Source organism: Paenibacillus mangrovi (genome assembly GCF_022898935.1).
GTDB classification, from domain to species: domain Bacteria; phylum Bacillota; class Bacilli; order Paenibacillales; family Paenibacillaceae; genus Paenibacillus_AQ; species Paenibacillus_AQ mangrovi.
In genome coordinates this window covers 230,686-325,473 of sequence record NZ_JALIRP010000008.1, presented here as the reverse complement: position 1 = coordinate 325,473, position 94,788 = coordinate 230,686, and the positions used below count along the sequence as shown (strand labels likewise).

General features: G+C 49.5%; 80 protein-coding genes, 14 tRNA genes, 2 rRNA genes, 1 pseudogene and 1 riboswitch (1 of these 98 only partly in view). Of the genes and pseudogenes, 66 read left to right on the top strand and 31 right to left on the bottom strand.

From position 1 onward, the window contains the following. From MUG84_RS20340 to MUG84_RS20260, 17 genes are all read left to right on the top strand, one after another. Nucleotides 1-225 (top strand): 23S ribosomal RNA (locus tag MUG84_RS20340); the annotation flags it as partial. 215 nt (nt 226-440) lie between these two features. After that, nucleotides 441-557, top strand: a 5S ribosomal RNA gene (rrf, locus tag MUG84_RS20335). Between the two features lie 59 nt (nt 558-616). Continuing rightward, nucleotides 617-692, top strand: a tRNA-Asn gene (locus MUG84_RS20330). A 5-nt stretch (nt 693-697) separates the two neighbouring features. Further along, nucleotides 698-789, top strand: a tRNA-Ser gene (locus MUG84_RS20325). 22 nt (nt 790-811) lie between these two features. Then, a tRNA-Glu gene (locus tag MUG84_RS20320) sits at nt 812-886 on the top strand. A gap of 136 nt (nt 887-1,022) precedes the next feature. Then, nucleotides 1,023-1,098: transfer RNA gene (locus MUG84_RS20315), tRNA-Val, on the top strand. Between the two features lie 20 nt (nt 1,099-1,118). Beyond that, nucleotides 1,119-1,192: transfer RNA gene (locus tag MUG84_RS20310), tRNA-Met, on the top strand. 29 nt (nt 1,193-1,221) lie between these two features. After that, nucleotides 1,222-1,298 (top strand) — tRNA-Asp (locus tag MUG84_RS20305). A gap of 50 nt (nt 1,299-1,348) precedes the next feature. After that, nucleotides 1,349-1,424 (top strand) — tRNA-Thr (locus MUG84_RS20300). A 12-nt stretch (nt 1,425-1,436) separates the two neighbouring features. Beyond that, a tRNA-His gene (locus tag MUG84_RS20295) sits at nt 1,437-1,512 on the top strand. A gap of 9 nt (nt 1,513-1,521) precedes the next feature. After that, nucleotides 1,522-1,596: transfer RNA gene (locus tag MUG84_RS20290), tRNA-Gln, on the top strand. Between the two features lie 17 nt (nt 1,597-1,613). Further along, nucleotides 1,614-1,689, top strand: a tRNA-Lys gene (locus MUG84_RS20285). A gap of 15 nt (nt 1,690-1,704) precedes the next feature. Beyond that, nucleotides 1,705-1,788 (top strand) — tRNA-Leu (locus MUG84_RS20280). A gap of 6 nt (nt 1,789-1,794) precedes the next feature. After that, nucleotides 1,795-1,869 (top strand) — tRNA-Gly (locus MUG84_RS20275). A gap of 21 nt (nt 1,870-1,890) precedes the next feature. Beyond that, nucleotides 1,891-1,964 (top strand) — tRNA-Pro (locus tag MUG84_RS20270). A gap of 23 nt (nt 1,965-1,987) precedes the next feature. Further along, nucleotides 1,988-2,058: transfer RNA gene (locus MUG84_RS20265), tRNA-Gly, on the top strand. A 538-nt stretch (nt 2,059-2,596) separates the two neighbouring features. Next, nucleotides 2,597-2,719, top strand: coding sequence for a YjcZ family sporulation protein (locus tag MUG84_RS20260; protein ID WP_244728224.1), 123 nt, complete (start codon nt 2,597-2,599; stop codon nt 2,717-2,719). Between the two features lie 316 nt (nt 2,720-3,035). Here MUG84_RS20260 and MUG84_RS27675 read toward each other — a convergent pair. Continuing rightward, a pseudogene (locus MUG84_RS27675) lies at nt 3,036-3,146 on the bottom strand (YmaF family protein); the annotation flags it as partial. 453 nt (nt 3,147-3,599) lie between these two features. Between MUG84_RS27675 and MUG84_RS20250 the strand changes: the two are divergent. Together MUG84_RS20250 and wrbA are read left to right on the top strand one after the other, a co-directional pair. Then, nucleotides 3,600-4,796, top strand: coding sequence for a Gfo/Idh/MocA family protein (locus MUG84_RS20250; RefSeq protein WP_244728222.1), 1,197 nt, complete (start codon nt 3,600-3,602; stop codon nt 4,794-4,796). Between the two features lie 185 nt (nt 4,797-4,981). Next, a complete protein-coding gene (gene wrbA / locus MUG84_RS20245) occupies nt 4,982-5,602 on the top strand; it encodes an NAD(P)H:quinone oxidoreductase (protein WP_244728220.1) in 621 nt (206 codons plus the stop codon). Between the two features lie 112 nt (nt 5,603-5,714). Here the strand turns inward: wrbA and MUG84_RS20240 are convergent, their stop codons facing one another. Next, entirely contained in the window at nt 5,715-6,851 is a 1,137-nt protein-coding gene (locus MUG84_RS20240) for a phosphodiester glycosidase family protein (RefSeq protein ID WP_244728272.1), read from the bottom strand. A 237-nt stretch (nt 6,852-7,088) separates the two neighbouring features. On the opposite strand from MUG84_RS20240, the gene MUG84_RS20235 reads away from it, so the two are divergent. Both MUG84_RS20235 and rnhA read left to right on the top strand, forming a co-directional pair. Beyond that, entirely contained in the window at nt 7,089-7,556 is a 468-nt protein-coding gene (locus MUG84_RS20235; RefSeq protein ID WP_244728218.1) for an acyl-CoA thioesterase, read from the top strand. A gap of 126 nt (nt 7,557-7,682) precedes the next feature. Continuing rightward, nucleotides 7,683-8,342, top strand: coding sequence for a ribonuclease H (gene rnhA, locus MUG84_RS20230; protein ID WP_244728216.1), 660 nt, complete (start codon nt 7,683-7,685; stop codon nt 8,340-8,342). 56 nt (nt 8,343-8,398) lie between these two features. On the opposite strand, the gene MUG84_RS20225 is transcribed toward rnhA, so the two are convergent. The 4 genes from MUG84_RS20225 to MUG84_RS20210 all read right to left on the bottom strand — a co-directional run bounded on the left by MUG84_RS20225 (nt 8,399) and on the right by MUG84_RS20210 (nt 11,965). Next, on the bottom strand, nt 8,399-9,268 hold the full coding sequence (locus tag MUG84_RS20225) for a formylglycine-generating enzyme family protein (protein ID WP_244728269.1): 870 nt from the start codon (nt 9,266-9,268) through the stop codon (nt 8,399-8,401). Between the two features lie 254 nt (nt 9,269-9,522). Further along, nucleotides 9,523-10,749 carry an ROK family protein gene (locus MUG84_RS20220; RefSeq protein ID WP_244728213.1) on the bottom strand — a complete coding sequence of 409 codons (1,227 nt, stop codon included), beginning with the start codon at nt 10,747-10,749 and terminating at the stop codon, nt 9,523-9,525. Continuing rightward, complete coding sequence (locus MUG84_RS20215) at nt 10,742-11,275, bottom strand: chromate transporter (protein WP_244728211.1); 534 nt, start codon at nt 11,273-11,275, stop codon at nt 10,742-10,744. Before MUG84_RS20215 ends, MUG84_RS20220 begins: the two co-directional genes overlap by 8 nt. Nucleotides 11,276-11,350: 75 nt before the next feature. Beyond that, complete coding sequence (locus tag MUG84_RS20210; RefSeq protein WP_244728209.1) at nt 11,351-11,965, bottom strand: chromate transporter; 615 nt, start codon at nt 11,963-11,965, stop codon at nt 11,351-11,353. 249 nt (nt 11,966-12,214) lie between these two features. Between MUG84_RS20210 and MUG84_RS20205 the strand changes: the two genes are divergently transcribed. Further along, entirely contained in the window at nt 12,215-15,235 is a 3,021-nt protein-coding gene (locus MUG84_RS20205) for a glycoside hydrolase family 2 TIM barrel-domain containing protein (protein WP_244728207.1), read from the top strand. A gap of 62 nt (nt 15,236-15,297) precedes the next feature. Here MUG84_RS20205 and greA read toward each other — a convergent pair whose 3' ends face one another. Then, on the bottom strand, nt 15,298-15,771 hold the full coding sequence (gene greA / locus MUG84_RS20200; RefSeq protein WP_244728205.1) for a transcription elongation factor GreA: 474 nt from the start codon (nt 15,769-15,771) through the stop codon (nt 15,298-15,300). Nucleotides 15,772-15,914: 143 nt separating this feature from the next. Between greA and MUG84_RS20195 the strand changes: the two genes are divergently transcribed. From MUG84_RS20195 to speD, 9 genes are all read left to right on the top strand, one after another. Then, the gene (locus MUG84_RS20195) at nt 15,915-16,397 is read left to right on the top strand and encodes a DinB family protein (RefSeq protein WP_244728203.1); all 483 of its coding nucleotides are present in this window, start codon (nt 15,915-15,917) and stop codon (nt 16,395-16,397) included. Between the two features lie 308 nt (nt 16,398-16,705). Next, on the top strand, nt 16,706-17,284 hold the full coding sequence (locus MUG84_RS20190; RefSeq protein WP_244728201.1) for an SLOG family protein: 579 nt from the start codon (nt 16,706-16,708) through the stop codon (nt 17,282-17,284). 32 nt (nt 17,285-17,316) lie between these two features. After that, entirely contained in the window at nt 17,317-18,303 is a 987-nt protein-coding gene (locus MUG84_RS20185; protein ID WP_244728198.1) for a Gfo/Idh/MocA family protein, read from the top strand. Beyond that, complete coding sequence (locus tag MUG84_RS20180; RefSeq protein ID WP_244728267.1) at nt 18,303-18,830, top strand: hypothetical protein; 528 nt, start codon at nt 18,303-18,305, stop codon at nt 18,828-18,830. The genes MUG84_RS20185 and MUG84_RS20180 overlap by 1 nt, the downstream gene beginning before the upstream one ends. 18 nt (nt 18,831-18,848) lie before the next feature. Then, the gene (locus MUG84_RS20175) at nt 18,849-19,307 is read left to right on the top strand and encodes a DinB family protein (protein WP_244728196.1); all 459 of its coding nucleotides are present in this window, start codon (nt 18,849-18,851) and stop codon (nt 19,305-19,307) included. Between the two features lie 137 nt (nt 19,308-19,444). Continuing rightward, a complete protein-coding gene (locus tag MUG84_RS20170) occupies nt 19,445-20,239 on the top strand; it encodes a TatD family hydrolase (protein ID WP_244728194.1) in 795 nt (264 codons plus the stop codon). Nucleotides 20,240-20,370: 131 nt separating this feature from the next. Continuing rightward, entirely contained in the window at nt 20,371-21,945 is a 1,575-nt protein-coding gene (locus tag MUG84_RS20165; protein ID WP_244728192.1) for a sensor domain-containing diguanylate cyclase, read from the top strand. 497 nt (nt 21,946-22,442) lie between these two features. Continuing rightward, a complete protein-coding gene (gene hflX / locus MUG84_RS20160) occupies nt 22,443-23,738 on the top strand; it encodes a GTPase HflX (RefSeq protein ID WP_244728190.1) in 1,296 nt (431 codons plus the stop codon). 145 nt (nt 23,739-23,883) lie between these two features. After that, nucleotides 23,884-24,690, top strand: a complete 807-nt coding sequence (gene speD, locus MUG84_RS20155) for an adenosylmethionine decarboxylase (RefSeq protein WP_244728265.1) — start codon at nt 23,884-23,886, stop codon at nt 24,688-24,690. A 44-nt stretch (nt 24,691-24,734) separates the two neighbouring features. Here speD and MUG84_RS20150 read toward each other — a convergent pair whose 3' ends face one another. The 5 genes from MUG84_RS20150 to MUG84_RS20130 form a co-directional block, all read right to left on the bottom strand. Next, nucleotides 24,735-26,861, bottom strand: coding sequence for a DUF4855 domain-containing protein (locus MUG84_RS20150; RefSeq protein WP_244728188.1), 2,127 nt, complete (start codon nt 26,859-26,861; stop codon nt 24,735-24,737). Between the two features lie 40 nt (nt 26,862-26,901). Next, nucleotides 26,902-28,464, bottom strand: coding sequence for an ABC transporter substrate-binding protein (locus MUG84_RS20145; protein ID WP_244728185.1), 1,563 nt, complete (start codon nt 28,462-28,464; stop codon nt 26,902-26,904). Between the two features lie 31 nt (nt 28,465-28,495). Further along, on the bottom strand, nt 28,496-29,362 hold the full coding sequence (locus MUG84_RS20140) for a carbohydrate ABC transporter permease (RefSeq protein WP_244728183.1): 867 nt from the start codon (nt 29,360-29,362) through the stop codon (nt 28,496-28,498). Nucleotides 29,363-29,374: 12 nt separating this feature from the next. Beyond that, entirely contained in the window at nt 29,375-30,310 is a 936-nt protein-coding gene (locus MUG84_RS20135) for an ABC transporter permease (protein ID WP_244728181.1), read from the bottom strand. A 161-nt stretch (nt 30,311-30,471) separates the two neighbouring features. Next, nucleotides 30,472-32,658, bottom strand: a complete 2,187-nt coding sequence (locus tag MUG84_RS20130; RefSeq protein ID WP_244728162.1) for an AraC family transcriptional regulator — start codon at nt 32,656-32,658, stop codon at nt 30,472-30,474. Between the two features lie 386 nt (nt 32,659-33,044). Here MUG84_RS20130 and MUG84_RS20125 point away from each other — a divergent pair, with 386 nt between their 5' ends. The 4 genes from MUG84_RS20125 (at nt 33,045) to MUG84_RS20110 (ending at nt 37,694) form a co-directional block, all read left to right on the top strand. Continuing rightward, nucleotides 33,045-35,414, top strand: a complete 2,370-nt coding sequence (locus tag MUG84_RS20125; RefSeq protein ID WP_244728160.1) for an NPCBM/NEW2 domain-containing protein — start codon at nt 33,045-33,047, stop codon at nt 35,412-35,414. 339 nt (nt 35,415-35,753) lie between these two features. Further along, nucleotides 35,754-36,035, top strand: coding sequence for a hypothetical protein (locus MUG84_RS20120; protein ID WP_244728157.1), 282 nt, complete (start codon nt 35,754-35,756; stop codon nt 36,033-36,035). 85 nt (nt 36,036-36,120) lie between these two features. Beyond that, entirely contained in the window at nt 36,121-37,404 is a 1,284-nt protein-coding gene (locus MUG84_RS20115) for a Tle-like phospholipase domain-containing protein (protein WP_425313248.1), read from the top strand. A 17-nt stretch (nt 37,405-37,421) separates the two neighbouring features. Continuing rightward, complete coding sequence (locus tag MUG84_RS20110) at nt 37,422-37,694, top strand: hypothetical protein (protein WP_244728153.1); 273 nt, start codon at nt 37,422-37,424, stop codon at nt 37,692-37,694. Between the two features lie 148 nt (nt 37,695-37,842). Here the strand turns inward: MUG84_RS20110 and phnE (MUG84_RS20105) are convergent, their stop codons facing one another. From phnE (MUG84_RS20105) to MUG84_RS20090, 4 genes are all read right to left on the bottom strand, one after another. Continuing rightward, a complete protein-coding gene (gene phnE / locus MUG84_RS20105) occupies nt 37,843-38,661 on the bottom strand; it encodes a phosphonate ABC transporter, permease protein PhnE (protein ID WP_244728151.1) in 819 nt (272 codons plus the stop codon). Then, nucleotides 38,658-39,470 carry a phosphonate ABC transporter, permease protein PhnE gene (phnE, locus tag MUG84_RS20100; RefSeq protein ID WP_425313247.1) on the bottom strand — a complete coding sequence of 271 codons (813 nt, stop codon included), beginning with the start codon at nt 39,468-39,470 and terminating at the stop codon, nt 38,658-38,660. The genes phnE (MUG84_RS20105) and phnE (MUG84_RS20100) overlap by 4 nt, the downstream gene beginning before the upstream one ends. Then, entirely contained in the window at nt 39,470-40,237 is a 768-nt protein-coding gene (phnC, locus tag MUG84_RS20095; RefSeq protein WP_244728146.1) for a phosphonate ABC transporter ATP-binding protein, read from the bottom strand. Before phnC ends, phnE (MUG84_RS20100) begins: the two co-directional genes overlap by 1 nt. A gap of 133 nt (nt 40,238-40,370) precedes the next feature. Next, nucleotides 40,371-41,330 carry a phosphate/phosphite/phosphonate ABC transporter substrate-binding protein gene (locus MUG84_RS20090; RefSeq protein ID WP_244728263.1) on the bottom strand — a complete coding sequence of 320 codons (960 nt, stop codon included), beginning with the start codon at nt 41,328-41,330 and terminating at the stop codon, nt 40,371-40,373. Between the two features lie 350 nt (nt 41,331-41,680). On the opposite strand from MUG84_RS20090, the gene MUG84_RS20085 reads away from it, so the two are divergent. The 9 genes from MUG84_RS20085 (at nt 41,681) to MUG84_RS20045 (ending at nt 55,811) form a co-directional block, all read left to right on the top strand. Further along, nucleotides 41,681-43,711 (top strand): bifunctional 2',3'-cyclic-nucleotide 2'-phosphodiesterase/3'-nucleotidase, encoded by a 2,031-nt coding sequence (locus tag MUG84_RS20085; RefSeq protein ID WP_244728144.1) that lies wholly within the window; start codon nt 41,681-41,683, stop codon nt 43,709-43,711. A 306-nt stretch (nt 43,712-44,017) separates the two neighbouring features. Beyond that, complete coding sequence (locus MUG84_RS20080; RefSeq protein WP_425313246.1) at nt 44,018-47,398, top strand: DUF6359 domain-containing protein; 3,381 nt, start codon at nt 44,018-44,020, stop codon at nt 47,396-47,398. An 86-nt stretch (nt 47,399-47,484) separates the two neighbouring features. After that, nucleotides 47,485-48,504, top strand: coding sequence for an S-layer homology domain-containing protein (locus tag MUG84_RS20075; protein WP_244728259.1), 1,020 nt, complete (start codon nt 47,485-47,487; stop codon nt 48,502-48,504). A gap of 165 nt (nt 48,505-48,669) precedes the next feature. Then, nucleotides 48,670-48,834: riboswitch (FMN riboswitch) on the top strand. 128 nt (nt 48,835-48,962) lie between these two features. Beyond that, on the top strand, nt 48,963-49,913 hold the full coding sequence (locus MUG84_RS20070) for a DMT family transporter (protein ID WP_244728142.1): 951 nt from the start codon (nt 48,963-48,965) through the stop codon (nt 49,911-49,913). Between the two features lie 288 nt (nt 49,914-50,201). Further along, nucleotides 50,202-52,043 carry an ABC transporter substrate-binding protein gene (locus MUG84_RS20065; protein ID WP_244728140.1) on the top strand — a complete coding sequence of 614 codons (1,842 nt, stop codon included), beginning with the start codon at nt 50,202-50,204 and terminating at the stop codon, nt 52,041-52,043. Between the two features lie 114 nt (nt 52,044-52,157). Beyond that, on the top strand, nt 52,158-53,168 hold the full coding sequence (locus MUG84_RS20060; RefSeq protein ID WP_244728138.1) for an ABC transporter permease: 1,011 nt from the start codon (nt 52,158-52,160) through the stop codon (nt 53,166-53,168). Between the two features lies 1 nt (nt 53,169). Continuing rightward, nucleotides 53,170-54,006, top strand: a complete 837-nt coding sequence (locus MUG84_RS20055; RefSeq protein WP_244728136.1) for an ABC transporter permease — start codon at nt 53,170-53,172, stop codon at nt 54,004-54,006. Nucleotides 54,007-54,010: 4 nt separating this feature from the next. After that, nucleotides 54,011-55,021 carry an ABC transporter ATP-binding protein gene (locus MUG84_RS20050; RefSeq protein ID WP_244728134.1) on the top strand — a complete coding sequence of 337 codons (1,011 nt, stop codon included), beginning with the start codon at nt 54,011-54,013 and terminating at the stop codon, nt 55,019-55,021. Next, nucleotides 55,008-55,811: an ABC transporter ATP-binding protein gene (locus MUG84_RS20045; protein ID WP_244728132.1), complete on the top strand. Its 804-nt coding sequence runs from the start codon at nt 55,008-55,010 to the stop codon at nt 55,809-55,811. Before MUG84_RS20050 ends, MUG84_RS20045 begins: the two co-directional genes overlap by 14 nt. 123 nt (nt 55,812-55,934) lie before the next feature. Here MUG84_RS20045 and MUG84_RS20040 read toward each other — a convergent pair whose 3' ends face one another. After that, the gene (locus MUG84_RS20040) at nt 55,935-56,636 is read right to left on the bottom strand and encodes a MerR family DNA-binding transcriptional regulator (RefSeq protein ID WP_244728129.1); all 702 of its coding nucleotides are present in this window, start codon (nt 56,634-56,636) and stop codon (nt 55,935-55,937) included. A gap of 155 nt (nt 56,637-56,791) precedes the next feature. On the opposite strand from MUG84_RS20040, the gene MUG84_RS20035 reads away from it, so the two are divergent. Together MUG84_RS20035 and MUG84_RS20030 are read left to right on the top strand one after the other, a co-directional pair. Then, nucleotides 56,792-57,472: a DUF6273 domain-containing protein gene (locus MUG84_RS20035; protein WP_244728127.1), complete on the top strand. Its 681-nt coding sequence runs from the start codon at nt 56,792-56,794 to the stop codon at nt 57,470-57,472. Between the two features lie 37 nt (nt 57,473-57,509). Beyond that, on the top strand, nt 57,510-58,406 hold the full coding sequence (locus tag MUG84_RS20030) for an RCC1 domain-containing protein (RefSeq protein ID WP_244728125.1): 897 nt from the start codon (nt 57,510-57,512) through the stop codon (nt 58,404-58,406). A gap of 268 nt (nt 58,407-58,674) precedes the next feature. Here MUG84_RS20030 and MUG84_RS20025 read toward each other — a convergent pair whose 3' ends face one another. After that, the gene (locus MUG84_RS20025; RefSeq protein ID WP_244728123.1) at nt 58,675-58,881 is read right to left on the bottom strand and encodes a hypothetical protein; all 207 of its coding nucleotides are present in this window, start codon (nt 58,879-58,881) and stop codon (nt 58,675-58,677) included. A gap of 392 nt (nt 58,882-59,273) precedes the next feature. Here MUG84_RS20025 and gnd point away from each other — a divergent pair, with 392 nt between their 5' ends. The 12 genes from gnd (at nt 59,274) to MUG84_RS19965 (ending at nt 69,818) form a co-directional block, all read left to right on the top strand. Further along, nucleotides 59,274-60,173 carry a phosphogluconate dehydrogenase (NAD(+)-dependent, decarboxylating) gene (gene gnd, locus MUG84_RS20020; RefSeq protein WP_244728121.1) on the top strand — a complete coding sequence of 300 codons (900 nt, stop codon included), beginning with the start codon at nt 59,274-59,276 and terminating at the stop codon, nt 60,171-60,173. Nucleotides 60,174-60,281: 108 nt separating this feature from the next. Beyond that, nucleotides 60,282-60,959: a GntR family transcriptional regulator gene (locus MUG84_RS20015; RefSeq protein WP_244728257.1), complete on the top strand. Its 678-nt coding sequence runs from the start codon at nt 60,282-60,284 to the stop codon at nt 60,957-60,959. Nucleotides 60,960-61,119: 160 nt separating this feature from the next. Further along, nucleotides 61,120-62,481: a GntP family permease gene (locus tag MUG84_RS20010; RefSeq protein ID WP_244728119.1), complete on the top strand. Its 1,362-nt coding sequence runs from the start codon at nt 61,120-61,122 to the stop codon at nt 62,479-62,481. A gap of 34 nt (nt 62,482-62,515) precedes the next feature. Further along, nucleotides 62,516-64,054: a gluconokinase gene (gene gntK, locus MUG84_RS20005; protein WP_244728116.1), complete on the top strand. Its 1,539-nt coding sequence runs from the start codon at nt 62,516-62,518 to the stop codon at nt 64,052-64,054. 44 nt (nt 64,055-64,098) lie between these two features. Further along, a complete protein-coding gene (locus MUG84_RS20000; RefSeq protein WP_244728114.1) occupies nt 64,099-64,329 on the top strand; it encodes a TcaA NTF2-like domain-containing protein in 231 nt (76 codons plus the stop codon). A gap of 146 nt (nt 64,330-64,475) precedes the next feature. Next, nucleotides 64,476-65,441: an ABC transporter ATP-binding protein gene (locus MUG84_RS19995; RefSeq protein ID WP_244728112.1), complete on the top strand. Its 966-nt coding sequence runs from the start codon at nt 64,476-64,478 to the stop codon at nt 65,439-65,441. Further along, nucleotides 65,434-66,183: an ABC transporter permease gene (locus MUG84_RS19990; protein WP_244728110.1), complete on the top strand. Its 750-nt coding sequence runs from the start codon at nt 65,434-65,436 to the stop codon at nt 66,181-66,183. The genes MUG84_RS19995 and MUG84_RS19990 overlap by 8 nt, the downstream gene beginning before the upstream one ends. Nucleotides 66,184-66,227: 44 nt before the next feature. Next, nucleotides 66,228-66,644: a GntR family transcriptional regulator gene (locus MUG84_RS19985; RefSeq protein ID WP_244728107.1), complete on the top strand. Its 417-nt coding sequence runs from the start codon at nt 66,228-66,230 to the stop codon at nt 66,642-66,644. After that, complete coding sequence (locus tag MUG84_RS19980) at nt 66,622-67,320, top strand: ABC transporter ATP-binding protein (RefSeq protein ID WP_244728105.1); 699 nt, start codon at nt 66,622-66,624, stop codon at nt 67,318-67,320. Before MUG84_RS19985 ends, MUG84_RS19980 begins: the two co-directional genes overlap by 23 nt. After that, nucleotides 67,317-68,060 carry a hypothetical protein gene (locus MUG84_RS19975; RefSeq protein WP_244728103.1) on the top strand — a complete coding sequence of 248 codons (744 nt, stop codon included), beginning with the start codon at nt 67,317-67,319 and terminating at the stop codon, nt 68,058-68,060. Before MUG84_RS19980 ends, MUG84_RS19975 begins: the two co-directional genes overlap by 4 nt. Before the next feature lie 211 nt (nt 68,061-68,271). Beyond that, the gene (locus MUG84_RS19970) at nt 68,272-69,132 is read left to right on the top strand and encodes a MurR/RpiR family transcriptional regulator (protein ID WP_244728101.1); all 861 of its coding nucleotides are present in this window, start codon (nt 68,272-68,274) and stop codon (nt 69,130-69,132) included. A 170-nt stretch (nt 69,133-69,302) separates the two neighbouring features. Further along, complete coding sequence (locus tag MUG84_RS19965; RefSeq protein WP_244728099.1) at nt 69,303-69,818, top strand: mismatch-specific DNA-glycosylase; 516 nt, start codon at nt 69,303-69,305, stop codon at nt 69,816-69,818. Between the two features lie 343 nt (nt 69,819-70,161). Here the strand turns inward: MUG84_RS19965 and qoxD are convergent, their stop codons facing one another. Genes qoxD through qoxA form a run of 4 tightly spaced genes read right to left on the bottom strand, consistent with a single transcriptional unit; the run spans nt 70,162 to nt 73,978 of the window. Next, entirely contained in the window at nt 70,162-70,446 is a 285-nt protein-coding gene (gene qoxD, locus MUG84_RS19960) for a cytochrome aa3 quinol oxidase subunit IV (protein ID WP_244728096.1), read from the bottom strand. A 1-nt stretch (nt 70,447) separates the two neighbouring features. Further along, nucleotides 70,448-71,044, bottom strand: a complete 597-nt coding sequence (qoxC, locus tag MUG84_RS19955; RefSeq protein WP_244728094.1) for a cytochrome aa3 quinol oxidase subunit III — start codon at nt 71,042-71,044, stop codon at nt 70,448-70,450. Next, nucleotides 71,041-72,987, bottom strand: a complete 1,947-nt coding sequence (gene qoxB / locus MUG84_RS19950) for a cytochrome aa3 quinol oxidase subunit I (protein ID WP_244728092.1) — start codon at nt 72,985-72,987, stop codon at nt 71,041-71,043. Before qoxB ends, qoxC begins: the two co-directional genes overlap by 4 nt. A gap of 28 nt (nt 72,988-73,015) precedes the next feature. Beyond that, the gene (gene qoxA, locus MUG84_RS19945) at nt 73,016-73,978 is read right to left on the bottom strand and encodes a cytochrome aa3 quinol oxidase subunit II (protein WP_342346135.1); all 963 of its coding nucleotides are present in this window, start codon (nt 73,976-73,978) and stop codon (nt 73,016-73,018) included. Between the two features lie 414 nt (nt 73,979-74,392). Here qoxA and MUG84_RS19940 point away from each other — a divergent pair, with 414 nt between their 5' ends. Beyond that, nucleotides 74,393-75,124, top strand: coding sequence for an HAD family hydrolase (locus MUG84_RS19940; protein ID WP_244728090.1), 732 nt, complete (start codon nt 74,393-74,395; stop codon nt 75,122-75,124). Between the two features lie 79 nt (nt 75,125-75,203). Here the strand turns inward: MUG84_RS19940 and MUG84_RS19935 are convergent, their stop codons facing one another. From MUG84_RS19935 to MUG84_RS19925, 3 genes are all read right to left on the bottom strand, one after another. Continuing rightward, nucleotides 75,204-77,177: a DUF2339 domain-containing protein gene (locus tag MUG84_RS19935; protein ID WP_244728088.1), complete on the bottom strand. Its 1,974-nt coding sequence runs from the start codon at nt 77,175-77,177 to the stop codon at nt 75,204-75,206. Between the two features lie 92 nt (nt 77,178-77,269). Next, a complete protein-coding gene (locus tag MUG84_RS19930) occupies nt 77,270-78,190 on the bottom strand; it encodes an AEC family transporter (RefSeq protein WP_244728086.1) in 921 nt (306 codons plus the stop codon). Between the two features lie 83 nt (nt 78,191-78,273). Then, complete coding sequence (locus MUG84_RS19925; protein ID WP_342346134.1) at nt 78,274-79,002, bottom strand: FadR/GntR family transcriptional regulator; 729 nt, start codon at nt 79,000-79,002, stop codon at nt 78,274-78,276. 193 nt (nt 79,003-79,195) lie between these two features. On the opposite strand from MUG84_RS19925, the gene MUG84_RS19920 reads away from it, so the two are divergent. Beyond that, nucleotides 79,196-80,611, top strand: coding sequence for an FAD-binding oxidoreductase (locus tag MUG84_RS19920; protein WP_244728083.1), 1,416 nt, complete (start codon nt 79,196-79,198; stop codon nt 80,609-80,611). A gap of 16 nt (nt 80,612-80,627) precedes the next feature. After that, complete coding sequence (locus MUG84_RS19915; protein WP_244728250.1) at nt 80,628-81,947, top strand: (Fe-S)-binding protein; 1,320 nt, start codon at nt 80,628-80,630, stop codon at nt 81,945-81,947. Nucleotides 81,948-82,057: 110 nt separating this feature from the next. On the opposite strand, the gene MUG84_RS19910 is transcribed toward MUG84_RS19915, so the two are convergent. Further along, complete coding sequence (locus tag MUG84_RS19910) at nt 82,058-84,061, bottom strand: methyl-accepting chemotaxis protein (RefSeq protein ID WP_244728081.1); 2,004 nt, start codon at nt 84,059-84,061, stop codon at nt 82,058-82,060. A 336-nt stretch (nt 84,062-84,397) separates the two neighbouring features. After that, nucleotides 84,398-85,588 (bottom strand): MalY/PatB family protein, encoded by a 1,191-nt coding sequence (locus tag MUG84_RS19905; RefSeq protein WP_244728079.1) that lies wholly within the window; start codon nt 85,586-85,588, stop codon nt 84,398-84,400. Nucleotides 85,589-85,726: 138 nt separating this feature from the next. Between MUG84_RS19905 and MUG84_RS19900 the strand changes: the two genes are divergently transcribed. Then, the gene (locus MUG84_RS19900; protein WP_244728077.1) at nt 85,727-86,359 is read left to right on the top strand and encodes a TraX family protein; all 633 of its coding nucleotides are present in this window, start codon (nt 85,727-85,729) and stop codon (nt 86,357-86,359) included. A gap of 6 nt (nt 86,360-86,365) precedes the next feature. On the opposite strand, the gene MUG84_RS19895 is transcribed toward MUG84_RS19900, so the two are convergent. Further along, nucleotides 86,366-86,746: a hypothetical protein gene (locus tag MUG84_RS19895; protein ID WP_244728075.1), complete on the bottom strand. Its 381-nt coding sequence runs from the start codon at nt 86,744-86,746 to the stop codon at nt 86,366-86,368. A gap of 195 nt (nt 86,747-86,941) precedes the next feature. On the opposite strand from MUG84_RS19895, the gene MUG84_RS19890 reads away from it, so the two are divergent. Further along, nucleotides 86,942-88,303: an N-acyl-D-glucosamine 2-epimerase gene (locus tag MUG84_RS19890; protein WP_244728073.1), complete on the top strand. Its 1,362-nt coding sequence runs from the start codon at nt 86,942-86,944 to the stop codon at nt 88,301-88,303. Between the two features lie 60 nt (nt 88,304-88,363). On the opposite strand, the gene MUG84_RS19885 is transcribed toward MUG84_RS19890, so the two are convergent. The 3 genes from MUG84_RS19885 to fdhF form a co-directional block, all read right to left on the bottom strand. After that, nucleotides 88,364-89,107 (bottom strand): SDR family NAD(P)-dependent oxidoreductase, encoded by a 744-nt coding sequence (locus MUG84_RS19885; protein ID WP_244728070.1) that lies wholly within the window; start codon nt 89,105-89,107, stop codon nt 88,364-88,366. Nucleotides 89,108-89,425: 318 nt separating this feature from the next. Further along, a complete protein-coding gene (locus MUG84_RS19880) occupies nt 89,426-89,899 on the bottom strand; it encodes a helical membrane plugin domain-containing protein (RefSeq protein WP_244728068.1) in 474 nt (157 codons plus the stop codon). Nucleotides 89,900-89,917: 18 nt separating this feature from the next. After that, nucleotides 89,918-92,854, bottom strand: coding sequence for a formate dehydrogenase subunit alpha (gene fdhF / locus MUG84_RS19875; protein WP_244728066.1), 2,937 nt, complete (start codon nt 92,852-92,854; stop codon nt 89,918-89,920). A gap of 350 nt (nt 92,855-93,204) precedes the next feature. Here fdhF and MUG84_RS19870 point away from each other — a divergent pair, with 350 nt between their 5' ends. The 3 genes in view from MUG84_RS19870 to moaA are tightly spaced (at most 36 nt apart) and all read left to right on the top strand, a layout consistent with a single transcriptional unit that may run on beyond the window. Next, nucleotides 93,205-93,552, top strand: a complete 348-nt coding sequence (locus MUG84_RS19870) for a Na-translocating system protein MpsC family protein (protein ID WP_244728064.1) — start codon at nt 93,205-93,207, stop codon at nt 93,550-93,552. A gap of 7 nt (nt 93,553-93,559) precedes the next feature. After that, nucleotides 93,560-94,393: a formate dehydrogenase accessory sulfurtransferase FdhD gene (gene fdhD, locus MUG84_RS19865; protein WP_244728062.1), complete on the top strand. Its 834-nt coding sequence runs from the start codon at nt 93,560-93,562 to the stop codon at nt 94,391-94,393. 36 nt (nt 94,394-94,429) lie between these two features. After that, nucleotides 94,430-94,788: the 5' end (the start) of a GTP 3',8-cyclase MoaA gene (moaA, locus tag MUG84_RS19860; protein ID WP_244728060.1), read on the top strand. The gene runs 655 nt beyond the window's last position; only the first 359 of its 1,014 coding nucleotides appear in the window; it begins with the start codon at nt 94,430-94,432; its stop codon lies off the right edge, out of view.

Here is a 94,788-nt window from a genome sequence, read left to right as displayed (position 1 = left end):
CGGGATGGACGTACCGCTGGTGCACCAGTTGTTCCGCCAGGAGCATGGCTGGGTAGCTACGTACGGAAGGGATAAGCGCTGAAAGCATCTAAGCGTGAAGCCCCCCTCAAGATGAGATTTCCCAATTAGTAAGACCCCTTGAAGACGACGAGGTAGATAGGTTGGAGGTGGAAGTGCAGCAATGCATGGAGCTGACCAATACTAATCGGTCGAGGGCTTATCCTAAAAGTTTTTCGAAGAAGAACTGGCTTCGGAAGCGTTACGCTTTGCATCGAAGCAGCTTCGAAAACAAATTCTAAAACAAGCAAATCGTTTCGTATCTAGTTTTCAGGGAGTCAATAAAGCTTTTCGAAGCTCTAGCAGCTTTGGAATGGAAAATTGGCTTTCAGCATTTGGCGATGCTGGATCCTGAATATAAGCATTTTGCAAAGAATGCTCCGTTTGGTGGCGATGGCGGAGGGGTTCCACACGTACCCATCCCGAACACGACCGTTAAGCCCTCCAGCGCCGATGGTACTTGGACCGAAGGGTCCTGGGAGAGTAGGACGCCGCCAAGCGGAAACCACTTTTGTGGTATTTTTTTTGCCCAATCCTTACATTTATTTATCGTTAATGTTCCCTGATAGCTCAGTTGGTAGAGCACTCGACTGTTAATCGAGTTGTCACAGGTTCGAGTCCTGTTCGGGGAGCCACATGTGGAGAGGTGTCCGAGCTGGCCGAAGGAGCACGATTGGAAATCGTGTAGGCGCCAAAAGCGTCTCGAGGGTTCGAATCCCTCTCTCTCCGCCAGCATTCATTTCCTACATATTGAGGCCCGTTGGTCAAGGGGTTAAGACACCTCCCTTTCACGGAGGTAACAGGGGTTCGAATCCCCTACGGGTCACCATATTACTTAGCTTCGATTGGGGATGAGAACCCAAAAGGGTTCGTCGGAGCATATACTTCGGTAGCACTGCTTCGCAGTCTCGAACGAAGTGAGAGTATCCCCTACGGGTCACAATTTCTTTAAAACCCATTTATATGGAGGCTTAGCTCAGCTGGGAGAGCATCTGCCTTACAAGCAGAGGGTCGGGGGTTCGATCCCCTCAGCCTCCACCATATATACTTTTTATTACTGACGCGGGGTGGAGCAGCCCGGTAGCTCGTCGGGCTCATAACCCGAAGGCCGCAGGTTCAAATCCTGCCCCCGCAATTACTTTCTATTTGAGAAAGTGCCTCTGTGGAACCGTGGTGTAGAGGCCTAACATGCCTGCCTGTCACGCAGGAGATCGCGGGTTCGAATCCCGTCGGTTCCGCCATTCATATTAGCTCCAGGGATGAGAATCCCATCTTATAAAAATTACACTTCGCCGGTGTAGCTCAATTGGTAGAGCAACTGACTTGTAATCAGTAGGTTGGGGGTTCAAGTCCTCTCGCCGGCACCAGATTTTCATATGGCGGTCGTGGCGAAGGGGTTAACGCACCGGATTGTGGCTCCGGCACTCGGGGGTTCAAGTCCCCTCGATCGCCCCATTTAACTGTTGGGGATTAGCCAAGCGGTAAGGCAACGGACTTTGACTCCGTCATGCATAGGTTCGAATCCTATATCCCCAGCCAGTTTACCTCAAAATTAAGAGCCATTAGCTCAGTTGGTAGAGCACCTGACTTTTAATCAGGGTGTCGAAGGTTCGAGTCCTTCATGGCTCACCAGTTCTTTAAAAGTGTGCGCGTGTGGCGGAATTGGCAGACGCACTAGACTTAGGATCTAGCGTCTTTGACGTGGGGGTTCAAGTCCCTCCACGCGCACCATGATATGCGGACGTGGCTCAGCGGTAGAGCATCGCCTTGCCAAGGCGAGGGTCGCGGGTTCGATTCCCGTCGTCCGCTCCATTTAACTGTATTACATTGCATCGGGATGTAGCTCAGCTTGGTAGAGCACCTGGTTTGGGACCAGGGGGTCGCATGTTCAAATCGTGTCATCCCGATATTTTAATTAAATTCTGCATATGCGGGTGTAGTTCAATGGTAGAACTCCAGCCTTCCAAGCTGGTAGCGTGGGTTCGATTCCCATCACCCGCTTAATAATATGAATCACCTGAAACCCTTGCTTTGCAAGGGTTTTTTCTTTGTTCCATTTTTACAAACGATTGAGGGACGGGCAAATCAATATCTTCCTTGGATCTGCCCTGATCCTGTTATCGGAGGTATTTCCGCCTGTTCCAGCTAGGGCGTATAAGAATCGCGAAATATAAAGGGAAATCCGAACAAACATCAGGCGAATAAGATGATCAGCCAATCCTATTCAGAAATGTTGCAGAGAATAATCAGACTGGTTTCGAGTTGCCAAACAAACAATTACGGCTTGTGAATCTGTGTGTTCCTTAATGGACCCGCAGTTCATAGGCCGTTATTTTTTGCGGTAAATATTTCTCAAAGGTTCTTTACGGACCGATTTACTGTAGCTGCTATGAGACGGCTTAGCCATTGTGATTAGCCGAAGCAAATAATCTAGCATAAGTAACTAAGTCCAAAAACATCCTATTTATACTATTGCCCTTACCAAATTCTGATTTTTTCATAAGATACAATGTATTTTAAATCAAGGGGGTGTTAAGGAATGAGTGAAGTTGTAGGAGTTGGCGTTGGCTATGGTTATGGATATGGATTAGGCAAAAGTACGGCATTTATCTTAGTTCTGTTCATCTTGCTGGTTATTATTACTAGATCCATTTTGTTTTAATTAATTAGCATTTTAGAGGCCCTGCCAGTATTGTGCTGGCAGGGTCTGTTTTGCCTGGGCTAATCTCATACACATTATTACTAAAAAGCCAGAAATACTGAAGACCCTGCTGGCAGAGTACTAGCAGGGTCTTTGCTATTTAAAATCCCTAGGTTTTGGGATAATCGCAAGTAAGATGAAGAGTACGAGAACTGTAAGATTAGTTTATATTATGAGCGTTCACTAAAATCGTATGGATAAATGAATTTGTTAAAATTCATATTTTTATAATCTTGGATTATAAGTCCGAAACTATGCTATAAGTTATTTAATTTATCTAAACACATTCCTCATTCCCAGTGTTTCCTCTATATCTATGTGAGTGTGGAATTCTTCCGTTTACTGTTGTGCAGCCTTCAAAGCAATGATAATGTCCTCCATTTGGCAAGAGGTAATAAAAAGGACGTGAGAATGCTCCAAACCAGGATCATTAGAATGAACGACAAAACCTGTTACTGGTATTTCCAATTAAAATCACCCTCCAATATCCAATTTTCATGTTATTAGCGAGCTGTAATAACCAATTCAACCCACATTGGTACCAACATATTGCATTTGCTTGATTCCAATATGCTTTAAAATTATTTCCTTCAAAAAGTAGGCTCAAGAACGTCGCTGACTAAGAGAAAATCTAAAGACCGCTTCACCACTCTTTATGCATGTATTAAGATTTGGCTAGAGTAGCGGATCAAATACGACAATAAAGAAGAATTTACTTCAATATTTGATGTATTTTCTATTAGATATCAATTTCTGAGCGCTCAGGTAAAAATATGAATATTGACATATTGCGGAAATCAGGCGAACATTAACTGAAAAGATATTTTCCCAGGAGGCTGCGATGAAAAACAAAATCAGAGTTGGTATGATTGGTTTGGGTGCCCGTGGTATGGGGCTGTTACAGGGTATTATCTTACATATGGATGATGTAGAGGTTGTGGCTGTATGTGATTTGTATCAGGATCGCTGCGATCAGGCGGCGCACAGAGTGGAGGAAACGGGCATTTCCCGTCCGCTGGCGACATGCGATTATCGCGAAGTGATGGCGATGGGCAATATCGATGCCGTGGTCATCGGTGCTTCCTGGGCTGATCATACGGAAATTGCCATCGCTGCAATGGAAGCAGGGATTTATGCGGCCTGTGAGGTAGGCGGAGCCTATTCGGTGCAGGAATGCTGGAAACTCGTAGAAGCTTATGAGCGTACCCGTGTACCGTGCATGATTATGGAGAATTGCTGTTACGGACGAGATGAAATGATGGTGCTGAATATGGTGAAGCAGGGAGTTCTCGGTGAGATTGTCCACTGCGCCGGCGGCTATCAACATGATTTGAGAGAAGAGATTGCTTTTGGCAAAGAAAACAGGCACTACCGCTTAAGCAACTACATTCATCGTAACTGTGAGAATTATCCGACGCATGAGATTGGCCCGATCGCACGTATTTTGAACATTAATCATGGCAACCGTATGGTGTCGCTGGTATCGATGGCTTCGAAGGCCAAGGGGATGCAGGCTTATCTCCGCAAGGCTAAAGGTGAGGATGCCGAACTCGCTCAAACCGATTTTATGCAGGGTGATATCGTTACTACCATCATCAAATGCGCGCATGGGGAAACGATCACCATCACACTGGATACTACGCTGCCGCGTTATTATTCCCGGGGATTCACCGTACGCGGAACAAATGGTATGTATACGGAGGACAACCAGTCGATCTATCTGGACGGCACGCACGTTGATTTTCATGCGGACTGGAAAGAGCAGTGGGGCAATGTAGAGCAGTTCAGAGAACAGTATGACCATCCGCTTTGGAAAAAATATATCGAGGAAGGTGTCAAAGGAGGTCATGGAGGCATGGATTGGCTTGTGTTCAAGGACTTTTTTGAAAGCGTGAAACATGGAACGCAAACACCGCTGGACGTGTATGACATGGCTTCGTGGATGTGTATTTCCACATTATCGGAGGAATCGATCGCCCTCGGAGGACATCCGGTGGCTATTCCAGACTTTACAAACGGCAAATGGATGACCCGTTAAATCAAATCCTATAACGCACTTATGAATAAAAGGCTGATAAGCGATTGCTTGTCAGCTTTTTTGCGTCCCCAATAAGTGAGAGATCGGTCTTTAGTGTTAACAAAGTATAATTCATGATCAAACATAGCAGAATAGGAAAAACTCATGTTAACCATAAAATGAATCATTATAGGGGGAAATTGAAGATGTCTAATGTGAAAACAGCCATTATTTACTACAGCTCCGGTGGTACAAACTACCAGCTCGCACAATGGGCTGCAGAAGGAGCCCAAGAGGCCGGATCCGAGGCTAAGGTTCTGAAAGTGGCAGAAACAGCACCTCAAGCAGCCATTAACTCTAATCCAGCTTGGAAAGCCAACTATGAAGCCACGAAGGATGTTCCCGAAGTGACACTGGCTGATCTGGAATGGGCAGACGCTATTATTTTCAGTGTTCCTACCCGCTTCGGCAACATGCCGGTTCAAATGAAACAGTTTCTCGATCTGACAGGCGGACTTTGGTTCCAAGGGAAGCTTGCAAACAAGGTCGTTAGCGCCATGTCTTCTGCACAAAACCCTCATGGAGGTCAGGAAGCAACTATTCTTTCCCTCTACACGACCATGTACCACTGGGGAGCAATTGTGGCTGCACCGGGCTTCACAGATCCTTCTATTTTCGGAGCAGGCGGCAACCCTTACGGTACTTCCGTGACGGTGGGTCAAGACGGCAAAATGGTTGAGGACGTGAAAGGTGCAGTCGTTCATCAGGCTAAGCGTACGGTAACCGTAGCAGACTGGGTCAAAAAAGGACTTAACGCAAACAACTAATTTTCGTGACAACGATAAAAGACTGGACTCGAAGCATCGATGATGTCTTCAGAGCCCAGTCTTTATGTTTGTCCGAGTATAAATGACGTCCTTTACTTCGGACGGTGTATACTTATTGCACCTTAATGACGATGGCATTGCTGATTTTGCGGCCAGGGGTTGTCAAGTATTTGCCGTTATAATACAGTCCGCTTGATGCGCCCCCGTCCAAATTCATTGCCTGGTAGGCACCTGCTTCCCGCATGATTTCTGCCAGCTGTGGAATGGTCGCTCCTCCGGTTGTCAGAAGAATGAGTTTATGGTCCTTGGTAATGCCAAGAGCGCTGCGTGCGCCCCCGCCTGTCAGAATCTTCGGATCCTTGAAGCCTTCCTGTTTCACGTTCAGCGATACTTTGCCGTCGACGATCAGGCGCGGTCCTGCCTGCAGCCCACCTTCAATAAGACCCTGATTATACTTGCCTTGGAAATCCGCGCCTGAGATCAGGCTTGCAAGCTGGTTTTCATCATAGGTGAAAATGACTCTCTGATCTCCGGAGCTTGCCATTTTGATAGCGCCTTTGCTCAGGATATAGCCATAAGGAGCCTTATAGCTGCCCGTCGTATAAGCGTCAAAGAAGGTCCCGTTAATAGCGACGGTTGCTCCGCTGCGTTTGGCGATGCTGCTGAGATCTTCGACCATCCCCGGGGTATTGCCGGCAAGCACCACGTCCATCTGAACCTGCGGATGCATAAGAGAAACGGTCACCATCTGTACGTTAAAGGACTTGCCGCCCACTTTAAAGGTTTTCTTTTCGCTGACAACTGGATTGGGGAGCGCTTGACCGGCAGTACGTGTGACCACAGGGAGAACGGAGGAAGCCTTCTCTGTGGAAATCTTCACCGCATTGCTCGTCTTCAGCCACTCCAGCTTGTATCCAAGCTCCTTGCTTAAGATTTGTAGCGGTACATAGATGGATCCGTTGTCCCTAAATGGCGCATCCTGCAGAGTAACAGCCTTATCGTTCACGAGTGCCGATTTTTGTCCTAGGGTCATTGCGATATGTACACTACCATGAGTAATTCCAATGCGTTTGGAGGCTTCATCCCACTCGATGCTGCTACCGTCGAACCCGTTCACGAAACGGACGGATACAAAGGAATGATTGCTCTTGGCATCCATGATGACCATGTTTTTGGGAGGTGCGGCCGCGAAGGCTGAAGGCATTAACAACATGAATACGAGAAATAGTAATGCGATTGATTTTTTCATCATTTTGGCGGATATTCCCCTTATTGTGTGATTTATTCCTGCTATTGTAATATCGGAAAAATCCTTCTTAAGTTGAAGGGGGGGGTGGGACTTTTATCTCTTGCCGGGGTACAAAGAACTAATAAAATGTAACATCAACAAGAGGGGGATGTCGTTGCGATAAGTGCTGGATTGCATGGGATTTTTTGCTATAATGTCATCAAGTAAGAGGAAAGATGGAAACGAGGAGACTAGATAATGAAAAAAGAAAGCTTCATTAAACCCGATCCTGCGAACTGGTTGAAAAAATTCCATTATTCCACCCCAATCAAAGTGCGTTACTGTGAGACAGATATGCTGGGACATGTGAATAACGTTAGTTATTTTATGTATTTTGAGCAGGGCCGCATTGAATATTTTGAGAATCTGGGCCTCTTTGGCTCAATGTTCGGCGGTGAAAAGGTGGCAGTTGTCGCGGATTTGGAATGCCAGTACCTGGCGCAAATGTACCGGAGCGACAAGGTGAATCTTCATGTGCGGGTGGCTTCGATAGGCAGATCCTCCCTGGACGTGGAATATGCCGTTGTGGTGGAAGAGCAGCTGAAGGCAGCCGGGCGCGGGGCAATCGTACTGATCGATACGGCAAGCGGGAAGAGCACGCCGATCACGGAAGAGGTCTGCGAGGTGATCGCCGCTTTTGAGAAGGAAGGATTAAACGGGCTCTAAGAAGTTCTCATGGGATTCAGGCGAAGGCACCTGTTTGCAGCAGGTGTTTTTTTGTGAGAAGATACTAAAGGCAAAATCTCAATCTTCTAAACATTGCAGTCTATTTTCACTTAAGGAGTTTTACATATGGCGAAATCCAAGTTCTACGTGGTATGGGAAGGGAAAAAACCGGGAGTCTACACCTCATGGCCTGAGTGCCAGGCGCAGGTGAACGGTTATACGGACGCAAAATATAAATCCTATGAATCCCGCACCGAAGCCGAGGCGGCTTTTAAAGGCGGATGGAAGGGAAACTGGGGGCAGGGCAAATCCTCATCCTCCAAAGGAACAGGAAGCAACAAATTTGCCGGCAAGAAATCTGAATCAGCGGATCAGGAAGAGATTATTTATGACAGCATCTCCGTTGACGTCGGCACTCGAGGCAATCCCGGACCGGTGGAGTACAAGGGGGTAGATACACAAACGGGAGAGATTCTGTTTTACGTCGGGCCGGTCGAGAACGGAACCAACAATCTGGGTGAATTCATTGCGATTGTGCACGGCTTGGCATATCTGAAGAAGCTGGGCAGCAGCAAAACGATCTATTCCGATTCGAGAACGGCTCTCGCCTGGGTTAGAAACAAAAAGCCGGCGACGACGCTTGTCCGAAACGAGTCCACACGCAAGATTTGGGAGCTGACCGACCGTGCGGTGGAGTGGCTGCAGAACAACAAGTATGAGAACAAGATCCTCAAGTGGAACACGGAGAAATGGGGAGAAATCAAAGCGGATTTTGGGCGGAAATAATAGGGGGATAGAGAGACAGAGAGCCGACGTACATGGTACGCCGGCTCATCCTATATCTAGATGTCAACAGCCATGCGAAAACCGATATTACCTGTGGAGCTGTCTGGCGTGTTACTGCTGCGGGCAGCGACGCGATAACGGTTGCAGTAAGATTGATGGCACAGATAGGAGCCGCCCTTCATGAGGCGAGAAACGCCTTCTGCAGGACCCTGCGGCTGCTCGGATGATCCGCGCTTGTCCGGATTCTGCGTAAACCAGTCGGCGCACCATTCCCACACGTTGCCGGAGACGTTGTAGAGCCCGTAGCCGTTTGGCTTGTAGGCATCCACCGGTGCGGTCCCAAGGTAGCCGTCACTCGCGTGATTTTTCGTCGGAAACACGCCCTGCCAAATGTTGCAGCGATGTTCGCCATCCGGGCGCAGAACGTCTCCCCAAGGATAACGTTTGCCTTCCAGACCGCCGCGGGAAGCCGCTTCCCATTCTATTTCGGTCGGTAGGCGTACACCCGCCCATTCGCAGTATGCCTGGGCATCATTCCAAGACACATGCACAACCGGATGATTCATGCGGTCATCCACGCTGCTGCCCGGGCCTTCCGGTACGCGCCAATAGGCGCCTTCAACACCATGCCACCACGGTGTCTGCTGCGGAGAACCGACAATGCTGACACGCTCTAGATCGGGGATCAGCAGATGAAAAACATAGGACCAGCCGAAGCGTTCCGCCTCGGTGACGTATCCTGTTGCGGCAACGAAAGCGGCATATTCAGCATTAGTTACGGTATAAGGCGAGATGCGGAACGATTTTACGTGAACCGGCCTTGCCGGTCCTTCAGCATCGGAGGGGAAGCCTTCGCCATCATTGGTACCGAGTATATAGATGCCTTCCGGAATGACTGGCCATGAGGATGTTTCGGGTCGCTTCATTGCATCTGCTGCTTCTATTTTTGCTTCCGGAACAGATGCAGTATCGATACGCTCAGGCAGCTTGTGTTCATGCTCCATGGATGGGGTTCCGCAACCGGATGAAGCTTGGGCGGCCATTCGCCTAGCTGCACAGCAGGAAGGTACTTTGTCCGGGGATGTATCATGCTCAGACCTGCTTGCCGGTATATCAAATTTGAATTCAGCTGGCACGGCGTTACACTCCTCTCTTGGTTAAAAAATGGCTGTATGAAAGATTAAACGGTAAGCTGACTCAGCATAAGCTGCGCGGCACCGATGGCTATAGCCTCTTCGCCGTAGGAGCCCTTGCTGAAAATAACCTGATATTTGGGATAATGATAGGTTTTGCGTATCGCGGTTTGGGTGGCGGTGTAAAAAAACAGGTTGGAGTCAGTCATCAGCGGGCCGCCCAAAATCACTTTCTCAGGATTCAGAATGTTCAGCAAATTGGCCAGACCGATGCCAAAATACGTCGCAGCCTGCGTCACGATTTCCGTGACCATCGAATCCATAGCCTTCAGCGCCTTCATGATATCCGGAAATTTGGCGGGTTCCCCGGGCCTCAGCATCTGGTGCAAAACGCTGCTTCGGCCGAGCCGCAGCCTGGAGTTTACCTCCCGCTCAATGGCATACACCGAAGCGTAGGTATCCAGCGCGCCATAGTTACCCTGCGCCGTACGGTAAGGGAGACCGTCCGCCTGGATGATCATCTGTCCGAAGGAGCCTTCCATATCGACGGCGCCGTGGATCAGCTTGTTATCCGTCATCATGCCAAGCCGTAGACCGGTACCTGCGTGAACATAAAGCATATGACGGAAATTCTTGGTCCGGTTCGCCCATGATTCGGCAATCAGCGCCGTGTTGGCCCCGTTATCCAGGATAACGGGGAAACCTAGACGATCCTCCAGCATCTGCACGGCCGGTACATGGTTCCAGCCTGGAGCGGCAAACCATTCGGGCTCCTCGATCACACCGGCTTCCCGGTTTAGCGGCCCGACCGCGCCAACACCCATGCCAATCACCTGTTCAAAAGAGATACGATGCTTATCCATCCATTCCTCTACCTGTACGGTGACCTGTTGCATAAAACATACGGGCGTGGTCTCTTCGGTCATGCGCCATTCTGTGGAATCAAGCTTGTTGCCTGCCAGATCCAGCAGCACCAACCGGGATATCACCCGTGAAATATCCAAGCCGAAAGCATAGCCGTAATCCGCCTTGACCTGATACAAGATGGGACGACGTCCTCCGGTAGAAGCTCCAAGTCCGCTTTCGGAGATGATCCCGATGCCGACAAGCTCTTCCAATACCCGGGTGAGCGTGCTTACGGTCAGGCCGCTTGAGACAAGCAAGTCGTTTTTGCCGATCTCCTGCTTGCGGCGGATGTCGTGGAACAGCTCCTTTGCTTTCGGCGAAGGAATGCGTTTTTCAGCGTCGATGCGCTGTTTTTTTTCGTTAAGCATATATAACAATCCCCACAATCCCTGATACCAAAATCATTGCCAGCGGATGCAAGCGAAAACGGATCATGGCGATCATTGCGGCCACAAAGATTGCGATGCTGGCAAAGGTGCTTATGGACAAACCTGTAATAAAGCCGGAATGTATGGTCATGGTATAAGCGGCGTAGGCAATCAAAGCGATGACGGCCGGCTTCATGCCGCTCAGCGCAGCCTGCACCCAATGATTATCATACACACGGTAAAAAATCGTAGCAACGAGAAACATAATAATCGCTGATGGCAAAACGATACCCAGCGAGGCAATCAGGCTGCCGATCCATCCGTCTGCGGTATACCCGACATATACGGCGATGTTCATCGCTACCGGTCCGGGAGCCATTCCCGCCACCGCGATAGCCTCTGTATACTGCTGCGCCGTCATCCAGCCTTCCTTCAGAGCCGCGTGCTCAATGACGGGAAGCATGGCATAGCCGCCTCCGAAAGACATAAATCCAATTTTAAAAAAAGTCCAAAACAGCTCAAGCATGACTTAACCTCTTTTCTGCGAATGAGGATTTGATATAAACCCTGAACGGTTGTGAGTGCATCTTATAGGTCGAGGCTACATTGAGTGGTACCGGCCCTGCTCCTTCTTTTTGCCGCTCGAACTTTTGGAGGTGTAGACGGCTTCGGCTACGAGGCCAATGACAATGCCGATGCCAAGAACAAACAAAGGCTGAACCGGAAAAAAGAGAAGTAAAATCAGGCAGGTAGCGGAAACGCCCCAGGTTACCGGATTGTGGAGTGCCTGCTTTCTCATTCTTATCGCTGCATATACGATGAGGGCAACGACCGTAGGTTTAATGCCATGAAGTGCGGCCTGTACATAGCGGTTGTCGCTGAAGCCTGAGGCTGCGGCGCACAGGATCAGCATGATGAGAATGGTTGGCATGGAAATGCCGATAACGGCGGAGAGCAGACCCGGAATGCCGGCAATGCGGTATCCTGCAAGCGCGGCCACGTTGACGCCGATTCCGCCGGGAGCCGCACCAGAAAGCGCGGTAATCTCACTCATTTCCTTGGGGGAGAGCCACTTGCGGTGTTCCGTTAATTCTTTATCAATCACCGGAAGGATGGCATAGCCACCTCCAAAGGTGGTTGGTCCTATTTTCAGAAAAGATACAAATAGCTTGGCGCTTAAGCTAAGCTTATTTTCATTATGAAGTTCCAGCATCATTTTTCCTTCTTTCGCTTCGTACTGTATGACTTCAAGAATCAGTATATCTCACTTAATTTCATTTTGGAATAAAGAAATAAAAAAATAGGTGAATTATTAAATATTCATACTTTTACAGGTGGAAAAATCCAATTATTCAATTCTCTTTTTATCAAATTGGGGGTTAGGAAATAGATGTAGAAGTTCTCAAAAATGGAGCTTCCCGGCTCCATTCCAATTTGCTAGGATAACATTAAAGGAGCTGATGACATGCTAAGTTTGGAGAAATATTGGGAAAATACGCAAACCCTTCAAGTAAACCGGCAACAACCGCGGGCTTATTACATTCCTTATGCGGACGCAGTATCGGCAAAAACAGGCAAAAGATCTAGATCTCCGTTTTATCGGACGCTGAATGGCGGCTGGAAGTTTAAATATTACAGCAATGTACATAACATCACGGAACCCTTTTACGAGTCTCATTTCGATGCTTCTGGCTGGGGCGATTTGTTAGTGCCTTCCTGCTGGCAGACCGAGGGCTATGACCAGCTTCATTATACCAACGTGAATTACCCGATCCCTTGCGATCCACCATATGTGCCAGATGAAAACCCGGCCGGATTGTACGTGCGCGATTTCCGGATTGCGGATTCGTGGAATGGCAAGCAGACCTATACGGTGTTTGAAGGGGTCAATTCCTGCTTTTATATATGGGTGAACGGCCGATTTGTCGGCTACAGCCAGGGAAGCCGGATTCCTGCCGAATTTGATATTACCCCGTTTGTGCAGCCGGGCGTGAACCGGATGGCGGTCATGGTGCTGAAATGGTGTGATGGAACCTATTTGGAGGATCAGGATTTATGGCGGTTCTCGGGGATTTTCCGGGACGTGTACTTACTCGGCAGGGATCCGTCGCATGTTCGCGATGTTTTTGTTAAACCGGAGCTTTCCGGTGATCATGCCGACGGCGTTCTCCGCTGTGAGCTGGACACAACCGGCCCGCTTACGATCAAAGCAGAGCTGCAAGATGCGAAGGGCAGCGTATGTGCGGTTGGACAAGTGCAAGCGCATGGACAGGCAGTGCTTACACTGAACCTGGCAAATCCGACTTTATGGAATGCGGAGAATCCTTATCTGTACGAGTTGTATTTGAGCGATGGGCAGGAGGTCATTCATTTTCCGGTCGGATTCCGGACGGTCTCCGTGGAGAAGGGCATATTTAAGATCAACGGGCAGGCGGTCAAGCTGAAAGGGGTCAACCGGCATGATTCCCATCCGGATCTTGGACAGACCGTGCCCCTGAATCATATGATTCAGGATCTCATGCTGATGAAGCGGCACAATATCAATACGGTGCGTACCTCCCACTACCCGAATGATCCGCGTTTCCTTGAGCTGTGCGACCGGTTCGGCTTTTATGTGGTGGATGAATCGGATCTGGAATGCCACGGATTGGCGGTATCTGGAGATTTCCATCAGCTGACACGGGATCCGGCCTGGGAGAAGGCTTTTGTGGACCGCGTGGAGCGGATGGTGGAGCGGGACAAGAACCATGCTTCTGTCATCATGTGGTCGCTCGGCAACGAATCGGGATATGGAGCCAACCATATCGCCATGGCCAAGTGGGCGCAAAAGCGCGATGATTCGCGTCTTGTGCATTACGAAGGAGCAGCGAAGAGATACGAAGGCGATGCGGATACGGAGGACCTGGATATCGAGAGCGAAATGTATCCTTCTCTGGCTTACGTGGAGGAATATGGTGCAGATGAGAGCCGCAGCAAGCCGCTATTTTTGTGCGAATATAGCCATGCTATGGGCAACGGCCCGGGAGATCTGAAGGAATACTGGGATTTGTTCTATCAATATCCGAACCTGATGGGCGGCTGCGTCTGGGAATGGAATGATCACGGGATCCGCGTTCAAACAAATGGGGGGACCGAGTATTTCGGATACGGGGGCGATTTCGGAGATCAGCCGAATGACAGCAATTTCTGCATCGACGGCCTGGTTTCACCAGACCGTGTTCCTCATACCGGACTGCTGGAGCTGAAACAGATTATTGCGCCGGTCCGCATTGAAGCAGAGGATCTGGAAGCCGGAAAATTCCGTGTGACGAACCTGTACGATTTCAGCACTTTAAGCCATCTTTCTTTCACCTGGAAGCTGGAAGCGGACGGGGAGCTTATCGAACAAGGCGTACTGGCTGTTGAAGCAGGACCGCATGAGTCGGCAGCAGTCATCGTGCCATTCAAGCAAAAAGTAGACGAAGGCCGGTATTTCCTGACGATAACGATTCACTTGAAAGAAGAAACACCGTGGGCGGAGGCAGGGTATGAGATTGCATTTGCCCAGTTTGAAATCGGCAAAAAAACGGCTGGATCGGATCAAGAGCAGGCTTGGCTGGATGAACTCAGACAGCGCCCGCTGGACATCCGGGAGGAAGGAAACCTCGTTACGGTGGAAGGGATGGACTTCTGCCATGTGTTTGATAAGGTAAAAGGTACCTTTGTCCGTCTATCGAAGCAGGGTGTGGAGATGATTCATTCGCCGCTTGGCTTCAGCATTTGGCGGGCTCCGACCGACAATGACCGCAACATCAAGCATCGATGGACGGAAGAGGGCTATCACCGTGCCGGAATGAAGGTGTATGCATGCTCGATCCGGAAGCAAACGGAGCACGACCTTGAAATCGCCGCCGAGTTCTCCATGGGTGGGTACATCAAGCATCCGGTGCTGAAAGGGCAGGCCATATGGCGGGTTGACGGTTCCGGTGAAGTTGAGGTCGCAGTTAAAATCAAGGTGAGAGAGGGATTGCCGTTCCTGCCTCGCTTTGGTCTTCAGGTGACCATGCCGCGAGGGAACGAGGAAGTGGAGTACTTCGGTTATGGTCCGCATGAAAACTATATCGACAAGCGTCATAGTACACGGATGGGTAAGTACCTGCTCCATGTAGACGATATGTTCGAGCCGTATGTAATGCCGCAGGAGAATGGTTCGCGATATGGGACGGAGTGGGCATCCGTCACGAATGAGCTGGGCATGGGACTGATGTTCACCGGCAGCGAGGCCTACTCATTCCATGCGTCTCACTATCTGCCTGAGGATCTTGATCAGGCGGGACATCAGCATGAGCTCGTGAAGCGGAAGGAGACGATCGTTCATCTGGATTATAAAATGAGCGGGGTCGGATCGAATTCCTGCGGTCCGGAACTGCTGGAGAAATACCGGCTAGATGAGAAGGAATTCGAATTCGCAATGCAGCTGCGTCCTGTGTATAAAGAAGACGAGTAGGATACTAATATATGAAAGAAAAAACGGTTCCTTTGCAGGAGCCGTTTTTTGCACATTCATCTTTAATTGGCGCGGATATCGAGCACTTCATACTTGAGTACACCCATGGGCGCGGATACGCTGACGATGTCACCGGCCACTTTGCCGATTAGTTCTTTGCCGAGCGGGCTTTCGTATGAAATCTTATTGTTATGCGCATCAGCTTCCGCCGGACTGACAATCCGGTATTCGACGATTTCTTTAAACTCGATATCATTAAGCTTAACGAAGGAACCGATGCTTACGGTGGAAGTATCGGTACTGTGAACGACCCGTGCTTTGTTCAGCGTTTTCTCCAGCTGCAGAATGCGCGTTTCCATAAACGCCTGGTCATCCTTAGCGGAATGGTATTCGCTGTTTTCCTTCAGATCGCCATAGCTGATCGCTACCTTTAGCCGTTCCGCAAGCTCTTTGCGTTTTACGGTTTTCAACTCTTCAAGCTCGGCCTTCAGCTCTTCCAGACCCTCGGGGGTCAAAATCAGTTCTTCATTGGACATATTCAACACCTCTTTCCTAAATTGTACACGAAATGGCGGCTGAAAGCGAAGAAATCAGAATAAACGGTTATAGCCAAACTTGCTCTGGAGGCAGGGTTCTTTTCTCGCGTATACTATTTTTAATATAAAAGGAGGTATGCCTGTTGCAAATGATGTTCGAATATAACTGGGACGTACGCGAGGACTGGTTCAAATGGTGCGGTGAAATCAGTGAAGCCGAGCTTCTTGAGAAGCGTACGGGCGGCGTCGGAGGGATCCTGCATACATTATTTCATATCATCGATGTGGAATGGAGCTGGATCCGGTCACTGCAGGGCAAAAGCGACTTCAACGAAAGTTTCGAGCAGTACCGGAGCATCAGGCAGGTCCGCGAGCTGGAAGCATCCTTCCGTCCCGAAGTGGAGGCTTTCGTCCTGAACTGGAATGACGGCTTGGAGAACCGGGAGTTCCGCGACGTCACACCTGACGGCAGGGAAGAACTGGATACCTGGGGAGAAGTCATGCGGCATATGATTGCCCATGAAATTCACCATATCGGCCAGCTGTCGGTATGGGCACGGGAGATCGACAGAAAACCTGTTTCGGCGAACTTGATCGGCCGGGGATTGGCATCCGGGATCCGCTAAATTCAGCGCTCTGCACCCTTCAATGCTTTGCTGCTACGGCTTACCATGGCTTATAGTCCAAAACCCGAAAGTATGACCACTTCGAATATCTTTTGCTGAGTGAGCTGGAAAAATACAGTCCCCCGGCAATCAATTCCCCTTGCGGACCATTTGCTGCTGAACCTGAACCCTGTGTTTCTATGAAGAATCACAGGGTTCTTTTTACATAAAGCTCTTATATATCAGTGGAAATCACCAAAAGAATCAGGGTATGATAGAAAGAAAGCGAACTTTTAGATTAGACAAACGAAAGAGCAAGGGGCTTACCTATGAAAAATGTGCTGGTGACAGGTTACCGCGCGCATGAGCTGAATATTTTCGGCCAGAAGCATCCAGGGATCGTATATATTCAAAAGGCCATCACTGCCAAGCTGATACAGCTGGCCGAGGAAGGGCTGGAATGGGTCATATCGCCGGGACAATACGGGGTGGATTTATGGGCTTGCGAAGCGGCGATTGCCCTGAAAGAACAATATCCCGATCTTAAAATCGCCATTATTACGGCTTTTGCGAACCCTGAAGAGAACTGGAAAGAGGACAAGAAGGACTATTATAACCGGATATTGCAGGGTATTGATTTTTACGAAACGGTAAGCCGTCAGCCGTATGATGGACCATGGCAGTTCAAGGCCCGCGACGATCTTCTGTTCCGCAAAACGGACGGCATCATTCTCGTTTATGACGAGGAAACAGGTGCAGGCAGCAGTGCCCGGTTTTACAAGGAAAGAGCCTTGAAAAAGCAGCAGGAGGAAGGATACTTCTTCCAGAGCATCAGCACCGAAGATATTCAAAGCCTGGCGGATGAGGATGCATCCAGCTGGAGAGACGAAGGCATAGATATCAGCTGACGATCAATACATATAAAGAAGGGATGAGTAGATTGATCCGATTCGGAACGATTGGCACCAACTGGATTACGGAACGTTTTCTTCACGCGGCGGAGGAGAATGATGAATTCTTACTAACGGCGGTATATTCCCGCACGGAGGAAAAGGGTCGGGAATTTGCGGCCCAGTTTGGCGGTCCTAAGGTGTATACAGATCTTACCGCCATGGCCTCAAGCGATGAGATTGACGCGGTTTACATTGCGAGTCCGAATTCTTTTCATGCGGAGCAGGCGATTCTGTTCATGAACCACGGCAAGCATGTCCTGTGTGAGAAGCCGCTTGCGTCGAGCAGCGACGAGGTGCGCAGAATGATTGCGGCGGCGGAGGCCAACAACGTGGTGCTGATGGAGGCGATGAAATCCACCCTGATGCCGAACTTCAGGGTCATGAAAGAGAATCTGTACAAAATTGGCCAGGTGCGGCGATATTTCGCTGGCTATTGCCAGTACTCCTCGCGTTATGACGCGTTTAAGCAGGGAACCGTGCTGAATGCGTTCAATCCGGAATTTTCGAACGGCGCTTTGATGGATCTGGGTATTTACTGCATTTATCCGATGGTGACCCTGTTCGGCAAGCCTGAAGCGGTGAAGGCCGTTGGTGTGATGCTGTCTTCGGGCGTAGATGGTGAAGGCAGTCTGGTGATGCGCTATCCGGACATGGATGCCGTTGTCATGTACTCGAAAATATCCGATTCCTTCCTGCCAGCCGAAATTCAGGGGGAAAACGGTACGATGGTGATCGACCGGATCAACCAGCCGTACGACGTGAAAATCCAGTACCGGGACGGCAGTATAGAAAATCTGACTCAGCAGCAGATTCATGAATCCATGTATTACGAGCTGGAGGAATTTATCCGCATGATCGGACGCGGTAGACTGAGCAGCAAAATCAATTCCCATGAAACCTCGCTGGCGGTTGCCGAAGTCATGGAGGATGCCAGAAGACAGATCGGCCTGAAATACGCGGCTGACACATGGTAATGTTCGACCCGACCATTTTCGATAATCTGAAGGTTGCCTTCGAAAATCAGCTGTATGACCTGGATAATCTCGATGGTGCCATCCGGATCACGGGCCGTACCGATCGCATGGAGATGTCCGTCATGGCCCGCGATTTTGCCATCCGGTTTGAATTGACGGGAGAACCGGATATTTCTGCCGAGATCCGTTTGGAGGCATCCCTGACTGACTTGGCCGCCGAGATTCTCGAGCTGAAGGGAGAGCAGCCTGGATGCTTTCTGACAATTGGATTCGGGATGAAGGTGAGCCGGGCGGAAGCGGAGCGGGAATGCGGGCAAATCGAGTCTATTTTGAAGGAGATCTGGCAGGAAATTCCGCTTGTGCAGACCCTCAGCCACGTCTATGGAGTGGATTCGGATATCTATCGTAACGAAGCGGAGCTGAGATTCCAGCGTAAAATCGATGAAGACCAGATGGAGGATATCCCAGAGCTGATTTTGCATGTGCTGCGTTCCATGGAAGTGCTTAAGAGTCATTTTTCGAGATGATATATTCAGGGAGGTACGATGATGAGTCATAATGAAGAATTGTGGGCGGGGCTGTCCCGGCATCGTGAAGTGCTGATTCAGCTTACGGAGCTGGTGGATGATGAGCATATTCATTTCAAACCGTGGGAAGGGGCGATGACTTTAGGCGAGCTTGTCGTTCATATAGCCACGTCCTTAGATATGTTCCTCAATCTGGTGATTACCGGAAATTTCGCGCCCCCGGCCAAACCGGAGTTTGCTGGAATAGACGATATCCGCCGCATTGTGGAGGAGTACACGGCTAAATCGAAGGCGGAGATTCTGTCTTTAACCCCAGAGCAGCTTAGCGGATTGGTCGATTTTAATCGCAAAAAATTGCCCGGCGAAAGTCTATTGCAGTTGTGCAAAGATCATGAGGTACACCATAAAGGCCAGCTATTTACTTACCTCCGAATAATTGGAATTGAGAAGCTGCCGTTTTTTATTCAGCCAGTTTGAAACATCCTTGTGGCCACTATGGTTTGTCGAGGCCTGCCCCTGTATGTTATCCTGAATCCCATGAGCCAAAGAGAACCGCATGCCGGAAGGCTGCGGTTTTTTCAGTTAAATACTATCTCTAGGAAAGGGGCAGTATAATGCTTTCTCAAATCATAGATATCGGAGTTAATTTGACCAACCGATCCTTTGACAAGGATCGCGAGGAGGTGCTGATTCGGGCCGAAGCCGCAGGAGTATCGCCACTTATCATTACCGGAACCAGTGTGGAGAGCAGCAGGAAGGCCGCGAAATATGCGGAACTGTACTCTGGTAAACTGTATGCTACAGCAGGCGTGCATCCGCATGATGTGAAGGAATGTGGTGGGGACACGCTGGACCGGCTGCGGGAGCTTGCTGCGCTTCCCCAAGTGGTGGCTATAGGAGAATGCGGTCTGGATTACAACCGGGACTTTTCCCCGCGGGATGTGCAGCGCCATTGGTTCCATGAGCAGATTAGGCTCGCGGAGGAGCTGGGGATGCCGCTGTTTTTGCATGAGCGGGAGGCTTTCGCCGACTTTGCGAGTATGATGCAAGATCATCCTGGGATGATCGCCAGGTCGGTTGTTCACTGCTTCACGGGAACGGGAGAAGAGCTTCATGCTTATCTGGATATGGGCTTCCATATTGGAATTACCGGTTGGATTTGCGATGAGCGGCGCGGGCAGCATCTGCGCGAGCTTGTGAAGGATATTCCGCTGAACCGTCTTATGATTGAGACCGATGCGCCCTACCTTACCCCGCGCGACCTTAGACCGAAGCCCCAAAACGGACGCAACGAGCCAGCCTTTTTAGCACATATCGTTAAGGTCATCGCCTCCTGTATGGGTCGTGATGTAGAGGAAGTTGCCAGCCAGACATCACGCACGACAAAGGCCTTTTTCAATATGGACTGAGTCCCTTTAATGCCGTTTGTCGGATTTTATCGCTTTATGATATATTCGTATCTTCAGCTCTAATGTATAATGGGTAATTGGATGCAGGTGACATCATCTTCCATACTTTTTTACTCAGGCGGGATGCGACTTTGAAATTTATCAAAAAGGGATTTACACTCCGGTTTACCATCAGTTTGCTCGTGATTACGGCGATTTTGCTGACTTTGCTGACGAGTATTATTTCTGCGGTGCAGGTCAACCGGTCATCCTTGATTAGCAATTATTTGAATAAAAATGAATCATATGCTAAGAAACTGGCTTCCAATACTAATGATCTTTTAATGACGATGCAAGGCAATATCTGGGCGGTAGCTCAAATTTTAGAACGCGAAGAAGCGACCGATGTTCAATTAATTGACGATCTGTTTCAGGAAAATACCCAGTACTTCAATTCCCTTGTGGTTGCCGATCATAACCGGGATATTCAGGCCATCAGTCCACACAACGTCGGTGTTTCCATCGGGGACAGGCTGACGTCTGAGCAAAGCAAGATGGCTGTAAATACGAAAAAAGCGTCTATCTCAGAGCCTTACCGAGCCACAACGGGGCGTTTAATCATACTCGTTTCCGCTCCGATTTTTGATAAAAATGGCATCTATAAAGGATTTGTGGGCGGCACCATTTATTTGGAAGAAAAAAACGTGTTGAGCGACATGTTAAAAGAGCATTTTTTCGGTGATGGCTCTTATGTGTACGTGGTGGATAAAAGCGGGAATTTGATTTTTCACCCAAATAATAAACGGGTTGGACAATCTGTTATCGAAAATGAGGTCGCCCAGAAAGTGATTTCGGGACAATGCGGGTCGCAAAGGGTGACCAATTTAGAAGGCAATGAGTTTCTCGCAGGATATGCCTACGAGCCAAACAGTTCATGGGGAATAATATCTCAGACGCCGGCACAGGTGGTAGACAAGCCTACGCATCATCTGGTTACAAGAATGCTTCTCTTCTCCTTGCCTTTCCTGCTTTTGATTTTGCTGCTAGGCTGGTGGATTGCAAGCCGGATAGCCAAGCCGCTCTACACGCTGGCACAATTCTCGGATGAAGCCACGCTGCGCCCTGTACCGGCAGAGAATATCCCGGAGATCCGTTCCTCTTATTATGAAGTCAGGCTGCTCTCACAAAGTGTGAAGATCGCGCTGCAAAATATGAACCAGGATTTGACGCATCTACGCCATGAGGTGAAGATTGACGAGCTGACCGGTCTTGCCAACCGCAGAGCCTTTGACGGCATGATGGCTGAATGGATAGCAAGCAACATGCCTTTTGCGCTGATCATGATGGATATTGATCATTTTAAGCTTGTGAACGATACTTACGGACATGTCATGGGCGATGAAGTGCTTCGTTATTTGGCCCGCATCATGCAGCTGATGTCGAACGAGGATGACCTCTGCTTCCGATACGGCGGAGAAGAATTTGGCATACTCGTCAAGCATTCCGGCCTTGGCAGAGCCAAGGAGATGGCGGATCGGCTGCGGGAACAGCTTGCGGTTACGAAAAGCCCGACAGATAGCTCCATTACGCTGTCAGCCGGCATCGCGGTCTTTCCAGTACATGGACGCTCCGCTCAGCAGCTGATCGAAAAAGCGGATGAAGCGCTGTACCAATCCAAGGAAAACGGCCGGAATCGGACCACGGTTAGTCAGCTGCCTGGCGCGTAAATGTTTTTCGATGGATCACTCATCATAAAAATTCGGAATTGTGAAATTGAAATATTTGTGCTACGATGGTAACAATTAGAATGATCGGAGGGTTTGTGAAGATGATTAATATTAATTCCGTTTCTTCACTTTGTGCCGCTAATTGAATAGTGCTCAAAGGCTCTGCATACTGTGCAGGGCGTACGGGATTGGTATGCATATCTTCGGATGAACCCAACTTATATGCATGCGTCTGCCAAGGCATCAGGCCTTAAGGCGCAGGGTTACAGCAGGAGAGGCTTCTTAGCCCCTCCTTTGCTGTCTTTGGATATCTTCGGCCGCTTTTTTTTACGGCTGTTTTTAGACACCATACCGGATAGGCGCGCGGGTCTCCCTTGCTTATTGTAGAGCAGGGCTTGATCCGCAGCAGCTTTCTATGTTCCGTTCGCTCAAACCACAGGCAGAGGCCTGCGGTTTTTTTGCATCTTAAGTAAACAATGATATTTGGAGGGATCAATATGAAACAACTTGAACAACTCGATATACTGGAACAACGCGCCGTACTCGTTGGCGTTAATCTGAATCAGCAGCAGGATTTTGATTATTCCATGGAGGAGCTTGGCAACCTAGCGGAAGCCTGCGGCGTGGAAGTGGTAGGGCAGCTCACGCAAAATATGGAGCGGGTCAACAAATCGCATTACATCGGAACAGGCAAGGTGGAAGAGCTCTCTGGCTTGTATAAAGGGCTCGAAGCGAATCTGGTTATTTTCAACGATGAACTGTCACCGTCGCAACTCCGCAACCTGGAATCGGACCTGGAATGCAAAGTTATCGACCGGACGATTCTCATTTTGGATATTTTCGAAAAGCGCGCTAAAACGCGCGAGGCTCAGCTGCAGGTTGAGGTGGCACAGCTGCAATACATGCTGCCCCGTCTGGTCGGGCTGCGTGAATCGCTCGGGCGCCAAGGCGGCGGTGTCGGCACGAAGAACAGAGGAGCCGGTGAAACCAGGCTGGAGCTGGACCGCCGCCGGATCGAGGAGAAGATTACAGCCCTGAATAAAGAGCTGGAATCTCTTGTATTTCAGCGTCAGACGCAGCGCAAGCAGCGGAAGAAAAACGCACTGCCTGTCGTCTCCCTGGTAGGTTACACCAATGCGGGTAAATCAACGATCATGAACGCCATGATTGAAAAGTTCGGAGCTGCGGGAGGCAGCGGAGAGAAAACTGTATTTGAAAAGGATATGCTGTTCGCCACGCTGGAAACCTCGGTGCGGAACATTCAGTTGGAGGACAACAAGAGTTTCTTGCTTACCGATACCGTAGGCTTTGTCAGCAAGCTCCCGCATCATCTGGTTAAGGCTTTCCGCTCCACATTGGAAGAAGTAGCAGAGGCGGATCTGCTGATTCATGTGGTCGATTACGCCAATGAGAAATACGGCCAGCTGATTCAAATTACCGAAAATACGCTGAAGGATATTGGCGTAACGGATATTCCTACGGTATTTGCATATAACAAATGCGATTTGGCGGGACATCCGATTCCCAAAGTTCAGGAGAACAGCATTTATCTGGCGGCCAAGCCGAGAATCGGAATCGATGAGCTGGTGAGTCTGATCCGGGGATCTATTTTTACGGATTATGTTCAGTGCGAGATGCTGATCCCTTATGACCGAGGGCAAGTGGTATCGTATCTGAATGAGCATGCCAATATTAAGAGTACCGAATATGAGAACGACGGAACCCGGCTTGCTCTCGAATGCCGGGAGATGGATTATGACAAATACCGTGAATATGTGATTGAATCGAAGTAAAAATGGCAGCGAAGCCTGGATGAACGCTATAGTTCATCTAGGCTTTTCTTTTTGGACACATAAGTTGTATCAGCTTCGTGGAATAGCCAGCATTGGAAAGGGAATATTAGGCAGTGAATATGATATACAACGAGGTGAAGAAGTGATGAAAATAACGCCTGAACAGCATGTGAAGCTGCATGGGTTCAATAACCTGACCAAATCCTTGTCCTTCAACATGTACGACATCTGCTTTACCAGAACCAAGCAAGAACGGGAAGCGTATCTGGAATACATTGATGAACAATATAATGCCGACCGACTCACCGACATTTTGAAGCATGTTGCGGACATCATAGGCGCGCATGTGCTGAACATCGCCAAGCAGGATTATGTACCTCAGGGAGCGAGCGTCACGATTCTCGTATCGGAAGGCCCCGTTGTGGAAGTTCCGAAGGAGTCTTATACGGAGTCGCCGGGGCCGCTCCCGGATTCGGTGGTTATAGCCCTGGACAAGAGCCATATCACGGTGCACACGTATCCCGAATTTCATCCGGATGAAGGCATCAGCACCTTCCGGGCGGATATCGACGTATCCACTTGCGGGGAAATCTCCCCGCTCAAGGCGCTCAACTATCTCATCCATTCTTTTGATACGGATATCATGACCATCGATTATCGGGTGCGCGGCTTCACACGGGATATTAACGGCCATAAGTTGTTTATCGACCACGACATCAACTCGATTCAGAACTATATTCCGGACAACATTAAGAATATGTACGACATGATCGACGTCAATGTGTATCAGGAGCATATTTTTCATACCAAATGTAAGCTCAGGGAATTCGATCTGGACAACTACCTTTTCGGATATACGAAGGACAAGCTGAACGCTGAGGAGCAGGAGGAGATCACTGAACGGATCACGCAGGAAATGGACGAAATCTATTATGGAAAAAATATGAGCTGAGGGATATCCCTCGGCTCATTTGAATGCGCTGCTGATTAGGGTGGCTAAGAAGGGAAAATAAGCTCCACACGATCGCCTATCTTAACCTGATTCTTAACCAAATCATAGTATGGACTATCCATATGGATCGAGATGACATAGCCGTTATCCGAAGGGATTTTTGAATCCCGGTCTGGATAATCGACTTTGTTCGTGACGACTCCATCGACCACCGTGAACTCGATTCCCCACTCATTCGAGCGGGTGGAATCACCGTATGCTTTGTCATAATACACGACTTTGGCCCCTTCACGGGGTTCATTGCATTGTTGGATCGGAATAGACAAGTCATTCACTTTGAGCTCTGTAGGGTAGTGATAAGGGACAAGCTCCTTTTTCGTATAAGTTCCCTTGATATATTGGTATAAATAGTCGTAATATTCACGCACTTGGGAGCTCTTATTGTTAGCCAGGTTCAATATGGTCTTGTTCCCTTGATACCAAGCTCTATAGGCATTCATGTAACCATGCTCTACTCCGCCGTTCAAATAATCCAGGAAGCGCTGAGCATAGTTATTGCTCGTGATCATGCGGTCATCGAACTCCATCTCAATCGCCGTATGGAACGTCTTGGCTAAGATCGCTGCATCGTCAACCCGGGATTTATCCGTGCCGTCGAAGAAATGATTCGGCTGGTACGCTGCATTGTCGAGCCCAAGCTCCTTCCAATCGTACGGCTGTCCGCCGTGGAAATAAGGAATCCAGAACAGCTTCTTGCCTGCACGATGAGATATTTCACTCGTCAGCTTCACGATTTCCTCGTTATTCGGCGTATCCACTTCTACGAACTCATCATTATAATACAGACCCGCCAGCTCAACATGGCTGAAATTAGCATTTTCCCATTTCTTCATAACCTCGTTAACGAACCACTCGATCGCCTTCTTCTTGTTCAGAAATGCAAGATCCGCACCCGCATTTTCAGAGCTGAAGTTCTCGGATACACCATCTCCGTCAACATCGCCAAAGTCGGTCTGCCATTCAGAAGCCGTTGGGATCGTCATTACGACCTTCACTTTATGATCTGGTTGACCCAGCTTCTGACCGATTTCCTTCACTGCTTCATTCAAGTGATCAACATCTCCGCCCTTGTCAAAGGTCTTATTCAAGAGCCATTCCCAATCACTCTTATCTGAAGGAGGAGCTATCGAGTTGAAGGCATGCCAGTTGGGTGAACGATAAGGCGCAATCAAATAACCATCAATCATCCAGTCGACCGGGTTTCCGTTCTTGTCGATATAGGCTACGTACGGAATGTAATCCTCCTTGCTCCAGTCTCCCAAATTCCCGGGATAATACCCATTTGGAATTAGTACAAGATCATGAATGCCTACTGTTGCATCTCCCGGCTGGAGGTAGGCCAATTTATCTGGTGGAAGATTCCGAGCATTCTTCTGTTTGCCGTCATAGCCCCAAATCTCAATCTCATCGATGAACTTGAACCAATCTGCCATGAACTGTACCTTCACATACCTGGCATAAGCCATCGTTCCGTTCCCGCCCGCATAACGGAAGCCATCCGTTTCTCCATTCCAGGCATACTGCTGTATGTTCGGCGGCGTATTTTTCCACAATTGCTTTTGGCTGCCGACGTGATTCAAGGTGGACCAGCGTTTCCCGTCATCCGACACGTAGAAGCTGACCGTTATGGGGAAAAATATAGACGCTGACGACTCTTGCAGGAACTGCGTATTGATCGACGCAATGGACTTGCGTGAGCCAAGATCGAACACCACTTCCTTTAGATGTCCTTTGAAGAACCCGACCCAATTCGGATCCTGGAAGGTTGCTTCCGCTTTTTTTCCGTCTGTCAGCTGGCCGCCGCGATCGGGATATTGCGAAGTTGGCTGCTCGGATAACTGATAAGGGAGACCGAGTGCCAAGTTTTTCAGCTGCCCCGGTTCCTCTTTAGATGCCAATCCTTTCATATCTACCGTATTTTCTATATCTTCGATTTCTTCCACTTCGTCAATACCTTTTGCTTCTTCAAGTTCTTCCATGCGGGTATTCTGTTCTATCGCTGTCAGTTTAACCTTTTCCTTGTCCGCCGCCATTTCTCCATGTACCGGTGTAACGGTCATTCCTATCAAAAAAATCACCAACAGAGTAGTCATCCACCGCTTTTTTAACATACGATGCCACCTTTCTTCATTTTTATAATCTTAACTACTGTTACTTTTTGGCCAAAAAAGCATCAATTTGCCGCTGCAATTCCTGCTGAATCCGCTTGAGTGAAGGTCCCGCTTCCGCTTCGAATTCCTTGAGTGTCTTATCTGGATCAAGAACCCCGTTGAACAATGCCGGATAATATTTGCCTTCGATCGTATTGTACTGGCTCAAATCATTTTGTACGGTGGAAGGATCGAATTCGAATCCCGTAAGAATATCCTTTGTAAAGAAGTCAGCATCGCGCATCTTGGCTTCAAGATCATCAAAGCGCTTATCCCGGTCGACATCCGTACGCTCATCGATCGGATTCCATACCCATACATAACCGAATCCCCAATAACCCTTCGTATCGAGCAGTTTTACCTCTTTGTCGCCGACAGGCTCCCAGTGCTTCCCTTGAATCCCGTACGAGAGCAAATCATAGTTTTCCTTCTCATTCGCCCAGTTCAGGAACATGATTGCACGTTCTTTATTCTTGCTTACTTTCGGAACCGCAAGGAAATTCCACTGCTTGTAGTTCGTCATATTGGCTCCCTGGCTACCATCGAAGAACGTAACCGTCTCTAGGTCACCGTTTGGAACATTATTTTTGAATTGCTGGTCAAAAGAAAGACCTGTACCGAACGATCCTTTCGTGACGATCGCCGCTTTGCCGCTCATGAATGGCTGCAAGAAGTCCTTGGCCGTCAAAATATCCTTATAAACGATTCCGTCTTTGTACAGCTGTCTGGCATCCTTCAGCCAAGTCATGATCGGCTCCCGATCCTCGAACAGGTTGTATACCTTGCCGTCATTGTTCTTATAGAAGAGCATCAGGCTGCTTCCGAGCGCGTGCGTGTAGCGTACATGCGTATCGTAGTCGTTCAGACTGCGGTGCGCCACGATGGATGCCTGCTGCAAGCCAGAAGTTCCGCCAGCTGTGAACGGCGCGATGCCGGGTACATTCTGCTTCACCTTATAGGCAAAATCGATTAAATCTTTATACGTTTTGATCGGAGGGACACCCAGCTTCTCACGGATATCTTTGCGCACGACATAGGCGTTGCCCGACATATACACGACCCCGAGCGGAACAGCCATAATCTTGTCGTCATACTTATTCGCCTCCCACATTTGATGAGGGCGCTTTTCCAGTACGGTATTGCCATATTTCGCCAGTAGATCATCCAGCGGCTCGTAGAATCCGTCCGCGATCATTTGATTGATGTGCAGCCAAGGCGCATCGAAGATGAGGTCAATATTTTCACCGGAAGCGAGCGTGACCTGCGTCTTCTGGCCTAAATCCGCCCATGGTACGAACGCAATGTCAAGCTTGACATTGATCGTATCCTTCATTCTTTTTTCCGCCTCGGCGATGACCTGATCCATATCCGGCGGACGATCTCCCGGAATCATGATTTTGAGTGTAATCGGTTCCAATTTAGTGCTTTTCTCTTCCGCCTGTTTTTCCTTGGGTGATTCTGCTGCCGGAGCCGGCTTATCATTCGATGCTTTCGAGCAGCCCACCGTTATAGATAGGATCAGCAGCAATACTAGCGAAAATGAAATCCAACGTTTCATTCGCATTTTTTCGTTCCTCCTCAAATTTGATCAGGCGTTATCCTTTGACTGAACCGAGCGTCATGCCCTTAATAAAATACTTCTGCACGAAAGGATACACGAATACAATCGGCCCAATCGTAATACACACAATGGCAAGCTGCATGCCAAAGGTCGGAATCATGATGTTGTAATCCGTTTGGCTACCGCCCACATAAGACATGGCATTCAAGTTGGATATCAGCTGGCGGATCATAATTTGCAGCGGATGCAGCCTGTAATTATCAATAAAGAGAAGCGACAGGTACCAGTCATTCCAATATTGAAGGGCATAGAACAGGGCAACCGTTGCGATAACAGGCAATGAGACCGGCCAGATGATCCGGAAAAAGATATACATGTCATTCGCTCCGTCCACGGTTGCTGCCTCATTCAATTCATAAGGCAATGAACGGAAATATGATACGAGAATGAACGCATAGAACGGGTTAAGCAGGTAGGGAAGAATAAGCGCCCATATGGAATCTTTAAGATGCAGCCAATTGGCAATCAGCATATAAAATCCGACGAGCCCCGCCCCGAACAGCATGGTGAAAAAGGTCAAAAATGAGAGCACATGACGATACTTTACCTTCGGATGGCTCAGGACATAAGCATAGGAGGCGGTAATGATGACTCCTAGAGTCGTTCCTACAATCGTGACGAACAACGTGACACCATAGCTCCTGAAAACTTGCTTACCAGATAACAGAAAAGAGTATGCATTCAAACTGAACGATGTGGGAAACAGCTGATACCCGGAGGTCTGAATATTCGCTTCGTCTGCAAAGGAGTTAATCAGCACAATCCAGAATGGGATGAAGCAGATAAGAGCAAACCCGATCAATAGTACGTAAACGAAATATAGGAACAATCGCTCCCGCATTTGAATCACACCTTAGAACAATCTAGAATCTGAATCGATCCTGCGCGCAAGCCAATTGAACAGAATGACCGTGATCAGCCCCATGCTTGACTGATACACGATGATCGCGGAGGACATACTGAAATTGCCCATTTGCCGCAAGGCGCGATACGCGAACGTATCAATAACGTCCGTCGTCGGGTACAATACGCCAACGTCCCCGACAAGGGCATAAATCATGCCGAAATCTCCGTAGAATATCCGTCCAATGCCAAGCAGCGTCATAATCATAATGACAGGGCGCAGCAGCGGCAGTGTTATGTAGATGATCTGCTGCATCCGGCTGGCTCCTTCAATCTTGGCGCATTCGTAATACTCTGATGAAATCCCTGTAATCGATGCGAGGAAGATAATTGAGTTATATCCTGCCATCTTCCAGACGTATACAAATGTCAAGATATACGGCCATACGCCAGGAGTTAAATACCAATCCACTCCTTGGAAACCAAGTGCAGTGAGCGCCTGATTCAGCATCCCTTCGGAAGAACTGAACACCGTTTGGACCATCATACTGACGACGAGCCAAGAGATGAAGTAAGGTAAAAAGACGAAGGACTGCACCGTTTTCTTAAACCACTTATTCGTTATTTCATTCAACAGCACGGCTAGCAGCACTGCGGTTCCTATGCCGAACACCAGAAACAGCCCGTTCAAGAACACCGTGTTCCAAGTCACACGCAGCCAATCTTTGTTCCCAAAAAAGAACTCGAAATTTTTAAATCCTACCCATTCGCTGCCAAACAGCCCGTCAGAGAGCCGATAGTTCTGAAATGCCAGCAGATGCCCAAGCATCGGCGTATATGCAAATATGAGCAGGAACAGCATGCCCGGCAGTGCCAGCAGATACAAGTACCGGTTCTTCACGATTTCATAGATAAATCCGCTTGCCCCGGCTTTATTGCTTCTCAATGTCTACCCTCCTTTATATCCGTGTGTTGATCGTTTGACGGAGTTATCGTAACAACCGCGAAGCAGTCATGGATAGTTCTCAATTTCCGAATAAGGTTCTCAAGCAGCACCTACATGGGTCATCATTAGGCCACTCGGGTTCTAAAACCGATCGTGAACTTTCACCCGCTCGCTCCTTCAAGATGCTGATATCGATACTGGGCTGGCGTCATGCCGGTTGCTTTTTTGAAAGCTGTGAAAAAATGGCTCTTTGTAAGGAATCCCGCTTGCTGCGAAATTTCAGCCACATTCATGTCCGTATGCTCAAGTAATTCCTTCACCTTTTCGATCCGCATATGCAGAATGTAATTGGATAATGACATGCCATACTGGTCGAGAAACAGCTGGCGCACATACTTAGCGGACAATGCGACGTGATCAGCAATGTCATCCACAGACAGCCTTGGATCGTGAAGATGACGTTGAATATATTCCATGACTTCCTCGACGTTTTTCCCTTTGCGATTCAAGCTTTTCTGGTCACCGAGCTGGGAAATGATCCGTGCAATCTCTTCTTTCATCCATCTATGTATGTCTTCGAGCTTCGTGAATTTTTTCAAAGTACTTTCAATCTCTTCGATACTGTGCAGGGTAGTCTGTTTGCTAAAAGCTTTGACGAAGGAGAAAAACAACAATCTCAGCTGGAATTGGCATTCGGAATATTTCATCGTCTGCAGCTGGGCAAACATTTGCGCAAGCAAGCTCAGGGACTGCTCCTCCTTGCCGATCCGTATCGATTGAATGAGGAGATCCAGTAAGGTATCATCCGGTTGAATCCGCAGCTCCGCATACCGATCATACTCTTGCTCCGTGTAAATTTTGTCGTCCCCGCTCACGAATTTGAACAGCGTCCATTCGCATAAGTCGTCGTAAACCGCACGCAAATCATCGCGGGCATATCTTGAAGTACTACATGCCACAGTGATGTTAAGATGAACATATTGCATAACACGGCGGCGCAGCTCTTGCAATTCTTCAATCACATCATCATCCTGCTCGGCAACACCGATCAGAATGAGCAAATGGTCGCCTCCGAAATCGACAACCTCGATGGAACGATTCTTACAGCTGAGCATCTCTTCCGCAATGTTCCCAATGGCATATTTTAGCAGTCTCCGGGAGGCGAAATCATATTGTTCGGAAATCTCATAGAACGCATCCATTTTGACAACTGACAGCCTTATCCATTCATAATCGAGAATCCTCGATTCACGGGAAAGAGCTTTTCTGGCTCTGTCACTCAGTCTTCCTTGCAATATCCATTGGCGCAAGTATTCTGTTTTAATGAGCGTATAGTGATCCCGCAATAGAATGACGCTCTGCTGAATTGCGTCATAGTCGTTTTTGGCGCGGACACGCAGCTTGCCATGGATTTGATTCGCTAGCATCCGCAGCGGCTTGAAGAAGATATGCGAATTCCAGAACGCGGCGAGCAGTAGAAGAAGCAGCAGCAGTATGGAATATAGCATGATCGTCTGGCGGAAGGACGTCGCCTGTTTACGGAACTGTTCCATTCCAGACAGCGAATAGATGGTCCAGTCCTGGGAATCCAAATCGGCATAATTCACGTATGCCGTCTTCCCGTCCGCCTGGAGCTCGAAGGAGCCTTGTCTGGCCTCTGTCCTCGAATGGATGACGTTCCCCATGACTTTTTCATCCATCTTCCCCAAAATCACCTGCCCGGAACGATCCAAGAGTGTTATTTGATTATCCGTTTTATTTCCACCTGAGATCAGGAACTGCTGCAGCGCACGTTTATTTAAGAGTACAACCAGATATCCATATTGCTCTTTCTTGACGTAAGAAGACGGAAGCAGCAAGGTAAGATACGATTTATTCCCTGCTTCATGGTCAGAATACCGCAATAAGGACGGAGCCTTCTGCTTAACCCGTTCCAACATGGCCGTATCAGAAAACTCTTCGAAGGGAAGAAGACCGACATTGAAATCGATCACTTTTTCCCTACGCATATTGAATAAGTAAGCGCCTTCAAAAAAGGATTCCTTCGATAAATATTTTGATAGCGTTTGAAGTGCTGCTGCATCCAGCAATGGGTCATCCTTTTGAGAATAAATCCAATTCTGAATCGTTTGATCCTCATACATATTCAAGCCGTACCATTTTAGCTTAGCTAATATGAATTCCGTTCGGTCTAATGTTTCTTCAATTTGGTCCCGGTTGATGAGTCCAATTTGAGAGGAGGCATAGCCTGCGAATCGCTGGATCAGAAATAATGAAAATGGAATGATGATCAGAATGATAAAGATACCGCTCCATACAAAAATGCGCAAATACGTTGATTTGAACATAAGCTGATCGCTCCCCCTTTACCTAACCTTGGATCATATGCTGAGCAGTATTATAGCCTAGCCCGATTGTCTTTGCCCAGTTCTCGTTCGCCTGTCAAGTTCTCAATTGCCCAATCAGAATGGAATATTGGTACCGGAAAAAAACGAAACGTTCGCTCCCGATCAAGATTGCTTCATGATCACGAATTTATCCTTTTTAAAGAGGATTTGCGGGTATGCGAAAATATACGATTGCATAATATGGTAAACGGTGGTAATTTCTAAATATGGAAATATATTACCAATCGATTGGAAGGAAGGTGATAGCTCAGAGAATCATTACATACGATGATTATTGCCTGATTAGCATGCATGAGACAGATTATAAATAATTTGGAGGTAATCTTATGCGCAGGTTCAGAGTGTTACTTTTGTCAATTTTACTTGTATTTGCCCAATTGATCCAAACAGGCGCAATGAGCAAACTGACTCCAACGGCCCATGCATTGAATGATGGACTGGCCCTTACTCCACCTATGGGATGGAACAGCTGGAACAAATTTGGCGGCAATATAGATCAGTGGAAGATTATGTCCATGGCCGACGCCATGGTAGAGAACGGCATGAAGGATGCAGGCTATGAATACATCAACATCGACGATAACTGGATGGCGGGAACCAGAGATGCGAACGGCGACCTCGTTCCTGATCCTATAAGGTTCCCTGACGGAATCAAGGGGGTTGCGGATTATGTTCACAGCAAAGGCTTAAAGCTTGGGATTTACTCCTCCAACGGAACGAAGACCTGTATGGGCCTTCCTGCGAGCCAGGGCAATGAGGAAAGGGATGCCGCAAAATTCGCGGAATGGGGAGTGGACTATTTAAAATATGACTTTTGCTATAATGAGAGACCCACTACCTATGCGCCGGATATAGATAAGATCGTTATATCAGATGGAAAGAACATCAAGACATATGAAGCGGAATCCCCTGACAATACACTTGTTGGAGACGCCAGAATAGCTGGATCGAAGGTTGGATATATCGGCAATAACTCAGGTGAATTAATTTTCAATAAAATCAATACACCTGCGGCAGGCAATTATACTTTAACCATTTACTATCATAATGGGGACGCCAGCAGAAATTTATATGTAAGCGTGAACGGCGGTACGGGAGAAGAATACACCCTACCTTCTTCAGGTAGCTGGAATACTGCGGCTACTTATCCTATTCAAGTTGCTTTAAAGCAAGGTGAAAATACGATCAAGTTCTACAACCCGGAAGATGGCTCCAAGATTTCGGCACAGCAGTACGGCGCCATGAGAGATGCGTTAGAGGCGACAGAGCGTCAAATCATGTTCAGTATTTGTGAATGGGGAGCAAATAAGCCATGGTTATGGGGTCCGTCGGTAGGACATCTCTGGCGCACGACCGGTGATATTTCCGACAACTGGGACAGCATGACAAGTATATTAGACCAAAATGCCGTACTTGCTCAGTATGCAGGCCCGGGACACTGGAATGATCCGGATATGCTTGAGGTTGGAAACGGCGGGATGACGGATACGGAGTATCGGGCGCATTTCAGCTTGTGGAGCATGATGGCAGCGCCTCTCATTGCAGGCAATGATATTACAGCCATGACGGATGCTACAAAGGAAATCCTTCTGAACAAGGAAGTCATTGCAATTGACCAGGACCCGGCAGGAATACAGGGAAGTAAAATAAGTGAAGATGGAGATCATGAAGTATGGGTGAAGCCGCTGGCTAACGGAGACAAGGCTGTATTGTTCTTTAACCGGAGCCAAGCATCGACAACGATGAGTTTAAACATTAGTGATCTCGGTTTAAAGAAAGCTCCTGTATACGTCGTGCGAGACCTGTGGGAGCATAGTGAAAGCGCAGCTACAAGCGTCATTAGTGCCGCAGTAGCGTCCCATGGGGCAGCGATGTTTAAAGTCCATCCGGGTACGCCGAATATGGCTCAGCCGGCAACGGATCTCACCATCACTTCAGATCCTTATGTTGAAGCAGGCCAAACAAGCAAAGTATCGATGACATTTACGAATAACGGTAGAATCGCTATAGAGAAGATCGCAATCCAATTACAGATTCCTGACGGATGGACAGCCGCTCCTGGAACACCAACTTCATTTCATAATCTTCCTCCAGAAAAGTCCATTACCATGACGTGGGATATGACAGTACCAGGTGATGCAAATCCTGCAGTTTACGACATCCATGCCAATGCAGACTTTCATTATGGAAATAACAAGGGACAAAAGCAGGCAGCAAACCAGATCAGAGTGTTTACAGCTCCGCCGTCAACCGACACCTATCTTAGCGATATTAGTTGGCTTGAATCAACGAACGGCTGGGGGCCTGTTGAGAAGGATATGAGTAATGGAGAATCCGGCTCAGGGGATGGAAAGGTCATCACCATTGATGGCACAACTTATGAAAAGGGACTCGGAGTTCATGCAGAGTCAGCAATATCCTATTACATCGGCGGAAAACTTTCCGAATTTAAAGCCGACGTAGGAATGGATGACGAAGCTGGAGACCATGGTTCTGTCGTATTTCAAGTTTGGGCGGATGGGAATAAGATCTATGACAGCGGCATATTGTATGGAAGTTCACCGTTACAGCATGTCGATGTCGATCTAACCGGGGCAAAAATGCTTAAGCTAGTTGTCACAAATAGTGGTGATGGTAACGCTTATGACCATGCAGACTGGGCCGGCGCCAAGATCATATATAACACCAATCCATAGAGTCATCCGAGCGGTATCACAAATGATGCGATATACCAAACCTCCGGGTGGCAGGCCAAGACCTGCCGCCCGGAGGTTTTCTCTATACGAAGGCGCAAACGTCATTCGGACTTTTAGACGACAAAAGGACTGCTCCATCAGGAGGTCAATGGTCTTATTTTTGAAGGCTAAAGTGGTTAAATACTCCTGATTTTTTTCCAGAGTCTGGATTATAAGGGGCCGATCATGTTTAATTTTAGAAAAAAGGGTAAGAGAGGACTGATGGTCATACCACGGTTATTCCGGTCTACCGTTCTTATGATGCTGATCATGATGATGCTGTTGGGAGGTTGCCAAAAAATGGATAAAACGGACAATGCCAGCCAGGTGCAGGAGGCCAAAACGATCGCCATCCAATATTTCAAGGATGAATACGGGCTGGATGTGGAGATCACGAAACAAGAAAAGCTGGCCCAATACATATCCCCGAAAATAATGATGAAAGGCCATGTGACCGGCCACCCGGACGAAACCTTTAACATATCGGTCGACTACGAGGATAAGAAAACGACCGATTTCGTGATGAGCCCGGAACTTGAGAAGGCCATCCGCGCCAAAGGAATCAATCCTTTCGCCAAGTAGGGTAAAACACTGTAGCAAAGCGGAAATCTGAAGTAGCAGCAAGGGAGGAGTACGTTTGAGCAAGGCGCCTGAAATTACGGATGAGATGTACCAAAAAATGTCGGACCTCGCTTACGCCGATCTTGAAAAGGGAAGCAAGCCGCAGGAGCTTCCGGGCTGGGAGGTGCTTGAAAATCCGGCCAATGACGACTCGTCGGGATTTGATGCCGTTACCTTCTACAATCCGGACACGAAGCAAGCGGTAATCGCATACCGGGGAACGGAGGGCGGGAAAGGCTTGAAGGACTCTCTTCCCGATTACCTCACCGACGGAGGCATAGGGGTTCGGGAGCTGGGACGCAAAATAGACCAAAGCCTTCATGTTAAATATCCTTGGGACGATACAGTGCAAACGATTGAGGATAAGACTGGCATTACTAAGGTAAAGGATTGGGCCGGTGAGGCGGACCGCTTTCTGGACAAAACCTTTAACGGGGACAAACAGCTATATCAGGCGGAAGATTATGCGAAGGAGATGCAAAAAAAGCATAAGGATCTGCATTTCTCCCTGACCGGGCACTCGCTTGGTGGTGCCAATGCGCAGTATGCTGCGGCCTATACCGGATTGTCCGCCGTTACCTTCAGCGCGCCTTCAGTTATGGGAAGCCTGTCACCGTGGGCTAAACGCCGGGCAGAGGCAGGAGAATACGACTCTCAGATTACTAATTACGCCCATCCGGGCGACATCATTGCGAGCGGCACGCTGGGCGGATTCGACCGTCACGTCGGTTCGACTTATTACATTGACTCGAATTACGAGGACGCGAACAAGGACGTCGGCATCATTGAGAAAGCCAAGAATACGCTGGGTGGCCCTTATTACCACGGGTTAAAGCAATATCAGTTTGATGCGAACGGCTATTTGTCCAATCCGCTTTATGATGGTGCGACGGGTGAGCTGGTGAACGGATCGCCGCGGCTGCCGGCATCGTTCCGGATTATGGAGAGCTGGAGAGGGGCTTTTGCCGATCAGGCGCGAATGCTGGGGTTGTTTGGCTTCTCTGCGGGCGGCAGGCTCGGAGGCGGGACGATCGGAGGCGGGACGATCCGCGTCACGCCTGAGGAGCTCAGAAGCGTCGCGGAAAAATGGAGCGTGAGTGCGCAGCAGGTTCACGCCGACTTGCAGACCATCAGAGCGAAGCTCATGAAGTATATGCATTCCAGCCATAGTCGCAGGCTGCAGCCGCTGGTCGCGCAGCTGGATGCCTCGATTAACGAGCTGACGCAGTGGCATGTCCAGCAAACGACGGAGTTTCTTGGCTTTATCCGGCTGAAGGCGGAGCAATTTATTCAGGCGGATGCGTCTAACAACGGAAAACTGCTGGGATAAGCAGGGGAGGGAATGTCTTGAACGGAGAAATCCTTGTCGAACTGGATGACCTGCTGCAGGCCGAGCGCGAGCTTAGCTGGCTGTTGGGCCGGATTCAAGCCGATGAGCAGGAGGCCAGAAGTCTTTATCAAAGGCTGGACGACTGGACTGGCTTGTCTGCAGGCGTCACGCGTGAGCTCGTGGAAGCTTTTTTTAGCGGCCTGGCCGGGAGGGTGCGATCGATTGAACAGCAAAAAGCGGAGCTCATAAGGTATGTGGAACTGATGAAGCAAGCGGATCAGATGCGGTAAACGTTCGAGATCTCGTTTTAAGAAATGCAAAAGGACTGTTCCGCCAGGGGGATACCCTTAGGAACAGTCCTCTTTGTATGTCTATGCGCACGGATTGTCGTGGCAGAGATGCTGTGCAGGCGCAGGAAATGACGCTTGGATTTGTTGATTAAATAATCCGTCTCCGCACCCAGCCTGAGACCAGATCGGTTAAGATGACCAGTACAATAATGCCCAGCAAAATAATACCGACTCGATTCCAGTTGCGGACTTGGAGTGCAAAGATCAGCGGTGTACCAATACCTCCGGCTCCGACCAGACCAAGTGTGGTCGCGGAGCGGATGTTAATCTCGAAGCGGTACAGAGAATAAGAGAGGAACTGCGGAATTACTTGAGGCAGCACCGCGTAGCGCAGCACTTGGAGCCGGTTTGCTCCACTGGCGATCAGCGCCTCCTGCGGTCCCCGGTCGATGCTCTCAATCGTCTCTGAATAGAGCTTGCCAAGCATGCCGACCGAATGGATGCCCAGCGCGAGCACCCCTGCAAAAGAGCCGGGACCTACCGCTTTGATAAACAGGATCGCAACGACAATCTCTGGAAATACGCGGATGACACTCAGTACGATTTTGCCGCTGCCGGATACGGCGAGATGGCGGCTCATATTCGTGGACGCCCAGAAAGCAAATGGAATACACACTACGGTGGCGACAACCGTACCGAGAATGGAGATGACCAGCGTATCCAGCAGCCCGCGCAGCAAATCTTCGCCTTCCGGAATGTAGACGAAGGACCAGTCCGGATGCAGGAACCCCTGCAATATGGATTTGGATACGGTTCCGGCCGTTCCTTGGATTCCCTCAAAATGTATCCCTTGGACGGACCAAAAGTAAACGGCGATGACAACCAGGGTGATGACCGCAAAACGAATCCGGGAGCCAAGCACGGAGCCGGATGTATTTCCGGATGCGGCAGACGTCGTATTTTTCATAGCAGTTTCCTCCGGATAATCGTGCTTCCATAATCGATGACCAGTACAATCACAAGTGTCAGCAAAACGATGATTGAGGCCCGGTCGTAGCGGAACAGCCCAAGCGCACGGTCCAGAAGCAGCCCGATGCCGCCTGCACCGACAAGTCCGAGGACAGAAGCGGCTCGCACGTTGACCTCGAAGGTATACAGCAGATAAGACATGAAGTAAGGCAAAGCCTGCGGAACAACGCCGAACATGATGATCTGCATCCGGTTTGCGCCAACGGCGCTCATCGCTTCAAGCGGACCTGGATCAATGGCTTCGATAGCCTCAAAGGTCAGCTTGGCGATCAGGCCAAACGAGAAGAATACCAGGGCCAGCATCCCCGCGAAAGGCCCGATGCCGAATACCGCCACGAAAATAGCCGCGAACAGCAGATCGGGAATGGTGCGGATCAGGTTCAGCATCATGCGTGCTGGCAGCGAGACAAAGCGGCTGATCCCCAAATTCGAAGCGCAGAGCAGTGCTACCGGAATGGCCAGCAGCCCGCCCAGCGTCGTGCCGAGAATGGCGATCTGGACGGTTTCCATCATCGGTCCCCAGATTGTAGGCAGGTAGCTCCAGTCCGGCGGAAACATTTCCTGCAGTAGGCTGCCCATCTGCGGAAGCCCGACGATAAGCTGGTAAGGGGTCACATCCGTCCGGATCGAACAAGCGATCAGCACGGCGAAGAGTACCAGCCAGCCGGCAAGCTGTTTGTATTTGTGCGGCGGACTAAGGTCAGGCGCTGCTGGATTGATCGGAGCTGTGGAAACAGGTGTCTTCATCATGCCCCTCCCAGTAGCTCATCCTGCATCACGGGACGGCCGTAGATTTCCGCGAAGGCTTCATCGGTTGCTTCCTCCGGCGTTCCGTCGAACACGACTTCTCCGGCGCGGAGGCCGACGATCCGCGTTGCGTATTCACGTGCCAAATCGATAAAATGCAGGTTGATAACCGTGGTTATATTCATATCCCGGTTGATCCGCTTCAAATCGTCCATCACCTGGCGGGTGGTCAGCGGGTCAAGGGAAGCGACAGGCTCATCAGCTAAAATGACCCGTGCCTCCTGCGCCAGCGCGCGAGCAATCGATACGCGCTGCTGTTGTCCGCCGGAGAGCTGATCGGCCCGGATGTATGCTTTTTCCCGGATATTCACACGCTGCAATGCATTCAGGGACAGATCAACGTCTTCCTTAGGGAACCAGCCGAGCATGGTCCGAAGCGTGGAGTGATAGCCGACGCGTCCAGAGAGGACATTACGGATCACAGTCGACCGTTTAATCAGATTGAAGCTTTGGAAGATCATGCCGATGTCACGCCGGATATGGCGAATCTGGCTGCCAGAGGCACGGGTCACCGATTTGCCGTTGACGCGGATTTCTCCCTCAGATATGTCTGTTAGGCGGTTGATGCTCCGCAAAAAGGTGGATTTGCCTGCACCGGAGAGACCCACGATGACGACAAGCTCCCCTTCTTGAATGGTGAGATTAATATTGCGCAGTCCGACCGTTCCATTCGGATAGACCTTGGATACTTTATCAAATTCAATCATGCCAAACCAACTTTCTGTTATGGTTTCTACAGGCTGAAGTGTCCTCATCACTTGTAATGGGAAACAACACCGCCATTAAACGTCATGGACGGTGCTGCCCTAGTTACTGCATGGATTTTAAAAAGTTACGACTTTACTTGATTTCCTGGCCTACAACTTCTGCGTATTCACGAACCGGATCGAAGTTTTTGTCATCGCCGGCAGTATAACCGACATGTGTATAAATGTCTTTAATGACTTTCGCGCCTTCCGCATCATTGGTGATATCGATGAAAGCCTGGCTGATCTTGTCTCTCCAGCTTTGATCCATATCATTGCGAACACTTACGGTATCATTCGGGATTTTGGCGGTGTAGTGGATGACACGAGTTTTTTCAAATACATCCGGAACGTCCTTTTTCACTGTATTACGGGCATCCTGGAACACGGCTACGGCGTCCACTTGATCGTTCAGCAGCGCCATAATTGCAGCGTCATGGCCTTTGATTGTTACGCCCTGCACATCCTTGTCCGGGTCGATTCCTTCCTTTTTAAGCTCGGCCGCTGGGAAGACATAGCCTGCGGAGGAAGTAACGTTTTGCCAGCCGATTTTTTTGCCTTTCAAGTCCTTCAGGCTTTGAATCGGAGAGTCTTTCTTTACCACGATCATGGATTTATAGAAGTCGACTTTATCTGTTGTGTCTTCACCGGTATCATCCTTCACGCCGTAACGCTGTGCTTGAAGCAGAAGATCAGCCGCTTTTTTCTTATCATGAGCCAGAACGTAAGCGTTCGGAGGCAGGAAGCCGACATCTACCTGTTTGGAGGCCATCGCTTCAACAATGGTGTTGTAGTCGGGAGATACGGTCACGTGAACCGGGATGCCGAGCTTATCGCCAAGGAGCTTCTCTAGAGGCTTTGTCTTGGCTTCAAGCGTATCCGCATTTTGAGATGGAACAAATTGTACATTAAGCTCTTTCGGCACATAAGCCGAAGACGCTGCTTCCGCAGTGCCTGATGCGGTGTCTCCGCTGCCGGCGCTTTTTGATCCGCATGCTGCAAGACTGGCTGCAAGAGCTAGCGTCATGCCGATGGTCAGTACTTTTTTAAACATCATGATCCCCTCCGTGTACTTTTCTTTTTTTGTTCAGGAGTGATACCGCCTGACAGGAACGAGCGTAACATAGGCTCATCGGACTAGGGTTAACGCAATGGGTTTCTTTTGTTGAATGTATGTTAATTTTTACGAGGTCTGGAAGTGATCTAGAGGCGTCTGGGATTTAATGATCACATACCTATATATGGAAGAAAAGCGATTTGAAGGATTTTACATCCGCTTAACGTTTGGGCGGTATAATGTGCGTAATCAATACAGATAGAGGAAAGAAAAACGTATATCAACGTACTTTTGCAGAAGCGAGGGCTGCGTTTAGTGAAAGTTTTTCTAAAAGGGAGTGGTGAACGGTGAACGGCATTCAAGATGAACGAGGGATGAACAAGCAAAATGACGCTGAGCCAACCATGAAGCTGCGGATCATGTCAACGACGGATGTGCATTCCTGCCTGATGGATTACGATTATTACCGGGATCAGCAGGATCCTTCGCTGGGACTTTGCCGTACAGCCACCTTGGTGAAGCAGGCAAGGGCGGAAGTGGAGAATACACTGCTTGTGGACAATGGGGATCTGATCCAAGGCACGCCGCTCGGGACGTTTGCCGCCCGGATCGACTCCTCCATCTTTTCGGAAACGGAGCCTTTCATCCATCCGGCTATTGAAGTAATGAATGCGATGGGTTATGATGCGGCGACATTCGGAAATCATGAATTTAATTACGGAATGGATTATCTGGATCAGGTGATTGCCTGCGCAGATTTTCCTTATGTAAACGCGAATATATATGTACATGAACAGGAATCTGGCAGTGAAAATGCTGTGAACCGCTACACACCGTATGCTATTTTGACGAAAAGCTGCATGGATAGCCGGGGAGAGTATCATGACGTTGGTGTCGGCTTCATTGGACTGATTCCTCCGCAAATTCTGGACTGGGACGCGGCTCATCTGGAAGGCAGGGTTCAAGTGAAGGATATGGTGCTGTCCGCACTGGAATGGATCCCGCGAATGAAGGAGGAGGGGGCGGATGTCATTATCGCGCTTGCCCATACGGGCTTTGATGCTGGCGTGTCCCTGAAGGACTGTAATGCCGAAAATGCAGTGCTGCCTCTCAGCCTGGTGCCGGGCATTGATGCCATCACGTTTTCACATACGCATCAAATATTCCCCGCCCCGGACTTCGCTTCGCTGAATCCATCTTTTAAAGATGAGAATGGGGCGCTGCTGCCTGCCGTTCATCTGGAAGAGGGCACCATCAACGGTCTGCCGGCCGTGCAGGCTGGTTATGGCGGTGCGCAGCTTGGTATCATTGATTTATCACTGCAGCAGGTGGACGGACAATGGCAGGTGGTACACGGAAAGTCCATGATCCGCGAAGTATATGACCGTCTTCGTGGCACCGAGCTTGCAGAGCCAGAACTGGAAATCACCAGAATGCTGCAGGAGGTGCACCAAAATACGGTCCTGTACGCGAACGCTCCCATTGGGCGGGTCGAAGCGCCGTTGCACAGCTATTTCTCCCTGGTGCATGAGGACGCCTCCGTCCAGCTTCTGAACCATGCGCAGTGCGCTTATGCCCGCCGATGGATCGCTTCCTATGCGCCGCATCTGCAGCATCTTCCTGTCCTGTCGGTGGGATCGCCGTTTAAGGCGGGACGGAACGGACCGAAAGAGTATGCGGATATTCCTGCAGGCCCGGTCGCTATCAAAAGCGCAACGGAGCTGTATTTGTTCGACAACACGATCAAGGGCGTTAAAATGAACGGGGCGGGTGTAAAGGAATGGCTTGAAATGGCTGCCGGCATGTATAACCGCATTGATCCGGAGGAAGCTGGAGAGCAGCCACTGCTGAATCCGCTGTTTGCGGTTTTTAATTTTGACGTTATCGGCGGCATCGCGTATCAGGTGGACGTTACCCAGCCAGCCAGATACAAGCCGGACGGGACGCTGCATAACGTTAACGCGGGTAGAATCGTAGATTTATGCTATCAAGGCAAGCCGGTTGATCCGGAGCAGCAATTTATTCTAGTGTCGAGCAATTACCGGGTATTTGGAGGCGGGAACTTTCCGGGTCTAAGGGAGGCGGAGCTGGTGCTGGATTCTGCGGATGAGAACCGCCAGGTGCTGATGGATTATATTGCCGAGCAGGGCTGCCTTGACGGGCGCACGGACCATAATTGGAGCTTCGTTCCTATTGCGCGTCCGGTGAATGTCACTTTTACCTCCTCGCCGGATGCGGTGAAATATATCAGCGATTTTCCGCAAATCGAGTATACGGGACGGGTTAATGAGCAGGGTTATGGCATTTACAGACTGGATTTGAGTGTTCAAAATACGGTGAACGCGGCTATTTCCCGGGAAAAAGTGTATCCATATTAATATACAAGATCTGACAGGGCGGACCTGATTTCATATTTACTATAGTTAACATATCCTATATTTTGTCAAAAAACAGAGGCTCAGGATGTCCTGAGACCTCTGTATTTTTTTACAAAAATAAGGAGTAAGGCGCTTATGAGATCCCTATTTTCTATTATAAAATCCTACTACCATAGTGCTGGAGGCGGTCTTATGAACATGTGTTAAGATTTTACAGATTCAGCAAATTGTAATAATAAATGGGTGCTACTTTTAAGGGGATCGTGAAATTTCAATAGAAATTGAGGAGGAACGAAAGGAATGAATATGGCCAATTCTTTGAAGATCCGTAACAGGAAGCTAGCGGGCTCTTTATTCGCAATGTTTTTGATTTTTTCCAGCGTGCTGGGCTACATACCGGCACAGGCGGCTTCTTCTGTACTTACTGTGGCACAGGCTCTTGCCAAGAACAACAGCGGAGAATCGGCAACGGTCGAAGGCTATATTGTCGGCGAGGTATACAATTCCAAGCTTATCTTCTCAGGATTTCAGGATGACCTGAATGTGCTGATCGCAGACTCCCCAAGTGAAACCAATAAAGACAAGCTTATCGATGTTCAAGTGTCCAACAACTACCGTTCCCAAGTTGGGCTGAAAGCGAATCCGGCTAATCTGGGCAAAAAGCTTCAGGTTACAGGAACATTGACCGCATACAGCGGCATGCCCGGTATTAAGAGTCCAACGGGAATGACCGTGGCCGGTGAATCCGGCGGCGGAGATCCGGGCAATGGCGGCGGAGGTAATCCTGCCGATCCAGGCAGCGAAAATATCGGCGTTCCGACCACGCTTCCGGACGGTACCGGCAAAAAGGTGCTTTTTGACGAGACTCATGGTCAAACCGCTGGTGCCGCTGACTGGGTCATTGATGGGGCCTTCTCCGATTTTGCCGACGGTCTGAGAAAAGCAAATTTCCAGGTCGATGCGCTTCAAAGAACTCTTCCGATGAATGCCCAGTCCTACGATAATCCAGCCATTACGCTCAGCAAACTGAAGCAGTACGACGTGTTTATCATTGGCGAAGCCAACATTCCTTTCAAAGCTTCCGAACAGGATGCGATGCTGCAATACGTGAAGGAAGGCGGCAGTATCTTCTTCATCTCTGACCATTACAACTCCGACCGGAACCTGAACCGCTGGGATTCCTCGGAGGTCATGAATGGCTACCGCCGCGGTGCTTTCGGTGATTCAACCAAAGGCATGCCGACGGCAGAGGCCGCTTCCAGCGCTATGAAGGACGTAACAAGCACAGATTGGCTCGGACAGAACTTTGGCGTCCGTTTCCGCTATAACTCCGTTGGAGACGTGACGAAGACAGATACCGTGAAATACGATCAAACTTTCGGCATTACGGCAGGTGTCAATGACGTTGAGATGCACAGCGGTTCGACACTCGTCGTTTTGGATCCGAAACGGGTCAAGGGCGTCGTATATCTACCGAAAAATGTTCCCGGATGGAACAACGCTGTCGAAAACAGTGACAAGAAAAATTTCCCTACCGGCGGTGTATACAAAAACGGTGGCGTAGATGAGGGCCCGTATGCAGCCATTTCCAAACTGGAAAAAGGCAAGGCGGCATTCATTGGCGACTCTTCCCCTGTAGAGGACTCCAGTCCTGCTTATGTCCGTGAGGATAACGGAGGCAAGAAAACGACCTTTGACGGATTTAAGAACGAAGGGCAAGATGCCGTATTCCTCGTTCAAACCGTTGAATGGCTAGCTATGCATGAAGATTACACAACTTTTGAAAATCAAGGCATCACGCTTGATTCAACAACCCCGCTGCTTGGAACGCTCGAGGACCCAGCCACTTCGGCTGAAATTCCGGGTACCGAGCCATGGACAACACCGGCAGCAGGTTATAAATGGTACGACCCATCCACATATAAAGCCGGAGCCTATGGATCCGGTGAATCCGGTCCGATCATAACCATTCCGGATTTGACCACGATTGCCAGTGCTAGAACGGCTGCAGATAACACCTATGTGACGGTTCAAGGCGTTATTACATCCGAGCCGGGCGTATTTGGTGGGAATGGATTTTATCTGCAGGACGGAACGGCCGGCATCTATGTATATCCGGGCAAGCCTACGGGATACCATGTCGGTGACAAGATTAAAATCACAGCCCAGAAGACCATCTACAACTCTGAGGTGGAGCTGACGAATGATGTTCAGGTCGCCAAGCTGGATGATCAGGCCAATATTCCGGCTCCTGTCGCTATCGTTCAAGATTCAGTTAACGACAGCAACCAAGGGCAATTGATTTCGCTAAAAAATGTTACCGTTCGCAATTATGCGACCGTAACCGGCTCGCTCGAATTTGATCTGGTTAACGGCAGCACAACCAATCATGTGCGCGTAGACAGCCGTACGGGTGTCAATGCAGACATATTGAAGCAATCATTCCCTGAAGGAACAGCGGTCGACATTACCGGTATTTCTTCAATATTTAAAAATGCATATCAGCTCAAACTGCTGAATCCGGGCGATATCCGTCCAGCAGGATCGTCACCAGGCAGCGAGGCCGATAATACGGCTACGTTGACAGGCCCGGCATCCGCTGTTGCAGGATCATCTATTGACCTGTCTGTTGGTGTCAGTAAACTGACATACACATTCACAGCGATGGACGTGACCATTCAATATGACCCATCCAAAATGACGTTCGACACACAAACGGATCAGGATGGGAATCTGATTCTCGCTGAGAATGCAATTACTTCCTCCAGGGAGGGTCTCAGCCTGCTCGCAACGGGCATCAAGCCGAATGATGGCCAAATTCGCCTTCTGATGGCGAGCACTGGGGAAGCACATGTGGTAAAAGACAGCGGTGAGCTGTTCAAACTGCATGGCAAGCTGAAGGCGGATGCTTCCGGTACAGCCGACTTGTCCGTGACTTCGTTTACAGCATCTTCAGACGGATCCTCGCAGGAAATCGGAACAGGAGCTGCTAGTGCTCATATTCAGGTCACAGCAGTTGATCGAAGCGCACTGCTGGCAGCCATTCAGAATGCACAAAAACTGGCTGATCAAGCGGTGATCGGAACGGATCCGGGACAATATCCAGCTGCTGCGAAGTCCGACCTGCTGGCTGCCATTCAAGCGGCGAATGCTGTATATAACAATGCATCGGCAACGCAAGAGCAGCTGGGTACGGCTCTGGCTGCTTTGACAAGCGCGGTGAACACCTTTAAAAATGCGGTGATTCCGTATCCATCCGAGCCGGCGGATAAAACGGTGCTGACATCCGTAATCGCTTCTGCACAAAGCATCTATGACCGCGCTGCTGCGGGTGACAAAGTCGGACAATATCCAGCTGCTGCCAAAACAGCGCTGCAGTCTGCGATCCAGTCGGCCGTAACCGTGAAAAACAATGCTTCCGCTACCCAGTCGCAGGTGGATACTGCGGTTTCCGCGCTGAATAGTGCGGTGGCAGTCTTCCAGACCAAGCTGATTACGCTTGTGCCAGGTGCAGGCAAAGTGTCCGTTCAGGACCTGTCCATTATGGCCAAATACTTCGGCATTAAATCGACTGACAGCAACTGGAGTCGTGTGGCACAGGCTGACATCTTCAACGAAGGGGAAATTTCGATCCGTGCTCTGGCGGCTGTAGCCCAAATGATTATCGGTGACTGGTATACGAAGTAATAACGATATTATTGAAAAAACGAATCGCAGGAAGCAGCCTTAGGCTGTTTCCTGCGATTTGCAGTCTGAAAGGATGAAACCCATTGGTGAAAAAAATAGCCACTATACTCGTATTTGTGATCATGCTAGGATGGATTGCTTCAGGAACGCAGGCATGGGCTGCGGATGCGGGTCCTTCCATATCTATGAAATCAACGGTCAGTGGAAACGAAATTACGGTCGTCGTGACCGGAGAACAGCTTAAAGATTTGTACGCTTACGACTTCATGCTGAAATACGATGTGCAAAAACTTGCCTATCAAAGCGCTTCTTCAGGCACCAGCGGCTTTTCCATCGATCCGATCGTCAAGAACGGGGAGATCCGGATCGCTCATACCAAGGTAGGGAAAATCGCAGGAGATAACGGTACGCTTCAACTGGCTGTCATTAAGTTTAAGAGACTGCAGACCGGAGCAGCACAGCTCTCGCTCCATGACGTCAAGCTGGTAGATTCCAAGCTGAACACAGGGGGAACGGCTATCAAACCCGTAATTACAGTAGAGGAAGGCTCAACATCTACCGATGTCGCTTTGAAAGATATCACAGGTCATTGGGCGAATACGGCTATTCTTCAAGCGGTACAGCAGGGCTGGATTACCGGATACGCCAATGGTACATTCCTGCCAAACAAGGAAGTGACGCGTGCTGAATTTGCCGCTATGCTGATTCGTGCTATTGGAACAGATGGAGGCAGTCATCAGCCGCTGCAGTTTACGGATGCGAAGCAGATACCTGCCTGGGCTCTATCCTATGTGGAAGAGGCGGTCAGTCGGAACATCATGAACGGTTATGAAAATGGCGCATTTGGACCTAACAAGCTGATTACCCACGCCGAAATGGCAGCTATGGCTGTTCGTTCGCTGAATGGAGCGGCAGCTCCGCAAGAATCCGGAAGCCTCAAGTTTGCGGACAGCAGCCAAATCCCTGCTTGGGCCAAGCCATATGCTGCGGAGGCAGCAGAGAAAGGGATCATGAATGGAAGAAGCGGCAATGTGTTTGCACCAAGCGCACATGCGACGCGCGCGGAGGCTGTTGTCGTTATTCTGGCTTTACTGCAGCAAAAATAATCGATTCAAACCTTTGATCGGATGGAAAAATGTCCTTTATAAAAAATCCGACACCATCACTGAGATATGTGCTATACTATCGTAAGTAACCAATGTGATGGCTTTAACATACGATGATGTGAAATCATGGTATGATCTGTCTAACAAATACTAAAATAAATGAATATGGATCTTCGGGGTAAGGTGAAATTCCTGACCGGCGGTGAACGTCCTTTGCGATTAAGCAGACAGACGTCAAGCCCGCGACTCGCTGTTTTTGAGGTTTGAAGCAGCGACTGACCTGGTGAGATTCCAGGGCCGACGGTAAAGTCCGGATGGGAGAAGATCAAAGCAATAAGTTTGTGCGAAATTTTACAATTTCGGCAGGCTTATTTGATCAGCCCCCGGTGTGTCGATTAAAGTCGATCAACGGGGGTTTTCCAATGTTGACTCCGTATTCAGGCAAGGAGATCAAGAAAATGGGAAACGTAAGCATTAAGTTGAATTCCGCCGCGTGCAAGCAGGCGGATCGTCCGAGAGCTGGCTTTTGGCTAGTTGTCCTCGGTGCAGCATTATGGGGGGCGGATCCGCTCTTCCGAATTATTTTGCTCCAGGAGCATATCACTCCTTCGCAGATTGTCTTGCTGGAGCATATCATTATTGCGCTGATTATGGCGCCGGTATTATGGAAACATCGCTCTGAAATGAAAGGTCTCAAACTGAGTCATATCGGCGCACTGCTCTTCCTATCATGGGGCGGCTCAGCCATTGCAACGATACTCTTTACCCAAGGACTGACTCACGGGGATTTGAACGCTGTGCTTCTGCTGCAAAAGCTGCAGCCGATTTTCGCCATTCTCATGGCGCGTATGCTGCTGAAGGAAAAGCTGCCGAAGCAGTTCGGATGGCTGCTGGTTTTGGCGCTCGCGGGTACGTACCTGCTGACCTTCGGATTTACGTTCCCCTTTGGCCATGTGAATGATTTTGTGACAGTGGGAAGCTTGCTTTCCCTCGGCGCAGCGGCACTCTGGGGCGGCTCTACCGTTATGGGCCGTTTGATGGTCGGTAAAATGGAATACGAGACCGTAACTTCACTGCGGTTTATTTTGGCTCTGCCGCTTCTGCTCGGCATTACGATCTACCAAGGCGATCCTTGGCAAATCCCAACAGGTGCGGGACCACTTGCGGCTGTGTCTCTCAATCTGCTGGGGCAGGCTCTTCTTCCAGGGCTGCTCAGCCTGCTGGTATATTATAAAGGCCTGACGACGACGAAAGCTTCGGTAGCGACTCTTGCGGAGCTGAGCTTCCCGATGGTTGGCGTACTCATCAACTGGATCGTATTTCATCAGATGGTGACCGTTGCACAGATCTGCGGATTCGTACTCATCTGGACCGCTTTATTCGTGATTTCACGCAGAAGCGAGGCATAAAGGCAAGGGTTGCAGTTTTTTTAAAGACGTCTACAAAGGCTGTCTCCACACTGATATGCTCCCCTAAAAGTAGTAGACAGGTTTAATTAAGTAAACCGCTACTCGAAAGGGAACATATCATGCTGTGGAACAGCTTTTTTGTGTTTGCCCAAGTCTTAAAATATTTCAGTCATGATTTGCGGAGGCAGACATACATTTGTACAAGAAAGCGCTTCCAGAATGCGTTTTAGTTAAAATTCTGGAGCTTTTTGAAGATGAGGTGTGAATGTGATGAATGGGGGAATTCTCATGAAGCTGAAACTTGCTTCCAAGCCGCTGGTCGCCTTATTTATGGCAGCGGTTCTCTTTGCAGGCTGTGAAAGTGTGCAGCCGCCATCGGCGACCGAACCACCGAAGACCCAGGAAGAGAACAAGACACCGGCCGATACATCGACGAAAGAGCCTGCCAAGGAGCCTGCAGCGGAATCGGCTAAGGGCGATGCGAAGGAAACGCCGAGAAATGAAACGCTGTACATCAACGGCCTGCAATGGGGGGCGCCGACCAACTTCAACCTGCTGAGCGGTAATTCGGCCTTTCCGATTAGCTACGGCAGCTCCAGAGAACTTGTGTATGAAACGCTCTTTATGATTAACGAGCTGAATGGCGCGCTCGAGCCGCTGCTTGGTACGAAGTATGAGTGGAAGGACGACACGCTGCATGTGGAGCTGAACAAGGATGCCAAATGGAGCGACGGCCAGCCGTTCACTTCGGATGATGTTGTATATACCTATCAGCTCGGCAAGAAATATGACATCAACTGGAGCAGCTATTGGGCGTATATTTCCGAAGTAACGGCTGATGGTGCGAACGCTGTCAATATCAAGCTGAACAAGGATAATCCGAATAAGCTGACCGTGCTTGACAGCATTGAGATTATTCCGATGCTGCCCAAGCATATGTGGGAAGAGATCGAGAAGAAAGCGAACAACGATCTGACGGCCATCCGCAAGGAAGTGAACGCTGATCCGGTTGGCACGGGTCCGTACAAAATGTACTTCTACAACGATCAGAAGATTACGATTGTCAGAGACGATAATTACTGGGGTCAATCCCTTTTTGGCAAGCTGCCAGCTCCCAAATATATTACACACGTGATCTACAAAGACAATGCAGCCGGAGACCTCGCATTCAAGAGCGGTCAGGTGGATGTGTCGCAGCAGTTCATTCCGCAGGTATGGAATATGTGGAAGAATGGAGCTCCGATCAAAACCTATCTGAAGGATGCTCCATATTATGTTCCGGGCTCTATGCCGTCCATTATCTTTAACATGTCCAAAAAAGGAATCGACAACGTCGATGTCCGCCGCGCTATTGCGATGAGCATCGATTACAAGAAAATTTCGGATCTTGCAATGAGCGGCTATTCTGCCGCGATGGAGCCTTCGCTGACACTGAATACCGAAGCGGAATCCAAATACGTGGATAAAGACGCGATCAAATCACTGCAATGGACGACGGATGTAAAAGCCGCTAACGACCTGCTGGACAAAATCGGAGCGAAGAAGGGCAAAGACGGCATCCGCGTCCTGAACGGCACCCGCCTCGGTCCATTTGATGTGGAATGTCCTTATGGCTGGTCCGACTGGAACGCCGCGCTGGAAATCGTAGCACAAAGCGCTAAGGCGATCGGCATTGAAATTCGAACTAAATTCCCTGAAGCTCCGGTATGGACGAATGATCTGCAGACAGGCAAATTCGATATTATTATGAACACGCCTGCCGGCGGCGTCAATCCGAGCCAACCATGGAGCAGAGCGCATGACATAATGTACTCCAAGAAGGTGGCTCCGATCGGCGAAATGGCGTTCTGGAACTGGGGACGCTACAAAAACGACAAAGCCGATCAGATTATCGACCAAATCCCTACCATCTCTGATGAAGCGCAGCTGAAATCCCTGTACACCGAACTGACGAAAATTTGGCTGACCGATATTCCTTCGGTGCCGCTGATGTACCGGCCATGGCTATTCCATACCGTGAATGAGTCGGTATGGAAGGGCTTCCCGGTTGAAGGGGACGGCAGCAATATTCCTCCGCAAATCGCCATGGATGGCGCAGGCATCCGGGCATTGTACCAGATTCATAACTGATGGCAGGGCGGCCTGCATAAGGAGGCAGCGCAACATCCACTCCTTATGCGGGCTCTCTTTCACTGGCTGCATCACTATTCGCATTTTGCCGGACCGTCTGAAGGGGGGAGCTTCTTGAACGCCTATTCGAGATATTTTTTCAAAAAGCTGTTTTGGTACCTGATGACCCTCGTGATTGCTATCGCCCTTAACTTTTTTCTACCGCGCATGATTGAAGGCAATCCCGTGAGCCTGATCGTATCGCAAATGTCCAAGGGCATGACGGACAGCGACACGATCAAGCGTGTCTATGAGACTTTCATGAAGGAATTCGGCATCGACAAGCCGATGTGGGAGCAGTTCGTGATCTATATTAAAAACCTGTTCATAGGGGATCTCGGAACTTCTTTCGGCTTGTATCCGAAGAAGGTAACGGATATTTTGACGTCTGCCATACCTTGGACCATCGGCCTGCAGCTGCCTGCTATCCTGGTGGGATGGATCCTCGGTAACCTTCTCGGCGCGGTTGCCGCTTATAAGAAGGGTGTATTCGACAAAGTCATTTTTCCGGTGGCGCTGTTTATCAACTCGATTCCTTTTTTCACGCTTGCCATTATTATGCTGTATCTGTTCGCCCTCACGCTGGGGTGGTTCCCGCTGTCGGGCGGGTATGATTTTCAGATGGTTCCAAGACTCAGCCTCGATTTTATAGGCTCGGTCATCAGGCATCATACGCTGCCGTTTCTCTCCATCGTACTGGTCACGATCGGCGGACAGGCGATCGGGATGCGGGAGATGTCCATTTATGAGCTGAATGCCGACTATGTGCTTTACGCTAAGTTGCTCGGCATCCGGGATTCGAAAATATCGAGATATGTGTTCCGCAACGCCATGCTTCCGCAAATTACGGGACTGGCTCTGTCGATCGGCACCATGGTGGGCGGCTCGCTCATCTGTGAAATTGTTTTCAGTTACCCGGGCCTGGGCACTTGGATGTTCACGGCGATTCGGCAGCTGGATTATCCGCTGATCTCCGGCTGTACGCTTCTCATTGCCGTGACCGTGCTGCTGGCCAATTTTACGATCGACATGATCTACGGACTGATTGACCCAAGAATCAAAGCTGCGCAAATGGAGGAAGAGTAAGATGAAAAATTCCTTCGTTATTCTCCTAAAGTCGCCCAAGTTCATGATCGGCGCGATCCTGTTCCTGCTGATGCTGGCCCTTGTGCTGATCTATCCGCAAATCAATCGGAAGGACCCGCTAGAGATGATCGCTCTGGCCTTTCAGCCGCCGGATGCCAATCTGTGGCTCGGCTCGGACAACTTCGGGAGGGATTTGTTTCTGGAGCTGATGTACGGCATTCAGACATCCATCCGGGTAGGCCTGATCGCCGGTGTATTCGCCACCGTGATCGGTCTCATTATCGGTCTTGCCTCTGGATATATCGGCGGTATCGTCGATAACATCCTGACTGCTATCACGAATATTTTTATCGTCATTCCATCCTTCGTCATTCTGATTCTTATCTCGGTCAGCATCAATTCCCGCAGCTCGCTGGTCACGGCGATCATCATCGGTATTACCAGCTGGCCGTGGACCGCGAGGGCTGTAAGGGCGCAGACCACTTCGCTCCGGGGCCGGGACCATGTCCATATCGCCAAAATATCCGGTCACAGCACGCCCAAGATCATCGTATTTGAGATTCTCCCTTATATCGCGTCTTACGTCGTCATGGCTTTTGTGCTGCAGACTGCGTCAGGCATCCTATCGGAGGCGTCGATCTCCATGCTCGGCCTGGGACCGTACAATACGATTTCGCTTGGCATCATCATGAACTGGGCACTGGTGTTTGAAGCACCGGTGGCAGGGGCATGGTGGGCATTTATTCCGGCCGCGCTGTCCATCGCGCTGATCACGTTTTCCCTCTACATGATGAACACGGGGATGGATGAAATATTCAATCCGAAGATAAGGAGCTGATCGCGTGAGCGCGAATATTTTGGAAGTCAGCGGCCTGAAAACCTATTATAAAACCCGGCTGAAAGAAAAAGTGTTTGCCGTGGACGGCGTCGATTTTGACCTGGAAGAAGGTAAAACGCTGGGAATTGCGGGCGAGTCAGGATGCGGCAAATCCACGCTTGCGCTCAGCCTGATGGGCTTTTATTTCCCGCCACTGCATTACGGCAGCGGATCGATTCGCATCCATGGCAATGACATCATGAAGCTGAGCAAGGAGCAGCTCCGTTCGAAGGTATCCGGGCGCGAGATCGCATATATTCCGCAGGCCGCCATGAATGCGCTGAATCCGACGCTGCGGATTATCCGCTTCATTGAGGATATTATGAAGGAGCACCGGCCCGAGTTATCCAAAAAGCAGGTGTGGGAGCTCGCTTCCGAACGATTCAAAACGCTGAATTTGCCCGAAAAAGTACTGAGGTCCTATCCGAATGAGCTTTCAGGCGGGATGAAGCAGCGGACCGTGATTGCAATCTCCACCATTTTGAATCCGAAAGTGCTGATCGCCGATGAGCCGACCTCAGCTCTTGATGTTACGTCGCAAAAAGCGGTCATCAAGCTGCTGAAGGATTTGCTGAATAAAAAGTATATCCGGTCGCTGGTTTTTATCACGCACGAACTGCCGCTTCTATATCATGTGACGGACGATATTATGGTGATGTATGCCGGAGAAATCGTTGAGCGGGGGACGGCGGAGCAGATGATTTTTGATCCAGTTCATCCTTACACGAAGAAACTGATGGGCTCCATTTTGGTACCGGAGGAGGGCATGAAAGGCCAGAAGCTTGCGGCGATTCCCGGCGCCCCGCCGAACCTGAAGCAGGTGCCGCCGGGCTGCCGGTTTGCGGAGCGATGCTCATATGCGCGTGACGAGTGCAAGGTCGGCAAGGTCCCGGTGCAGACGAACGGAGGCAACATGTACCGCTGCCATTTTGATACGGATACGCTGAAGGAGTGGTATGCGAATGAGCAATCGTGACCTGTTGATTCGAGGTCAGGATCTGACCAAGGTGTTCGGATACGGCAATCAGAAGACGACGGCCGTGGACGCGGTGAATTTCAATTTTCATAAGGGAGAGATCATTTCCATCGTTGGAGAGAGCGGAAGCGGGAAAACGACGCTGGCCAAAATGATCATGGGCCTCCTGAAGGAATCTGGCGGAAGTATTGAGTACAAGGGTCAGCCCCGCAGTTTGAAGTCCCATGCCGACCGGAAGCGATATTGGAAGGATATCCAGGCCATCTTTCAGGATCCGTTCTCGTCTTTTAATCTCTTTTATAGAGTGGAAAAGCTCCTCATGGACTGCATCAAGCTGCAGGGACTGAAGCTCAGCAAGGAGGAGCAGCAGCGGAAGATGAGAGAGGCATGTTCCTTCGTGAATCTGAAGTTTGAGGAATTGCACAACAAGTATCCGTTCGAGCTGTCCGGCGGACAGATGCAGCGGCTGATGATCGCCCGCATTTTCATGCTCCATCCCAAGGTGCTTATCGCCGACGAACCGACCTCCATGGTCGACGCCTGCTCCAGATCAACGATTCTAGATATGCTGCTGAAGCTGCGGGATGAGAACGGTATGACGATTATCTTTATCACCCATGATGTGGGGCTGGCCTATTATGTGAGCGACACGATTTATATTATGGAAAAGGGGAAAATCGTTGAGAGCGGTCCCGCAGAGGATATCATCCTGAATCCGCAGCATAAGTATACTCAGCAGCTCATTAGTGATGTCCCTAAAATCCATTCGGCCTGGGATCTGGGGTCATAAGGATCGCTGATGCTAGAGCGGCAACTGGGGGAATACCAGATGCAGAAAAGGATAGAGCCGGAGGATTCCGGACTCTATCCTTTCGTATGTATTGAGAGAATTATTTTGTAGTAAGAATTCACTCTATTTGGAAAAATTGTATATATCTAACATTTCTGATATGCCATTCATTTGCTTTTCCAATTGCTCATTCAGCTTCTGAAGAGCGACTTTGAAGGAGCGTTTAATCGTAGTTAGATCATGTGTCTCTAAAGCTTCAAGCAACTGTCTCATGCTTTCAATGAAAAAGACGGTTTTCCTTAAACTGCTTAGCACAATAATCTTTTTCAATTCCCGCGATGTAAAAACTCTATATCCGTTTTCCGGATTCCGCTTAGCGCGAATAAGCCCCTCCTTTTCCCAATGTCGAATAGCGGATGGGTTTACGCCAGCGATAACGGCGACCTCCCCGATGTTCAATTCATCCGTGACCTGAATATCCCTATACATGAAGAAGTCAGTTTGATGAATGAGGCTCATGACCTCCTCGACTCGTTGCTTCTCTACCTGGATGTTGTACTGTTCTAAATTGATCATCCAAAGCGCTTGTTCAACGTGACCTTTTTTTAATAAGTTCATGACATCGTAGGCGATAGGTAGATCGAATCCTTTGATCAAGGAACGTAAAGCAAGGAAAGCTTGAACATGGGTCGTTGTATAATATCTTCTATTACTGGCTGTCCGAGGTACGTCAGGCACCAAATCGAGACTTTCATATCTTCGCAAGGTTGTCGTGCTGACATGGAGTCTCTTGGCCATCTGTTTCGGTGTAAAGGTTTTGTCCACCTGCGACACTTCCTTAAAGTCAAACTCTAAAGTACGGCAACAACATTATAAGAGATAAATGGCCGTCCACACAAGGATACCTGGTATATCAAACGAAATCTTGCATGAATGTTATATGATCGAAGTTGGGATAAAAAATCGAGGAGGAAAACTTCATGGAAAAGGGGCATTTTGCTTTAACGTACCGGAACCTAAAACCCGGCGAATTCATTACGTTCGGCACGTATCCGCAGTCTGTAGACAGTAAAGAGTTACCGATTAAATGGCGTGTTCTTCAAAATTCAGGAAGTGAGTTGTTTGTTTTGAGTGAGTATGTTTTGGACTGCAAGAGGTATCACGGCAAGAGCGCGGATCTGAAGTGGCGTGATTGCACGGAAATTACGTGGCATGACTGTGATTTGCGTGAGTGGCTGAATGATGAATTCTATAACGCCGCATTCAGTGACCCCGAAAAGCGACTCATAAAGACGACTCATTGCACGGACAACGGAGAGGGCTGCCCGGATACGGAGGACAAGGTCTTGCTGCTTAGCGTTGCCGAGATAAAAGATTTATCTGAGATTCACGGCAAGGATTTGAGGCGTGCTGTTGGAACCGATTTTGCCAAGACGAAAAAGCCCGATGGATGCAGCTTATATGTATATGATAAAACGAACAAAGATAACTATATCATCAGAGACGGCGAAGAAGTGGGCTGTTCCTGGTGGTGGCTGCGAACACAAGGAAACAAGCCTTCACGTACGTTTTTTGTAGGTCCAGGTTGCAGTATTCGCAGCTATGGGAATAACAGTATAGACGGTTATGGTGTGCGTCCTGCTTTATATATGAATCTTTAAAATGAGCTTCTAAAACTATTATACGAGGAGATAAGACATGGATTACATTTCACCGAAAGAAGCGGCGTTAAAGGTGAAACGGTGGCCTAAATATACCATAGCTGCGGGTTGTCGTCATACCGTTGGTCTTAAATCTGACGGAACGGTGACGGCTGTGGGTGATAATAAATATGGCCAATGTAATGTAAGCTGCTGGCGCGGTATTGTGGCGGTCGCGGCTGGAAATGTTCATATGGCGACGAACACGGGAAATGCTCATACAATCGGGCTTAAATCGGACGGTACAGTGGCGGCTGTGGGTTGGAATAAGCATGGCCAATGTGATGTAAGCGGCTGGCACGATATTGTGGCGGTAGCGGCGGGTTGGCGTCGTACCGTCGGGCTTAGATCGGATGGCACGGTGGTGGCTGTGGGTCGAAATAATGAAGGCCAATGCAATGTAAGCGGCTGGCGTGATATGGTGGCGGTCGCGGTAGGTGACTGGCATACCGTCGGGCTTAAATCGGACGGCACGGTGGCGGCTGTGGGCAATAATCGGTATAGCCAATGCAATGTAAGCGGCTGGTGCGATATAGTGGTGACAGCGGCGGGTTACCTTCATACCATCGGGCTTAAATCGGATGGCACGGTAGCGGCTGTGGGTTGGAATAAGCATGACCAATGTGATGTAAGCGGCTGGAGCGGTATTGTGGCGATAGCGGCGGGTAGTCATCATACCATCGGCCTTAAATCGGACGGTACTATGGCAGCTGTGGGTTGGAATAAGCATGGCCAGTGCAATGTAAGTGACTGGCGCGATATTGTGGCGGTTGCGGCGGGTTGCGCTCATACTCTCGGCCTTAAATCGGACGGCACGGTGGTTGCTGTGGGTGATAATGAATATGGCCAATGTGATGTAAGCGACTGGCGCGGCATCCAACTGCCCGGTAAATAGTTTTCAATATTAATAATTCAACTTTCCAAGCGAATAAATGGGCCGAATCGCTGATGCGACAAGGGTTACGAACAAGGAGTCAAGTGCATGGACATCCTAAACTTACCAAAGTTCAACGTACTGGGCATTGCCGAAAATAAATACGATTTTCAAATTCGGACTTACCAATATGTGGAAATATTGTAGAACTTCTCATAAAGCGTCAAAGGTATCGTTGTAGAACAGCACTGAAGTCAGTGTCTTGGGGTTGGGAATGCTTTTGCTCAAATCACCGATGAGCCCCGATATTTTTTTGCCGGTTAGATCCGTGTATCCGAACATCAGCTGGTCTGGCGCGAAGCTCACCGGCAGGCGCCTTGGCTCTGGAGGCTGATCCGTTTGCCACAGCGGGCGCGGCAGTGGCTCCGGCGAAAGAGGCAAAGACCGATACGCACAGCAACAAGCTGAGCAGGGTGGCGAACAGTTGCTTTTTCATTTTACAGACCTCCTTAGTGGTATACTTCTACTGGAGTATACTGTTAATAGTAACGCTGGGCGAATTACATTTTGTTACACTAACCCCATAAATATGATCGAAAGGGCAAAGATTTTATATTTTGAATAAAAAAATTTAAACATCTTTAATTCGTAATAAGTAACAAAATTCCAACGATTAACGGATTCAAAGATGAGCTCGAATTGTTCAAAAGGGCAATATGGCGGCGAAAAAAACGAATGTACACGTTTAATTTTCTGGTAATAATTGTTTTCATAGCGCTTTCAATTTGCATATTTACATACGGAAGGTTCTGAATTAAAATAGAGAAGGACTTAAGTTGTCGACAAGTATACTTGTAGTCATAAATATATTTGGAGGATACAAACTTCATGAAACTGGGACTTATCGGTTTAGGTAAAATGGGCTTTAATCTCGCACAAAATCTGCTGTCGAGCGGCCATGAAACCGCTGTCTATGATGTCGATCCCGCGCCTGGAGAACGATTGGCAGGCAAGGGTGCTATTCCAGTAAGAAGCTTGCAAAAGCTGGTTGAACAGCTGGAAGCGCCGCGGATCATCTGGATGATGGTTCCTGCGGGAACCGTGGTAGGCAACGTGATTTCGGAATTGAAACCGCTGCTATCACCAGGCGATGTACTCATCGACGGAGGCAACTCCCATTACAAGGAATCGATGGCACGCGCCAAACAGCTGGATGAAACAGGCGTTCATTATTTTGATGTGGGCACATCAGGCGGAACCTCAGGCGCAGCCGAGGGCGGCTCTTTTATGATCGGCGGCAGCAAGGAAGTGTTTGAACGAATTGAGCCGCTGTTTCAAGACATGGCTGTTCCAAAGGGCTATCTCTATGCCGGCCCGAACGGCAGCGGTCATTTTCTGAAAATGGTTCATAACGGCATTGAATACGGCATGATGCAAGCGATTGCGGAAGGATTCGAAATTCTGGATAAAAGCGATTTCGATTTCAATTACGAAGAGGTTGCCCGGGTATGGTCGAACGGATCGGTTGTCCGGGGTTGGCTGATGGAGCTTGCGGAAAGCGCCTTTGCTAAGGATGCCAAGCTGGACGGAATCAAAGGCGTGATGCAAAGCTCAGGTGAAGGCAAATGGACAGTTGAAACCGCCATGGACCTTCAGGTCAGCGCTCCAATCATCGCCATGTCTCTGCTGATGCGCTACCGTTCGCTTGAAGAGGATACCTTCCATGGCAAAGTGGTAGCCGCGCTCCGCAATGAATTTGGCGGCCACAGCGTCGTAACAAGCGAATAATTTTTGGGCATAGGTTGGATCGACGCTGCATTGATGTGATAAAATCCTATTGATATATATTAATCAGGAGCTTTTTGCAAGCTCATTACATAGGAGAGTTGTCACATGCTGCAGTATCCTTCAGCCTGGTTGCAGAACGCGTCGCTTGGAGAAACGATTGCATGCGAACTCAGGCTCCGAATCATTAACGGAACGATCAAGACCGGCGAGGTCATTTCGGAGAATTGGGTGGCTTCCGAGTTCGGCACAAGCCGTTCTCCCGTCAGGGAAGCTTTGAAAACATTATCAAGTGAAGGATTAATCCGTCTCGAACGGATGGGTGCCGTGGTGATGGGGCTGAATATTACGGATGTGGAAGAGCTGTACGATGTCCGCTTTTTAATTGAAACCTTTGTCCAGCAGCGGCTGACCCAAACGGATATAACAGGGCTGCTTGCGAACCTGCGGCGAATCGTGGACAAAATGGAGCTGGCGATGAAGCATAATGACGCGGTGGAATTTTCATACCAGGATTTATCCTTCCATGAAGCGATCATTACGGCTGCCGATCATAACCGCATTTTGCATTTATGGAAAAGCATCCGGCCGATCGTAATGACCGTCATGCTGATTACGACGGAAGAGGTTTTTTCCAAAGGCGAAGTGAAGCTTCATGCCGTTGTCGATAAACACCACAACATTATGAAGGGACTGGAATCACGGAATAAAGATGTGGTGAAACAGGTAGTTCAGGATTACTTTGCTGATTCGAGGAAAACGCTTCACAACAGCATTCCGAGTCTATAATCTATTCATACAGCAAGCATGTTCCCAGGAACGTGTCACTTAAGTTGTCGACAAGTATACTGATTGAAATCAAATGTTAAATTAATGGGTAAGATAATCAAATAGAGAAATAAAAGGAATTCATTATTATATAGACAAAATATTAAGGGAGGGCATCTAGATGTCCAGTATTTTCGGCTTAAGTCACGATTGGACGCTCATCATTTGGACTCTGTTGACCATTGCGTTTCTGATTGTGCTTATTTCTAAATTCAAGTGGAATCCGTTTGTTAGTTTGCTGATTTCGGCCTTGATTCTCGGATTTTTGACTGGAATGAAACCGCTTGATATCGCAGACTCGATCACCAAAGGTATGGGTGGAACGCTCGGGACGACCGCCATCGTTATCGCTTTGGGCACAATGCTCGGCAAGATGATGGCTGAATCCGGCGGGGCAGAGCAAATCGCGACGACCTTAGTGGACCGTTTTGGCGTAAAACGTGTTCACTGGGCGATGATGATCGTCGGTTTTATCGTAGGTATTCCTGTGTTTTTTGAAGTCGGCGTTATTTTGCTAATTCCGATTATTTTTACCGTAGCACGCAAAACGAAAATGTCGCTGCTTCAGATTGGTATTCCGGTTTTGGCCGGCTTGTCCACCGTACACGGTCTGGTTCCGCCGCATCCGGCTCCAATGATCGCTATTGATGCTTATCATGCGGATTTGGGTAAAACAATCTTTTACTCTCTGATTGTAGGTCTTCCGACTGCGATCGTAGCTGGACCGCTCTTTGGCAAATGGATTGGCAAACGGATTCAGGTCGAACCGCCCGCGGAGCTCGTGGATCAATTCTCAGCAAGTAGCGATCGCAAGCTTCCGGGCTTCGGAATCACCTTGTTTACGATCATGCTTCCTGTTATTCTGATGCTGATCGGCTCGATCGCCACCATTATCGATCCGGAAGCAACGAGTGGCTTTACCGTATTCTGTGAATTCATCGGACACGAGATTATTGCACTGCTTATCGCGGTTGTGTTCTCATTTTTCTCACTTGGATTTGCCCGTGGATTCACGAAGGAGCAAATCTCCAAGTTTTCGAGTGAATGTCTGGCTCCAACAGCCACGATCATTTTGATTATCGGCGGCGGCGGCGCATTCAAGCAGGTGCTGATTAACAGCGGCGTCGGCGATGCGATCGCGCAGATTGCGACTTCCGCCCATGTTAATATCATTTTGTTCGCATGGTTTGTGGCTGCACTGATCCGCGTTGCTACCGGTTCGGCTACCGTGGCCATGACGACGGCTGCGGGCATCGTAGCCCCGGTACTGGCGCTGAATCCCGGCACAAACGTGGAACTGGTCGTTTTGGCCACAGGCGCAGGCTCCATTGTTCTGTCGCATGTCAATGACGCCGGTTTCTGGATGGTAAAAGAGTTTTTCAATATGTCCGTTCCGCAGACGCTAAAATCATGGACCGTCATGGAAACGCTGCTGTCGGTTGTGGCACTTGTACTTATTATGGGAATCAGCCTGTTCGTATAGGCAGGTGTTAGTGAAGAAGAAAGAAGGTTAAAGCATGAGCAGTAAAATGATGATCGGCATCGATATCGGAACGACGAGTACAAAAGCCGTTATTTTCGAGGAGAATGGAAACGTAGTGGCCAAGGGCAGTGAAGGATATCCCCTTCATACCCCGACTTCGTCGATTGCCGAGCAGGACCCGGATCAGATCTTTACCGCAGTGATACATTCGGTGAAGCAGGCTATGGAGAAAAGCGGAACACGTCCCGAGCAGGTCATGTTCGTTTCCTTTAGTTCGGCGATGCACAGCGTGATTCCGGTGGACCCGGACGGCAAACCGCTGATGAACTGCATTACCTGGGCGGACAACCGCAGTGCGGAATGGTCGGAGAAATTGAAAAAGGACTTGAACGGACATGAGATCTACCTGCGTACGGGCACTCCGATCCATCCGATGTCGCCTCTAACCAAACTGATGTGGCTGCGTCATGACAAACCGGAAATCTTCAACAAGGCTGGCAAGTTTATTTCCATCAAGGAATATGTCTTCGCAAAGCTGTTCAATCAATATATTATCGATTATTCGATTGCATCCTCGACCGGAATGTTTAATCTCGAGCAGCTGAAGTGGGATGAGGAAGCCCTCTGCGTTGCAGGCATTGGAACTGACAAGCTGTCGGAGCCGGTTCCGACCACCCATTCAGTAACCGGGCTGAATCCGGTATTTGCAGATGAGATGGGGCTTCTGGCCTCAACTCCTTTCATTGTGGGAGCGAGTGACGGCGTGCTGTCCAATCTTGGCGTCAATGCCATAGAGCCAGGCGTCGTCGCGGCAACGATCGGAACCAGCGGAGCGATCCGCACTGTCGTGGACCGTCCCGTGACCGATCCCAAAGGACGCATCTTCTGCTACGCGTTGACGGACAAGAAGTGGGTGATTGGCGGACCGGTCAACAACGGCGGTATGCTGTTTCAGTGGGTGCGAGATGAGTTTGCCGCCTCTGAGGTGGAAACGGCAAAGCGCCTTGGCATCGACTCCTATGATCTGCTGACACAGATTGCTGCGCAGGTGAATCCGGGCTCGGACGGACTGCTCTTCCATCCTTACCTAACCGGGGAACGGGCTCCTCTGTGGAATCCGGATGCACGTGGTTCCTTCTTCGGGCTCACGATGCATCACCGCAAGGAGCATATGATCCGTGCGGTTCTGGAAGGCGTCATCTTCAATATGTATACCGTGCTGCTCGCGATGGAAGAGATCATCGGCCGCCCGACCAAGATTCATGCTACCGGCGGGTTCTCCCGTTCTCCGCTGTGGCGTCAGATGATGGCGGATATTTTCGATCAGGAAGTGATCGTGCCGGAGAGCTATGAAAGCTCCTGCCTTGGGGCTGTGGTGCTTGGCCTGTATGCCCTTGGCAAAACCGATTCGCTTAGCATCGTATCCGGCATGGTCGGCTCCACCCACCAGCATAAGCCGGTCAAGGAAAGCGCACAAGTCTATCACCAGCTGCTGCCAATCTTTATTCAAATTTCACGTAAGCTGAGTGATGAATATAAAGCGATCGCGGATTTTCAGCGGAAGATTTTCTAGTTTTAGTCCTTAATATTGAGGCAAGCCTGCATGACGTTCGGGTCATGCGGGCTTTTTTTGTTGATCGAATGGATTGTCTTGAAAATAATGGTTGCGAGCTGCTGGACCTAAGCAAAAACAATGACGGCAGCATTAAGGCTGTCACCTCTGAAGATTACACAATCAACTATCAGGACGGTTCAGTAAAAAATAAGAAGTTCGTTTCGGAATATAAGCTGGTTACGATTGACGGCATGCTGATGGTACATCAGCTGGTCAGCACCAAAGAACAATAATAAACGGTAACGAGAGGCACTAAGCAAGAGTCGTCCCCAAGGGGGCGGCTTTTTGCTTTCTTCACGCATGTAAAAAATTAGGCTTTACAATATCAATGTCTTAGTGTACTATTCAACTATAACACTAATACAAAGGAGATGTGAGCATGAACCATCCATTAGATATACAGGCAGATGCCGCTGTGCTTTCGCTGAGGGGCGTCTCCAAAAAGATCGGAAGTAAAAAGATCGTGGACCAGCTGTCCTTTGATGTCCATGAAGGAGAGGTTGTTGGTCTGCTCGGGCCTAACGGCGCCGGGAAGACGACCACCATTCGCATGATCGCGGGACTCATCTCAATGACCGAAGGCGATGTATTCGTCCGCGGCAGCAGCATCCGCCATGAGTGGAAAAACGCGATCCGCCACATCGGCGCTATTATCGAGAATCCGGAATTTTATCCCTATATGACGGGATACGATAACCTGAAGCAGTATCAGCGGATGAACAGCTGGATCAGCAATGAGCGGATCAACGAGGTTGTTCGTCTAGTCGGTCTCGAGCATGCGATGAAAAAGAAAGTGAAGGCCTACTCCCTTGGCATGCGCCAACGGCTTGGCATCGCGCAGGCACTGCTTCACGAGCCGTCCGTGCTCATCTTGGATGAGCCAACCAACGGTCTGGATCCTGCCGGTATCCGCGAAATGCGCGATTACCTCAAAACCATTGCCCGGGAAGAAGGCATATCGATTCTCGTGTCGAGCCACTTGCTGCTCGAAATGGAGCAAATGTGCAGCCGGGTCGTTGTCATTCAGGACGGCAAGCTAGTCACCGTACGCTCCATTGGCGAGAACAGTGCAGCTGCACATGAAGAGAAAAATTTTGTGCGTGTCATGTTCCGGGTCGGACGTCTGGAAGAAGCGAAAAACGTGCTCGGGAACATGGATAATGCCGAGGTTCTGCAGGTAGCTGAGGAGCAAAGCGAATTGCTTGTGGCGCTCCGGTACAAGGATATTCCGGATATGGTAACTGCTTTGGGCGCTGCGGGGGTCCCGATCTATCAGATTACGGAGCTGAAACAGTCGCTTGAAGACGAATTCTTGAAATGGACAGGAGGAAACCGCATTGCGTAACTTCAATAATCTTGTCATAAACGAATGGCTTAAAATGTCCAAGAAACGCAGCTTCTTTATTCCTTACGCCATCATTGCCGTTGCCATGGTGGTGCTTGCCTGGGCGTTTAAGCGCTGGGCCGAAGACATGTTCGGAAACGCATTTGAATATACGGCAATGATGGCGAGTTCCAACGGCTTCGGTCATATCGTCGCTATGCTTGCCGTGATCTTCACCGCCGGCCTTGTTCCTAGCGAGCATGCCCAGGGAACGATCAAATTTCTGCTCATCCGCGGCCAAAGCCGTGGAAAAGTACTCGCATCAAAGTATGTGGCGGCACTGCTGTTTATTTTATCGATGTTCGTATGGCTGAATGTGTTCGGCTTTGCTTCAGGAGCCGTCCTGTTCGGAATGGAGCAGCCAGCCGGGGCATGGCGTGACATTCTGATTGCGACTGGAAGCTCGCTTGTATACAGTATCGTGTTTATGACGCTGACATTTATGTTGGGTGTACTGACCCGTTCCGCGGGAGCGGCGATGGGTGTTGGTACGGCGGCCCTCATGCTCAGCAGCTTGATAATCCCCAAAAGCTTTTACAAATACGTGCTGTTCCCGAATGCAGATTTGTCGGTATACAGTCACGGTGGACATCCGCCGATTGAAGGAATGACACTTCCTTTCTCAATCGCGGTGCTGGCAGTATATATAGTCTTGTTTCTTGGCGCCAGCTTTGTTACGTTTAAGAGACGTGATATAGCCTGATGCAGCCAAGGGCATAAAGCTGACGGCGAAAGGAGTCTAGCCACTTGAGCATCGAATTTGACAACAATTTGCCGATCTATCTCCAAATCATGAATCATATCAAACGGCAGATCGTTTCCGGGCTGCTTCAGCCCGGAGATAAAATTCCGTCCGTAAGGGAGCTTGCCGCGGATTTGCAGATTAACCCCAACACGATTCAGCGGACATTTCAGGAGCTGGAGCGCGAGGAAGTGGTTGAAACGAAACGCGGCCTAGGAAGATATGTGACAAGTGAGGAATCGAAAATTATGGCGATCAAAAAGGAAATGGCAGGAGATTTGCTTCACCAGTTTATTCACGGCATGCAGGAGCTGGGGTTCAAAAACCAGGATATCGTTACGATCGTAAAAGAAGCTGTTACAGCAGACGGCGGCAAGGACCAAAAGGGGGCTAATCTGGATGGACGCATTGCTGAAGGTTAATGGTGTATCCAAAAGGTACGGCTTCAAGCAGACACTGGATAACGTAAGCTTTGACATTGGATCAGGCAAAATTATCGGTCTGCTGGGTCCGAACGGAAGCGGGAAAAGCACGCTGATGCAAATGATCGCGGGTCTTACCCCTACGACAGCCGGAGAGATCTCGGTCATGGGTAAGAAGGTTGGCAGAGAAACGAGAAGCCTGATTTCTTATATGCCTGACCGTCCGATGACGGAAAACTGGATGAAGGTGAAGGATGCCGTCGCCTTTTATAAGGATTTTTATGCGGATTTTAATGTGGAAAAGGCCCTCGAAATGCTCGATTTCATGAACCTGGACGCAAAGAGCAGCGTCAGCGTTCTGTCCAAAGGTATGAATGAGCGGCTGCAATTGACGTTGGCCCTTTCCCGGAACGTGAATCTCTATTTGCTGGATGAGCCGATTGGTGGGGTCGATCCCGTGGCCCGCGGCAAAATTCTGGATGCGATTGTGCGCTTTTATAGCGAGGATAGCAGCCTTATCATCTGTACCCACTTGGTACGGGATATGGAGCGGATTTTTGATGAGGTCATGTTTTTAAATAATGGGAGCATCACGCTGTATGAAGAAGTGGAGAGTATCCGCATGAAGCATGGAAGGAGCGTCGACGACATGTTCAAAGAGGTGTTCGGCGAATGATCAAGCTGCTTAAATACGATCTGCGGCGCAATGCGACTCTTCTGCTCGGGGTAACAGCTGCGCTGATCCTTTGCGAACTGGTACTGCTAGGATCGGGTGCCTCTCTGGATGTGAAGATGGCTTTTACCGTTATCTTTTTCATTGTGGCCGCTGCCATCTTCACGATTAACAATGTGAATGTGTTCGATTACAACATTAAATCGATCAGCCGCCGGCTTCTTCCGGTCAATACTTTCTCCTACGTGTGGGCGTCGCTCGTTTACGGAGCGATAAATACCTTGGTTTTGTTCCTGATTGGAGCAGGCGTGACTCTTTATTTTGCCTTCCATATCGATACTTCCGTTTTAAGAGACGTTCATCTTCCTGCGTACGCATGGGCTAGTCTTGTGCTGGAGGCCATTTTTACGACCATTTACGGTTTTCTAACGATTTACATTATCATTGCGCTTGCGCGCAGCATCACGAGAAAAGGCGTATTTTGGGTCGGTTTCCTTCTGTTCCTGAGCATGGAGACCGTGATTACTTTTATTGAAAAGCTACTGTTCAATCAGGATACTAACCAGACTTTTAGTTTGGTGACCTTCCACGTCGAAATCATCAATGGTGTGTTAGCGTCTAAGCCGGTAACGGCGAGTACGAATTGGAACGCGCTAGGCGTATTAGGGTTTGAAGCTATACTCTGCGTCGTTTATCTCTTTGTGATTAAGTGGTGTGTGGAAAAGAGAATTGAAGCCAAATAGGACAGTATGGAAAACCTGCGTTAGGATGATCTATCGCGGGTTTTCTCTATGTGCAGCCCATGTGCATCCGCTTGCAAAGCGATCAATCAACCGAGTACAATAGGATTAACTTACAGGCGGAATTAACCTTCACATTATATTCGACTGGAAATATTCTCCCAGATTAGCATATATGTTTGAATGTTAATGAAAGAGGAAGGGGACGAAGGCTTTGCCAAGCATACAGGAAATGGGGAAAACGCTGCTCAGTATCCGGAGTCATTTTAACGGCTTGACCAAGACCGAGCAGAAGGTCGCGCAGTATATTTTGGAGAACGCCCAGGATTTGATCTATGATTCAGTAACTGAGCTGGCGGAAAAGGCGGATGTCGGTGAGACGACGGTACTACGGTTTTGCCGGAAAATGAAGTTTCAGGGGTTTCAGGATTTCAAGCTTTCCCTAGCTCAGGATTTGGTGAAGCCTACCGATCATATTCATGAGGAAATCGCGGAGGATGACGATCCCTTCACACTCAGCCAAAAAATTATTGGGACACATCTCCGGACGCTGGAGCAGACGCGTGAGCTGGTCAATGAGGATCAGCTGAACCAGGCGATCGATGTGCTGACGGAAGCTTCTAATATTCATTTTTTTGGTGTGGGATCCTCTGGCTTAACGGCAACACAGGGAGCGCACAGCTTTGCCCGGATCGGTAAAAACAGCATCGCGAACACAGATACCCATTTTCAGGCGATGCAGGCTTCGCTGATGAATAAGGGAGATGTTGCTGTCGGCTTATCAATTTCGGGGAGCACCAAGGATACGATCGATAACTTGAACATTGCCAAAAAAGCGGGAGCCCGCATTATTGCCATTACGAGCAATGCCCGATCGCCGATCACCAAGTTAGCGGATATCGTTCTCATTATGGTGGGCCGGGAAAATCCGCTGCAGGGCAGCTCGCTCGCAGCCAAAATCTCGCAGCTTGCGATTATTGATATTCTCAACGTCGCTGTATCGCTGAAAATGAAAAGCGAAGCGATCAAATACCGGGAAATCACGGCCAAGGCGACTTCGGACAAGCTGTATTAGAAAAGAAGCCGGGGGCAATAGCGCGGCGCGACTTGAAGGGCTAAATAACGAAAGGACTCTCGGCGAGAGTCTTTTTTGTATGAAGCACATTCCCGGTGATTCGGATGTATAGATTGCGTGCAACTTCTGTTTAAATATATTTTCAGCAAATTAAAAGGGAGGTAGACGTGATGCCGGAAATACCGGATCATCTAGATCATGGACTGTCCATTTTGTTTATTGGCTTTAATCCAAGCCTCTTGTCCGGAGAGACCGGTCATCATTACGCCAATCCGCGCAACAATTTTTACCGGATTCTGCATCGTGCAGGACTGACGCCCCGGCTGTATGATGCATCCGAGGATCAGGACCTGCTGAGGATCGGATACGGCTTTACGAATATTGTAGCCCGGCCAACGCGGGGCATCGACGATATCGACCGCAGCGAATACGCGGAGGGAAGAGAAATTCTGCACGCGAAGCTGATGAAATACCGTCCGAAGATTGCCTGCTTTGTCGGCAAGGGCGTATACACCGAATACAGCAAAAGAGCCAAAGTGAATTGGGGCTTCGAGCCAAATCCGGTGGTCCCCGAGATTCACGAGTTCGTGGCGCCTTCATCGAGCGGTCTGGTGCGGATGCCGATGGAGGAGATCGTAGGCATCTACCGCCAACTGGCGGAGTATATTGCGGAGCACGGGGAGTAAGCAGGATTAGGGGCTGGACAAATACGTCCAGCCTTTTTGCTGCAAGCGAAGTTGAGCCAGTGGCGTTTAAGTATTCAAGTCTTGCGTTTTTCTTCATACGAACACATAACACTGCACCAGCGGAGAGGCCGAACGATTGCGAAAAAGCGAAGCGGTCGCCTTTGTCACCGGATTTAATACAATAATGATTAATTCAATAAATCCGGTGACAACAGCGATTGTAGCAACGTTTGGTCGCGGAGCGCTGCTCAGGAGCTCAGACGTATAACGTTAACCGCAAAGCGCTGCCCTCAACACAAAAAAAGCTGCCCCTCACGGGACAGCCTTTTTCATATGATCAAACTTATGACATACCCCAAACCATCGTAAAGAGCGTACCGAAGATCGTTACGAGACCAACGAATACCGCATAAGCGATATTGATGTACAGCGTCTTTTTGGAGGAAGTCTCACCAATGTGCATGAACAGGACCAGCTGAAGCGATGCCTGAATCAATGCGCTGATGATCAGAATGACCATCGCACCGGTGAACGTGAGATCCCAGTAGATAACGCCCAGTGCCACAAGTGAAAGGACTAGCGAGAAGATATATCCCATCACGTGACGTATCGGGAATAATCGTGCCATATTACATCAATCCTTTCAAGTAGACAAAGCTAAAGATGAAGATCCAGACCACGTCAAGGAAGTGCCAGTACAGCGAGAAGATAAACGATTTGTTTGCCGTCGCATCTGTAAAGCCTTCGCGGTTGACCTGAATCAGGATGCTTGAGCCCCACAGGATACCCATGGTCACGTGAAGACCGTGAGTACCGAGCAGAATGAACAGACTGGACAGGAAGGCGCTGGTTTGCATCGTTGCACCTTCATGAACATAATTCACGAATTCGGTAATCTCGATGCCAAGGAAGCCAAGGCCCATCAGCAGCGTAATACCGAAGAAAATCATCATCGGTTTCTTCAAATTGAGGCGCATGGCATGAATACCGAGGCCGCAAGTAAAACTACTTGTCAGCAGGAGGAGAGTCTCCCAGATGACGCCGCTGACTTCAAAAATATCCTTTCCGGTCGGGCCGTTGCCCGTTCGGTTCCAGAGTGTAAAATACACGGCGAACAGCGTAGAGAACAGGGCAATCTCTGCACCAAGGAAAAGCCAAAATCCTAAGATCTTGTTGCTGTTCTCCTCTGTTCTATACTCGAGGGGCAGTGTGTCATTTATTTTCATACGGTATCACCCCGCAATTTCTGTTCGGTAGCGGCAATTTCCTTCGCTGAAATATGGTAGCCGTGATCGCGTTCGAAGGAACGAACCGCCAGCATGATGACCACACCGATCCCTGCGATGATCGCAGGAATGAACCAGCTGAATACGAGGAAGAAGCCAAGGAAAAACATGATTATGCCGAGAATAACCGGCTGCCCGCTGTTGCTAGGCATATGAATCTCTTCATAAGGTCCGTCTTCATAGAGCGGAACTTTTTGCTTTTTGGAGTACCAGAAAGCATCTTGAGAATTCACGATTGGCATTTTTGCAAAGTTGTACGCAGGTACCGGGCTTGGTGTGCTCCATTCCAATGTACGTGCATCCCACGGATCTCCGTTTTCGTCGCGAGGACTATGACGGAAGCTGTAGTAGAAGTTGTAGCACAGAACGACGAAGCCGATGGCACAGACGAATGCGCCGATGGTGGCAACCATGTTCAGCGGTCCATAGCCTGTGGCTGCGGAGTACGTGTACGTACGGCGTGTCATTCCGTCCAGTCCCAGGAAGAAGAGCGGCATGAAGGCCGTGTTGAAGCCTACAACGATCAGCCAGAAAGCCCATTTAGCCAAACGCTCGTTCAGGCGGAAGCCGAACATTTTAGGGAACCAGTAGTGCATACCGGCCACTACCCCGAATACCGTACCTGGAATGAGCACATAGTGGAAGTGGGCCACCAGGAACATCGTATTGTGATACTGATAGTCGGCGCTTGCCATGGCAAGCATAACGCCGGTTACGCCGCCGAAAGTAAAGATCGGGATAAAGGCCATCGCGTACAGCATCGGTGACGTGAACGAGATCTTGCCTTTTCGGAGCGTAAACAGCCAGTTGAAGATCTTAACCCCGGTCGGAACAGCAATCGCCATCGTGGTGATGGAGAAGAAGCTGTTGACCATGGCTCCGGTACCCATCGTATAGAAGTGATGCGCCCATACGAGGAAGGATAGGAACGAGATGGCCACCATACTGACAACCATGGATTTGTATCCGTACAAATTCCTTTTCGAGAACGTAGAGATTACATCACTGAATATACCGAAAGCCGGCAAAACAACGATGTATACCTCAGGGTGTCCCCAAACCCAGAAAAGGTTAGCCCAGAGCATATCCATACCGCCGTTGGCCATCGTAAAGAACTGAGTTCCGAATAAGCGGTCGAACATCATTAGAGCAAGCGCTACAGTCAGAACAGGGAAAGCAAACAAAATAATGACGTTCGTGATGAGTACTGACCAGGTGAACATCGGCATACGCATCAGCTTCATTCCTGGCGCACGCATTTTCAGGATTGTTACAATGAAGTTAACACCTGTCAAGAGTGTACCGATACCAGAAATCTGTAAGGCAAGCGAGTAATAGTTCATGCCCACCGTCGGGCTAAATTCATTGCTTGCGAGCGGGAAGTATGCGGACCAGCCGGCATCCGGCGATCCCCCGATGACGAATGAAAGGTTGAACAGCATCGCTCCAGAGAAGAACAACCAGAAGCTTACGGCATTCAATCTAGGAAAAGCGACGTCACGTGCACCGATCTGCAGCGGAACGACAACGTTCATCATTCCGATAATAAACGGCATGGCCATGAATAAGATCATGACGACCCCGTGCGTCGTAAAAATTTCATTATAGTGCTGCGCATCTAAGAACTTGGAATCAGGCGTTGCAAGCTGAGTCCGCATCAATAGGGCGTCAACTCCGCCGCGGAACAGCATGAGAAGCGCCGATATAATATACATAACCCCGATACGCTTATGGTCAACCGTCGTGAGCCATTCGCGCCACAGATATCCCCATTTTTTGAAATAGGTTAATCCGATTATGATCGCGAGCGATACGAGCACGATACTGATGTCGGCTCCGTAAATCATCGGCTCACCGGTTACAAAAAATTCGTCCCATTTCATGCAGTTTTATTCTCCTTTCTCTATGATGTTAATGTCCGTGTTCCATGGAAGAGCTGCCGCTCATGTCCATGCCACTCATATCATGATTCATATGATCCATATTCTCCGAGCCGGAGTCTTTTTCGGTTTTGCTGTCCCCGCCATGTTGATGTCCGGCCATGTCGCCCTCAGGAGGAGGTGCAAAGCCAAGATGCGTGGAACTGTAAGACTTACGTCCAACGAAGTCGGTTTTCAGCAGAGTATTGAACTCCTGCTCGGTTAGCTTAGGAGCGGTTTGTTTGACGTCATTGACCCACTTCGTGTAGTCGCCTGGCGACTGTGCCTGAACCTCGAATTCCATCTTGGCAAAGCCTTTACCGGAGAAGTTCGCGTTCTTACCCAAGTAGGAACCTTCATGTTCGGCAACCAAATTCAGCTTGGTGATCATATCGGTCATCGCGTACTTCTGACCGCCGAGCTGAGGTACCCAGAAGCTTGTAATCGGACCATAGGAGTAGAGTCGGAACTCGACCGGACGGTTCGTTGGGATGTTTACGTAGTTGACCGTTTCAATGCCTTCTTCTGGATAACTAAAATGCCATTTCCAGTCGGATGATGAAGCGTAGATTACCAGCGGCTTTTGGTCCTCATAGCCGGCAGGCACCTTTTCTACTGCATAGGTAGTTTGAACGGTAACTACAGAGAGAATGGCTACGATAATGACTGGAATCGCTGTCCAGGTCAATTCGAGCCATTTGTTACCCTCTATATGGGGCGGTTCATAATCATCACTCGTTTTGCTAGCCCGGTATTTCGTCAGCATAATAATGTACAGGATGTACACAACGATCAGGACGAAGGCCATCATCAGAATCGAAAAGATAATGGTGTTGGCTTGGGTTTTCGCTACGGGACCTTTCGGATTCAGTACAGCCAGTTTCGAATCGCATCCACTAAGCAGCATAACGATGGAAATAAAGATTAATGATAACAACAATCTTTTTTTCTTCACAAGAAACTCCTTTCTAGCATGTCTTCATTGCTGAGCTTGGATTATTCGCGAATCCTCATAGCCTAAGGATAGTAATCAGTGATTTTTATTACAAATATAAGAAAATCCATATATGGAAGTGAAACCCAATTATTCTGTGACAGACTTCACATTCTTCAGGAAAAAACGTCAAATAGAACGATTAACCACGGAAAAGGGGCGAATTCAGCGATTTTCATTTTTGTTCATAATTGACCCAAGGTAGAACAGTTGTGCCAGTTCTGTCACATTTGAAAAGGGTTTTATGCCATGAAAGAAGTGTTTGTGAAAATCTGTAGATCCACTGAAACCCGCTTGTACAGCGAAAAAATATGCTAAAATAGACACGGATTTGTTTACTGTTACAAAAATCACAAACATAAGGAGGGGACGGAAGTGACAGAAATTCAAAAGTGCCCAAAGGGGATATTCTTCGATGTGGATGATACGCTTTACGATCATTTGCAGCCGCTTAGACAGGCGCTCCAAAGTGTACTGGCTACAGGGGAATCATTTCCATACGAGGCGGTATACCATAGATTCAGATACTATAGCGACATCTTATCTGCCGGTCATGGCGGGGTCAATGCGGCCGGAGCGGAAGAGGATCTGCAGGAGATGAGAGTAAAGCGCGTCATGCTTGCTCTTGCCGAATTCGGAATCGATGTGACGGAAGAGGACGCGGCGCGGATTCAGCAGCGATATCTAGAGGGGCAGTTCCAGATCAGCCCTTTTCCGGAAGCTGTAGAGCTCATCCACAAACTACAGTCTGCCGGACATGTCGTTGGACTGATTACCAATGGACCTGCGCAGCATCAGATGGCCAAAATCAAGGCGCTTTCGCTGGATCAATGGATCCGGCCCGACTATATTTTCATTTCCGGCGCTGTCGGTTATGACAAACCGGATCCACGCTTGTTTGCGCATGTGAATGAAATGACGGGAACGGAAGCACCTGGCAGCATTTATATCGGTGATTCGTGGCGAAACGATGTCGTGGGTGCGCTTGAGGCTGGATGGACGGCCATTTGGTTCAATCACCGGACCGTGCAGCCTGAATCGGATCATCGGCCGCATTACACGGCAGGAAGTTACCGTGAACTTGCCGGCGTGCTGCTGTCATCATAAGAAGCAGGTAAATGAAAAAAGCAGATGCTCCTACCGAATGGAAGGGCATCTGCTTTTATTCGTGAAGATTTGCTGCTAATTAAGGTTCAATGGGCGTATCATCAGAGGCTGGAGCGGATGGCGGAATGTTTTTGCGTTTGTATAAAAGCCGAGAAACCACCATGCCTAAAGCGCCCAGCCCGATAAACAGAATGGCCCGGATGGCTACGGATACACCCGGCAGATCCACAATAATGACCTTGACCAGTGTCAGGAAAAGCAGCCCGATTCCTGCAATCCGGACCATCTGCTTCTGAAGGAGCACGCCGCAGATGATGACCGCGATGGCATAGAGTGCCCACACGGCCGATAGAATGAGATGGCGGAAATCATATGTCAAATCAGCCGTGAACACATTTGTGATCTGGGTGATAAAGATGATGGCAAGTAGGGCATCCACCCACATCAGAACGTCCGGCAAACGATCATAGAATAGGCGTTCGGACATGTGCCGGAGCGAGTAAGCCAGCACCGCGATGCTGATCAGCAGCACGATCCAGGAAAGACTCTGCGCTGATACAATTTCATGAATCACCATGAAAATCGTCCCGGATAAACCATACAGGAATATCACCGTTGCAGTGATCTGCTGCATGTAGCTCTTCAGCTTAAATCCAAGCAGGATTCCGGCAGTTCCAATGACAACGGCGGCAGCCGGGGAATAGCTGTGGTTCAGAATATCCAGCATCCACAGGAACCAAGCGGTCGTAGCGATAGCGGCAAATACAGGAGCACGCTGCGCCTGCAAGTGTTTTCCCCATGCCGCGAGGGTGTAGACGAGCGCCCAAACGAACAGCATGAGCGGTCTCCAGTGAATGGAATCTTCGGTGAACGGGTACAGTGCATAGATCCAGAGCACCATGATGCCATATCCAAGAAACAGAGACAACGTTTGATCGAGCTTGCGCTGCTTTGGCCCGACAAAGGCATAACCCAGCAGCACCGCATGCTGAATAAATACGGCGGCAATAAAAATATGGCGGCTCTCGCTAAAATCACCCGCGGCGTAACCGATCAAGAGCAGAAGATGAAGCACGCCGACCGCAACGAAATAGGCTGCACGAAAATCAAATTTCAGGGCCACAGCGATCATCGCAAGCGAAAAGACGGCCTCATAGCCCGTAAACACCCATGCATTCGGATGAGCGGAATGGACAAGAAAAGGAATCAAATATCCGGCTACGGTTGCGATAATGATCAGGGTCTGGGAGCGCCGCCGCAGCGCCGTAAAGACGCCAAGCGCGATCGAAAGGATATACAGTACAAACGCAAGTCCTGAAGGAATCAAATCATACAGTTCATGCGCCGCAAATACGGATAATATCAGCACGCCGACGGCGCCGCCAAGGAGTACCTGTCCCAGTGCTTCGCGCTGGCTGCGGATCTGTCTTTCGCCAAGCCAGTACATGACAGCGGCGACGACAACGCCGAGAAGGCAGCGTATGGGTTCAGTCAGATAGCCCGCACTGACGGCGGCTGTAAAACCCCACAGCACACCAAGCAGAAGAACCACGATGAAGACGCGAGGAAGCCATACCCTCGCAATGAGATGCTCCCAGTCTTTGGGCGGTTTAGGCTCGCGTGGAGCCGCGCCTGCATGCTGTTGTTGATAAGCATACGGATTAAATCCCGGATCATAATGGGGCTGACCGTTCCCCTGTGCCGGTCCCGTTCCTTGAGCTTGCTGATAACCATACGGCGCTTGCCCCGGATACGATGGGACCTGGCTGGCTGCCGGCGGATAACCGGGTATGCCTTGCTGCTGCAGATATTCCGGAGTCGGCTGCTGCTGCTGCGGATAAGGCTGCCTTTGCATGCCCTGCTGCTCATGAGCGGCGTATCCTTGCGGTATTTCCCCGTATGGAGGGGCCGCAGTATGCGGTGCTTCTGTTTCTGTCAAGCTGTCAGCAGGGTGGTTCGCCCTGCGCCTTTCTTGACGCAGCTCGGCTAACTCCTGCTGCATTTGCCTCATGTTAGCCTCAAGCTGCGCAATTCTTCTTTCCAATACATCCAATGGATATTCACCCCTGGCATTCCAAATTTATGTACTTTTGTCTGCTGTACATAATATACCATAGGAGACCTCTTCATGAATCTTTTGGAGGATCAAAACATTTTGGCGAGCGAAATGACACCCGTGATGGTAACAACATTAAACAGGGTGGAGAGAAGCACGGTCTGGGCGGCAAAGTCAGGCTCGTTTGCGTATTCCTCGGCAAGAATCGAGGTGTTGATGCCGGTCGGCATCCCGGATGCAATCAGCAGCGCCTGCGCGGGAATTCCCTTGAGCCCGAGGGCGAATACCAGCGCGCAGCCAATAGCAGGGCCGATAATCAGCCGGAGGAACATACTGATATAAATATCAAGACGATAGAGACGCAGTGGATATTTCACAATTTGAGCCCCAAGTGTGAGTAGTGCAATGGCGACCATCGACTGTTGGGCGTATGTTAGGGGCTGAGCGATAAATGTTGGGAGGGGAGTATGCAGCGCGTGCAGCAGCAGACCCAGGACCAGGGCGTAAGGAACCGGCATTTTTAAAAAGCCGATGATCATGCTCCGGTAGTTCCCTTTCATTTTGGCTCCTTGAATCGAAATGACGCCATAAGTGAATGTCAGAAGGCTTTGCAGTGACATGATCAGCGCCTGTATGGAAGCAGCCAACGGATCTCCCTTGAAAACGAGCGCATTAATCGGCATGCCGTAATTCCCGGAATTATCGAGCATAATGCTGTTGTTGAAAGCAGCTTTCATGCTGCTTGTGAATTTCAGGGGACGCGCAGCTAGCGAGCCAATCAGGTACAGAATCAGCACATACAGCGCGTAAAATAAAATGACGGTGCCAAGAAGGCCGCCCGACATATCCGAATGATACATACTCATAAAAACGGCGGCGGGTGTAATACAGTAAAAGTTGATTTTGGCCAAGGTATATAAGTCCAGACGAAAAATATGCTGCATGAGAGAACCGAATCCAATCAGTACAAACACGGGCAGAACAACTTCAAGTAAGATCGTAGCAATCATATGTTCAGCTTCCTTTAATGGTACATGATGTTATGAACTCATCCATTATAGCACCACTTGGAGACTGGTAGGGGTGGGAATAATCACGTTAGGTGATGATCGCCGGCTTTCTTTTCATTCAAAACCTGCTCCACCTTGGAGATATGAAGCTCCATCCGGGCTGTTGCTTCCTTGGCATCCTGCTGCTCGATAGCTTCATAAATCCGCATATGCTCCTGCAGCAGCCGCTGCGCAGAGGAACGCTCCGCGTAAAACCAAAGCGCACGCATATCCTTCATGCTCTCATGCAGCTTGTTGGACAACGATTCCATCAGGTCACGCAGCAGCGGATTATGGGTCGCGGCGGCAATCTGCTGGTGGAATTTCACGTCGGTCTGTTCGATGAAATGTTCATCATTCGACTGTTCCATGTCCGCAAGCAGCTTGCGGAAGACAGCAAGATCGGCGTTCGTGCGATGCAGGGCGGCGAGGGACGCGCAGCCAGTTTCAAGCACGCGGCGAACCTCGAGCACATGCCGCAGCGATGAAGCACGCCCTTCCCATAGGTCGGCATATTCCTGCATAGGATGCACGGGATCCACCTGAGGCGCTTTGACGAAAGTTCCCCCTCCTTGTTTAATATTCAATAGCCCCATCGCTTTCAGCGCGCTGAGAGCTTCCCTTATGGTTGATCTGCCAACATTATATTGGGTGGCCAGATCGACGACGGAAGAAAGACGGTCCCCGGGCAATAGCTTCCCTTCATCCATTTGCTTTTTCAAATCATTCATAACCCACTCATACTGCTTAAGCGGCCTTTGCTGGTTGGTCAAATCTACTCAACGTCCTTCCTAAAATGCCTTAACTTCCCTTATTTTACCGCAAATGCGAACATGTTAAAATTTTAATTTTTCGATTATGGTCTATTTTCGATTCATATATTCTAGTGTATACTTGTTCACAAGAAAAGTCATCAGATGACCTGACTAATTTAATATATTTCATTCGTTCAAAGGGGGGCTTTCCTTGCTGCAAGAAGAAGTAAGACGCGAACTTATCTCCATTTTGGGAAGCGAACATTTCAAAGATGATCCGCAGTCCCTTGTTACCCATTCCTATGACGGAACGCCTATGCTTCAATCTCTGCCGGATGCGGTCGTGTATCCTTCGAGCACGGAGCAGGTGTCACAAATCATGAAGGTGCTGAGCCGCCACAAAATTCCTGTTGTAGGCAGAGGTTCAGGCACCAATCTGTGCGGAGGCACCGTGCCGGTTCAAGGCGGCGTGGTGATGGTCATGCACCGGATGAACCAGATATTGGAAATCGATCTTGAGAATCTGACCGCTACCGTTCAGCCTGGACTAAATACGAAGCAGTTCAGTACGCATGTCGAAAGTTTGGGCCTATTCTATCCACCCGATCCGAGCAGCATGTCCATCTCCACCATCGGGGGCAATATCGCTGAATGCTCCGGAGGATTGCGGGGTCTAAAATACGGGACGACCAAGGATTATGTCATCGGCCTGGAGGCGGTTCTGGCGAACGGAGACATTATCCGGACCGGCGGCAAACTGATGAAAGACGTAGCGGGTTATGATCTGACGAAACTTCTGGTCGGCTCAGAAGGCACGCTGGCTATTATCACAGAGGCCACACTTAAGCTGGTTCCGCCGCCTAGATATAAAAAGACGATGCTGGCAATGTACAAGGACTTATACGGCGCAGCACGGACGGTGTCCAAAATCATTGAAAACCGGATTATCCCGGCGACCCTTGAGATTTTGGACAATGCAACGATCCGGGTGGTGGATGACTTCGCCAAGCTGGGCCTGCCGCTCGATATGGAAGCGATTCTGATTATCGAGCAGGACGGCGACGAAGAAGCCGTGGAACGTGATATTGCCATTATTACGGAAGTTTGTAAAAGCGAGAAAGCCGACCAGGTCAGCATTGCAGCTAGCCAGGAAGAGGCAGATAAACTTCTGACTGCACGCCGCAGTGCTTTCACGGCGCTCGCGAGACTGCGTCCGACGACCATTTTGGAGGATGCGACCGTGCCGCGCTCGAAGATCGCAGATATGGTGATTGAAATTAACCGGATCGCGAAGAAGCATCAGGTGCAGATCAGTACATTTGGTCATGCGGGTGACGGAAACCTGCATCCAACAGCCACAACGGATGCGCGCAACAAAGAGGAAATCGAGCGGGTGGATGAAGCATTTGAGGAGATTTTCGAAGCGGCCATCCGATTGGGCGGAACCATTACCGGAGAGCACGGGGTAGGCATGGTGAAATCGCCGTTTCTGGAATGGAAGGTGGGACCAGCCGGAATGGAGGTCATGAAAGCGATCAAGAGTTCTTTTGATCCTCATAACCTCCTTAATCCAGGCAAAGTATTCGCGAAGGAAACACGCAAACGGGTGGTGATTCAGCGTGGCTAATGGGCAAACCGAGCAAATGAACGCACTAACCGAGAAGCTCCGTTTACGCCTCGATGAGGATCAACTGACGAACTGCATGCGCTGTGGCTTTTGCCTTCCGGCATGCCCGACATTCTCGGAAACCGGCCTTGAGGCGGAGTCCCCGCGGGGACGGATCGCTCTCATGAAAGCTGTCACAGACGGCATCATGGTACCGGATCAGGCATTCGAGGATCAGATGAATCACTGCCTGGGCTGCCGTGCGTGCGAGCCTGCGTGCCCAGCCGGAGTCCAGTACGGACAGCTCATCGAGCAGGCGCGGGATGCGATTGAAGATCATAAAGAGCATAAAACATGGGTGAAAGTGACGCGCAAGGCTGCATTCAAGACGGTATTCCCGCATCAGAAACGGATGAAATGGGTTGGACGTGGGCTGAAGTTTTATCAAAAATCCGGGCTTCGTAACGTGGCTCATGCTACGGGGGCAATGAAGCTGTTTCCGAAGCATATGCGCGACATGGAGAAAATCCTGCCGGATGCAACCGGTCAGGGCGTCGTAGAACAAATTGGCGAGCGCCATCCGGCAAAAGGCGAAAAAATCGCCACGGTAGCTCTGTTCAGAGGCTGCATCATGGACGTTTTATTTACAGAAACCAATATTCATACGGTAGATTTGCTAACGGCTGCGGGCTTTGAAGTCGTGATCCCGCGAGACCAGAACTGCTGCGGAGCACTTCATGCCCACAGTGGGGAAGCCGAGGGAGCAAGAGACCTCGCAAGACGCAACATCAAGATCTTTAAGGAAGCCGGTGTGGATTATATCGTCTCTAACGCCGGCGGCTGCGGAGCGCTTCTGATCGAATACGATCATCTGCTGCACGAAGATCCGCAGTGGCGTGACGATGCGGTCTGGTTTGCCAAGCGTGTCGTGGATATCAGCGATTTGCTCGTTCGCGCTGGAAGGAGACTTGATTTCAGTCAGGACAATACGCCAGGCGACGCAGAACCTGTACGGATCACTTATCAGGATTCCTGCCACCTCCGCAACGTCATGCGTTCTGCGGACGCCCCGCGCAAATTGATGCGCCAGGTCGAGGGTGCACAGTTCATCGAGATGAAGAATGCCGACCGCTGCTGCGGTTCCGCTGGGATTTACAACATCACGCAGCCAGAGATGGCAGGACAGATTCTTGACCATAAAATGGAGCATGTCGAGGCGACCGGTGCCAGCTATTTGCTGACCAGCAACCCGGGCTGCCTGCTCCAGATGAAGCATGGCATCGAAGAGCAGGGACTGAGCGGCCAGATGAAGGCGGTTCATATCGTAGACTTCCTGCATGAACGCATGAAGAAATAACTTGCTTAAGGTGTGAAATATAAACGAAAAGAAGAGGCCAACCACGAAGTCAATTTGGACTTAGCGGTGGGCCTCTTCTTTTGTGAACCACTCAAAACCTGTTTATATGTTTATTTATCCAGCTTAAAGCGGTCAATCATAACCTGCATATCTGCCGCCATCCGGGCCAGTCCGGCTGCGGATGAACTGATTTCCTCCATGGATGCGAGCTGCTCCTGAGTAGCCGCGTTTACGCGTTCAAAGGAGTCGACCGTCTGGCGGGAAATGCCTGCAACTTCGTGAACCGCTGCTGAGATTTCTTCGCTGCTGGCTGACATTTGCTCGGTCACGGCGGAAATATCCTGAACCTGATCCGAGATCTGTTTGGCAGACTGTTCGATATTCACAAAGGCTTCGAGTGCCTCAGCGGTAACATCAAGCCCCTGGTTCACGTCAGATTGAACCTTGTTTTTCATGACGTCAAATGCATTTGCGATCAGCTCAGTCATTTTAACGATAGTTTGCTGAATCTCATCGGCGGTGATGTTAGACTGATCCGCAAGTTTGCGGACCTCATCCGCTACAACAGCAAAGCCTCGCCCATGCTCGCCGGCACGCGCCGCTTCAATGGCAGCATTCAGCGACAGTAGGTTCGTTTGCTTGGATATTTCCGAAATCGCTGTGCTCATGGCTGCGATATTGGCGCTGTGGTTGTGAAGCTGTTCCATCAGCTCAGCGGATTCCATCGTGGAGTGCCGGATCGTATCCATCTGGGCGCTGACCTGACGAATCTTGTGGCTACCGACCTGTACATCCCCTTCGGTGCGTCCCGATGAATCCACAATCATCCCTGCGGACTCAGCGATTTTCTGGATGCCCCGCGTCATTTCTTCAATGGTTCGCGCCGTTTCCTCAGTTGCCATCGCTTGGCTCACGGCGCCTTCCGATGCATTGGATACGAGATCGGTGACGAGTTCCACGGACTTGGCATTCATTTCCGTGCTGGCTGTCATTTCCTCACTGGAAGCCGCGAGCTGGCTTGAGGTGTCTCCCATATCTTCAACCATGCGGCGCAGGGAGGCGACCATGCCGTTATAATTGCCTGCCAGCGTTCCGATTTCATCGGTACGTCTGGTCACAACCTGTTCATTCAGATGTCCCTCGCTGACACGAATGGATGATTGGTTAAGCTGCTCGATCGGTCTCGTCATCCCTCTAATGATGAAGAACATGATGACCAGAGCGATGGCAACAGCAATGACTAGCACGACTGCGGCTGTGTAAAAGATAGGGCGCATTGCATCGGTATATTCAACATCGGGGAGGACACCCACGATCTTGAACCCAGACAAGCTGTTCGTCGCGTAATAGCCGTGCTGAATTTCAAGACTATTCGGGTTGGTGTATTCGATAAATCCTTCTCTCTGGCGCTGCATGATATTCAGATAATCTCCGGTCGCTTTTTCACCGATTTTCATGGTCGGATGAGACATGATATTGTCGCTACGGTCCAAGAGATAAACATACCCTTTTTTGCCCAGGTGAATATTTTGGACGGTCTTACTCAATTCATTGATGCTTAAGTTGATATTGATGACGCCTTTCCGGTCAGACAGGGCTTTGGATATGGTGAGCACATAGTTATTGGTCATGGGTGAGACGGACGGATTCCCGACCATGGCTTGGTCTGGGTACTTTTGGGCAAGTGTGTACCAAGCTTGGGTACGTGGATCAAAATCCTGTGCGCCCGGATCTGGCGATCCCATCCACGCTCCGTGATCATTGCCGAGCGATATGGATTCGACCTCCGGATGCTGCCATTTGTAATCTTCAATCAGCTTTCGTGCATGCTCTGATCGCTGGTCTATGTCCTGTGATGTAATCTGACTTGAAAGTTGACTGGCGTTGGATAACTGCATCTGAATCATCGTATCAAGAAGCTTATCGAGTAGCGTGACACTGGATTGAATGGTATCCTCCATTTTATCCTGAAGCTGCCCTTTAGCGCTGTTTACAGAAAATAACACCAGCACAATATTCGGGATAATAACCATGAGACAAATGATGAGCATGAGTCTGCTGCGGATTTTTTTGATCCTGAAGAGATGTAAGATTCCTTTCCGCTTTGCTTTCAAATTTAATTCCTCCAGATGTATGTATGTGTTTTGGGATCCTTCAGTTGTTTGGAGAATCCTCTATTATATTTCGACAAATTGCTGCAAATATTTCATAGTTTTCACAAATTATTTTCAGATTCAATACTAAAATAGTACTATTTTTGAGCGATGTGGCCGCTATGACTACGGATCGATCTTCCGATCGCTGCCTGCCTCTTCAGATCGATTCCGTCCCCTTCGCTACTTTCGCTTTCTTTTCAAGTACTCACAATGATGTTGATTTCAAATGAAAAAGAGAGCCTGGAATTCCCAGACTCTCTTTGAAGCGGCTGAACCGGATACCCAAAAAGCTGTTTATGCCTTCTTGCTCTCTTGACGCCATGCAGTCATCGCCTGATCGAGACGCTTCATGGCTTCGATGACCGTGGCTTTCGGACAGGCGACATTCATGCGCATAAATCCTTCTCCCCCTTGACCGAAAGCCGATCCTTTATTCAGGGCAAGCTTGGCCTTGGTCAGCAGGAAATCGGCGGTTTCATCCGGGTTCATGCCAAGACACCTCAAATCCATCCATAGCAGATAAGTTGCCTCCGGCTGCTGAACCTTGATTTCTGGGATATGCTTCTCCACATACTCAAGAACATAATCGATATTTTTCTGCAGGTAGACTAGCACTTCATCCAGCCACTCGCCGCCGCTGGTGTAAGCTGCTTCCGCCGCCGTGCTGCCGATCGCGCTGATCGACCCGACGTGATAGAGCTCGAGCATTTTCATGAACGTGCTGCGGATTTCCGCATTCGGAATAATGATATTGGATGTGTTCAGACCGGCGATATTAAACGTTTTGCTCGGGGAGGTGCAGATAATGGAACGGTTCTTCGCCTCCTCGGAAATTTTCGCAAGAGGCGTGTGTGCATCTTTTTCATACACCAGATCGGCATGAATCTCATCGGAGATAATCAGGACATCATGACGCGCACAGAGCTGCACCAAGGCTTCGAGTTCCCCGGATGTCCATACCCGTCCGACCGGATTGTGAGGACTGCACAGAATCAGCATCTTGATCTGCTGGCTGCTGAGAATTTGTTCCAATGCTTCAAGATCCATGGAATATTGACCGTTCTCAAGCTTCAGCGGGTTCAGGACGAGCTCGCGTCCGTGGTCCTTTACAACGCTGTGGAATGGAGGATATACCGGCGGCTGGATAACCACCTTGTCCCCCGGCTGGGTAAAAGCTTGTACGGCAAAACTGAGCGCAGGGACGACTCCTGGGCAGAACACTAGCCATTCCGGTTCTATTTCCCAGCCATGGCGCTGTTTCATCCAGCTTACGATGGACTGCTTGTATTCGCCTGTTTGCATGGTATAGCCGAATACTCCGTGTTCAACACGCTTTTGTATGGCTTCGATCACCGAAGGCGGGGATTCAAAATCCATATCGGCTACCCACATCGGCAGCGCATCCGTAGTCCCAAAAATATTTTTCATACCGTCCCATTTATCGCAGCCGGTGAGATTTCTTGTAATGATTTTGTCGAAATTCAAAGCAGTGCCCTCCTTGAGGTGAGATGGTATTATTTCTTTTATGAATATATCACATCAGAGGGGAACTTGGAGAAAGAGCTGACACAAAGTAAAATAGAAATCATCGACAAGTACGGGAAGTGAAGGGAGGAAATTCATGTGCAGCTGATCGCCATGCTGACCATGCTGCTAGACCATTTGGGCATGGTATGCTTTGAAAATCAGCTCTGGCTCCGGATCATCGGAAGAATTGCTTTCCCTATTTATGCGTATGCATTGGCTAAGGGATATCTGTATACGAGGTCGAAAACCAAGTATTTGGCCAGGCTGCTGGTACTTGCAATTTTGTCGCAAATTCCTTATCAACTGGCGCTGAATCCGGATGGCCTCAATGTCATTTTTACGCTGTTTATGGCTGCCTCCGTCATGCAGATCATGGATCTGACGTCCTCATTATGGGCAAAAGGAGGCATTGTAATTGCAGCAGGCACAGTAATGCAGATTTTTCCTTTTGATTACGGCGCCTATGGGCTGCTGCTGGTACTGATGTTCCGCTTTGCTGTGAATGAAGAGCTGATTTTTATTCATTTGCTTCTTAATCTGCTGTATCTGCTTGTTTATGGGCCTGGCGGGATAGTGCAGATGTTGAGCATCGTTCCAACTCTTATGATCGTATACGGTCCGGCCGTCTGGAAACGGCTTGAGGATGTACGCGTTCGCAGGTGGTTATGGCGTTCATTCTATCCGCTGCATTTGGCCGCTCTGGCGGTGCTGAAATGGGCAGAATGGTAGGGCTGATTAGACCGGAAAGATGCCCTCGATCTTGTTCAGCGGAAACAGAATGCGTGAAGGATACTTGCCTTTGGCCTGGACTTCAATAAAATTGGTGCCGATCTGTACGAGGCGGATACTGGAAAAGGCCGAACCCGTGCTGAAGGTTGTTCGCAGGCCGACACGTACCGTGCTTGCCGCCGGTTTGATATCGAATACCCGAATGGATTGCAGGCTGTTAGGAACGAATAATTCGCCTTGAACCTGAATGAAATTGCGATTGAATACACGCTGCAGTTTGCCGGGCTCGAGCCCCAGGCCCTTGCCGTTAATCTCCACCAAATGACCTGTTAGCTGGGCCAGCCGCTGCTGCAGCGTTATGTTCTTCCTAAGCTTGAGTATAGACATGGAGCATTCCTCCGCTTGTTGGTTTACTTTATTGTATGAGACGAATTTTGGGCAGGTGAGTGAATTCGCTTTGCGTTCTTGCCAAGGAGAGAGGCGGAGGGTGAAATTTTCCATTTTCGGCAATGCTAAAAAAGCAAGTGCATATTGTGTATGTACAGGGTAAATGCTCTTAGAATCCGCAGGGAGGAGAACAACGTGAGAAATGAGTTTGCTAAACTGAGGGCCTGGTCGTTAGAAGGTCCGAGTATCCAAATCGATCCCCTGTTTCCTTATTACCTTAACCGCTCTGCTGACAGTATTGCTGAAGAAATACAGCTTGCCGGCTACCGGACGGTCCATTATTTTGTGGTGAATGAAAATGAGGTGAATACCGAACTAATCGAATCCTTTCATCACCGGGATATTGCCGTCTGGGCACTTGTCATCGGAAACGGGACATTCTCAACCTCTCATCTGCCGCCGGAATGGCCTTCCTGGAAAATGGGGCTTTTGAAGGAGCTGAATGATGGATTTGAACGGTTTTCCCCATTCTCGCAGGAGTATGTGCAGTGGAAAAAGGAAACCGTATCACGGATGCTTCGCGAATATCCATTTGACGGCATCGAAATTGCTGAGCCCTATTTTCCCGAATGGGACGGTATCCGCCGCGGCGTATACGGAGACATTGGAGCTGCAGCACAGCAGGCTTTTCATGAAAAATACGGGCTGGCCGTACCTGAATTCGTTAACCGATTCGCGGCTAATTATTATAAAAAAACGCCGGATATTTATGCTAAATGGATTGATTTTCGCGTGGACGCCGTCAATGCACTCATTGATGAAATCATTAACGGCAGCGGCGGAGCCCGGGAGACCCGGCCGGATATCCTGGTGGCCACATGGTCGCTGGCTGTTGACGGCGGGGCCGTTTCCACCCTACGGCTGAAGGAATGGCAGGGACTTGACGCCATCTCTATGATCGGAAGGGTTAAACCGGACCTCCATGTGCTTCAGACCCATTGGCCGGATTGGATGAAACGGAATCTGAGGGCTAATTATCCAAGCTCTTATGAAGGCTTTGCTGCCCCAATTCGGGCGGCGTTCCCGGATCTTTCGCTCGGAATACAGGCTGATGTCGGCTCAAGAGCGAACATGGCTAAGGACCGCAGCTGGCTGAACCACTTCCAGAACACTGTATATGATTTGGGGTATCAGACCTGGACCGCCTACGAATATCATCTCGGCGGATATATGTATCATGAGCCTCCCGTTCCGCTGGCGGCTGGCATCCATGGAGATACAGAAGTGGTCATATCCTTTAATAAGCGCCTGGATCCCAATTCAACCGGGGGGATCGTGCCGGTTATTAGCGAAGAGCAGGAAGCAGGCGGAGAAGAGATCCGGATGGAAGAAAGCGTGGTGGACGGCAACAGGTTATGGCTGCGCTTCAACCGGCTTCCGGAACGTAGGCCATTCGATATTGAGATCGGTCACGCCAAGGACACGCCGTCTTTATGGCATGTGAAGGGAAAAAGAGCGAACGAAACTCCGGCCGGAACCCGCATTAGCGTATATTAACGTACAAAAAAGCGTCCAGCCTCAGCCAGCAAGCTGAGTTCCGGACGCTTTTTTTGCATATTACTGAGCGGTATATCCACCATCGACCATCAGGCTGCTTCCCACCACGAAGGAGGAGTCGTCACTGGCCAGGAAGAGGACGGCTTTGGCGATCTCTTCGGCGCTTCCAAGCCGGCCGATCGGGTGCAGTTCCGCGAGCTTCTGCTTCTCTTCGGGAGGCAGTGCCTTGAGCAGCGGCGTATCAATGTATCCTGGGCAAACTGCGTTAACGCGGATGCCCCGGCTGGCGTACTGGATGCCAAGAGTTCGGGTAAGCATCACGACGCCGCCTTTGGAGGAGCCGTATGCCGTCACTCCGGCCTTCGCTGCATGTCCGTGAATGGAAGCGGTATTGATGATCGCGCCGCCGGTGCCTTGCTTCAGCATCTGAAGCAGCGCATATTTATCGGACAAGAATACACCCGTCAGATTCACGTCAAGCGTACGCTGCCATTTCTCTAGCGAGAGGGAGTCAGCCGGCTCGTCGTTGGCTATGCCCGCATTGGCAAACATGATATCGAGCTGACCGTATGTATGCACGGTGCGTTCAATCAGCGCCTCAATTTCCTTTTCCTCCTTTACATCCATTTTCACATAGATGACGCGGTGTCCGTCATCCTGCAGCCGGTTTGCGACCTCCTGTCCTGCCTCAGAAAAATCGGCTACGACCACGTTGGCGCCCTCCTGTGCAAACAGGCGTGCCGTTGCTTGTCCGATCCCGCTGGCCCCGCCGGTAATAATGGCTGTTTTGCCGGATAATTTCATAGGTCAACTCTCCTTTCGTTTATATATTTACCCATTTTTCTAAAAATACCCTGATACAACTCCAAGTTGCTATTGAGAACCGACTTTAGGGAGGAATGGCTGTCAAGCTGAGCGATATGGTTGAAAGGGACAAATTTAAGGTGTCTTGAAGGTTCTTTTCATCTTATTTTAAGATAAGCCTCCTATAATAGAGCCATACCCCTTTTATAATAGATTGCTTGAAGCCCTGGAGCCCGATACTCCAGGGTCTGTTTTTTTGTTATTGATATAAAAGAAAACTACCGCATATACGGTAGTTTTCTTTATTTTCTATTAGACTTATTCGCCGAGACCTTTGCCCATTCCCTTAAGGAATTGCAGGCCGAAGCTGATGGCGCGGTTCACGTCGGGGTCCTTCAGGGTGCTCATGAGGGAGAACATCGTCAGCTTTTTATCCTGCGGCTCTTTCGCTTCCTCAAGACCTTTGGCGACACTGCTTAGCAGCTTAGCGGTCTGATCCGGATCGATAGCGGAAAGTGCCCCCGCTGCTGCGAGGCCGTTATTAATCATATTGGTCATTTCCGGACGCTTGGCCTGATGAAGGGCGATTTCGGCAACTTTAGCTTTTGCCTTCAGCAGCGATTCGGCCGCTTCCAATACGCCGCTCCCATAGAGCTCGCTTAGAACGGCAATCGCTTTTTCAATCGCCTGTTCATGCTCGGCGACGGAATCCTTCAGCTGGTCCAGCGACTGTTGTTTCACTTCTTCTTCACTAAGTACACGTTTTTTTATGATAGAAATGGGCTCTGCCATCTTCGTACCACCTTTCCTTTAGTCCACCAGAGAAACATAATCAGGACGGTTCCATTTGCGCTGAACCTCAACTCCGTTTTGCGGATGCCGCTTCTTGTTGCGCGGATTGCTGAGCGGAAGCGGATTTGCTCCCTTAATGTTCAGCGATTGCATCCGGACTCTCATCTGTTTATAGGCAGGTGTATGCGTTCGAACATCCACAGCGCCTCCGGTTAGGAGGTTGACTGCCGTTTCATGACTGGTGGAGTGCATTGGAACATACACTTCATTGCGGTGCACACGGTCTGTTACCAAAGCCTTCAGCTTGAGGGCGCCGTAAGGCGATTCAAGGCGAACCAGCGATCCGCTCTCAAGGCCGCGCTCTGCGGCAAGCTCAGGCGAGATCTCCACGAAGACTTCAGGCAGCTTCAGGTTGATGCCATGCGACTTGTTCGTCATATTGCCTTCATGGAACTGCTCCAGAAGACGGCCGTTATTCAGCACGAGATCGTACTCAGCTGGGAGTTCCACTGGAGGGATGTAGTCAACCAGCGAGAAGCGGGCTTTTTTGTCCGGGAAATGGAATCCGTCTGTATACAGCAGCGGAGTGCTTTCTCCTGTTGTTGAGCCCCAGGTAAAGCTTCCCCATCCTTCCAATACCTCGTAGCTAGCTTGGCTGAAGAATGGTGTCAGGCTGGCCATTTCCGCGAAGATTTCGCTTGGATGGCTGTAGTTCCAGTCGAAGCCGAGGTGTTTCGCGAGCTGAGTAGTAATCCACCAGTCCGGTTTGGAATTGCCCATCGGTTTCATTACCTCGTACAGACGCTGTACGCGGCGCTCTGTATTGGAGAAAGTTCCGTCCTTCTCCAGAGAAGGAGCGGCAGGCAGAATAACATCGGCAAACTGCGCCGTTTGGGACAGAAATACGTCCTGAACGACGAAGAAGTCCAGCTTGCTGAGCAGTCCTTGCACGTGGTTGGCGTTGGAGTCGACCCAAGCCATGTCTTCGCCGACCAGATACATGCCCCTCAGCTCGCCGCGTTCCACGGCATCCAGCATCTGGATGTTATCCATGCCTGGCTTTGGCGAGATGCTTACGCCGTAAGCTTTTTCGAAACGGGTACGTGCTTCATCATTCGATACATGCTGGTAGCCCGGCAGCCATGGCGGCAGGGTACCCATGTCACAGGCGCCTTGTACGTTGTTGTGGCCGCGGAGCGGATAAGCACCAGCGCCCGGACGCATGTAGTTGCCCGTTGCAAGCAGCAGATTCGAAATAGCAGCGGATGTATGCGATCCGGCTACGTTCTGGGTTACACCCATACCCCAGCAGATGGCGGTTCCGTCGGCTTCATGAATCATCGTAGCGATCGAAATGAGCGTATCCTTGGAAATGCCGGTTTCTGCTTCCGCGAATTCGAGCGTGAATTTCTCAAGCAGCTGCGCGTATTCACCGAACTGATTGACATGCTGCTGTACGAAAGCTTCGTCATGCCAGCCTTGGTCGATCATGTATTTCGTTACGGCTGCAAGCCATACGAAGTCGGTGCCTTGTTTAGGGCGGATAAAGAGATCCGAGCGCTCTGCCATCTCATGTTTGCGCAGATCCGCAACGATCAGCTTTTGTCCATGCAGCTTGTGAGCGCGTTTGATGCGCGTTGCCAGTACCGGATGGCCTTCGGCCGGTGCACATCCGATCAGAATGACAAGTCCCGCCGCAGCGATATCCTTGATGGAGCCTGCATCGCCGCCGATACCCACCGTGGACATGAGGCCGTCTGAAGCAGGGGATTGGCAGTATCGGGAGCAGTTGTCGATGTTGTTCGTTTCAAACACCTGACGCGCCAGCTTTTGAATTACATAGTTTTCTTCGTTCGTAATTTTGGAGGAAGAAATGAATCCGAGCGCGTTCGAGCCATATTCCTTCTTGATTCCGCTAAGACGCTCGGCAACAAGGGAGAGTGCTTCATCCCAGGTGGCTTCCACAAAAGCATCGCCCTGACGGATCAGCGGAGTGGTAATGCGTTCTTCGCTGTTCACGAAATCCCAGCCGAATTTACCTTTAACGCAGGTCGAAATCGCATTAACCGGTGCGTCATGGGAAGGCTGTACTTTCAAAATCTTGCGTCCTTTGGTCCATACTTCAAACGAGCATCCGACGCCGCAGAACGTGCAGACCGTTTTGGTCTTGCGTGTTCTGGTGTCACGCATCGCGGCTTCAATTTCGGAGATGGCAAAAATACTGCTGTAGCCTGGCTCCACCTCTTTGACCAACTCGATCATCGGATCGAGAATCGGTTTGTCAAGGCCGGTCATAAAGCCGGCTTCACCGAGCATCGATTTTTCCATCAGGGCGTTGCAAGGACAGATCGTTACGCATTGTCCGCAGCTGACGCAGGAGGAGTCGTTGATGGATGAACCAGCGTCCCAACGGACACGCGGAATATCCGCTTCCCAGTCGATCGACAGGGTTTCATTGACCTGCAGGTTCTGGCAGACCTCCACGCATTGACCGCAGGCGATACATTGGTTCGGGTCATAGCGGTAAAATGGATGGGACATATCGACTTCAGAGGCGTCGACCTTCGGCCGGTAAGGATATTTTTGATGCTCGATTTCCATTAGCTCGGCCGTGTTATGCACTTTACAGTTGCCATTGTTGTTGTCGCATACGGTGCAGTATAGCAAGTGGTTTTCAAGAATCCGGTCCATCGCTTCGGTTTGCGCTTCCTTCGCTCTTTTCGAGGAAAGCTTGATGTCCATGCCGCTTGCCGCTTTGGTGGAGCATGCACGTTGTAATTGCCCGTTAATTTCAACAATGCAGGTATCGCATGTTTGAATCGGGTCGACTTCAGGTACATAACAAATTTGAGGGTGTGAAAGGCCCGCGAGATTAATCGCCTCGAGTACCGTCATGCCCTCTTTGACTTCAACCTTTTGTCCGTTCAAAGTTATACTTACAGTTTCCTGGCTCACGAAATAACCTCATTTCCCCAATTTTTTCTCGATAACGGAAAATCCACTACCCTTTGCAAATGCATACAAAAATGCCCATAAACAAAAAACTCCACTAAACCCGGTCCGCTAGTTCTGGTGCGGCAGGTTGTAGTGGAGTAACCGATTAGCAATGGCCTACTAAACTGATCATTCCGTTATTTTGTCAAAACTGTGTCTCGCCAATGATTATACTACTCCGGCTTGAACAAATTCAAGAATGAATTATTTGTCATAGCCAAAACCTAAGCCTTCTGTTTTTTTCGAAATCGTCCTGTACATTGTTACTAGGATTTAGTATAGTGTTAAACTTGTAATGAGGTGATTGAGGGATGAAAAAAGAAGTTGCGTTTAACGATATTATCCGGAAAGTCAGAAAAGACACGTTTGGCAAAGGCCCGGAGCGCATTCATACCACCTTTGTGGAGAACATGGCGATCACCCGGATGTATGGGAATTTTACCCCTACGGAAAAATTTATCGCGCAAACGCCTGAAGGCAAAAAAATGGTACACAGTGCCAGAACACATATGATCCAAGAGCTATACAAATGCAAGGTTCCGGAAGGCTTGGAAGAACTTTGCGGTTCGAAGCTGATTCATTTGTTTAATGACATTAAGGTCGATGAAGATGTGGCTATTTCCGTATTCTTGTTTGAAAAAAATATAGAACAGGGATGAGAAACCGATGAACGATGTGACGAGAGAAAAGGGGAACATTATCCGCTACGAGCAAGGCCACATAACGGAGAAAAAGGATCTCATAGTCACCGAACATCCAGTAACGATCAAAATAAACGGTGAAGAATTCGCTACACTGGTCTGCACGCCTGAATATATTGAGGATATGGCTGTTGGCTATCTTGCTTCGGAGGGAGTGATCTCCGGAATCGATGAAATAGAGGACCTGTGGGTTCAGGAGGACGAGGGCTTCGTCCACGCCACGGTCAGTAGGTGGAGCCCACTCCACCGTCAGATGTACAGCAAGCGGTATGTAACATCCTGCTGCGGCGCAAGCCGTCAGGGATTTGTTTTTTTCAATGACGCGAAGACGGCCAAGCGGCTGCATGATGTACCTGTCGAGCTGTCCTTTGACGATATTTTCCGGCTGGTCAGAACGATGCAGGAGAACGCAGAAACCTTCAGCAAAACGGGCGGTGTACATAATGCAGCTCTATGCGACCGCAGCGGTATACTGCTGGAGCGGATGGATATCGGGCGGCATAATGCGCTTGATAAAATCTATGGTCACTGCCTGAAACAGGATATTCCCATGAACGATAAAATCATCGTGTTCAGCGGTAGAATTTCTTCTGAAATTCTGCTTAAAGTCGCGAAAATCGGCTGCGGCGTGATTCTGTCCAAGTCGGCGCCAACGGCGCTGGCGCTTGAGCTTGCGGAAAATCTGGGGATTACGGCTGTCGGTTTTGTACGCGGCAGCTCTTGTAACGTATACACCCACCCGCAGCGCATTATCGAGTGCAGGGGGCAGCTAGACAAAAACACGGCGGATGTGGAGTAGCCGGGTTATTTTGTGCACTGAAATGGAGTGAGCATCATGGAAACCAATGATTATTACAATCGCATACTTCGAGACCTGCGGATTTCCGTGACGGACCGCTGCAATTTCCGGTGCCGCTACTGCATGCCGGAAGAGATCTTTAATCAAGATTATCCGTTTTTATCCCGAGGCGATATTCTTTCGGTCGATGAAACGGTCAGGATTGCGCGGATTTTTGCGCGCCTTGGCGTACAAAAAATGCGCATAACCGGCGGCGAGCCGATCCTGCGCAAGGAGCTGCCCGAAATCATTGCAGGCATATCCCAGACTCAAGGGGTCAAGGATATCGCATTGACCACTAACGGGAGTTTGCTGGCACAGCAGGCTGCGAAGCTGCGCGAGGCGGGGCTCATGCG

Excerpts from the sequence above, each read along its gene's own strand:
- MUG84_RS20260 (WP_244728224.1), top strand. The coding sequence starts at position 2,597 with ATGAGTGAAGTTGTAGGAGTTGGCGTTGGCTATGGTTATGGATATGGA.
- MUG84_RS20250 (WP_244728222.1), top strand. The coding sequence starts at position 3,600 with ATGAAAAACAAAATCAGAGTTGGTATGATTGGTTTGGGTGCCCGTGGT.
- wrbA (WP_244728220.1), top strand. The coding sequence starts at position 4,982 with ATGTCTAATGTGAAAACAGCCATTATTTACTACAGCTCCGGTGGTACA.
- MUG84_RS20240 (WP_244728272.1), bottom strand. The coding sequence starts at position 6,851 with ATGAAAAAATCAATCGCATTACTATTTCTCGTATTCATGTTGTTAATG.
- MUG84_RS20235 (WP_244728218.1), top strand. The coding sequence starts at position 7,089 with ATGAAAAAAGAAAGCTTCATTAAACCCGATCCTGCGAACTGGTTGAAA.
- rnhA (WP_244728216.1), top strand. The coding sequence starts at position 7,683 with ATGGCGAAATCCAAGTTCTACGTGGTATGGGAAGGGAAAAAACCGGGA.
- MUG84_RS20225 (WP_244728269.1), bottom strand. The coding sequence starts at position 9,268 with ATGAAGCGACCCGAAACATCCTCATGGCCAGTCATTCCGGAAGGCATC.
- MUG84_RS20220 (WP_244728213.1), bottom strand. The coding sequence starts at position 10,749 with ATGCTTAACGAAAAAAAACAGCGCATCGACGCTGAAAAACGCATTCCT.
- MUG84_RS20215 (WP_244728211.1), bottom strand. The coding sequence starts at position 11,275 with ATGCTTGAGCTGTTTTGGACTTTTTTTAAAATTGGATTTATGTCTTTC.
- MUG84_RS20210 (WP_244728209.1), bottom strand. The coding sequence starts at position 11,965 with ATGATGCTGGAACTTCATAATGAAAATAAGCTTAGCTTAAGCGCCAAG.
- MUG84_RS20205 (WP_244728207.1), top strand. The coding sequence starts at position 12,215 with ATGCTAAGTTTGGAGAAATATTGGGAAAATACGCAAACCCTTCAAGTA.
- greA (WP_244728205.1), bottom strand. The coding sequence starts at position 15,771 with ATGTCCAATGAAGAACTGATTTTGACCCCCGAGGGTCTGGAAGAGCTG.
- MUG84_RS20190 (WP_244728201.1), top strand. The coding sequence starts at position 16,706 with ATGAAAAATGTGCTGGTGACAGGTTACCGCGCGCATGAGCTGAATATT.
- MUG84_RS20180 (WP_244728267.1), top strand. The coding sequence starts at position 18,303 with ATGTTCGACCCGACCATTTTCGATAATCTGAAGGTTGCCTTCGAAAAT.
- MUG84_RS20175 (WP_244728196.1), top strand. The coding sequence starts at position 18,849 with ATGATGAGTCATAATGAAGAATTGTGGGCGGGGCTGTCCCGGCATCGT.
- MUG84_RS20170 (WP_244728194.1), top strand. The coding sequence starts at position 19,445 with ATGCTTTCTCAAATCATAGATATCGGAGTTAATTTGACCAACCGATCC.
- hflX (WP_244728190.1), top strand. The coding sequence starts at position 22,443 with ATGAAACAACTTGAACAACTCGATATACTGGAACAACGCGCCGTACTC.
- speD (WP_244728265.1), top strand. The coding sequence starts at position 23,884 with ATGAAAATAACGCCTGAACAGCATGTGAAGCTGCATGGGTTCAATAAC.
- MUG84_RS20150 (WP_244728188.1), bottom strand. The coding sequence starts at position 26,861 with ATGTTAAAAAAGCGGTGGATGACTACTCTGTTGGTGATTTTTTTGATA.
- MUG84_RS20145 (WP_244728185.1), bottom strand. The coding sequence starts at position 28,464 with ATGCGAATGAAACGTTGGATTTCATTTTCGCTAGTATTGCTGCTGATC.
- MUG84_RS20140 (WP_244728183.1), bottom strand. The coding sequence starts at position 29,362 with ATGCGGGAGCGATTGTTCCTATATTTCGTTTACGTACTATTGATCGGG.
- MUG84_RS20130 (WP_244728162.1), bottom strand. The coding sequence starts at position 32,658 with ATGTTCAAATCAACGTATTTGCGCATTTTTGTATGGAGCGGTATCTTT.
- MUG84_RS20125 (WP_244728160.1), top strand. The coding sequence starts at position 33,045 with ATGCGCAGGTTCAGAGTGTTACTTTTGTCAATTTTACTTGTATTTGCC.
- MUG84_RS20120 (WP_244728157.1), top strand. The coding sequence starts at position 35,754 with ATGGATAAAACGGACAATGCCAGCCAGGTGCAGGAGGCCAAAACGATC.
- MUG84_RS20115 (WP_425313248.1), top strand. The coding sequence starts at position 36,121 with ATGTACCAAAAAATGTCGGACCTCGCTTACGCCGATCTTGAAAAGGGA.
- phnE (WP_244728151.1), bottom strand. The coding sequence starts at position 38,661 with ATGAAAAATACGACGTCTGCCGCATCCGGAAATACATCCGGCTCCGTG.
- phnE (WP_425313247.1), bottom strand. The coding sequence starts at position 39,470 with ATGAAGACACCTGTTTCCACAGCTCCGATCAATCCAGCAGCGCCTGAC.
- phnC (WP_244728146.1), bottom strand. The coding sequence starts at position 40,237 with ATGATTGAATTTGATAAAGTATCCAAGGTCTATCCGAATGGAACGGTC.
- MUG84_RS20090 (WP_244728263.1), bottom strand. The coding sequence starts at position 41,330 with ATGTTTAAAAAAGTACTGACCATCGGCATGACGCTAGCTCTTGCAGCC.
- MUG84_RS20080 (WP_425313246.1), top strand. The coding sequence starts at position 44,018 with ATGGCCAATTCTTTGAAGATCCGTAACAGGAAGCTAGCGGGCTCTTTA.
- MUG84_RS20070 (WP_244728142.1), top strand. The coding sequence starts at position 48,963 with ATGGGAAACGTAAGCATTAAGTTGAATTCCGCCGCGTGCAAGCAGGCG.
- MUG84_RS20065 (WP_244728140.1), top strand. The coding sequence starts at position 50,202 with ATGAAGCTGAAACTTGCTTCCAAGCCGCTGGTCGCCTTATTTATGGCA.
- MUG84_RS20055 (WP_244728136.1), top strand. The coding sequence starts at position 53,170 with ATGAAAAATTCCTTCGTTATTCTCCTAAAGTCGCCCAAGTTCATGATC.
- MUG84_RS20045 (WP_244728132.1), top strand. The coding sequence starts at position 55,008 with ATGAGCAATCGTGACCTGTTGATTCGAGGTCAGGATCTGACCAAGGTG.
- MUG84_RS20035 (WP_244728127.1), top strand. The coding sequence starts at position 56,792 with ATGGAAAAGGGGCATTTTGCTTTAACGTACCGGAACCTAAAACCCGGC.
- MUG84_RS20030 (WP_244728125.1), top strand. The coding sequence starts at position 57,510 with ATGGATTACATTTCACCGAAAGAAGCGGCGTTAAAGGTGAAACGGTGG.
- MUG84_RS20025 (WP_244728123.1), bottom strand. The coding sequence starts at position 58,881 with ATGAAAAAGCAACTGTTCGCCACCCTGCTCAGCTTGTTGCTGTGCGTA.
- gnd (WP_244728121.1), top strand. The coding sequence starts at position 59,274 with ATGAAACTGGGACTTATCGGTTTAGGTAAAATGGGCTTTAATCTCGCA.
- MUG84_RS20010 (WP_244728119.1), top strand. The coding sequence starts at position 61,120 with ATGTCCAGTATTTTCGGCTTAAGTCACGATTGGACGCTCATCATTTGG.
- gntK (WP_244728116.1), top strand. The coding sequence starts at position 62,516 with ATGAGCAGTAAAATGATGATCGGCATCGATATCGGAACGACGAGTACA.
- MUG84_RS20000 (WP_244728114.1), top strand. The coding sequence starts at position 64,099 with ATGCGGGCTTTTTTTGTTGATCGAATGGATTGTCTTGAAAATAATGGT.
- MUG84_RS19995 (WP_244728112.1), top strand. The coding sequence starts at position 64,476 with ATGAACCATCCATTAGATATACAGGCAGATGCCGCTGTGCTTTCGCTG.
- MUG84_RS19980 (WP_244728105.1), top strand. The coding sequence starts at position 66,622 with ATGGACGCATTGCTGAAGGTTAATGGTGTATCCAAAAGGTACGGCTTC.
- MUG84_RS19975 (WP_244728103.1), top strand. The coding sequence starts at position 67,317 with ATGATCAAGCTGCTTAAATACGATCTGCGGCGCAATGCGACTCTTCTG.
- MUG84_RS19965 (WP_244728099.1), top strand. The coding sequence starts at position 69,303 with ATGCCGGAAATACCGGATCATCTAGATCATGGACTGTCCATTTTGTTT.
- qoxD (WP_244728096.1), bottom strand. The coding sequence starts at position 70,446 with ATGGCACGATTATTCCCGATACGTCACGTGATGGGATATATCTTCTCG.
- qoxC (WP_244728094.1), bottom strand. The coding sequence starts at position 71,044 with ATGAAAATAAATGACACACTGCCCCTCGAGTATAGAACAGAGGAGAAC.
- qoxB (WP_244728092.1), bottom strand. The coding sequence starts at position 72,987 with ATGAAATGGGACGAATTTTTTGTAACCGGTGAGCCGATGATTTACGGA.
- MUG84_RS19930 (WP_244728086.1), bottom strand. The coding sequence starts at position 78,190 with ATGATTGCTACGATCTTACTTGAAGTTGTTCTGCCCGTGTTTGTACTG.
- MUG84_RS19915 (WP_244728250.1), top strand. The coding sequence starts at position 80,628 with ATGAACGCACTAACCGAGAAGCTCCGTTTACGCCTCGATGAGGATCAA.
- MUG84_RS19895 (WP_244728075.1), bottom strand. The coding sequence starts at position 86,746 with ATGTCTATACTCAAGCTTAGGAAGAACATAACGCTGCAGCAGCGGCTG.
- MUG84_RS19885 (WP_244728070.1), bottom strand. The coding sequence starts at position 89,107 with ATGAAATTATCCGGCAAAACAGCCATTATTACCGGCGGGGCCAGCGGG.
- MUG84_RS19880 (WP_244728068.1), bottom strand. The coding sequence starts at position 89,899 with ATGGCAGAGCCCATTTCTATCATAAAAAAACGTGTACTTAGTGAAGAA.
- MUG84_RS19870 (WP_244728064.1), top strand. The coding sequence starts at position 93,205 with ATGAAAAAAGAAGTTGCGTTTAACGATATTATCCGGAAAGTCAGAAAA.
- fdhD (WP_244728062.1), top strand. The coding sequence starts at position 93,560 with ATGAACGATGTGACGAGAGAAAAGGGGAACATTATCCGCTACGAGCAA.